The organism is Citrobacter sp. CK195 (assembly GCF_030333365.1).
In the GTDB taxonomy this organism is placed as follows: Bacteria; Pseudomonadota; Gammaproteobacteria; order Enterobacterales; family Enterobacteriaceae; genus Citrobacter_B; species Citrobacter_B koseri.
This window is the reverse complement of sequence record NZ_JAOWGB010000023.1, coordinates 1-115,343: the sequence shown is the minus strand read 5'-3', so window position 1 is coordinate 115,343 and position 115,343 is coordinate 1. Positions and strand designations below refer to the sequence as shown.

Here is a 115,343-nt window from a genome sequence, read left to right as displayed (position 1 = left end):
GCGTAAATTGCGCCCCCAGGATTGTCGTAACATCCGCCACAGCATGATTATTCCTCCCTCATGTCGGCAGGAACAAACTGCTCCGGCGTTTCACGGAAGCGTTCATAGTTAGCCTCTGACGAGAAGAACCAGGTCTTGCCGCCATAGCTGTATTTGTAATCGGCTGAGGTATTGGTCAACGTTGAACCATCGACCGGATCGGTCACTTTAATAGTCATGACCGTCGAGAAGTAGTTCACCCCTGTCGCCAGTTCTTTACCGGGGATCACCAGCTCTTTTTCATCATTGTGCCAGTTTTCAATCGGCACCGGGTTACAACCACCAGCCTTGCCGATAGACGGAATAAAAATATGCACTCCGCAGGCGACGCAGATAACCTGATTGCCCTCCATGACATAACCCTGATCGCCGCACAGCAGGCAGGCGTCGAACACCACGCCAAAACGCAGCTTGTCGGGATAGCGGTTAATCACGAAGAAGCGCACCGCTTTGCCATCGTCCGCCACCCAGACGAAACGATGCAGTTTACCGTCACGAAGCTGTTCGACCGGCAGGCGCACCATGCCATCGCTCCCCAGCGTTACGGGCACGGCTTCAGAGAGTTGCGGCGGCTGCGAGGCCACTTTATCCCACCACAGCTGGCCTGCGATAACGACCACCGCGCAGCCGATTGTGACCAGCCACAGCCGCAAAGCGTTGCGACGCTGCGCCAGCGCCAGACGGTGAGCGATCGGTTCTTCGGTTTCCCGCGTCTGTCGAAAAGCCCGCAACAGCGCCGGAAGCCAGCACAGCGCCAGGGCCAGCAGCAGCGCGGCTCCCGCCCAGTTATACAGCGCCGTGTTATTTGTGACTTTCGCCACGAAGCTCAGCAGTGATTTTCCCAGCGGAACAACCTGTAATTTCATCAGCAACAACAGCAGGTTGCCGCTCAGCGGCAGCCAGATCATCACCAGCAGAATCAGCGTTAACGGCCAGTACAGGCCGCGAATACGCCGCAGCAGCATCGCGCAGAGTACGCCCGCCAGACAGAGGATCGCAAAAGCGAGAACGACGGCCGTCAGGTTTAACAGCAGGTCAGTATTCAGCACATGCGTACTGGTCAGCCCGCCCAGATTAGGGTCCAGCGCCCAATGGCGGGCAGCGCCAAAAATCAGAATCCCCTGCCACAGATAGCGGATACGCGTTGAGGCCCACCAGAAACTGAGGACAAACAGCAGCGATACCATGACCTCCGCCCCAACCAGCAGCAGTTGTACCGGTTGGCTGCCGTGAATAAACAGTCCCGCCAGCACGCCGGCAATCAGCCCGGTCAGCAGCGTCCAGGTCAGTGGACGTAAAGAGGGAGGATCGTTTCGACTCCAGAGAACACCGGAAAGAAGCGCAATGCAGAAAAAGACCTGTAGCGTCGTGACGAAAAAGTAACTCATAACTTCGACTCTGTACGGCGGGTTGAATTAGGCGACGGGCATATGATCGGTCTGACCAACGCGCCAGAAGGGGGAATCCTCCAGGCGCGTTGGTTAGTCGGTTTTAGTTCAGACCGACATATTTAAACTCGTAGCTCACATCAAACGGTTTCCACCAGCGGCCTACGCCTGTTTCGCTGTCAGTATGGCGATGCATCCCGGCTTTTGATGGCGGTTCAATGTGGTAGGTCACTTTATAGTTGCCCACGCCCATCATTTTGATGTTCGCGCCATAGTGCGGGCCGTCGCTGGCAACCATCGGCATGAAGGTGCCTTCCTGTTTTTCGCCCGTGTCATTGTTGACCAGGGTGTAGCTGATGGTCAGGTACGGGATCCATTCCCCTGCGCCAAAGCCGTTTTTATTGCCTTCTACAGCGTGGATATCCGCTTCAAGGTGAACATCGGCTTTTGCTGCCGGTAAGCCCATGCCGCGCGGTTCCATATCAATCGGTTGCAGGTAAACGGCCGCCAGCTCCATTTCATTCATGGTGACAGGCTCGCCTGCCGGGTACTCTTTAAAAGCAAACGCGGCTGGCGCAGTGAAAATGCTGGCCATCACTGCGCTGGCAATCAGGGTTTTCTTCATGGTCATCAAACGTATCCTCTCGTCTAAAACAACGGCTATACAACGATTATGGGTTATTTTTTATCGTCTCCCCGGGAACCGCGCTTTTGCGCCGCATCACCCACAGCGCCACCAGCGCCGCGAGCAGCAATACGACCTGCGGTAACAACGTTTCCACGTAGGGATAAATCCCCAGCCAGCTGATTTCAGGGAAGCCGTTAATCAACGTAGGCTGGAACAGTTTGCCTTCCACCAGTTCCAGAACACCTTTGCCCGCAAAGACGAAGGCCATCAGATACATGAAACTGCCGGTAAACATAAAGAAGGGTTTCAGCGGCAGGCGTACCACTGAGTAACGCATCACCAGCCAGGCGAGCAGCAGCACCACGCAGCCAATCACAAAACCGGCGCCAATCGCCATATGGCCGGACACGGTGTTTGCATCGCCAATCAGAGCGTAATAGAACAGCACCGTTTCCGCCCCTTCGCGGTACACCGCCAGGAAGCTGGTCAGCCATAGTCCGACCAGGGAGCCTCGCGACAGGGAATGAGACAGTTTACCTTCCAGCCAGGCTTTCCAGTGGCGCGCTTCCACTTTGGACAGCAGCCAGTAACTCATAAAGAACAGCATCACGACGGCAATCAGCATCGTTATGCCTTCCAGCAGTTCACGGCTGGCGCCGGAGTTAGTAAACAGCATCTGGAAGATAGCGGCGGTGATGACGCTGGCGATCAGCGCCACAATTACCGACTGACGAATAAGCGGCAGCTTATCCTGATGGTTGTTTTTCACCATGTAAGCCACGATTGCCGCCACAATCAGCAGCGCTTCCAGCCCCTCGCGCACGATGATCATCAGACTATAGAGCAGCAGACTCCACTGGGTTTCTTCGCCTTCGCCCAGCATCGTCACGGCTTTTTGCAGATCCTGCGCCAGCGCGCTGGCCTCCGCATTCAGGCGCTCAACCGGCTGACCGGCCTTCATCAGACTGACCAGGCGGGTAAAATACGCCTCCAGCGTGGTTTTAAATGCCGAATCGCGAGAGCCGATTTTGTTTTCCATGCCGCTGGCTTCGAAGCGGTCGAAGTAGGTATCCTGGATATCCAGAATCGCATTCTTCGCATCGCCGCCCTGATAGCGCGCTATCGCGTCCTGAATGCTCTGGTTAATTCCCGTCGTCACCTCAGCCCAGTCGGTACGGTTATTTCCCTCGTCCGCCGCCGGAATGTTGTCTGCGCTTTGCGCTGTGGCAACCTGCTGATCGTCACGGGTGGTCGGCAAGCCGGGTAAGATATCCTCGATATCCTGTAGCAGCGTAGTGACCTGATAAGAGACATCGTTGAGATGGTCAGGTTGCGCGGTCAGCGCAATCAGGGATGAGAATTGTTGATTAATGGCGGCGGCATCTTTTGCAGAACGGTTTTGTCTGAGGGACATCTCCATCTCAGAGTTTTTAAAGCCCTGATAGTGCGCCTGTTGAACGTGCTGACTGGCAACGCTGTAGTTCCCGGCCTGATATTCAGTGACCGCCTGCGCCAGCAGATCGTCGATCGTCCTGAAACTCTCCTGCCAGTGAACGGCAATGTCGTCTCTGGACAGCGCGTTGTGCTGCTCTTCGGCCACCAGACGATGTCCGCCATCCAGCACCGGTTCCACTTCGCGCAGTGCGGCTTTCAGCCAGTCAATGCGCGCCTGAACGTCAGCGAGCGGTTTTTTCTCGCCAATCATTCGACGGATCTCGCCGAATGCGCTCTCCATCTCGTAACTTTTGCGCGCGGAAATGTTGATGCGGATCGGCCCTTCCAGGTTCTCGAACACCTCGAAATAGGCCATTTGTACCGTGCGGCGCGCCTCGTCGGTATGCTGTTGCTGATAAAGTTCCGCTGTTTTATCAAGACGTTGTTCGATATCTTCAATCAAAGGCGCATAATTCGTCGACGCCCAGACACTCATGCTTATAAACAAGCCAAAGAGAGTAACCAACAAAGAGTTACGGAAGTTACGCACGTGCACACCGCCAAAGAATACAAATGATAATTATTATCATTATATCTTTTTGTCGCGTTGTACATGACCTGGATCATAAAAATGTCAGCAGACGACAAGTTATGTAAACTTATTTCATCAAATCGTGATGAACACACACATTATGCGTTGATAAAAGGGACGTTATCTCCCTGTTTTTCTCATGGAATTAACAGCAAGGCAGGCGCGGTAACAGAGGAATAAATCCCCCTGCCGACAGTGATGTTATTCATTATCGGCAGGCAGAAATAAAACGCGTTATTGCGTACAGCAATATTCAAAGATTAAGGTTATTTCGATCGCTGGCAAGACGCTGTAAGAATTGACCATATCCCTGCGGCCCCATCCAGTAGTTAATACTTTTCTCAACGCCGGTTGATGTCAACGTCGCACCGGAAATACCGTCAACGGTATATTCATCGGCATGTTCAGGTTTATCTTGTACTATTTTCAATGCAGGATGTCCGCTGTTATCTAATAATCGTTTCCCTGGCCACTGTTTGCGCCAGTTGGCGTCTTCCACCCTAGCCCCCAGAAACGGCGTTTCCCGTTGCTGATAATAATACAGATTTCTCACCGTACGACCGTCCAGCCCCAGAGCAAGAAACGCATGCATCATGGATTTCGCGCCTTTACCGATAACCGGAATGATAACCTGCTGAATTTCATTATTTTTATCTTTCACAAAGAACACATCCGCCACCGTACAGCGCTGACGAACCTGCGCTGGGTCGCGTTCAGGGGCAAGTTTTTCACACTTCTGGCGCGCGGCGTCCATGCTGCTTTCAGCCACCAGCTCGCCGGAATCTAAATTAACATGGCGTTGAATAATATAACGATGATAGAGCGTTTCGACTGATTTTTTATCCTGGGTCTCTGATTTCATCAGGCCCGCAGCGTGTAAAATCGCCGCCTGTTTTTCCTCCCCTGTCGGCTCCGTCATTTCTCCCTGGAACAGCATAAACCATGCCGCCGCCGCAACAAAAATAAGGACACAAAGCACCATCATTGATGCAACAATAATTTTACCCTTGCGCATTGAATTGTTATCCCTGTCAAAATGGAAATCGAAAAAATCGCCTGAACGTATCACAGACTTTCATTCAATTAAAACAGATATGCCATTATCAATTCAGGTTTGCAACGTCAGGCAGCGGTAAAAAATAATAACTGGCGTCAGTAAAAAAGCAGTAAAAATAACAAAAAACACGCTCTCCGCTCGTTTTACACATCCTGACAATAGGTTAAAAAATGCCGGGTTTCCCCGGCACGCTATCAAAACATGGCTGCCCGCCACAGACGTAACTTCATGCCCCAGTAGCTGGTCCAGCCGCTGGTCGTGGTTACCACCTGCCCCTTCGACACCACCACCAGCGTTGGCGTGACGCTGATTTCCCAGTTTCGTGATATCTCACCGCCGCTATCATTCACGACGGGGAACGTCACCCCTTTACGCGATAACCAGCGGGAAACCTCCCCGTCATTACCGGAACGCAGCGCGATGGTCATGACGTTCTCCCCTTCCGACTGCAAACGGGCGACATCCGGCGTAGTGAAACGGCAGATACCGCACCAGCTCGCCCAGAAGTAGAGCAGCACCGGGCGCTCTTCACTGATCGACGCCAGCGTTACGGTTTCCCCGTCCAGCGTATGCAGCGGCGTGCTGTCAAACATGGCTGGCATCTGCGGAGAACGCCAGACATCCAGCAGGATTATCACGCCTGCCAGCAGAACCAGTAAGATCGCGCCTTCACGCAGCCAGCGGCGCAGTTTACTGAGCATGGGCCACCGCCAGTTTTTCTTTCACCACCGCCTCAAGGGTCTCCCACGATACCGCGCCGGGGATCATCTCGTCGCCAATGATGGTTGCCGGCGTCCCCTGAACGCCAACCAGCCGGGCGAGTTGCAGATTGGTGCTCAACGTCTCCATGCTTTTCTCATCCAGCGTAACCGGCGTGGCGGCGGACTTTTCCTGCGCCTGTTTAATACTGGCGGTGGTGTGGTAGCCCTTTTTCTGCATCAGTTTCTCATGCAGCGCTAAAAACTGCTGCGGGTGCTCACGCCAGGTGGTTAACGCGGTACGCGCCGACAGTACCGAGCTTTCGCCCTTAAACGGCAGCGGCTTAATCACTACCGCGACCTGCGGATACTTTTGCACGATCTTCTCCAGCAACGGATCAAGCTGCTTGCAGTACGGGCAGTTGTAGTCCGTAAAGTTGACGAGCGTCAGCGTCGCCTTCTCCGCGCCTATCCGTGGGCTGGCAGGATCGTTAAACAGCGCTTCCTGGATCAGCGCTTCAATTTGCTTTTCCTGCTCCGGCGTAAACGGCGCGGGTTCTTTCGCCACGCTCAGACCGGTAAACAACGCTAACAGCATAATCATCAGATATTTCATGGCGTAACTCCTTTCGCATCGCGCAACGTTTGCAGCACCGCATCGCGCGTCAGCAGCGTGGGCAATGACTGACCCTGCGGTAAACCGGGGCCATAAATCTGGTTAAACGGCACAGCCACCTGGCCGCGTTTTTTCAAAAAGTCGGTGATGTCATCCGCAGGCAGCGTCCAGTCGCCGCGCAATGCGACAACATCCGGCTGTTGCAGCGCATCCTGTATCTCTTCTCGCTGTAACACGTTGTACTTATTGACCTTGCAGGTAATGCACCACTCAGCGGTAACGTCAATGAATACGCGTTTGTGCTGCGCAAGCGCGTCCTGGATCGCCTGTTCGCTCAACGGCTGCCAGACGACGCGCTCTTTCGCCGGGCTGCCTGTCGCGTATCCCAGATGCGGCAGCAGGAGCGTCGCCAGCCAGATCGCCGAACCGAGCATCATAACGCCCAGTACGCGCCGCAATCCGTTCATCCAGCGTCCGGGGCGCGGCAGGCGCAGCGCCAGACCAGGGCGTAGCGCGACAAACAGCCACGGCAGGCTCATCCCCACCCCGAGCGCCAGAAACAGCCCCCATAACACCGGGAAGGAGGCCGTCAACGCCACCGCAACGGCCGTCCCGAGAAACGGCGCGCTGCACGGCGTCGCCAGCAGCGTGGCAAACGCGCCCTGCCAGAAATGACCGGCCATCCCGTTGCCGCCGTGGGTGGCAAGTCGGGTTGTCATCGCGGAAGGCAGACGGAATTCAAACAGCCCGAACAGGCTGGCGCTGAAGATCAACATCACCAACACCATAAACCCGATAAACCACGGACTCTGGAACTGAATGCCCCACCCGAGCGCCTGATGGGTCAGCCGCAGAACGGTCATTAGCATCGCCAGCGCCATAAAAGAGGCAATAATCCCGGCAACCGACGCCAGAAACTGCCGCCGTATCCGCTGACGACTTTTCTCTTCGACGAGCAGAATCGAGCCGAGCTTCATCCCCAGTACGGGCAGCACGCAGGGCATCAGGTTGAGAATCAACCCACCCGCCAGCGCCATCAACATCACCTGCCAGAGCGGCAGTTCGGCGCTATCGGCCATTTTTGCCGTCGTACTGCCGATCGCCAGGGTGCTTTCCTGAGCCACGCCGTCATTCGCCAGTACCAGCGTGACCGTTTGACCACGCAAATCGGGCGCCCCTTCTCCCCAGCCATCGCTGACAGGAACCGTCGCCAGCAGTTTTTCGCCCTCAACACGCAGTTGCGGCTTGCCAAAATCAGCGTTATCAACGGTGTCGAGAAACAATGCTGGCGATGACCAGCCTCCGGCACGCGTGGCTTCAACCACCAGCGCACCTGGACGAGCGCCCACGCTGAGCGTCTGCGTCAGCCCCCGGGAGAGCGGGATCTGCCCCATCGCCTGGGCATAGTCATGCGCGAACGCCGGGTCATGCGCCGAAGGTTTGAGGGTAAAGGGGTAATCGGTCAACAGGCAGACATTGCTGCAAGTGGACAAGGTCAGCACACCGCTGAGCATCGCGGGTGACGGACCGCGAACCGTCATTGGGAAGGTCACGCGGTGGTGATAACCCTGAGTGGTCATACCGGCGACGTCAAAGCGCGACGGCGTCGGCCAGAACCAGTCAACCGCAGGCATATTTTCTTTCCAGGCAATGGCGGGTGCCACGCCCCCTTCCCCCGGCGAACGCCAGTAGGTTTTCCAGCCGTTTTCCAGTTTTACATCCAACAGTAACCGGGTTTCGCCTTCCGGGGACGTGTCCGCGCGCAGGCGGACGCTGGCATGGTCGTTATCCGGCGAGCGCAGCCAGCCGCTTTCTGCCGCCCACGAGACGGGCAGCCATAGCAATAACAGACAGCACAAAGTCTGCCTGAAAACAGTGATCATATTTTTTCTCCGTGAACAGGTAATTAACAGTCAGCAACGGCCTGACTGTCATTCACGGAATACGCAGAAGCGTAGATGGACTCTGAGTGTGGGAGGCGAGATTGCTCGCGGTGGAAAGAATGGCAGGCGTACGGCGCGTACGGGCGCCAGCAGGGACAATAACAGACACAGCGCGAGAATCGCCCCTTCAAACAGCACGGGCGGCGCGGCAAGCAATGATTTCGCGCTGAGTTCGCATGGCGTCACGGGCGAGGCATCATCAGCAGACGAGCTATCCGCCTGAGTGACGACCGCCGTCGCGGCTGGCGCCATCTGCAAGGCGTGCAGACCCGCCATGCGCTGCGCGGTGCACACTATCACCACAACACATGCCAGGCAGAGGAACCACCATCCCAGTTGTTGACGTTTCGCCATGACATCCTCACTGATTGACGCGAGTTATCTTAGCCACTGACAAGGTTTTAGCAACCTTTGCGCTGTAAAGTTATGTCGGCGTCGCCCCGCTCATTACAGGCGAAACGCATTAGTTTTAATAATGATTTTGCTGTTTTCATACGCATCTTTCGGGTTTACCCTACACTTAACAACGATGACTTTTCCGGGGATTCCCTGCCGTATGTATTGATTTACGCGAGATAACGCTATGGAATTAAAGGATTATTACGCCATTATGGGCGTGAAACCGACGGACGATCTCAAGACTATCAAGACCGCCTACCGCCGACTGGCCCGCAAATACCATCCTGATGTCAGCAAAGAGCCTAATGCCGAAGCCCGCTTTAAAGAGGTGGCGGAAGCATGGGAAGTGCTGAGTGATGAACAGCGCCGCGCCGAATACGACCAGTTGTGGCAACATCGCAACGATCCGCAGTTCAACCAACAGTTCCAGCAGGGCGAAGGCCAGAGTTATAACGCCGAAGATTTTGACGACATTTTCTCGTCCATCTTTGGGCAACACGGCCGACAATCCCGCCAGCGTCAGGAGACGCGCGGCCACGATATTGAGATTGAAGTGGCGGTGTTCCTGGAGGAAACCCTTGCCGAACACAGCCGCACAATCAGCTATAACTTGCCGGTGTATAACGCGTTCGGTCTTGTGGAGCGTGAGATCCCTAAAACGCTGAATGTGAAAATTCCCGCAGGCGTTGGCAACGGCCAGCGCATTCGGCTGAAAGGCCAGGGAACGCCGGGGGAAAACGGCGGGCCGAATGGCGATCTGTGGTTAGTGATTCATATCGCGCCGCATCCTCTGTTTGATATCGTCAATCAGGATCTGGAGATTGTGGTTCCTCTCGCCCCGTGGGAGGCCGCGCTGGGCGCGAAGGTCGCCGTACCAACGCTAAAAGAGAAGATTCTGCTGACCATCCCGCCAGGCAGTCAGGCCGGGCAGCGCCTGCGCATCAGAGGCAAAGGCCTGGTCAGTAAAAAACACACGGGCGATCTGTATGCTGTGATCAAAATCGTGATGCCGCCGAAACCCGACGACAGTGCCACAGCCCTGTGGCAGCAACTGGCGGACGCGCAGTCCTCCTTTGATCCACGCAAAGAGTGGGGGAAAGCATAATGGCTAACGTAACCGTCACCTTTACAATTACCGAATTTTGCCTGCATACCGGGGTTTCGGAGGAAGAGCTTAACGAAATTGTCGGGCTTGGGGTGATCGAGCCCTGCGAGAACGAAACCGCATCCTGGTTATTTGACGATCATGCGGCGATCGTCGTGCAGCGTGCTTTACGTTTGCGCCAGGAGCTGGCGCTGGACTGGCCGGGCATCGCAATGACGCTGACCTTGCTGGAAGAAAATGACCGACTACGCCAGGAAAACCGCTTGCTGATACAGCGTCTTTCCCGCTTTATCAAACACCCATAAAATAATAAACGGGGGTTGGCACACTGCCCGCCCCCTTATTTTTATCACCGCGATACGGTAAAAAAACTCACATTAACGTCACAGGGAAGCTGCTGGCCGCAACGGTTAAACCTTGCAGCCTTTTCCATTCTTTCGGCTGGTCACGCGACTTTCTTTTCTTGTTTCTTACGTTCCGCAAGAAAATCGCTCGCCGTAATCACCCTGCTCATCTCTACCTGAAGGCGGGCATTGTTTTCAGTTTCCCATACATCTACAGCAGTCTGTAGGTTCATCCAGAACTCTACAGAGGTATCGAAAACTTTAGACAGGCGAAAAGCCATGTCAGTCGTGAGTTTTCGATTGTTGTTAACCAATGCGCTGGCGGTATTACGATGCACCTGCAACATTTCCGCGAGATCATTAATTTTGAGGTCAAGCGGTTCCAGGTATTCATACAGAAGGATATCACCAACTGTCGTGGGTTTTCTGGTTGCCTGGTTCATGAGTTAGTCCATCCATTTTGAGGGCAATTAAGCCGCTGACTCGGCTTAACCTTATACAAATGGCTAAGCCGATAGTTTCACGCTTGTTTAATACTCATGTGGATCAAGGTAGAGGTCTTGTGCCTTGCCGTTCACCCATTTGAATATCAAACGATATTGCTTGTTAACTCTTATCGAAGAATATTCCTGCAATTTACCTTCCAGTTCTTCGTATCTGTTACCCGGCGGTGACTTCAAATCCTTGTAGCTAACTGCCGCGTTTATGATATCGAGCTTACGGGCCAATGCTGAATGTATATCCGGGGGAATTTTCTTATGTGGTGCAGAGTACATAAAAAAATCATCCAGCCACTGGTCACGGAAGTCTTCAATACTGACAAGTTTCTTTGGCATTCCAGGTTGCCTTCCGTTTCCTCAGGACAGGAACATTGTAACGCACATATGCACTGTGCACAAGTGCATCCATTTTAACTCAACTCCAAAAGCAGACGCTCGCAAAACTGCTCCATCGTCATTATTCCGTGGCAAAAGCTGTTAATCCGATATAAATCAAACCCTGCCCCCGGGAACCGCCGTAGCATAGTGGCATTCTGAATACATGTTCACAGGGAAATAAAGATCATGGGTGGGATGAAAAGAACGCGCTGGCAGCGTCGACCAGGCACCATCGGCGGTAAATTGCCGTGGAATGACTGGCGAAATGCATCGACCTGGCGCAGGGCGACACAATTTCTGCTCCTGCTGATCAATATTTATATTGGCATCACATTCTATTTTTGGGTCCGGTATTACGAAACTGCCGCCAGCGTTTACGTCCCCAGACCCGGTGGTATTGAAGGCTGGCTTCCTGTCGCCGGTTTGATGAACATCCGATACACCTGGGAAACCGGTCTGCTCCCTCCTGTTCACGCCGCCTCCATGCTGCTTCTGGTTGCATTTATCGTCATCAGCCTGCTGCTAAAAAAATCTTTTTGCTCATGGCTGTGTCCTGTTGGCGCGTTGTCAGAGCTGATCGGCAAACTCGGGGAAACGCTCTTTGGGCCGTCGATTACCCTGCCCCGCTGGCTGGATATTCCCCTGCGCAGTCTGAAATATCTGTTATTGAGCTTTTTTCTTTATATCGCGTTATCCATGCCTGCACAGGGTATTCAGATGTTCCTGATGTCAGCTTATGGCATTATTATCGACGTTAAAATGCTCGATTTTTTCCGCAATATTGGAACAACCACGCTTATCTGCGTCATATTTTTCGCCGTTGCCAGCTTATTTATTCGTCATTTCTGGTGTCGTTATCTGTGCCCTTACGGCGCTCTGCTCGGTCTGTTTTCGTTTTTTTCTCCCTTTAAAATCCGCCGCAATGCCGACAGCTGTATTGATTGTGGAAAGTGCGCTCAAAATTGTCCCTCCCGTATCCCGGTAGACACGCTGATTCAGGTCAGAACCGTTGAATGCACAGGCTGCATGACCTGCGTGGAGTCCTGCCCGGTTGCCTCGACGCTCAACTTTTCACTACGCACGCCTTCTGGCGCGCCGGAAGGAAAACGCGAGGCGATAAAACCGTTATGGCGACAGGCCGCGCTCTCGGGTGTCGCCATGACAATATTGATACTCGGGATACTTTTTGCCGCTGTCGCGATTGCGATGTATGCCGGTGCCTGGGATAGCCCGGTGCCGGAGCCTCTTTACTTCCGCTTAATTCCCCAGGCGAGGATGATTGGGCATTAGTTAAGAAATAACGCGCCCACGCTGGCGGTGTTTTCATCCTAAATGGCGCTTCGCCTCCTGGCGCACCCGGTGCAGTACGTGATGTTTGATCCCACTGTAAGCCGGGTGTTCAGCCAGGGTTTCGATATCGCGTTCGCGCCCAAAAGGCAGGATAACCTCCTCAACGATTTTTCCAGGCTTCGCCGACATAATCAGAATACGATCGGCCAGAAACAGCGCCTCTTCTACGTCGTGAGTCACAAACAGCAGCGTGGTGCCGGTGGCAAGCCAGGCATCGCGCAGGAGTTCCTGCATCATCAGACGCGTTTGCGCATCCAGCGCGCCGAACGGTTCATCAAGTAGCAACACCTCCGGCTCCGGCAGCCAGGCGCGGGCCAGCGCTACGCGTTGTTTCATCCCGCCGGAGAGTTGCCAGGGCGCATGATGTTCAAAGCCTTTCAGCCCTACCCGCGTCAGCCAGTCCAGCGCCTGGGTATTGACCTCATTTTTGTGGTATTTCCCCAGCCGTGGGCCAAAGGTGACGTTTTCCAGAACCGACAGCCAGGGAAACAAATTTGGCTGCTGGAAGATCATTCCCCGGTCTGGCCCTGGCAGCTTAACTGTCTTTCCGCCTGCCGCCACGCGCCCGCGATCCGGCTTGTTGAATCCGGCGACCAGATTCAGGATCGTGGACTTCCCGCAGCCGGACGGCCCCAACAGAACAACAAATTCCCCTTTCTCCAGAGACAGGCTGATATCGTCCAGCACCGTGAACGGCTGCGGTTTTGCCGCAAAAGAGAGCGATACGTTTTCCAGTGTGATGGCACTCATTACTCTTTCCCCGCCCAGGGCACAAAAAAGCGTTGCAGCCCCAGCAGCAATAAATCCAGTAAATAGCCGATACCGCCGAGCAGCAGAATCCCCAGCATCACGATATCGGTTCGCAGATACGAGCTGGCGTTAATCACCATCCAGCCGAGACCCGAACTGGCCGCCACCATTTCCGCCGCGATGAGCGATGTCCAGCCGATCCCTATCGACAGCCTGACGGTGGTAAACAGTTCCGGTAGCGCATCCGGCAACACCACGCGCAGAAAAATCTGTTTGCGCGACGCGCCGAGCGTTTGCGCCACACGAATGCGTGAGCGGCCAATACGATCGACCGCAGCAGATGCCCCCACGACCACGCTCAGGAAGGTGGCGATGAAGATCAGAAAGAACTTCGACGCCTCACCGATCCCCAGCCAGACGACCGCCAGCGGAATAAGCGCAATCTTGGGTAGCGGGCGCAAAAACTGCACGAACGGATTCAGTACCGCCGCCAGACCTTCCGACAACCCCATCAGCAACCCCAGGGGGATGCCGATGATAATTGCCACAGAAAAAGCGCTTAAGGCCCGGGCCAGGCTGACTGCAACATGCTCCCACAACGGCACCTGACGATAACCATCAGCCAACAGCTCTTCGGTTGTCAGACCGATATCCTGTAGCGACGGCAGCAGCAGCGGGTCCACCCATTGCCGCATCGTCGCCACTTGCCAGACGATAAAGAAAATAGCCACCGAAACGACGCTGATGGCGATGTGATAACTCAATCTCATTGCGCTGCTACCGCCGCGTCACGGATGTAGCGGGAGTTAATGGCGCTGTCCCAGTTCGCCGGGATATCACGTTTGCGGATCTCGCCAATCCCCGCCAGGAAGTCAGAGGTTTTGGTCAGCGCTTTACCAATACCGCTGTCAGTCGTCTGGGTTCCATTGCCAAGCCAGTCCGCCGTACCCTGCTGCGTCAGGGTTGGGTATTCCAGCCCACCCAACGTATTCACGGCAGTCGTCACCGGCGCGCCCACCTCTTTCGCCACAATCGCCGCCGCGCGTTCCGGGTCTTTCTTAAACTCATCAACTTTTTCCTGATGAACGCGCAGGAACGCGCTGACGGTTTGCGGATACTGTTCGGCAAAGGCTTTACGCACGACGTAGTTGTTGTAAATCAGGTAGCCGTCCTTTTGCAGATCTTTGGTCGCGAATACCTGATGCCCGCCGGAGGCTTCAAGTTCCTGAGCAAACGGCGCCCAGACATAGCCCGCGTCGATATCGCCGCGTTTCCAGGCCGCGACCATTTCCGCCGGACGCAGCGGCAATAAGGTTATTTTGCTGCGATCGAGATGGTTAACGCTAATGGCGGCTTCAAGCGCATATTGCGCCGTCGAGTTTGGCGGATAGGCTACGCGTTTACCTTCAATATCGTTAATACGGGTAATGCCGTCTTTACCAATTAAACGCTCGTAGCTGGCAATCACCCCGGAGACGCCGACAATCTCCACCGGCAGTTTTCTGACAATGCCTGCCGTTGCCGGGCTGGAGCCGAAATTGGCAATATCAATCGCGTTACTGGCAAAATAATTTAACGCATCCGCACCGGACGCAAATTGCACCCATTTGACCTTGCTGTGTAAAGCGTTATCCAGAGAACCATCGGCTTTTGCCAGCATCAGCACCTGAGAACCGCCGCTGTATGCCACGCGGACTTCTGCGGGTGTTTCGGCAACGCTGGTATTGACCCACAGGCCACCCGCTGCAAGTAATACGCAGAGACTTTTTTTCATTTAATTTATCCTTTAAATAATAACGTTATTAATGCCATGCTTCGCGCTGCGTTAGCCATAACCGGGCACACTGTTGCGCCAGCGCTTCTGCGGGATCAATCGACACGGCTAAATGCGGGGATGTCACCTCCGCCAGCGCAACCGGCACTTCCGTGCAGGCCAGCACCAGCCTCTCTGCGCCGCGATCGCGCAATGCCTGAGCCTGTAAACTCAGCAGCTCACCGCCGGTACGCAGTTCGCCGCGTTTTACCGCATAGCACCCCGGCACAAACCACTGCCGCAGCTCCTCTGGCGTCGGCTGCACGCTTTCAATCCCCATAGAGGCGAAACCGTGCTGGAACCAACCGGCATCCAGCGTACCCTGCGTGGCGATAAGCCCGACCCGGCGGGGCTTCTCTTTCCCTTCAAATACCGCCAGCGTGGCGTCCACAATATGCAGCAACGGCGCGTCGCTGTGCTGCGCCAACGCCTCATACCAGTGGTGCGCCGTATTACAGGCGATCACAATGTGGCTGGCGCCCGCGCGGTTCAGCTGTTCCACACCGAGCAAGAGCTGCGGCAACGGCGAAGGCCCTGTTCCCGCCAGCGCCTGTTGGCGATCCGCAATTTGCGGCACATTCCACACCACATGGGGGATTTGCTGTTGATCGCTGCTGGCGGGCGTTGCGCGCAGCAATTTATGCATCAAATCAAGCGTCGCCAGCGGCCCCATGCCGCCAAGAATCCCCAGCAGAAAAGGTGTGCTCATGATGACAAAGAATCTGCGATGACCTGACGATAGCCAAACAGACCTGCGCTTCCTCCCGTATGGATAAACACCACATTCTCATCCTTGCGGAAATGGCCTTGACGGATCAGATCAATCAATCCGGCCATGCCTTTACCGGAATAGACAGGGTCGAGCAGAATCCCCTCGTGCTGCGCCAGCAGTTGCAGCGCTTCAAGCATCCCCTCGGTGGGCAGACCATAGCCTTCGCCCACATAATCACTGTTGGCGACCACCGCCTCACGCGGCAATTCACCCGGCACGCCGAGCAGTTCCCGGGTCTGCTGCGCCAGACGCCAGACGTTGTGTTCCTGTTTATCACGCGGGGCGCGTACGCTAATCCCGAGGAGAGGAATGCCGCTGTGCGTGGCGGTTAAACCCGCAATCAGGCCAGCCTGCGTGCCTGCGCTGCCGGTGGCATGGACGATATGATCGATACGCAGCCGTAACTGGCTGGACTGCCAAAGCAACTCTTCCGCGCAGGATACGTAACCCAGCGCCCCGATTGCGTTCGAACCGCCACCGGGGATGACATAAGGGGTATGGCCTTGCGCACGCAGGCTTTCCGCATGATGCTCCATTGCCTGCTGCATATCCGTACCGCCGGGCAAATGGGCAATAATTTTGCCGCCGAGCAAACCGTCCAGCAGCACATTGCCGGATTGCTGATACTCATCACCCAGCGTCGTGACGCGTTGTTCGAGAAAAATATGCGCTTCCAGACCCAGTCTGGCCGCCGCCGCGACGGTCTGACGCACATGGTTAGACTGCGTGGCGCCCTGGGTAATGATAATATCCGCCTGTTTCGCCTGGGCGTCGCCAAGCAAAAACTCAAGTTTGCGGGTTTTATTGCCGCCAGTGGCAAGGCCGGTGCAATCGTCTCGTTTTATCCAGATATTTGGCCCCCCCAGCAAGCGTGAAAGTTGAGTGAGGGGCTCCAGTGGAGTCGGGAAATGGCCAAAATGAAGCCGGGGAAAACGCGCCAGATGCATAATAACTCCTGTAAAGAATAACGACGCCGCACATTAAAATTCGGCAGCGAGAGTAAGAAAGGTTCATGGAATATAAGAATGACTATATTGATTTTCTCACTCGCGGCTTACCAAGTTTTTCAGCTATGGATATGAGGAAAAAAGATAAAACAAAAAACGATCGCTTTATTTATTCTATTCGCCAGCATTCATTAACTGACCATCCTGCCGATCCGTTTAAACAAATAACCAAATATGTCTTTTGGTGCGCAGGCACGCTCAGGTATTTAATGCTTCCAGGGCGACAAACGCCTGCCAGTTGACGTCATCAATCCAGATGCCCTCTTCCTGGCGCCGGGCATACGCGCGCAATTCCGGTTCTCCGGGGATCTGCACATCGCGCCCTTCCTGCCCGCTACGAACCCAGTCCACCTGCGCTAACAGCGCCTGTGAGTAACGCTCCTCCGCACCCAACCGCGCGGGGTCAAATAGAATCGACAACATATTGTTGATGATTCCGGCACGCGGCGGAATCTGCTGGCTTTCGGTCTCGCCGCCGGTCAGCGCAGCGCCAAGTAAGCTACATATTAGCGACAATCCCGCACCTTTATGGCCGCCAAAAGGCAGCAAAGCGCCGAGCGGCTCAGTCATTAATACGGCAGGGTCGGTCGTGGGTTGCCCATTCGCATCTACCGCGCATCCTGCCGGGATGGCGCGCCCTTCATTCCAGGCGATGCGCGCTTTATTGCCCGCAATGGCGCTGGTCGCGAAATCAAGGATAACCGGAGGGCGGTTCTGTAGCGGTACGCCCACGCAAAAGGGGTTTGTACCAAGCCTGGCGCGCAGCCCATCGAACGGCAACACGGCCGACGGCGCCGCCACGTTAGCAAAATGGATCGAGACCAGCCCGGCGCTCGCCACCTGCTCTGCCCATGCGCCGATCCGCCCAAGATGGTGGGTATTAGACAAGCCAATTATTGCCACCCCAAACTGGCGCACACGCTCAATACCCACGCTCATGGCCTGTTCGCCCAACGCCTGGCCGAAGCCATGTCCCCCATCAAAAGAGACAATCGGCCCGGCATCAGACAAGGTGGTCAGCGTGGCGCCAGGGTTCAAATCTCCCGCCAGAATGGCCCGAATATAGCGAGGCAACAGGGTCACACCATGCGAGTCGTGGCCTTTTAATGAGGATTCGACCAGGTTATCCGCTACTTTTTGCGCGATATCAGATCCCGTACCCGCCCGTACCAGATGGCGTTGTAAAAGCGAACGTAAGTGATGATGTGAAAATAATGGCATGATTCTACTCACGGACATTGCCCCTGCAATGGCAAGGGCTATTAAAGAGGTGAGTCCGACTATAGCGAGGATGTATTTGTTACATAACCATGAATAATGACTAAGCTTTTCCGCTTATTAACTAACACGCCATGAATATCGTTATTCATTTTCCTGATATTCATTGCCATTTAAATCATTTCCTTTCCCTCTCGCCTCTGCCCATGATTTTTTGCTGAGAAACACCTTTCTGGGGAACAGATATGAATAAAAGAAACAGGGTATTTGCCTGGACGCTGGCGTTTTCCGCCCTTGGCGGAGTCAGCCAGTCGGCATTTGCGGAAGGGAACATTAGTATCGCGCAGCAATTTGGCATCGGTTATTTAATTCTTGATGTGGTGCGAGACCAGCAGCTTATCGAAAAAGAGGGGCAAAAAGAGGGGCTGGATATCAAGGTAGAGTGGCGCACGATTTCAGGCGCAACCGGGATGAATGAAGCGTTGCTCTCTGGCGCTCTGGACGTTGCGTCAGCAGGCGTTCCCCCGGTACTCACCCTATGGGATCGCACCAAAGGTAAGCAAAATGTGAAAGCGATAGCCTCGCTGGGATCGATGCCCAATTATTTATTGAGTAATAACCCGGCGGTAAAAAGCATTAAAGATCTGACCGAAAAAGACCGTATTGCCGTTCCGGCGGCTGGGGTCGGTTTTCAGTCTCGGACATTACAAATCGAGACGGCGAAATTATATGGCGACCAGGACTTCAAACGCTTCGATAAGATTAGCGTCAGTTTACCGCACCCGGACGCCAGCGCAGCCTTAATTGCCGGTGGCTCGGAAATTACCACGCATTTTTCCAGCCCGCCGTTTCAGTATCAGGCGCTGGAGCACAGCAACGTGCATAAAGTGCTCAGTTCCTATGATGTGCTGGGTGGGCAGGCGACATTTAATGTTCTCTATACCACCCAGAAATTCCATGATGAAAATCCAAAAACCTATAAAGCGTTTTATCGCGCCCTCAGTGAAGCCGCAAATATCATTAACCGTGACAAAAATGCGGCTGCCGAAACGTATATTCGCGTCGAGAAATCACGGCTGCCCTTACCGCTGGTACAAAAAATTGTTAACGATCCAGAAATCAGCTTTACGGTTTTCCCTGAGCGTACTGGCGTATATGCCGAAAAACTCCATGAGCTTGGCGTACTGAAAAATAAGGCCGATTCCTGGAAAGACTATTTCTTTAACGAAGCATGGGAAAACCCAGGCAGTTAAACCGCAACACCGGAGGCTCTGATGGTCACTCAGCAAATCGACGTCCCGCTGCTACAGGTCAGTAATGTTGATATTGAATACCGTACCCGTGAACGGCAAGTGCGCGCGACGCATGATGTCAGTTTTGATGTCTGGCCTGGCGACCGCTTTATTTTGCTTGGGCCGTCAGGCTGCGGGAAATCAAGCCTGTTGAAAGCCACAGGCGGTTTTCTCGCCCCGCGCAGCGGCCACATTTCACTTGCGGGAACGCTGGTTAGCGCTCCCGGCCCGGAACGCATGATGGTATTCCAGGAGTTCGACCAACTGCCGCCGTGGAAAACCGTGCTGGAAAACGTCATGTTTCCTCTGCTGGCCAGCCGGAAAGCCAGTCGTTCACAAGCAAAAGAGACGGCGCTGCATTTCCTCCACAAAGTCGGGCTGGCAGAATTTGCCGACGCCATGCCCCATATGCTCTCCGGCGGGATGAAGCAGCGCGTCGCCATTGCGCGGGCGCTGGCGATGAAACCACGCATCCTGCTGATGGACGAGCCCTTTGCCGCGCTGGATGCGCTGACCCGACGCACAATGCAGGAAGAACTGCTTGCGCTCTGGGAAGAAGAGCGCTTTACCCTGCTGTTCGTCACCCATTCGATTGAAGAAGCGCTGGTGGTGGGCAGCCGTATCCTGGTGCTTTCGCCGCATCCAGGGCGCGTCAGGGCGGAGCTTAACTGTCATCAGTTCACGCTTAATGATTTCGGCAGCGAGGCGTTTCAGCACGCTGCGCGCCATATTCACCATCTGTTATTCCCGACAATCGGGAACAGTCCGTCTCACTCATCCGGCGAGGAGCCAGAGTATGTCCCAGCCACCGTACATTCGTCCTGAATTCGAACGCGAATTACCGCCGCTGCGCAATCTGCCGGTGGAAACGCCGCTGCCTTTAAGCCAGCGCCTGTGGAATCAGACGTGGCTGCGCAAGTGTCTGATTGTCGCCCTGGTGCTGGCGCTATGGGAGATCGCCGCACGAATCCAGCAAAACGATCTGATGTTGCCCGGGGTACTTCAGACGTTGCTGGCGTTTAGCGAAGACATGCGCAATGGCGAACTGCCGGAAAAAATCGTCAACTCACTCAGTACCCTGTTGAAAGGGTATCTGGCAGGCAGTGCGCTGGCGCTGATTGCCAGCGCGCTGGCCGTGACCACCCAGTTTGGCCGCGATCTGCTCAGCACATTAACCGCGATGCTAAATCCGCTGCCAGCAATTGCGCTGCTGCCGCTGGCTTTGCTGTGGTTTGGTCTGGGGAATGCCAGCCTGATATTTGTGCTGATACATTCAGTGATGTGGCCAATCGCGCTGAATACCTGGTCCGGCTTTAGCAGCGTACCGGAAACGCTACGCATGGCGGGGCGCAACTACGGCCTCAGCGGGCCACGCTATGTGATCACGATTCTTATTCCGGCATCGTTGCCCGCTATCCTGTCCGGGCTCAAGATCGGCTGGGCGTTCGCCTGGCGCACGTTGATTGCCGCCGAACTGGTATTTGGCGCGTCCAGCGGCGAAGGAGGCCTGGGCTGGTATATCTTCCAGAATCGCAATGAGCTGTTCACCGACCGGGTATTTGCAGGACTGTTAACGGTAATCGCGATTGGCCTGCTGGTGGAAGGCGTGGTATTCGCCAGTCTGGAAAAGATCACGGTGAAACGCTGGGGGATGCAGCGTTAACCCCTCCCCGCGTTCTTTGCAGCCGGACGTTGTCCGGCTTAGCGCGAAATGGTCTTAGTTCCCTTTTTGCTTTTCACGTAGCCACGGCGTTCTGGCGATCAAGACCTGCTCACACTTTACCGATAGCGGTTTCATGAAAGACGACAGCCTTTCGATGCAAATCAGAATCCCAAAATACAGCATCACCGCCTGGGTCGCATTCAGTACCGACATATCGATATTGGCGCTGACAAATATCACCACCACATGCTGCAACAGCATAATAATGTAGGCCCGCGACGCCAGGCTGGATAACCCCTGCCGGAAGCGATCCAGATTAAACAGAGGATGAATCAGCGGGTATCCCGCCAGCAGAATGAAGAGGAATGCCGCAGCAAACAGCAGGCTTGAGGGTTTCAGAGGAAACAGCACTTCCCGAACCGGTAGCTGATCGATATGCGCCACAATCACCCCGGTCACCACCAGCAGCAGGCTGACTGACGCCGCCTGAAGACGGTAGCGCGTGAACCACGGCTGAAAGTGTATGAACAGCATCCCGAAGGTAAAATCACTCACCCGAACCTGTGCTGACCAGTAAGGGTTCACGATGCTTTTATCATATGCCAGTAGCGTAACGACGACCGCCGCCAGCATCGTACAGACAGGAAAGCGGACAATGGCCCAGTAGATCACCGGAGAAACGGCGTACAGCAGGATAATACAGCCAATAAACCACTCTCCGGTGAAGTACGCGGTATTGATGTCGTAGACACCGTGCAGATAATGGTCAAACCCGAGAACAGAAGGCAGCAGCGAGTGAAATGCACGCTTCCCGGCGAGCACGTCAGCCAGCGGATTGCCTGGATAGAGGAAAAACACGCTCAGGATGAGGAACAGGATCGCCATTGAGAAATAAGCGATGTTGTAGGGAAGCAGGATCGAATAGACGCGTTTCAGGTAATACTCCTGCACAGAGTATTTACGCAGCGACAGGTAAGCCAGCGCGCCGGATATCATGAAGAAGAAAGAGACGCCCAGCCGCCCTATTCCTCCGGTCAGGTATTCGCGCGGGAACGTCAACACGGTACTGGTATCGAACATGTAGCTGTAATGCGAGGTGACAACCAGCAGTACAGCCAGAATGCGGAGAATATCAAAAAAATAATTACGTGTTGTTTGCATACTCTTTCTTGTTAACAAGCCAGCAGACAACATGACAAAGGTCCGGTTGCATACTGGGAAAATGACCAGGCCTGTTCAAGGATAACGTGTAGATTACGCTTGCGTGATACTTTGCAGATCCCTCAGCATCCTTCTGAGGCACTTAAGTTTGTTTTTATCCCGTATAACGCTCCAGAACTTGCTCAGTTGAAAGAGCGTCTTATCCCCAAAGCCGTCAATAACTTTGAAGCGGTACTCCTGACGAGCATCGTCCCAGGCATAAACAATATTTTTGCAATGCAGCGAGTTGATAATGACGTCTGTATGAATAAACCACGCTAAAAAAGCGTTGAGCTTACTGAATTTCTCTGCGTCCAGTTCGTTGTGCTTTGCAAGGTCATACAATGTTCTGGCAATGTTGCCCTGTTGGTCATGCTCTTTGACGATAACCTGCCCAATCCCTTTATCTGTCTCCACTAGCCCTTCAATTTTCTGGATGAAGAGCGAGTCGGTTTCGTCGCGCGGCTTGCACTCTTTGACGTCCCGATAGACTTCACGAAGCTTACTTTTATATTTGGGAATGCTCGGGATGACGACTTTGATCAGTAGTTGATGATTGTGCGGATGCTGAAAGACGTAACGATCGTTCCCTCTGGCCAGTAAATCATTTTCGGTCAAGGTAAGCTTTTTCATACAGTGTTGACTCATAAAAGAAAAAAACAGACTGGCCCATGCAAACGAAGAGATGGCGTTACGTCATATCCTGGTTACAGCCGAGACAGTTTAATGTTAATAACCTAAACGGCAGGTCAATGAGTCATGAAGTCGGCGGACGGTTCACGTCCGCCGGAAGGCTATCAAAACGTCACGTTCACTTTTCCCCAGAATGTTCTTCCCGGTTCATTCACTGACGTATTCGCGGAGTAACCAAAGCTGCTGTTACCGGCAAGGTTCAGATGTTCGCTATAGGCTTTATCAAACAGGTTATCAACACCCGCGCTGAGTTTCACAGACTTGTTCAGCCGGTAGGCCGCATTCGCGGAGAAGATGGCGAACCCCGCGCTGCTATCAAAATCTTTACCCACGACGTTCCCTTCGTTAATCGCGACGCGATGCTGGCTGCTGACCAGACGCAGCAGACCGGTACTGCTCCAGTCGCCGCGTTCCCATGTCAGACCCAGGCGCGCTTCAAGCGGCGGAATCTGCGGCAATGGCTGATGGTCGTCGGTATTTCGCCCCCAGGAATAAGCAAGGCTGGCATCAGTTTTCCATGTTTCGGTCAATTGATAGCCGATGCCCGCTTCTCCCCCCATGATGGTCGCATTGACGTTATCAACCTGACTTATACGGGGATGATGAGGGTCGTAACGGAACAGAATAAAATCATTAACCCGGCCAATATAGGCAGAAACCCAGCCGTTAAGACGCTTACCAGTATACTGCGCGCCAATATCAAGCTGAGTCGTCTTTTCCGTTTTGACGTTATCGAAAACATCTGCCGACCCGCCAGGGCCATAGGTGGGAGAAAAAAGCTCCCAGTAGTCGGGGAAACGCTCGGTATAGCCGATCCCCGCGTAAAACATCACGGGCATCTCCGCCAGATTATGCTCAACGCGCACAAACCCGGCCGGTAGTAGATCCGTGCGCTGCGAGGAGCCGGTGTCAGTGAAATTGTCCACCAGCACGCGATCAAGACGCGCGCCGCCTGTCACTTTGCTTTGCTCCGTCGCAAGCCAGGTCAATTCACTGAATAAACCATAGTCGTGAAAACGGGCGTCTTTGTCCCAGCGATCATCATCTTTACTGCGATGCGTGCTCAGTTGCGTATCAACGCCGCTGCGTAACTCATAGTCTGACCACAACCACGTTCCCATCATCCGTCCGCCAACGGTACGGCGATCCAGCTGCATTGCCATTGGCATACTCATCGAATGCATGGCAGAACCGTGTTCCATTGCCGAACCCATGCTTCCTGACATATTCATGCCGGGAGCGCGCAGCGAGTAGTTATCCATAACGTGATTCGCATAGTTGTAGTAGATATTCGCTTCTAACTTATCAAATACCTCGCCGATGCCGGATTTTTCAAACCGCATCCCCAGGCTTTCACGCCTGAACCGGGAACCGTCCATACTGCGCCCGGCATAGCGGGCTTCACCGTCGCCCTTACCCGCCGTCATTTCCAGCAGCGTGTCTTTGTCTGGCGTCCAGCCCAGCGCCATATCGCCGTTCCATTTATCCCATTTCGACGGCACGCGGTCGCCATTGCCATCTTTGTAGTCACCCGCTCGTGATTTGTTGCCGATAAGCCGTAAATAGCCGTCCTCACTTCCCAGGCTGATGTCCGCATTTTCATCCCAGCGGTTATTCGAGGCGGCAAGGACGCTGGCCGTCCCCTGAATACCGGGTTTATCAAAACGCGGCTGTTCCCGGTCAAAGCGGAGGGTTCCCGCAGAGTTACCCGGCCCCCAGAGCACGGTTTCCGGCCCCTTTATCAGGGTCAGCACATCAAAACTTTCCGGGGAGATATAAGAACTCGGCGCATCCATACGTGCCGGGCAGGCTCCCGGCATTTCGCCGTTATCGGTCAAAATTCGCAGACGAGAGCCAAACATCCCGCGAAAGACCGGATCGCCGTTTGTCCCGCCATTGCGAATTTGCGAGAACCCAGGGATCGTTTTCAGATAATCAGAGCCATCGCTGGCGGGAACGGGCTGACGAGGCGTTTTTGGCGACGTGACGATTTCCAGCGGAGAAGCGACCGGCGCGGTCACAATCATTACCGAATCATCCGCCATTTTTGCATAATCGTGCTGTTCGCTTGCCCACGCCGCCTTTGCGGTCAGCGCGATCAGAACCAGAGAGGCCAGAGGAGTAAGCCCGAAGTATTGCCGTTTCATAACATTCCTTACTGTTTTTCAGGCGTAACGACGCATTGCCCGTCAAAAGGGCAAAACGCTACGCAATGTCTGTTTTTTTATTGTTTAAAACGAAAACGGAAATACAGCAGGCGGCGCGCGAGCGCGCTGAGGCGCCCACGGGCGGAAGATAACGGAAAGGTGTAATGGCCGTACCGAACAACAGATAACAAACAGCAGCAACAGCCAGAGCAAGAACACCAGCGCAAACTGGACAAACGGCAGATGTACCAGCAACTGGCAGTACCCGCAGACGATCTCTTCCACGGGCGACATCGCTTTGCCGGACATCATCTGGTGAGCGACCGAAAGAGAAGTCTGACACGGCGCAGAAGCCGCCATGTCATGGTGCGAGCCTGACGACATCATCACCATTGAGTGCGACGAGTGCTCACAGTCGGCCTGGCGGGCAATTGATTTTGAAATAACGGGCGCAATAAACAACATGGCGACGGCAAATAATGCCAGCCATGCTGTTATTCGGTTGATTCGCGTTCGCCCGTGCAAAACGTTACCCGGAGTTGAGGTGTTTGTCAGATTGTAACTGATTTACATTCGCAATATCACAACTAATTACAGGGGAACAGGTGATTCATAGCCCCACACATCACATCTCGCTCCCCTGACCTGCGCTAAAACTTATAGTGCTCTTTACTCAGGCCATATTTCTTCATTCTGAGATAGAGCTTTTTACGGGGAATTTGCAGGTACTCTGCCACTTCGTTAATGCGCCCCTGATGGATATTCAGCGCTTCGGTGATGATCTGCCGTTCAACGTCTTCGACCCGCTGGTCAAGCGGCGTCGGCTCACCGACGTGCATCTGTGGATTCGCCGTTTCCGCGAGCGGCAATACCCCCACGGCAAACAGTTCGGCGGCGTTCGCCAGTTCACGGACGTTGTTCGGCCACACCCGGCGCATCATCCCCTTCAGCAGGTCGTTATCCACCTCCGGCACCGGATGATTCAGCCGCTGACAGGCTTTCTGCAAATAGTGATGGAACAACGGCCCGATATCATCAGGCCGCTGTGACAGGGGCTGACAGGCGATTTGCGTCATGGCGAAACAGTAATAAAGCTCCGCCACAATCTGGTTGCTGGCCGCCAGTTCCACCAGCGAAGCGTTGCCGATACCGATCAGGCGAAAAGGCCGCCGCTCCAGACTCTGCAACTGTACCAGTTGATGCTGCTGTTCGCGGGTCAGATTTTCCGGGTGACTTAATACCAGCGTCCCGCCCTGAACCTGCGCGATAAGCTCATTAAGTTTTTGGGCACTGGCAGGGGTCAGTTCGCAGTAAATAAAAGGGCCCCCGGCGTTACGCCCCAGCTGGTGCAAATAGCGCGCGCCGGTCATGCGGCCGGTTCCCGGTTCGCCGTAAAGCCAGACCGCAATATCCGTTTCTGCCAGTTGCTGTAAGCGCTGACGATACTGATGCGTCCATTGGCTGCGTCCAATTAGCTCAACCTGCAATTTCTGCTGGCAGTACTGGCGACGCGCTATCACCGATTGCCTATGGCGTAACGCCGCCTCAACCAGCGAGAGTAACTTGCCCGGGTCTACCGGCTTTTGCAGGAAATCCCAGGCCCCTTTTTTCACCGCATCCACCGCCATAGGCACATCGCCATGCCCGGTGATAAGCAGAATCGGCAGTTGCTCGTCATCCTGATGAAACAGCGTCATCAAATCGATGCCGGAGCAGCCAGGCATGCAGACATCGCTCAACACGATACCGGGCCAGTCCTTCTGCACCCACTCCCGCGCATCAAAGGGATTATTGCAGACACAGACGCGATAGCCCGCCTGCTCAAGCAGCTGTGTATAGGCATCAAGCACATCGGCATCATCATCAATCAGCAGAATCGAACATTCATTACTCAACATCTTTTACATCCGTCACATTGAATTGCAGCACCACGCAGGCATTTCGCGTCAACGTGGACGCCAGGCGCAACGCGCCTTCCATTTGCGTCATCAGCGAAACACAAATCGAAAGCCCAATGCCCAGCCCCACATCTTTACTGGTCGTAAACGGCTTCAGTAATGAGGGTAGCAAGGCCGCAGGCCAGCCGGGGCCATTGTCGGCAATCAACACGCACAGCGTGTCGCCCTGAATTTGCCAGCTCACCGTAATTGCCGCCGCGTTCGGGCAGGCGTCGAGCGCATTCGCCAGCACGTTCACCAGCACCTGCTGGATGCGTACTTCATCACCGCTGACCCAAACGGTTTCATCCGGTATCGCGAGCGCCCCCTGCTGAGGCTTGTGGCGCATCGCCAGCAGTTCCCACGCCGCCGTAAACGTCTGGCGCAAATCAACCGGATGCAGCGGCGTTTCCAGTTCAGCACGACGGGTAAACTGGCGCAGCGAGCGGATAATCGCGTCAATGCGGTTAATCAGCCCTTCCGCTTTGCTTAACGTCGTTCGCGCCTGTTCCGTCTGCCCCTGTTCAATCGCCCGCCCTGCCGTAAACAGATACATCGACAGCGCATTCAGCGGCTGGTTGATCTCATGCGCCAGCGTGGTCATCGTCTGCCCGACCACCGCCAGTTTTGCCGTCTGGATCAGCTCGTCCTGGGTGGCGCGCAGATCGGCCTCAATCGCTTTTCGCTCGGCAATCTCCTGCTCAAGTTGCTGTTTTTGCGCGTTAAGCTGACCCAGCGTGTGGCGAAGCAAACCCGCAATCCGCCCCAGCTCATCCCGCCCATACACCGGAATCGTGGCATCCGTCCGCCCTAAACCAATCTGCACCACCGCCTGATTCAGCGCGGTAAAGCGTTTCACCAGCCGCGAACGGATGAAATAATGGTTCAACACCCACGCCAGCAGCAGCGCCAGCAGCGTCGCCACCAGAATCAACCCGCCGCTAACGCGGACAATCTGCTCCATACGCTGATTAAACATCTGCATTTGCTGGTGACTGCTGCCCAGTTGGGCCTCAAGCAGCGTCCTGAAGCGCCCCAGCGTCGCTTCTCTGGCACGGCTGGCATCCACTAACGCTTTTTGCGCGGCGACATAGTCGCGCATGGTGTCCGGCATTTTATTTTTCACCATGCCAATTTCCAGCAGCTCATCAATGGTTTGTCGCAGGGTAATCGTGCTCGGCCAGTCATTCAGCGCACGAATATTTTCATCCGCCGTTTTTTTCAGGTTTTCGAGATAGCGGATATGCGTCTCAACCAGCATGCCATCATCATTTCCAGACTTCAGTTCATTGAGCCTGTCGCGCAGGTCGTCAACAATTTGATTCTCGATGCGCGCCAGCGTATAGACCTGCTGCTGCTCGTTCTGTACTTCACGGGAGCGTTTCAGGTACTGCGCCGCATCGCCTTGCCGGGCTTCAATCTGATCCAGCAGCGTTCCCTGCTGCCAGGTGAAATCCTGCACCAGAGAATTCAGTTCGGTGGTGAAATCGTCGTGAAGCCAGTCAATACGCGCAGACAGCTCCCCCACCTTTTCACGTACCAGAAACATGTTGTAGAGTACGCGATCCAGTTCCGCCAGCAGCGCGCGGCTGTCCTGCAAAATCACCGCCAGCTGCTGGCGTTCTGCGGGTGACAGCCCCTGGCTCAGCCGCTCGATTTTATCCAGATGCTGAATAATCTGGTTGCGCAGTTGCAGGCGCACCGTAGTGTTGGGCGCCAGCAAAAACTCATTCAACTGATCCACCACCAGATTGAGATTCCCTTCAATCAGAAAAGCAGAATGGATGCGGGGAAAATACTCATCCAGCGAATAGCGTATTTGCGAGCTTTGCTCATGCCATGAATAAAGGCTGACGCTGCTGACTATCAGCGTCAGCAGCGCGCCCATCAGGAAAGCGCCCCGTAAACTGCTGCTGATGCTGATTTGCCGCAGACGTTGCAGCATTGACCCGCCCTTCATTTCAGTTCTTCCAGTTTATTGATCGCCTGACGCTGGTTGTTGAGAAACCAGATCTGCCACTCCATCATTTGCTGCTCCGCAAAGCTCTTATTGTCGAACTGCGCCAGCCAGGCTTCATCTTCACTGCTTGCCGGATCGACCGGCACACGGGTTAACAGCGCGCGTATTTCAGGCAACGGACGCTTAAGGCGGGCTTCCGCGGTGTGCAGCGCTCGCCAGGCATCTTTCAACTGGGCGAGACGAAAGCTGATTGCCGTATCAAACATACGCTGAACCAGACGCTGACGTTTCAGGATCAGCCGATAATTTAACGGCGGTTGATTCATCAGCACCGCCTGTTGCGCTGCCCGTGGGTTTCCTGCCGCCAGCGGCGTAACCGGATATTTCCCCGTATTGGCGTCAGCGAGGATCCGCTGCCCTTCCGGGCTTAGCAGATAGCGAATAAAACGCCGCGCTTCGCTGGCATGCTGGCTGTTTTTGAGTACCGCGACATAGGTGGGCGAAACGGCCGACTGCGGAAAGTAGGTAAAGGCCAGATGAGGATCGTTCAGCAACAGATTGGCATAGTTATCAATCACCGGGCCGGCCACGCCCAGCCCGCTTTTTATTTTATCCGCCACGCCAAAGCTGCGTGATGAAATCGTCACGAGGTTTCCCGCACTCGCCAACAACGTTTCCCATCCCTGCGCCCAGCCTTTTTGTTGCAACAGCGCCTCCACCATCAGGTGGTTGGTATCCGAGCGCGATGGGCTGCTCATCAACAGCGCCCCCTGATATCTGGGATCGGTCAGGTCGTCCCAGTCCGTTGGCGAAGGCAGATGCCGTGCAGTCAGCGCCGAGCGATTAATCAGCAAACCGAATCCCGATATAGCCACAGCAACGGAGGTTGAACGGATCGATTCCGGCACCAGATGTTGACTGACTGACGGCGCACCGTTGAACGGCGCCAGTTTTTGATGTTCCTGAAGATGCTGAAGCAACATCGGCGACGAGGTCAGAATCAGATCAACGTTTTCCGCATTTGCCGTATCAAGCAACTGTTCCAGCGAGGCGCTGGTGCGATTGAGCGTGCGGATCATCACCGACCCTGGCTCCGTCTGCCAGCGCTGGATAATCCACGCGGTGGCGCTGGGGGAAAATGTTGTCGCCATCACCAGTTCATTGCTTTGCGCCGCACAGGGTCTGAACAACGCGGTCAGCAGCAGCAACGCGAACGTTTTGCTAACCATCCCGCCCCGACGAAGAAACATGTTTGTGATCCCGTTCATAAATATTGAGATATCGAAAAAATAGCGTTGAGACAAAACTTACCCGTTTATGACGATTAGCGGATGAATAACCACTATCGTAAAAATATTCGTGCTGGCATCCGAAAATACCAGTAAAGATTACCAGATAATGAATGTGGGATTTGTTAATATCCGCACAAGCCAGACATAAAATCAGCGCCTGATTAATTACGCCGCATTTCACTCATTCAAAACGTGTCAAAAATAACCTTTCAATTCATCATTTTGAGTCAATTTTGACACATTTCATCGACTTGAGTTTCATGGCCGCTTATTTCACCCTTCATGCCGAATACTCCTGATGTTCATACCAATATAAAATACAGGTGACGACATGTTATCAATATTTAAAACAGGGCCATCGGCGAATAAAGTTCCTGCTGAGAAAATTCAGGCAACTTATGGTCGATACCGTATGCAGGCGCTGCTTAGCGTATTTCTGGGCTATCTGGCGTACTATATTGTGCGCAATAACTTCACATTATCCACGCCTTACCTGAAAGAACAGTTAGACCTGAGCGCCACGCAGATCGGTTTGCTCAGCAGCTGTATGCTCATTGCGTATGGAATCAGCAAAGGCGTCATGAGCAGCCTCGCAGATAAAGCCAGCCCGAAAGTCTTTATGGCCTGCGGCCTGGTGCTGTGCGCTATCGTAAACGTCGGATTGGGGTTCAGTACCGCATTCTGGATCTTCGCTGCGCTGGTTGTCCTGAACGGCCTGTTTCAGGGGATGGGCGTCGGCCCCTCTTTTATCACTATCGCTAACTGGTTCCCGCGTCGGGAGCGTGGACGTGTGGGGGCGTTCTGGAACATTTCGCATAACGTTGGCGGCGGGATTGTCGCCCCGATCGTAGGTGCCGCGTTTGCAATCCTCGGCAGTGAACACTGGCAGAGCGCCAGCTACATTGTTCCGGCCTGCGTGGCGGTGGTTTTCGCCCTGATTGTACTGCTGCTTGGTAAAGGCTCGCCGCGTGAGGAGGGCCTGCCTGCGCTGGAAGAGATGATGCCGGAAGAGAAAGTGGTGCTGAAGACCAGACACGCCGTAAAAGCACCGGAGAACATGAGCGCATTCCAGATCTTCTGCACGTACGTGCTGCGTAACAAAAACGCCTGGTATGTCTCCCTTGTGGACGTGTTCGTCTATATGGTGCGCTTCGGCATGATCAGCTGGTTGCCTATCTACCTGCTGACGGTGAAACATTTTTCCAAGGAACAGATGAGCGTCGCCTTCCTGTTTTTTGAATGGGCGGCCATTCCTTCTACCCTGCTGGCCGGCTGGCTCTCCGACAAACTGTTCAAAGGGCGTCGGATGCCGTTAGCCATGATCTGTATGGCGCTGATCTTCGTCTGCCTGATCGGTTACTGGAAAAGTGAATCTCTGCTGATGGTGACGGTTTTCGCGGCGATTGTTGGCTGCCTGATTTACGTCCCGCAGTTTCTGGCCTCCGTCCAGACGATGGAAATTGTTCCCAGCTTTGCCGTAGGTTCAGCCGTTGGCTTACGCGGATTTATGAGCTACATCTTTGGCGCCTCGTTAGGTACCAGCCTGTTTGGCGTGATGGTGGATAAAATGGGCTGGCACGGCGGTTTCTATCTGCTGATGGGCGGGATCGTCTGCTGCATTCTGTTCTGCTATCTCTCTCATCGCGGCGCGCTGGAACTTGAGCAACAGCGTAAGAACACTCAGCAGGAAGACGCCTCTTTAACACTGGCCGACGCACAATAATCGCCCACACCAGGGAAAAGAAAACCCCGGATAGCTTTTGTTATCCGGGGTTCGGCATGATCTGAAAGAAGCGGGATACGATATTTTTTGACACAAAAACAAAGGGGCTACCTTTCGGTAACCCCTTGTTTAATCTGGCGGAAGCGCAGAGATTCGAACTCTGGAACCCTTTCGGGTCGCCGGTTTTCAAGACCGGTGCCTTCAACCGCTCGGCCACACTTCCTGAATGAGGCGCACTATAAACATCCCGATGCGCCGTGTAAAGCCCGAATGTGTTCGTTTGCCTGAAAAACAGTCAAAAAGCTGTTAATAGACTGAAATAACAACAAATTGACCATTTATTCAGCATAAAAAGAGGCCCGGCGGCAAATGTTCCGTTGCGCCTCTTTTATTATGCGCTCATCATCAACCTTTACTGCCGCCTCTTCTCCCCCGTCACGTTTTATGTCGGGTGAGTTTCGCGACAACGCCTGAAATAACATGCTTAACCTGTTAGAGATCAAATGCGTAAAGATGGGTAAAACCGCTGTGTGATTATCAGCGGTTTTATTATCCTCTTTCGCTAACTACATCTGTCATAAGAGAGTGACTCATGGATCGTATTATTACTTCTTCACGCGACCGCACATCGCTACTCAGCACCCATAAAGTGCTGCGCAATACCTATTTCCTGCTGAGCCTGACGCTGGCGTTCTCTGCGATCACCGCCACCGCCAGTACGGTACTGATGCTGCCGTCTCCGGGTCTCATTCTGACGCTGGTAGGCATGTACGGTCTGATGTTCCTGACCTATAAAACGGCGAATAAACCCACCGGTATCCTGTCGGCGTTCGCCTTTACCGGCTTCCTGGGCTACATTCTTGGCCCGATTCTCAACGCCTACCTCTCAGCGGGTATGGGCGATGTCATCGGCATGGCGCTGGGCGGTACGGCACTGGTCTTCTTCTGCTGCTCCGCTTATGTCCTGACAACGCGTAAAGATATGTCCTTCCTGGGCGGTATGCTGATGGCGGGTATCGTTGTGGTGCTGATTGGCATGGTTGCGAATATCTTCCTGCAACTGCCTGCGCTGCATCTGGCCATCAGCGCGGTGTTTATCCTGATCTCTTCCGGGGCAATCCTGTTCGAGACCAGCAACATCATCCGTGGCGGTGAGACGAACTACATTCGCGCAACGGTCAGCCTGTATGTCTCGCTGTACAATATCTTCGTCAGCCTGCTGAGCATTCTGGGCTTCGCCAGCCGCGATTAAGATATAAGAACGCATTAACCAGGCCCCGCTTATGCGGGGCTTTGTTTTTTGGTAAACTGGCGCCAGTTTGACTAACGCTGTGAAGAATTTATGTTGATCTTTGAAGGCAAAGAAATCAGTACGGATAGCGAAGGCTATTTAAAAGAGACTGCGGAATGGAGCGAGCCTCTGGCAGTCGCGATTGCTGAAAAGGAAGGTATTACCCTCTCTCCTGAACACTGGGAAGTGGTGCGTTTTGTGCGTGATTTCTACCTGGAGTTTAATACGTCTCCGGCCATCCGCATGCTGGTGAAAGCAATGGCGAATAAGTTTGGCGAAGAAAAAGGCAACAGCCGCTACCTGTATCGCCTGTTTCCGAAAGGCCCGGCAAAGCAGGCAACGAAGATTGCTGGCCTGCCTAAACCGGTAAAATGTATTTAATAGCGGATACGGAAACCTGTTAACTCCTCGCCAGGACGATGTGGCTCACTCAGAACCCTGTCTACCCTGGCGCTACGCGGCCCGCCATCCTTCAGCCACTTCATCAGTTTGTCCACCTGTTCACTTTCGCCACAGGCCACCACCTCCACGCTTCCATCATCCAGATTGCGCGCATAGCCCGTCAGCCCCAGACGCTGCGCCTCATGCTGCGTGGTATAGCGAAAACCAACGCCCTGAACCCGACCGTGTACCCAGGCGATTATGCAAACTTTCGACATTGTTGTGCTCCTTATCATCGCGGGGCGCGTTGCAAATCCTCGCAAAACTCAGGACAATGGCGCCCATTTCTTTGATTCGACAGAATAGCAAATTATGAGTGTACGTTTAGTGTTAGCCAAAGGGCGCGAAAAATCTTTACTTCGTCGCCATCCGTGGGTCTTTTCCGGTGCCGTAGCCCGAATGGAAGGTAAAGCCAGCCTCGGTGAAACCATCGATATTGTTGACCATCAGGGTAAATGGTTAGCGCGCGGCGCCTATTCTCCCGCCTCGCAAATTCGTGCACGCGTCTGGACATTCGATCAGGCGGAATCCATCGACATTGCGTTCTTCACTCGTCGTCTGCACCAGGCGCAACAGTGGCGCGACTGGCTGGCGAAAAAAGACGGGCTGGACAGCTACCGTCTGATCGCCGGTGAATCCGATGGCTTGCCGGGCATCACTATCGACCGCTTCGGTAACTTCCTGGTTCTGCAACTATTGAGCGCAGGCGCGGAATATCAACGCGCCGCGCTGATCAGCGCATTGCAAACGCAGTATCCCGAATGTGCGATCTACGACCGCAGCGACGTCGCCGTGCGTAAAAAAGAGGGGATGGAACTCACCCAAGGGTCCGTCACCGGCGAACTGCCGCCGGCCCTGCTGCCCATTGAAGAGCATGGCATGAAGCTGCTGGTGGATATTCAGGGGGGTCATAAGACAGGCTATTACCTCGATCAGCGTGACAGCCGCCTGGCGACGCGTCGCTATGTGGAAAACCAGCGCGTGCTGAACTGCTTCTCCTATACCGGCGGTTTTGCCGTGTCGGCACTGATGGGCGGTTGCCGTCAGGTGGTGAGCGTTGATACATCGCAGGAAGCGCTGGATATCGCGAAGCAAAACGTTGAGCTGAACAAACTGGATCTGAGCAAAGCCGAGTTTGTGCGTGACGATGTGTTCAAACTGCTGCGCACCTATCGCGATCGTGGAGAGAAATTCGACGTCATCGTGATGGACCCACCGAAGTTCGTCGAAAATAAAAGCCAGCTGATGGGGGCCTGTCGCGGCTATAAAGATATCAACATGCTGGCTATCCAGTTGTTGAATCCGGGCGGCGTGCTGTTGACGTTCTCCTGTTCCGGCCTGATGACCACAGATTTATTTCAGAAAATCATTGCAGATGCCGCAATAGATGCCGGTCGTGATGTACAATTTATAGAGCAGTTCCGTCAGGCTGCCGATCATCCGGTGATCGCTACCTACCCGGAAGGGCTGTATCTGAAAGGGTTTGCCTGTCGCGTCATGTAACTTGAAAAGTGGAATGTTACCCTCATATTGAGAGTATCTATTTCCCGGGAGGTGACTATGATTGCCAGCAAATTCGGTATCGGCCAGCAGGTCCGCCATTCCCTGTTAGGTTACCTCGGAGTGGTCGTGGATATCGACCCGGAATATTCGCTTGATGAACCGTCACCTGATGAGCTGGCGGTTAACGACGAACTTCGCGCCGCTCCCTGGTATCACGTGGTGATGGAAGATGATGAAGGCCAGCCTGTACATACCTATCTGGCTGAAGCCCAGTTAAGCAGTGAAACGCAAGATGAGCATCCCGAGCAACCCTCGATGGATGAACTGGCGCGCACTATTCGCAAACAGCTGCAAGCGCCGCGTCTGCGCAACTGATTCAACGTAAAATGCCCGATAGCGCGACGCTTATCGGGCTTACACGCTATGTCTGAGCCCTTATTTCGCCAGCCCTAAACGCGGAATCTCTATTGCCGGACAGCGATCCATCACGACGTTCAATCCCGCATTTCGCGCCAGCACGGCGGCCTGCTCATTAATTACGCCCAGTTGCATCCATAAGGTCCTCGCGCCAATGGCGATAGCTTCCTGCGCGACGCCCCATGCGGCTTCTGAATTACGGAAGACATCAACCATATCGACCCTTTCCGGTATGTCCGTCAGCTTCGCATAGCCTTTCTGCCCCAACAACGTGGTTCCGGCCACCTTCGGCGAGACAGGAATAACGTGGTAGCCCTGGTCGAGTAAATATTTCATCACACGGTAACTTGGGCGCTCGGGCTTATCACTTGCCCCCACCAGCGCGATGGTACGCGTGGACGTCAAAATGCCAGCGATATCGGTCTCTTTCATCATCTTTCTCCAGGCTGTTTTGCAAAGTGTACGACAAACCTGACATTGCAACCATTCATCCCATACGGACGTATGAGAGCAAAAGCTAAAAATATGTCTATATGTTAGTAAACATGATTAGCGAAAAATTTTGATACATTATTAACCGGGCGGTTTTTGGACAGGAGAACCCTATGAAAACCGGCATTATAACCATGTTATTCGTTCTGTATTTGCCGGTAACCGCCTTTGCCACGACCCTTCGTCTTTCAAATGACATTGACCTTTTAGTGTTAGACGGCAAAAAAGTCTCCAGTTCATTGCTGCGCGGCGCGGACAGCATCGAACTGGACAATGGCCCGCATCAGCTTGTGTTTCGCGTTGAGAAAACCATTCGCCTGTCCAGCCACGAGGAACGACTCTACATTTCTCCCCCGCTGGTGATCAGCTTTAACACGCAACTCATCAGCCAGGTCAATTTTCATCTTCCGCATCTGGAAACCGAACGAGAAGCCGCGCATTTTTCCACCACGCCGCGTCTGGAACTGCTGGACGGCGACGCAATGCCGATTCCGGTCAAACTGGATATTCTGGCAATCACCTCGACCGCCAAAATCATTGATTACGAAACCGAAACCGAGCGCTACAACAAAGCCGATAAACGCGCCTCCTTGCCGCAGTTCGCCACGATGATGGCCGATGACAGCACGCTGCTTTCCGGGATCTCTGAGCTGGACGCCGTTCCGCCGCAGTCTCAGGCACTCACGGAGCAGCGACTCAAATACTGGTTCAAACAAGCCGATCCGCAAACGCGTAATAACTTCCTGCAATGGGCGGAAAAACAACCGCCCTCCTGACATTTTATGTCGACGCTGGCGAGTATGACGAGTCGGCGCGCATTTTTTTCGTCTTTCTCTTGCAGCGTCAAGCGCTTCCAGTACTCTGTAGCAAGGTTAACTACGGAATTGAACTATGGAACTGACGACTCGCACCTTGCCTGCGCGCAAACACATTGCTCTGGTGGCGCACGACCACTGCAAACAGATGTTAATGAGCTGGGTGGAACGCCACCAGCCGCTGCTGGAAAAACACGAGCTTTATGCCACAGGCACAACCGGAAACTTAATTCAACGCGCCACGGGTATGAACGTTAACGCGATGCTGAGCGGCCCGATGGGCGGCGATCAGCAGGTCGGCGCCCTGATCTCTGAAGGGAAGATTGATGTGCTGATTTTCTTCTGGGACCCGCTCAATGCCGTTCCGCACGATCCAGATGTGAAGGCGCTCCTGCGTCTGGCTACGGTGTGGAACATTCCGGTCGCCACCAACGCGTCTACGGCTGACTTTATTGTCCAGTCTCCCCATTTTAACGATGCCGTGGATATCCTGATCCCGGATTATCAACGTTACCTGGCTGAACGCCTGAAATAACGCTCCCACAGGCGGCACAAGCCGCCTGCTCTTAAGGCTTCCTCGCCACCGGCACATCCAGATGCTTAAGATCGTCCACAAAGCGCGACGGATTCTCTTTGTTAAATAACAACCAGACCCGATGCCGGGCGCGCGTCAGCGCCACATACAGCAGTCGCCGCTCTTCCGCATCCGGGAAGTCCTCCACCTGCGGCAATAATGCTTCTTCCATAATCGACTCGCGCGCAGGCGCCGGGAAACCATCACTGCCTTCCTGTAACCCGACAATAATCACATAGTCAGCCTGCTGGCCTTTACTGGCATGGATGGTCATAAAATCCAGTTGCAGCTTAGGCCAGCGGGTCGCCGCTTTTTCAAGACTGGCTGGCTTCAGATGATGGTAGCGCGCCAGTACCAGAATGCGCTCATCCTCTTTCGCATATCCTGAAAGCTTATCCAGCAAGGCATCCAGCTGGTTTTCATCCAGTAACGTTACCGCTTTCTTATCGCCCGCCGTCAGACTGTTAAGCGGCTTTTTGAGCTGATGCGGATTTTGTTGGATAAAACGATTGGCGATTTCGCCAATGCGCCCGTTAAAACGGTAGGTTGTGTCGAGGTCACAGCGATCGCCCTCACCAAAAGTGTGATGAAACGCGGTCGTTAAAGAGAGCTGCGCCCCGCTGAAACGGTAAATCGCCTGCCAGTCATCGCCAACGGCAAACAGCGTGGTATGCGAATTTTGTTTGCGCAGCGCCGCCAGCAATGCCGCACGCTGCGGGGAGATATCCTGAAATTCGTCCACCAGAATATGTTTCCAGGGACTGATAAAACGCCCCTTTTCCAGGATAACGATCGCCTGGTGGATAAGCCCGGAGAAATCGACGGCGTTCTCCTCTTTCAGCGCGCCTTTCCACGCTTTCAGCAACGGCGCCATCAATTTGATGCGCTTACTGAACAGATCGCGAATCTCCTCAGGCGCACTGGCGATCATCTCAGACTGAGCGCCGCCATGCATTCGCATCAGGCTCACCCAACGGTCCAGCCGGGAGGCCAGACGGCGCTGTAGCTTTTCATCATCCCAGAAATTGCCCTCAGGCAGCGGCCATTGCATTTCCTCTTCCAGCCACTGCCGCCACCCTTTCGCCTGCGCTTTTTTCTCGCTGCACTGCTGACGCCAGGTTTTGATAAACAGTTTATGTCTCGCGGCAGCGTCGTTTTCCAGTTTGCTGATGGTCGGGACTTTCTTACTCCCCTGCTGAATGATATGCAGCGCCAGGGCGTGGAACGTACGGGCGGCGATCGCGTCCGTATGCAATCTTTCACGAATGCGTTCGTCCATCTCTTCTGCGGCCTTGCGGCCAAAGGCCAGCAGCAGAATTTGCTCAGCCGCCGCTTCTCCCCTGGCTAACAGCCAGCCTGCGCGCGCGACCAGCACAGACGTCTTACCGCTCCCGGCTCCCGCAAGCACCAGCAAAGAATGTTCACCATTGACCACGGCTCTGGCCTGCGCCGGATTCAGCGGCGAGGACTCAATGTTCTGGAAGAAGTCGGCATATTCCGTCAGCATCACCTCGGTATAGGCCTGATTATGCTGCTGGCGGCATCCCTCGATATCGTTCAACCATGCCAGACAGCTACGCCAGGCATCGCGGCAGTTCTCAAACTCCTCCAGGCGATTAACCGGCAGCGGTAATGCAGCAAAAGCGCGGCGAATGTGTTGCTGTAATCCTGACGTTTGCTCGCGCGTTAACCACCGTTTTTCTCCGGTTCGCTCGGCAATAAGATCCCGTTGTTCCTGTAAAACCCGGGCCGCCACCTCGCTCATCTCCTGGCTCCAGCGCTGCCAGTGCGCATCCAGGTAGTGATGAAAACGCTGCGTCTCTGCCCATTCAGTACCGTGCAGACGCACCACTTTGTCATCCGGGAGGACAAACTCAAGCTCCCCCCACACCAGTCCCCGTTTACAATGAATAGCCAGTAACTGATTGAATGGAATAAGATACTCGTGGCGATCGCCCGAGACTTTAATACCGGCATTGAGAATAACGGCCCGATCGTACGGGTGTTGCGCCAGACGTTTTCCAAGAGAAGTTGCTTTCAGTTCCATGACTCAGCGAATCCAGACGAAGAGTATTTCTTGTCAGTGTAACCGCCAGAGAAAACGTGCTCCAGCCCAAAAAAACGTTACAATTGCCTGCAATCACAGAAAACCAGAGTTAGCCGAGGGTTTATGCGTACTGTTCTGAATATTTTAAATTTTGTATTGGGTGGTTTTGCCACCACTCTGGCCTGGCTGCTGGCCACACTCGTCAGCATCGTGCTCATTTTCACATTACCGTTAACCCGCTCATGCTGGGAGATTACAAAACTTTCGCTGCTTCCCTACGGCAATGAGGCCGTTCATGTTGACGAGCTGAACCCGGCAGGGAAAAGCACGTTGTTGAATACCGGCGGTACGGTACTCAATGTTTTCTGGCTGATCGTCTTTGGCTGGTGGCTCTGCCTGATGCACATCGCCTCCGGCATTGCGCAATGCATTACGATCATCGGCATTCCCGTCGGCATCGCGAATTTTAAAATCGCCGCCATTGCGCTCTGGCCGGTAGGACGCCGTGTGGTTTCCGTAGAGACAGCTCGCGCGGCGCGTGAAGCCAGTGCGCGTCGCCGCTTTGAGTAATCAGGACTGATGGCCTTTATGTTAAGTCCCTTGCTCAAACGCTATACCTGGAATAGCACCTGGCTGTATTACGTTCGCATTTTTATCGCGCTGTGCGGCACAACGGCCCTGCCCTGGTGGCTGGGCGATGTCAAACTCACCATACCGTTAACGCTCGGTATGGTCGCCGCCGCCCTGACAGATCTGGATGATCGTCTCACCGGGCGTCTGCGCAATTTAATCATCACATTAATCTGTTTTTTTATCGCCTCCGCTTCCGTGGAACTGCTCTTTCCCTGGCCGTGGCTGTTCGCGATTGGATTAACGCTCTCTACCAGCGGATTCATTCTGCTCGGCGGTTTAGGGCAGCGTTACGCCACCATTGCTTTCGGGGCGCTGCTTATCGCTATTTACACGATGCTGGGCACCTCGCTTTACGACCAGTGGTATCAACAGCCCATTCTGCTCCTTGCTGGCGCCGTATGGTACAACCTGCTGACGCTGACCGGGCATCTGCTCTTCCCGATTCGTCCCCTACAGGATAATCTGGCGCGCAGCTACGAACAGCTGGCACGCTACCTGGAGTTGAAGTCGCGCTTGTTTGACCCGGATATCGAGGATGAAAGCCAGGCGCCGCTGTATGATTTAGCGCTGGCCAACGGACAACTGATGGCGACGCTGAATCAGACGAAAGTCTCTCTTCTTACCCGCTTACGCGGCGACCGGGGGCAACGGGGAACCCGTCGCACGCTGCACTACTATTTTGTCGCGCAGGATATTCACGAACGTGCAAGCTCATCGCATATTCAGTATCAGACGTTGCGCGATCATTTCCGCCACAGCGACGTGATGTTCCGTTTCCAGCGCCTGATGTCGATGCAGGGGCAAGCCTGTATGCAGCTCTCACGCTGTATATTACTGCGTACGCCTTATCAGCATGATCCACACTTTGAGCGCGCGTTTACCCATATTGATGCGGCGCTTGAACGTATGCGCGCCGCTGGAGCATCCTCTGACTTACTCAAAACACTGGGCTTTTTGTTGTCCAATCTACGGGCGATTGATGCGCAACTGGCGACGATTGAATCCGAGCAGGCGCAGGCAATGCCGCGCAGCGAATCAGAAAATCTGCTTGCCGACGACAGTCCTCACGGATTCAGCGATATCTGGCTACGTCTGAGCCGTAACTTCACCCCCGATTCAGCGCTATTTCGCCACGCGGTGCGTATGTCGCTGGTGCTCTGCGTCGGTTACGCGCTGATCCAGATTACCGGCATGACTCACGGTTACTGGATCCTGCTCACCAGCCTGTTCGTCTGCCAGCCGAACTATAACGCCACGCGGCACCGGCTGGCGCTGAGGGTCATCGGGACGCTGGTCGGCGTCGCCATTGGTATACCAATCTTGTGGTTTGTCCCCTCGCTTGAAGGCCAGTTGATACTGCTGGTCATCACCGGCGTCCTGTTTTTTGCTTTTCGAAACGTACAGTATGCCCATGCGACGATGTTCATCACCCTGCTGGTGCTACTCTGTTTTAACCTGCTGGGTGAAGGCTTCGAAGTTGCCTTGCCGCGCGTGATCGATACGCTGATCGGCTGTGCGATCGCGTGGGCCGCCGTCAGCTTTATCTGGCCCGACTGGCGCTTTCGTAACCTGCCGTGTGTCCTGCAACGGGCCACGGATGCGAACTGCCGCTACCTGGACGCGATCCTTGAGCAGTATCATCAGGGGCGGGATAACCGGCTGGCCTACCGCATTGCCCGCCGTGACGCCCACAACCGTGATGCCGAGCTGGCCTCGGTGGTGTCGAATATGTCCAGCGAACCCGACGTCACTGCCGAAACTCGTGAGGCGGCGTTCCGGTTACTCTGCCTCAATCATACCTTTACCAGCTATATCTCTGCTCTGGGCGCGCATCGCGAACAGCTCACCAACCCGGATGTCCTGGCGCTGCTGGATGATGCAGTGTGTTATGTCGATGATGCGCTTCACCATCAACCCGCCGATGAACAGCGCGTTCACCAGGAGCTGGCAAGCCTGAAAGAGCGGATTCAGCACCTGGAGCCAAAACCAGACAGTAAAGAACCCCTGGTGGTGCAACAAGTCGGCCTGCTCATTGCATTACTGCCTGAGATTGGTCGTTTACAGCGGCAAATCACGCCGTCGCCTTCTGGTGCTCCGGCGTAAGCGACTGCGCCCACTCAGCAAGCTCCTGGCGGCGTACCGCCGGGAGCGCCGCTTCATGTACGCCAACGATTGCCCCTTCTAACGCATAGAGAGTTTTCACCGTCAGCAGCTTATTGCTCTCTCTTAGCCGCAGCCAACACATTTTTGCGCCGAGTATCCGCAATGTGTTTTCATCATTAATTCCGGCCTCATGCAGAAGGTTCTCCAGATGAAACGTCACGTTTGGCAGATTCTTCAATCGACGTTGTGAAAAACGGGTACGTTTTTCTTTTATGGCTGCATCCAGCGAATACTGCGATAAAAGCACCAGCTGTTGTTGATCGCGCCATAAGCTTTCATCCACCCGGTAATAATTCAACATAACGGGACGGCCACGTTTCATAAATGTTAACCAGACGGGGGAATGCTTCACGCAGTACGCGACGCTTTGCTCACAGGCGCGCAGGTATAGCTCTCCCTCAGCCACCATCGCAAACACCGTATCCTCGATTGTCAGGCTGTAGCTACCAAACAGCGAACGATAGTGAACCGTGCCCAGAGAGGCTAAATATTCTTGTGATTTATAGATCTTGTCATAGGAACGTAATTTCATAAAATCCCTTTTAAATCATAAAGTAAAAGAATGATTTGCAGTAACAGATCCGTTAATGACGAAAATAGGCAACTTATTCTCAGTGAGCAAGATGAATTTCATTTTTACGGCGACAACAGATAAAAATTGCGAGTCTGTTTCCGAAAATAGGGTTGATCTTTATTGGCGGCAGGGTTACTGTATATCCATACAGTAACTCACAGGGCTGGATTGATTATGTACACTTCAGGCTATGCAAATCGTTCTTCGTTGTTCTCTTCCACTGCGGGCAGCATTGCGCGCGTCTCTTCAGAGAACACCACCGCCGGGCTTATTAGCGAAGTGGTCTATCGCGAGGACCAGCCCATGATGACGCAATTACTGCTTTTACCGCTGCTGCAACAATTAGGTCAGCAATCACGCTGGCAGCTCTGGCTGACGCCGCAACAAAAGCTGAGCCGGGAATGGGTTCAATCTGCGGGGCTGCCTTTAACAAAAGTGATGCAGATTAGCCAACTTTCTCCATGCCATACGCTGGAGTCGATGATTCGCGCATTGCGGACGGGCAACTACAGCGTCGTTATCGGTTGGCTGGCGGATGAGCTTAGCGAAGAAGAACACACCCGGCTTGCGCAAGCGGCAGATGAGGGAAATGCGATGGGATTTATCATGCGTCCTGTGAGCGCACACGCTCATGCCACGAGACACCATTCCGGGCTAAAAATTCACTCAAATTTATATCATTGAGTGAAATTAGGATTTATCCTGGAATTTTTTTTCTGCGCTTTCATCTGCTCTGAAGCTTAATACTTTTTGTGTGTGAATGCTTGTCAGAAGCGGTTTCCGCGATTTTCGCTGAGCGATTTCTCAGCAGGAAATGTTAAATATTATGTATACAAGCCTTTTTTTTTCATATGCCTGACGGAGTTCACACTTGTAAGTTTTCAACTACGTTGTAGACTTTACATCGCCAGGGGTGCTCGGCATAAGCCGCAGATATCGGTAGAGTAACTATTGAGCTGATCCCCCGGTGAAGGATTTAACCGTGTTATCTCGTTGGAGATATTCATGGCGTATTTTGGATGATAACGAGGCGCAAAAAATGAAAAAGACAGCTATCGCGATTGCAGTGGCACTGGCTGGTTTCGCTACCGTAGCGCAGGCCGCTCCGAAAGATAACACCTGGTACACTGGTGCCAAACTGGGCTGGTCTCAGTTCCATGATGTTGGCAACAACCAGATCGACAACAACGGCCCGACCCATGAAAGCCAACTGGGTGCCGGTGCGTTCGGTGGTTATCAGGTAAACCCGTACGTTGGTTTTGAAATGGGTTACGACTGGTTAGGTCGTATGCCATACAAAGGCAACACTCAAAACGGTGCATTCAAAGCTCAGGGCGTTCAGCTGACTGCTAAACTGGGTTATCCGATCACTGACGATCTGGATGTCTACACCCGTCTGGGTGGTATGGTTTGGCGCGCAGACGCTCAGAACAACACTGGCTTCAAAGATCACGATACCGGTGTTTCCCCAGTATTCGCTGGTGGCGTAGAGTACGCTGTAACGCGTGACATCGCTACCCGTCTGGAATACCAGTGGACTAACAACATCGGCGACGCAAACACCGTTGGCGGTCGTCCAGATAACGGCCTGTTGAGCGTTGGTGTTTCCTACCGTTTCGGCCAGCAGGAAGAAGCAGCTCCGGTTGCTCCAGCTCCGGCACCGGCTCCAGAAGTACAGACCAAGCACTTCACTCTGAAGTCTGACGTTCTGTTCAACTTCAACAAAGCAACGCTGAAACCAGAAGGCCAGCAGGCTCTGGATCAGATGTACAGCCAGCTGAGCAACCTGGATCCGAAAGACGGTTCCGTCGTGGTTCTGGGCTTCACTGACCGTATCGGTTCCGACGCTTACAACCAGGGTCTGTCCGAAAAACGTGCTCAGTCTGTTGTTGATTACCTGATCTCCAAAGGTATCCCGGCTGACAAAATCTCCGCACGTGGTATGGGCGAATCCAACCCGGTTACTGGCAACACCTGTGACAACGTGAAAGCTCGCGCTGCACTGATCGACTGCCTGGCCCCGGATCGTCGCGTTGAGATCGAAGTTAAAGGCGTTAAAGACGTTGTAACTCAGCCGCAGGCTTAAGTTCCCGTCTAATAAAAAACCCCGCGCTGCGGGGTTTTTTTCGTTTGGAACCAGAAGAAAGAAGAAACGAACCGCTACTCTTTCCCTAGTAATGCCTGCAAATCCTGCTTCAGGGTCGACATCTTGCTGGCGTATTTCTCTTTATGTTCCGCATCTTCAATCAACTGCACAATCGTTTCTGAAAGCGTTTTGCCACGTCGCTGCGCGAGTCCCGCCAGACGCTGCCAGACAATAAACTCCAGATCGATAGACTTCTTGCGCGTATGTTGATGCTCGGCATTAAAGTGTCGTTTACGCCGTGCTCGTATGGTCTGCTTCATACGGTTTAACAGCGCAGGATTCATATGCTCTTCAATCCAGGCATTTACCCGAACCGGTTCATTTTCGAGGGTTAGCAACAAATCAACGGCTTCTTTGGCAGCACTGGCTTCCACGTACCGGGTAATCAACTCCCCTTCGCGGTGCTTCTTCACCAGATACTTCCATTTCCAGCCGCTTTCAAGGTTTTCAAGTTGTTGATATTTCATTGCGCTCTCAACGTTACCGTGTAACTCCTATCAGAATATCAGTTTTTTGGGCATCTGAAGAAAAGAATATCCAGCCTGTGAACTCTCACGCGTCATCCTGCACGTTTACATTCGCTTTCCGCGTGTGCAGCGTTGCCTGTTACGGTATAATCGCGTTTTTTACAACAGACTAAAAAACCTCAACTTTGACCATTACGAAACTTGCATGGCGTGATCTGGTTCCTGATACCGACAGTTATCAGGAAATATTTGCACAGCCACACTTTACTGACGAAAGCGCCACCCTACTCAGCGATATTCAACCGCGACTGCAATTTGCGCTGGAACAACTTCTCCAGCCCTGGGCGTCGTCCTCTTTTATGCTGGCGAAAGCGCCGGAAGAGCCCGAGTATCTCACTCTCCTTTCTGATGCGGCCAGAACGTTGCAAGCCGATGCCGGTCAGCTGACCGGGGGCCATTACGAAATTTCGGGCCACACTATCCGTTATCGCGCAGCAGAAAAAGCAGAAGACAATTTTGCCACGTCGGCGCAGGTTGTCGGCGCTGACTGGGTTGAAGCCGAACAGCTGTTTGGCTGTCTGCGCCAGTTTAACGGCGAAATTACGCTGCAACCGGGTCTGGTGCATCAGGCTAACGGCGGCGTTCTGGTGATTTCCTTACGCACCCTTCTGGCGCAGCCGTTGCTGTGGATGCGTCTGAAGGCGATTGTCAGCCATAACCGCTTCGACTGGGTCGCGTTTGACGAGTCGCGTCCGTTGCCGGTCTCTGTACCGTCTATGCCGCTCAAGCTGAAAGTCGTGTTGGTCGGCGAACGTGAATCGTTAGCCGACTTCCAGGAAATGGAGCCGGAACTGGCTGAACAGGCAATTTACAGCGAATTTGAAGATAATCTGCAAATAGTGGATGCCGAAACCATGACCCAGTGGTGTCAGTGGGTTCAGCACACGCTTAAACGCAATAATCTGCCCTCGCCAACGCCTGATGCCTGGCAAGTGCTGGTACGCGAAGCCGTTCGCTACACGGGAGAACAGGACACGCTTCCACTGTGTCCGCTATGGATTTCCCGCCAGTTCAGAGAAGCCGCGCCGTTGTGCCAGGACGGGACATGCAGCGCCGAACAGCTCGCCCTGATGCTTGCCCAACGCGAATGGCGTGAAGGCTATCTTGCGGAGCGCATGCAGGACGAAATCCTGCAAGAGCAGATCCTGATTGAAACGGAAGGCGAGCGCATTGGTCAGATTAACGCTCTTTCCGTCATTGAATTTCCCGGCCATCCGCGCGCGTTTGGCGAGCCTTCACGCATCAGCTGCGTCGTTCATATTGGCGACGGTGAATTCACGGACATCGAGCGAAAAGCCGAGCTTGGCGGTAACATTCATGCCAAGGGGATGATGATCATGCAGGCTTTCCTGATGTCGGAACTACAGCTTGAACAGCAAATCCCGTTCTCCGCCTCGCTAACCTTTGAACAGTCCTATAGTGAAGTGGATGGCGACAGCGCCTCAATGGCAGAACTGTGCGCATTGATCAGCGCTCTGTCCAACGTGCCGGTTAATCAAAATATCGCGATTACCGGTTCCGTCGATCAGTTTGGACGCGCCCAGCCTGTTGGCGGCCTGAATGAAAAAATTGAAGGCTTTTTCACAATTTGTCAGCAGCGTGAACTGACGGGTAAACAAGGCGTTATTATTCCGGCGGCTAACGTGAGACACCTCAGCCTCCAGCCTGCGCTGTTGCAGGCCGTGGAAGAAGAGAAATTCAGCATCTGGGCGGTAGACGACGTAACAGACGCACTGCCGCTTCTGCTTAATCTGGTGTGGGATGGCGAAGGTCAGACAACATTGATGCAGACCATCCAGGAACGTATTGCCCAGGCTACACAACAGGAAGGACGTCATCGTTTTCCCTGGCCGCTACGTTGGCTAAACTGGTTTATACCGAACTGATCGGACTTGTTCAGCGTACACGTGTTAGCTATCCTGCGTGCTTCAATAAAATAAGGCTTACAGAGAACATGGTAGATAAACGCGAATCCTATACAAAAGAAGACCTTCTTGCCTCTGGTCGCGGTGAACTGTTTGGCGCTAAAGGCCCACAACTGCCGGCACCAAACATGCTGATGATGGACCGTGTCATCAAAATGACAGAGACTGGCGGTAACTTCGACAAAGGTTATGTTGAAGCTGAGCTGGATATCAATCCAGATCTCTGGTTCTTCGGATGCCACTTTATCGGCGATCCGGTTATGCCGGGCTGCCTGGGTCTGGACGCAATGTGGCAGTTGGTTGGATTCTATCTCGGCTGGCTGGGCGGCGAAGGTAAAGGCCGTGCGCTGGGCGTAGGTGAAGTGAAATTTACCGGTCAGGTTCTGCCAAGCGCGAAGAAAGTGACCTACCGTATTCACTTCAAACGTATCGTTAACCGTCGTCTGATCATGGGTCTGGCGGATGGCGAAGTTCTGGTTGATGGCCGTCTGATCTACACCGCCAACGACCTAAAAGTAGGTCTGTTCCAGGACACGTCAGCGTTCTGATCGCGGATATTTCCAGGTCTGATAAGCGTTGCCACAAGCACGGCGTCATTGCCGGATGGCAGCATAACCACGTTATCTGACCTGCCTGTAAAAAGGCGAAACCTCCGCACTGCGGAGGTTTCTTTTTTCTAAAGAGACAGAATCAGGCCATTACTACCCTGTCCGCCATGGCTTCTCGCCAACCTCCCAGCCAGTGCGACCTCTGATTCAGCGTCTGATAGGGACACATTTCTTTTGAGCGTCCGGCAATGCCGGCCTGATATCCACGTTGATGTGCCCGTTCCAGGCGATCTCGTTTTTGTCTCTTCATGCCTCGTTTCCCTCATCTTCATGTCTGGTGGAAAAGAAAACAGTGATTACGAAATGTGCAATCACAGTAAACGAATACCGCGAAAAAGTTGTCCCGTCAATGCGCAAAATTCACGCCATTGTCATATTTGTGAGCTACTCAATAAATCATTTGTACAAAAATTGTGAGCCAGAACAGCTATTTTCACCGGGCAGAAAAACAAAAAAACCGCCCCGGCGATATGCCGAAAGCGGTTAAATTTACAATATTTTTAACTTATGGTATTTGCTTCAGCGCCTGAGCGATAGCGGCGGCTTCCTGATTCCAGGCGGCTGCCAGCATCTTGACCATTTCGTCATACCCGTCCTGCTGCTGCGCGGTTTCGATGTGGAATGGGCGCTTAATCAACTGCCCCTGATGGTTCAGTAGCCACTCCCCGCTTACGATAACTTTGCCATCATAACGGCCATGAAATCCCGTCACCGTCACGTTAAGCGTATCCTGCACGCTGCCCAGCGGCTGTGAGGCAACCACCCAGCCCGGAAGCTGGGCGCTCAGATTCGCCACCAGCGTATTGCGCAACTGCTGGTCCAGCGGGCTGGCCCAAAGATTGTTACTCGCAATCACGTACTGCACATCACTGGTTTGATACACCACGCCGTTGCCCGCCAGGTAGTCCGGCACCGAAACCTGTTCCACCCACAATAAGCGGTTTCCCTGGCTTGCCGTACTCTGTACGCCCCCTTGCGCGACGGGTAGCTGGTAGTAGCTCTTGTTTTCTCCGCTACTACTACATGACGTTAACCAGAACGCCATCATCACCACTAGCCACTTTTTCATTGTTTCGCCCTCTTCGGCTCTGGATCTTTCTTGTCCTTCGCTTCAAATACCAGCGCGTTGCTCTTTTCGTTCAGCGTTTTCAATACCGGTTGCAGTTCACGGAGAACCTGATCAAGACGCTGCATATCCGCCACCATCTTGTTATACGCTGCGGAGCCTGGCTGGAAGCCCTGCATGCTGCGGTTCAGTTCGCGCAAGGTGTTCTGCATATCCGCCGGAAGCTGCTGCATCGACTGGCTGGAAGTAATCTTGTTCATATTATCCAGCGTGGTTTGCAGATGCTTCATCGTCCGCTGGCTTTCCGACAGCGTATTGGTCGCCTGTTGAATCATCGGATTCAGCGGCAGGTTATTAATTTTATCCAGCGCTTCCATCAGACGCTGCTGGATTTGCGCCAGACCGCCGCTTACCGTCGGGATGATCTGATAACCGTTAAACTCATGAATGCCCGTAATTGGCGGCTCTTTCGGATAGAAGTCCAGATCAACATACAGCGCGCCGGTCACCAGATTGCCCGTTTTCAGTGAACCGCGCAGGCCGCGTTTGAGCAGTTCGGCCAGATGCGCGCCGACATCCGTCTCTTCGCCCAATTGTGCTTTCAGGCGTTCCGGCTCAATGCGTACCAGCACCGGAATACGGTAATCAGTGTTAAATACCTGACGCATATTCGGCGCAAAGAAAGGCACTTTGCTGACCGTCCCCAGACGAATCCCGCGGAACTCCAGCGGTGCGCCCGGTTGCAGGCCGCGAATCGAATCTTTGAAGAACATCAGATAGTCGATGTGGTCGGTATACAGCGAATCCTGAATGCTTCGCTGATCGTCATACAGGCTGAAAGCGGTTTTTTCCGCAACCGGCTGCCCCAGTTCAAGCCCTTCCGGCACGTCAAAGCTCACGCCACCGCCAAACAGCGTGCTTAGCGATCCCATTTCAACCCGCATACCGGCGGAAGTCAGATCCACCGCGATACCGCTGTCCTTCCAGAAGCGGACGTTGCTGGTCACCAGGCGATCGTTTGGCGCATTAATGAAGAGTTGATAGCTGATGGAGCGTTTTTGCGGATCGAAGGTGCTGGTTTCAACCGAGCCAACGCGGTAGCCACGGAAAAGCACCGGATCGCCCGGACTGAGCTGCCCGGCTTTTTTGCTGTCAAGAATAACGCGGATGCCTTTCGCATCTGGCGGCGCCAGAGGTGGGGAATCCAGCAACTGGTAATCCTCCAGCCTGTTACCTTTCGTCCCCGGCTGCAACTCAATATATGCCCCGGACAGCAACGTGCCTAAGCCGCTGATCCCTTCACGCCCGACCTGCGGTTTCACCACCCAAAAGACCGAATCTTTGTGCAGCAGTTTTTCCATGCCGGAATGCAATCTGGCTTTGATCTCTACATGCGTAAGATCGTCGGTCAGCGTCGCGCTTTCCACCACCCCCACATCCACGCTACGGCTCTTGATGGTGGTCTTACCGCCTTCAATACCTTCAGCATTCGTGGTGATCAAGGTGACTTCAGGCCCCTGATGGCTGTAGTGATAAAACAGCACCCATGCCCCAATCAGCGCAGTGACGATAGGGAATATCCACACGGGAGACCAGTTTTTTACCTTCTGCACTTTGGCTTCCCCATTTTTAGATTCCATACTGTCAGGACTCCTCATGGCCTGGTTCAGGTTCACGATCCCACGACAGACGCGGATCAAAGGTCATCGCAGAAAACATTGTCATAATGACGACTAAAGCAAACATCAATGCACCCATCGCTGGATAAATATTCATTAACCCCCCCATGCGCACCAACGCAGAGAGTACGGCAATTACAAACACATCAATCATTGACCAGCGGCCAACAAATTCCACCACCTCATAAATCAGGTGCATTCTTTCACTGTCGCGTTTGCCATGCCCTTTCGCATCCCAGCACAGCCAGGCAATCGCAATCATTTTTAGCGTTGGCACCATAATACTGGCAATAAAAATAACCGCCGCCACCGGATAAGACCCTTCACTCCAGAGCAAAACGACCCCGGCGAGGATCGTAGAAGGCATCTTCGATCCCAATAAATCGGTGATCATGATCGGCATGATATTCGCGGGCAGATAAAGCATGATCGACGTAAATAACAGGGCCAGCGTCCATTGCAGGCTGTTTTTGCGTCGCACATGCCCCTTTGCATGACAGCGCGGACACACTAATTCATTCTCCGGGAGAATAGCCGTACAGCAGGAGCAGGAACGCAGTCCCTGGCAAATGCCGGTAACGCCAGGTTTCAGCGGCTGCGCCAGCACAGGCATCGGCGTAATATCGTCCCATAACCAACGGCGATCGACGCACTGAAACGCGCGCAATTGCAGGATGCAGAAGAAGCACCACGGAATAAAACTGCTTCCAACCCCGATATCCCCGTAAGCCATCAGCTTAACAAAACTGACCAGCACGCCTGCGAGGAAGATCTCCGCCATTCCCCAGGTTTTTAGCTGGAACAGCACGCGCGCCAGAACCTTTTTCACACGTAGCGGCAATTCGACGCGATTCACAAGCAATAATATCGTTACCAGACAAAAAGCCGGAACCAGCTGGACAAACAGCAAAAAGAAGGTGCCAAGGCTGGCGTAATTTTCCGAAAACATGACGCCGGGGATTTCAAGCAGCGTAACTTCGCTCCTCACACCCGCGACGTTCATATTTACGAAAGGGAAAAGATTGGAAAGCAGCAGCATAAACAACGCCACTAACGAATAGGCGGTAGGACGCTGCCTTGGCGCGTCCCACTCGGTCGTCAGCGTTGTGCCACATCTTGGACATGCCGCTTTCTGCCCATGCTCAAGGTGGGGCAACGCCACCAGCATGTCACATTGCGAGCATAAAATGTGCTTCGCAGCATGATGATGTTCGCACATATGCGCTCCTTTAATTATGCGCCATTCTTCAAGGCTTCAAGATACTCCCAGCGCTCAAAGGCTTGTTCAAGTTCCTGCTCTGCGTGGCTCAAATCGGCCAGAACTTTTTGCGTATGATCATGCGGTTGGCTGAAAAAGGCGGCATCCGCCACCTGCGCCTGCAACGCTTCCAGTTTGGCCTCCAGCTCTTCCAGTAACTGGGGGAGCTGTTCCAGTTCGCGTTGCAGTTTATAGCTTAGTTTGTTACTGCCGCGCTTTACAATTTCTGCTTTCGGGGCAACCACTTCCTCAGTTTTCTTGACGACGGGTTGTTTAAACGCCAGATGCTGTTCCTGCTGACCACGCGCATCATGGTATCCGCCGACATAGCAACCAATCTTACCGCCGCCCTCGAAGATCCAGCACTCGGTCACGGTGTTATCCACAAACTGACGGTCATGGCTCACCAGCAGGACAGTTCCCTGATAGCCGTCAATCAACTCTTCCAGCAACTCCAGCGTTTCAACGTCCAGATCGTTGGTCGGTTCATCGAGAATCAGCAAATTGCTGGGTTTCAGGAACAAACGTGCCAGTAAGAGACGGTTACGTTCTCCGCCAGACAGGGCGCGAACCGGCGTCATGGCGCGCTTGGGATGGAACAGGAAGTCCTGAAGATAGCCCAGCACATGACGCGGCTTACCGTTAACCAGCACCTCTTGCTTACCTTCAGCAAGGTTATCCATTACGGTTTTATCGGGATCCAGTTCCGCGCGATGCTGATCGAAATAAGCCACTTCCAGCTTCGTGCCGACATGAATACGTCCGCTGTCCGCCTGAAGCTGGCCCAGCATCAGTTTCAGCAACGTGGTTTTCCCACAGCCGTTAGGGCCAATTAAAGCAATCTTGTCGGCACGCTGCACCTGCGCGGAGAAATCGTTTACCAGCTGCTTGCCGTCAACCTGATAGCTGACGTTTTCCATCTCGAAAACAATCTTGCCGGAGCGGGCCGCTTCTTCGACCTGCATCTTCGCCGTCCCCATCACTTCACGGCGTTCGCTGCGCTCGCGGCGCATCGCTTTCAGGGCGCGTACGCGACCTTCATTGCGGGTACGGCGCGCTTTAATACCCTGGCGGATCCAGACTTCTTCCTGCGCCAGTTTGCGATCGAACTCGGCATTCTGTAACTCTTCCACGCGCAGGGCTTCTTCTTTCTCCAGCAGATACTGATCGTAATCTCCCGGATAAGAAACCAGTTTGCCACGATCGAGATCGACAATGCGGGTAGCCATATTGCGGATAAACGAACGGTCGTGGGAAATGAAAATAATCGTCCCGTTGAAAGATTTCAGGAACGTTTCCAGCCAGTCGATCGTTTCAATATCCAGGTGGTTGGTCGGCTCATCCAGCAACAATACGCGAGGGTTGCTGACCAACGCCCTGCCCAGCGCCGCTTTACGCAGCCAGCCGCCGGAAAGCGAAGAGAGCGCCGCGTTAGGATCGAGTCCAAGCTGCGCCAGCACTTCATTAATACGGTTTTCCAGTTGCCACAGGTTGTGGTGGTCGAGCTGTTCCTGCACCCGCGCCATCTCATTGAGATTTTTATCGCTGGGGTCGGTCATCACCAGGCGGGAAATATCGTGGTAACGTTTCAGATATTCAGCCTGCTCCTCGATCCCTTCCGCAACAAAATCATAAACGCTGCCTTCGACATTACGCGGCGGATCCTGTTGCAGACGCGCGACGATCAGATCCTGCTCGTAAATGATGCGTCCGTCATCCAGTCCCTGTTCGCGGTTGAGGATCTTCATCAGCGTTGACTTCCCGGCGCCATTACGGCCCACCAGGCACACGCGTTCGTTATCCTCGATATGCAGCTCTGCGTTATCGAGAAGCGGCGCGTCGCTAAACGACAGCCATGCGCCATGCATACTGATTAATGACATTTACTTTTCCTTTCAGGCTGCGGTAATCAGCCAGCAGTTGTGGATCTGACGATTACGGGCAAAGTCCTGAGAAAGCGTTTTTTGCGTAATTTCTTGTGCTTTCAGTCCCAGCGCCGCCAGGCCATCCAGATCCATACGGAATCCGCGTTTGTTGTTGGAGAACATGATCGTGCCGCCTTTGCGCAGCAGACGTTTCAGATCTTTCATTAACACCAGGTGATCGCGCTGCACATCAAACGACTCGTCCATCCGTTTTGAGTTGGAGAACGTCGGCGGATCGATAAAAATCAGATCGAACTGTTCATTCGCCTCACGCAGCCAGCCCAGGCAATCGGCCTGAATCAGGCGGTGCGCACGGCCGCTCAGCCCATTCAGACGCAGGTTACGTTCAGCCCACTCCAGATAGGTACGCGACATGTCCACCGTAGTGGTGCTGCGTGCGCCGCCCAGCCCCGCATGTACGCTGGCGCTGCCGGTATAGGAGAACAGGTTAAGGAAATCTTTGCCTTTGCTCATCTGACCCAGCATCCGGCGCGCAATACGGTGATCGAGGAACAGACCGGTATCAAGATAGTCGGTCAGGTTAACCCATAAACGCGCGTTATATTCGCTGACTTCAATGAACTCACCCTTCTCGTTCATCTTTTGATACTGGCTTTTGCCTTTCTGGCGCTCACGGGTTTTTAACACCAGTTTATTCGGCGCCATCTCCAGTACCAACAGCGTGGCGGCGATGATGTCGAACAGACGCTGACGCGCTTTCTGCGCATCAACCGTTTTCGGCGGCGCATATTCCTGAATCACCACCCACTCGCCGTAGCGATCGACCGCCACATTGTATTCCGGCAGATCGGCATCATACAGGCGATAGCATTCGATCCCTTCCTGGCGCGCCCATTTCTCCAGCTTCTTAATATTTTTGCGCAGGCGGTTGGCGTAATCTTCCGCCACCGTCGCAGGCTTGCTGTCTGGCGTTTTTTCCGCCAGATGATAGTTTTTCTGCACGCAGTCCAGCGGGCCGTTTTTGGCTTTGAATTGCTTATCCGCGCGCAGTTGCAGGCAGTTCAGCAGATCCGGCGAGGCGCTGAACAGCGACAGGCTCCAGCCGCCGAACTGATTTTTCATGGTGCGCCCCAGCAGGCTGTGCAGCGCAATCAGCGCCGGTTCGCTGTCCAGACGCTCACCATACGGCGGGTTGCTGATTACCGTACCGTACGGCCCTTTCGGCAGCGGGTTGCTCAGTTGGGCGACATCTTTTACCTCGAAGGTAATCAACTCACCGATGCCTGCGCGACGGGCGTTGCTGCGCGCACGTTCAATCACGCGGGCATCGCTGTCAGAACCATAAAAATGCGAGCTATATTCCGCAAGCCCTTTACGGGCGCGGGTTTGCGCTTCTGCTTTGACTTCCTGCCAGATAGCCTCATCATGCTGCGCCCAGCCGCTAAAGCCCCAGTGACCACGATGCAGACCCGGCGCGCGATCGGTCGCCCACATTGCGGCCTCGATCAGCAGCGTACCGGAACCACACATCGGGTCGAGCAGCGGCGTTCCCGGCTGCCAGCCGGAACGCATCACGATGGCCGCCGCCAGCGTCTCTTTAATTGGTGCCAGACCGGTACGATCGCGATAGCCGCGCAGGTGCAGGCCATCGCCGCTCAGATCGAGGGCAATGCTGGCAGTGTCTTTGTTCAGCCAGACGTTAACGCGAATATCTGGAGATTCACGATCGACATTAGGACGCGGCAGGTTTTTACGCGTGAACGCATCAACAATCGCATCCTTTACTTTCATCGCACCATACTGGCTATTGCGAATGGTGTCGTTCAGCCCACTAAAATGTACGGCAAAGGTGGCGTCTGGATTAAAAATCTCTGTCCAGTTGATTGCCTGCACGCCGAGGTACAGGTCTAAATCGCTGTAGACCTTGCACTCTCCCATCGGCAGCATAATACGCGAGGCCAGGCGGCTCCACATTAAACTCTGGTACACAAGCCGCGTGTCGCCCTGAAAATGGACACCACCCTGAACCACCTGGCAATCCGCAGCGCCCAGGTTTTCAAGTTCAGTTTTTAACAGCTCTTCCAGCCCGCGGGCCGTACTGGCAAACAGAGAATTCATATTGTCACTTTTACTCTAAGAAAATTGCTGCGCATTATACACAAAATCTTTCGCGTTGCCTCGCAGCGACAAGCGTGAAGGATGGGGCTTATATAGCTAATCTGGCGCTCATGTCATAAGATTGAAAGCTTATTTTCGTTCGAGGGCTGTACAGTGGTGACGTTAACCCGGCTTTTTATTCATCCGGTCAAATCGATGCGCGGCATCGGCCTGACGCATGCGCTGGCAGACATCAGTGGCCTGGCTTTCGATCGTATCTTTATGGTTACTGAACCTGATGGCACCTTTATTACCGCCCGCCAGTTTCCGCAAATGGTGCGCTTTACGCCTTCTCCGCTACACGACGGATTACATCTTAGCGCCCCGGATGGCAGCAGCGTGGTGGTGCGCTTTGCTGATTTCGCCGCGCAGGATGCGCCAACCGAAGTCTGGGGAAACCATTTTACTGCCCGTATCGCCCCGGACGCGATAAATCAGTGGTTAAGCGGATTCTTTTCCCGTGACGTGCAATTACGCTGGGTCGGCCCCCAACTTACGCGCAGAGTCAAACGCCGCGACGATGTGCCGTTGTCATTTGCTGATGGTTATCCCTTTCTGCTGGCCAACGAAGCCTCACTGCGCGACTTACAGCAGCGTTGCCCGGCTGGCGTGAAAATAGAACAGTTTCGTCCCAATCTGGTCGTTTCCGGCGCGGCACCCTGGGAAGAAGACACCTGGAAGGTCATTCGTATCGGCGACGTCATCTTTGATGTCGCAAAACCGTGCAGCCGTTGTATTTTCACCACCGTCAGCCCTGAGAAAGGGCAAAAGCACCCAACGGGTGAGCCGCTGGCAACCTTGCAAGCCTTTCGCACGGCGCAGGACAACGGCGATGTTGATTTCGGGCAGAACCTGATTGCGCGTAACAGCGGCGTCATTCGCGTAGGCGATGAGGTTGACATTCTCGCAACCGCCCCCGCCAAACCTTATGGCGCCGCAAATTCTGATGATGCGGTGGCGCCGGAAAAACAGCCTGATACGACAGTCACTATCGACTGGCAGGGGCAAACCTTTCGTGGGAATAACCAACAGGTGCTGCTTGAACAACTGGAGAATCAGGGTATCCGCATCCCTTATTCATGTCGGGCCGGGATCTGCGGCAGTTGCCGGATAACGCTGCTGGAAGGCGAAGTGAGTCCGCTGAAAAAATCAGCGATTAACGATGACGGAACGATTCTTAGCTGTAGCTGCGTGCCAAAAACCGCGCTCAGGCTGGGAAATTAAACCGCTTGTTCAAGGCTGAAGCTGGCGAGTCGCTGTTGCGGCTTCAGTCTGTCGTTCATGATCTTAATCGCATCGCCGAGCTGCATAGTGCGTCCAGCCACGACGACACCGGGCTGGGCCAGCAGGCACAGCGCCGCGTTTTCACCCGGCTCAACCACCAGTAAATTCACCTGCTCTTCGGTGTCGCTAAGCCACACGCAGGCGGCATCACCCACCGTTGGCGTCCAGATCTCGCCGTGTGCGACAAAATGCCAGCTTTTTGGCATCTGTGGTTTCAGATAACGGATCGCCACCAGCGCATTGAGCACCAGTTCCGCTTTTTGTTCTTTCGATAATTCGAGATCGCGACATTTTTCTTCAAAAGAGAAATAGAGCGCGGCATCATCGACACAAAAACCAGACGGCGAAAATGCATCCGGCGTGAGCATTTTGCGAGCAAAGCGCGAGCGAAATAACATGCCATTGGCTAAATCGAGCATCATTCGGTCATGCTCTTCATCATAATACCAGCGCCAGTTATCGTCAGGTTTAATTCGCATTGTACTCTCTCCCGTTTCCATCACCCTGTTGCAAAAATGTCCTTTTTCACCGCTTCGTTTATTACCTTAATAAGCAAAGCCTAAAATGTTTAAATAAGCAACAATGAAGGAATATAAAACAACCAGGGCCGGAAATAAAGCCCTGGTTGTCTGATAATGAGAGAAAAGAATCAAATATGGGTAACGATTTCTTTAATCAGTTGCGGGCCTTTAAAAATAAAGCCGGAATAAATTTGTACCAGCGTAGCGCCAGCAGCCATCTTCTCACGCGCCGCGATGACAGAATCTATCCCGCCGACGCCAATAATCGGTAACTGTCCTTTCAATTCCTGGGACAGTCTGCGAATAATTTCTGTACTTTTTAACTGTAATGGTCGACCGCTTAAACCACCCGTTTCATCGCAATTTTTCATTCCCTGAACCAGAGAACGATCGAGCGTCGTATTTGTCGCAATCACACCATCAATATTATGGCGAACTAAACTGTCGGCCACCTGGATCAATTCGTCCTCAGAAAGATCCGGGGCGATCTTTACCGCGATCGGAACATATTTATGATGGATCGTCTGGAGATCATTTTGCTTATTTTTAATTGCCGTCAGCAAATCATCCAGCGCCTCGCCATATTGTAGCGTACGTAACCCTGGGGTATTTGGCGAAGAGATATTAATGGCGATATAACCGGCATATGCATAGATTTTTTCCATACAAATCAGATAGTCATCTTTGCCATTCTCTACCGGCGTATCTTTATTTTTGCCGATATTAATTCCGAGGATACCGTCGAAATGCGCTTTTTTGACATTCTCTACCAGGTTATCAACGCCCAAATTATTAAAGCCCATCCGGTTGATCAACCCTTCGGCATCAACCAGGCGGAAAAGGCGCGGCTTATCGTTACCAGGCTGAGGGCGCGGCGTCACGGTTCCGATCTCAATCGATCCGAATCCCATTGCGCCCAGAGCGTCGATGCACTCTCCGTCCTTATCCAGACCCGCAGCAAGGCCGAGCGGGTTCTTAAATGTCAGCCCCATGCAGCTTACTGGCTTCGCAGGGACTTTCTGTCGGACAAGCGCTTCCAGCGGCGTGCCTGTTACACGGCGTAATTGCTGAAACGTAAATTCATGAGCGCGCTCTGGATCGAGCTGAAAAAGGGCTTTACGAACGAAGGGGTAGTACATGAACTCTCCTGGATTCCCGGTGTGCAGACCGGGGGCGTATTATGTGCGATATCCAGCGAAAAGGGAATTGACTTGCGGCAATAAATAGCAATCGTTTTCCTTGTTGTCCTCTTTTTATTCAATTTCCAACTTTTCTATCCCGCATAAATCATTTCGGTAAACAAAATCTCTCTGTCAGACTGCACAAATTGTTATCAATGTTAATGAAAATCGAATAATTAGTTATAAGGGGAGATTGAGATTATGCGCGTCATCACTCTGGCGGGAAGCCCACGCTTTCCCTCTCGTTCCAGTGCGTTACTGGAATATTCCCGGGAAAAACTGAACAGTCTGGACGTCGAAGTCAGCCACTGGAATTTGCATAACTTTGACCCCGAAGACTTGCTATATGCGCGTTTCGACAGCCCGGCGTTAAAAACATTTATAGAACAATTACAGGATGCAGACGGGCTGATCGTCGCAACGCCGGTTTATAAAGCCGCCTATTCCGGGGCGTTAAAAACGTTGCTCGACCTGCTTCCTGAACGAGCGCTGGAAGGCAAAGCCGTATTACCGCTGGCAACCGGCGGTACTGTCGCCCATTTACTGGCCGTTGACTACGCGCTCAAGCCGGTGCTGAGCGCGCTGAAAGCACAAGAGATCCTGCACGGCGTGTTTGCCGACGATTCCCAGGTGATTGATTACCAGCATAAACCGCAGTTCACCCCTAATTTACAACATCGCCTTGACAGCGCGCTTGAAACATTCTGGCAAGCGTTGCACCGCCGCGATGTGCCGGTTCCCGTCATTCATTCACCACGAGGCGTTGCCCATGTTTAAATTTTTCAGACATCGTCCTCAATGGCTGGCGCTGGCCGGATTGCTCTCGCTTTCAGCCTGGTCACACGCGGCAGAGTCAGCGCCTGACGCACTGCGCATCGGCTATCAGAAAGGCAGCATCAGTATGGTGCTGGCGAAAAGCCACCAACTGCTGGAGAAGCGTTACCCGCAAACCAAAATCTCCTGGGTTGAGTTCCCGGCGGGCCCGCAAATGCTGGAGGCATTGAATGTCGGCAGTATCGATCTCGGCAGTACCGGCGATATCCCCCCTATTTTTGCGCAGGCTGCCGGGGCGGACCTGGTTTATGTTGGCGTTGAGCCTCCCAAACCAAAAGCCGAGGTCATTCTCGTCCCTGAAAACAGTCCGATAAAAACCGTCGCGGATCTGAAAGAACACAAAGTCGCCTTCCAGAAAGGTTCCAGTTCGCACAATCTGCTGTTGCGCGCACTGCAACAGGCCGGACTTAAATTTACCGATATCCAGGCCACATACCTGACGCCAGCAGACGCCCGCGCCGCGTTCCAGCAGGGGAATGTCGATGCGTGGGCAATCTGGGACCCTTACTATTCCGCTGCGCTGTTACAGGGTGGCGTTCGCGTTCTGAAAGACGGGACCGACCTGAAACAAACCGGTTCGTTCTATCTGGCGGCGCGCCCTTATGCCGAAAAGAACGGCAGCTTCATTCAGGGCGTTCTGGACACCTTCAGTCAGGCCGATGCGTTAACGATAAGCCAGCGTGAACAGAGTATCACCCTGCTGGCAAAAACGATGGGATTGCCTGAACCGGTGATTGCCACCTATCTGGATCATCGCCCGCCAACCACCATTACGCCGGTGAGCGCCTCTGTCGCTACCTTGCAGCAGCAAACCGCCGATCTGTTTTACGACAACCGTCTGGTGCCGAAAAAAATTGATATTCGCCAGCGTATCTGGCAGCCCACTCAACAAGAAGGAGCAAAATTATGAGCCTGAATATGTTCTGGTTTTTACCTACCCACGGTGACGGGCATTATCTGGGAACCGAAGCAGGCTCGCGCCCGGTCGATCACAGTTACCTGCAACAAATCGCGCAAACGGCGGACCGCCTGGGCTTTACAGGCGTATTGATCCCAACCGGGCGTTCCTGCGAAGACGCCTGGCTGGTTGCCGCCTCAATGATTCCGGTCACACAGCGACTGAAATTCCTGGTCGCCCTGCGCCCAAGCGTCACGTCGCCAACGGTTGCCGCCCGTCAGGCCGCAACGCTGGACAGACTCTCCAATGGCCGCGCGCTGTTTAATCTGGTTACCGGTAGCGATCCGCAGGAGCTGGCCGGTGACGGCGTCTTCCTTGACCACACCGAACGCTATGAAGCCTCATCCGAGTTTACGCAGGTATGGCGACGCCTGCTGCAAGGCGAGACGGTGGACTTCAACGGTAAACATATTCATGTTCGTGGCGCAAAACTGTTCTTCCCTGCCATTCAGCAACCGTATCCACCGCTCTATTTTGGCGGTTCATCGGATGTCGCACAGGATCTCGCCGCTGAGCAGGTCGATCTCTATCTCACCTGGGGCGAACCGCCTGCGCAGGTAAAAGAGAAAATTGAACAGGTACGCGCCAAAGCAGCGGCTCGCGGGCGTAAAATCCGTTTCGGCATCCGCCTGCACGTTATTGTGCGTGAAACCAATGAAGAGGCCTGGCGTGCGGCCGATCGCCTGATTGCTCACCTGGATGACGATACGATCGCCAAAGCGCAAGCCGCATTCGCCAGAACGGATTCTGTCGGTCAGCACCGGATGGCCGCGCTGCATAACGGTAAGCGTGATCAACTGGAGATCAGCCCTAACTTGTGGGCTGGCGTCGGGCTGGTGCGCGGCGGCGCGGGAACCGCGCTGGTGGGTGATGGCCCGACCGTCGCCGCACGTATAAATGAGTACGCGGCGCTGGGTATCGACAGTTTTGTGCTCTCCGGTTATCCGCATCTGGAAGAAGCCTACAACGTGGGCGAACTGCTGTTCCCGCATCTGGACGTCGCCATCCCGGAAATTCCGCAGCCGCAGCCTCTGCATCAGCAAGGCGAAGCGGTTGCCAATGAATTTATCCCCCGTAAAGCCGCGCAGAGTTAAGGAGTACGCCAATGGCAACGCCCACAAACAAATGGTTATTGCGCGTTGCCCCCTGGTTTTTACCGGTGGGCATCGTGGCGGTCTGGCAAATAGCCTCTTCGATGGGCTGGTTGTCAACCCGCATACTACCCTCTCCTGAAGGGGTGATCGCGGCATTCTGGACACTCTCCGCCAGCGGCGAACTCTGGCAGCATCTGGCCATTAGTTCGTGGCGCGCTTTCATCGGCTTTTCAATTGGCGGTTCTATCGGTCTGACGCTGGGGCTGATCAGCGGTTTGTCGCGGTGGGGAGAACGTCTGCTGGATACTTCAGTACAAATGCTGCGTAACGTGCCGCACCTGGCGCTGATCCCGCTGGTGATTTTATGGTTCGGGATTGATGAAAGCGCGAAGATTTTTCTCGTGGCGCTGGGAACGCTGTTTCCGATTTATATCAATACCTGGCATGGGATTCGTAATATCGATCGGGGGCTGGTGGAGATGGCTCGCAGCTATGGCTTATCCGGCTTCCCGCTGTTTGTGCATGTGATCCTCCCCGGCGCCCTGCCCTCTATTATGGTTGGCGTCCGTTTTGCGCTCGGGTTGATGTGGTTGACGCTGATTGTGGCGGAAACCATTTCGGCGAACGCCGGGATCGGCTATCTGGCGATGAACGCCAGGGAATTCCTGCAAACGGACATCGTCGTGGTCGCGATTATTTTGTATGCCCTGCTCGGTAAACTCGCCGACGTCAGCGCGCAGCTGTTAGAGCGCGTCTGGCTGCGCTGGAATCCTGCTTATTACACGAAAGAGGCAACCGTATGAATACCGCTCGTCTTAATCAGGGAACGCCGCTACTGCTCAACGCGGTAACCAAACAATATGCTGACAACACGGTGCTGAACCAGTTGGATCTGCATATTCCCGCCGGGCAATTTGTGGCGGTGGTTGGACGCAGCGGTGGCGGGAAAAGTACGCTGCTGCGTCTGCTGGCCGGTCTGGAATCCCCTACGGCTGGCGAATTGCTTGCCGGAACAACGCCGCTGGCCGAGATCCAGGACGACACGCGTATGATGTTCCAGGATGCGCGCCTGCTGCCGTGGAAGTCGGTGATCGATAATGTTGGATTGGGTCTGAAAGGCGGCTGGCGGGATGCGGCGCGTCAGGCGCTGGCGGCGGTCGGTCTCGAAAACCGGGCGGCGGAGTGGCCTGCGGCGCTGTCCGGCGGGCAGAAACAGCGTGTCGCGCTGGCCCGCGCGCTGATCCACCGGCCGGGATTATTGCTGCTGGATGAACCTCTCGGCGCGCTGGATGCCCTGACCCGGCTGGAAATGCAGGATTTGATCGTCTCGTTATGGCAAGAGCACGGTTTTACAGTGCTGCTGGTCACGCATGACGTCAGCGAGGCCGTGGCAATGGCCGATCGGGTTCTGTTGATCGAGGACGGGAAAATTGGTCTGGACTTGACGGTGGATATCGCGAGGCCGCGCCGTCTGGGGACGGTACGTTTAGCGGAACTGGAAGCGGAAGTGTTGGGTCGGGTGATGCAACGTGGCGAAAATGAGGCTCTGCTACGCAAGCACGGTTAAAAAATGCCGGATGGCACTGTTGCTTATCCGGCCTACACGTAAATGGTAGGCCGGACGCATCCGGCAATATTATCAGGCTAACGCTTTGGTAATCTTCTCGAACAGATCGCCAGAGAGGTTTTCCAGCCCTTTCAGTTGCTCCAGCGCGGCGCGCATTTTTTCCTGGCGCTTCGCATCGTAACGTTTCAGACGAATCAGCGGTTCAATCAGGCGTGATGCTACCTGTGGGTTACGGCTGTTGAGGTCCGTCAGCATTTCGACCAGGAACTGATAGCCGCTGCCGTCTTCAGCATGAAACGCCGCCGGATTGCTCCCGGCAAATGCGCCAATCAACGAACGAATACGGTTCGGGTTGCTCATACTGAAAGAACGATGCTTCAGGAGGCCACGCACCGTTTCCAGCACGTTATCCGCCGGGCTGGTGGATTGCAGGATAAACCATTTATCCATGACCAGTCCGTCCTGATGCCACTTATCATCATACTCCTGCATCAACGCGTCACGGCACGGCAATTGCGCCGCGACCGCCGCCGACAGCGCCGCCAGCGCATCGGTCATATTATTGGCTTCATGGTACTGCTTGCTCACCAGCGTATCCGCCAGGTGGGTTTCACCAAAGGCCAGGAAGCGCAGGCAGGCATTGCGTAGCGTACGCTTGCCAATGTCGGCGTGTTCAACGCGGTACTCATCAAGATGATTCGCGTTATAGATTGCCAGGAACTCGTCTGCCAGTTCCGCCGCCAGCGTGCGGGTCAACGCTTCGCGGACTTCGGCAATCGCCAGCGGATCGATGATCTCGAACAGTTCCGCGATCTCATTCACCGAAGGCAACGTCAGAATTTCCGCCGCCAGCGCCGGATCAATTTTCTCATCCAGCAGAACCGCCCGGAAGGCATCCGCCACATGTACCGGCAGCGACAGCGGCTGCCCCTGCTGGTGGCGCGCAACGTTCAGCTTAATATACGTCGCCAACAGGCTTTGCGCCGCGTCCCAACGTGAGAAATCATTGCGCGAATGACGCATCAGGAACGTCAGTTGTTGATCGCTCCATTTGTACTCCAGTTTCACCGGCGCGGAGAATTCGCACAGCAGTGCTGGCACCGGCTGGAAATACACATTGTCAAAGACAAAGGTTTGCTCCGCCTGGGTTACATTCAACACGGAATTGACCGGATGACCGCCCTTCTGCAACGGAATAACGTTGCCTTCGTTGTCGTACAGCTCAATCGCGAACGGAATATGCAGCGCTTGCTTTTCTGCCTGATCCGCCGTCGCAGGCGTACGCTGACTAATGGTCAACGTGTACTGTTCCGTTTCCGGGTTATAGTCGTCCCGTACGCTGACAACCGGCGTGCCGGACTGACTGTACCAGCGGCGGAAGTGAGACAAATCGACATTCGACGCATCCTCCATCGCCTGCACAAAGTCATCACAGGTAGCGGCGCTGCCGTCATGACGCTCAAAATAAAGCTGCATCCCTTTCTGGAAATTCGTTTCGCCCAGCAGCGTGTGGATCATGCGAATCACTTCCGCGCCCTTCTCGTAGACGGTCAGGGTGTAGAAGTTGTTCATCTCAATGACCTTATCCGGGCGGATAGGATGCGCCATTGGGCTCGCGTCCTCAGCAAATTGCAGACCGCGCATGGTGCGCACGTTGCTGATGCGGTTCACCGCGCGGGAGCCGAGATCGGAACTGAATTCCTGGTCGCGGAAAACGGTCAGGCCTTCTTTCAGACTCAACTGGAACCAGTCGCGACAGGTAACGCGGTTACCCGTCCAGTTGTGGAAATATTCGTGACCAATAACACGCTCAATGTCGAGATAATCTTTGTCGGTCGCCGTATCGGTGCGGGCCAGCACATATTTGGAGTTAAAGACGTTCAGACCTTTATTCTCCATCGCGCCCATATTGAAGAAGTCCACCGCCACGATCATGTAGATGTCGAGGTCATACTCCAGGCCGAAGCGTTCTTCATCCCATTTCATGGAGTTTTTCAGCGAAGTCATCGCCCACGGCGCACGGTCCAGATTGCCGCGATCAACGTACAGTTCCAGCGCCACCTCCCGGCCAGAACGCGTGATGAAGGTATCGCGCAGTACATCGAAATCGCCCGCCACCAGCGCAAACAGGTAGCAGGGTTTCGGGAACGGGTCCTGCCACTGCACCCAGTGACGGCCATTATCCAGTTCACCCTGCGCAATACGGTTGCCGTTGGAAAGCAGGAACGGATATCTGGATTTATCGGCGATGATTTTGGTGGTAAAACGCGCCAGCACATCCGGGCGGTCGAGATACCAGGTTATGTGGCGGAAACCTTCCGCTTCACACTGCGTACACAGCGCGTCGCCTGACTGGTACAGGCCTTCCAGCGCCGTGTTCGCCGCCGGGCTGATCTCATTCACAATGCGCAGAGTAAAGCGCTCGGGCAGGCTGCCGATCACCAGCTCGCCCTCTTCTTCTTTGTAGTCAGTCCACAGCGCATCGTTTACATGGAGGGATACCAGTCGCAGATCTTCACCGTTCAGTCGAAGGGGCGCGTCAGATGCGCCATGACGGACAGCCTGACTCAGTGCTGTAACGACGGTTTTCTCAGCATCCAGGTCAAAGGTCAAATCAATGTCAGTAATCTGGTAATCCGGGGCACGGTAGTCGTGACGGTATTTGGCTTGTGGCTGTTGTGTCATAAAAAACCTTTAGCATCTTTTGTAGAGTCCCGACTCCAGTCTATTCCTGTTGTCGAAATCGCGCTATGCAGAATGTTCATCTTTTCAGACACAAACACTCTTTTTGCTACATTTTTATAACATAAAGGCATCACGTTTAAAATCACGGAGGCCGTTCAGGCACCCGCCAGCCAAATGAAAACGTCACATCGCCAGTACAATGAGAACCACAGGCTTAAATCTCAAAACTTGATTTATGACCAAGCCTCATTTCAAAGGCATTTCTTAGCGTAGTCGTTACCTTTTCAAAATCGTGTAACTTTTCAGTGTCATTAAAACAGGCCTGCGCGGTGCCATTTGACAGCGTCTTGATGGCCTCGTTTATGTTACTGGACGACAAATTGAAATATACTCCACGCCCTTCCGGGTTCTTAGGATTAAAGTTACCGTGGGCCAGTTGCCAGTACCTGAATAAATACTGCGTTAAACATAATGGCTCTCTGAACCTTTTGCTTGATGATTTTTTCAACAACTCCTCTTCGGCCTGCCATATCTCAGTGAATGTACTTTTCAGGAATGGCTGGGGAAGATGCTTACCGTAGAAGCCTTCAAAATAACTTGCACGGCGGTTCATAAAATTTTTCAACAGACCTTTTTTATAACGTAAGCTATAGTATTTACGTCTGTTTTCTTTGATTATTGTTTTTTTATTAATATGCGTATTTAAAACACTGACATTAAGAAATTCTGACGACCTCATTATGATCTCATCTTTATTTTTAGGTGATTGTTTTTTTATGATGAGGAAGTCATTAGGATAGCCATTATCAAAATAAAAATCTTCCCGCAAAGGAGAGGTAATGAACGTATCGTCATTAAATAAAACAAATTTATTACTGAGATCTTTTATCCGATGAAGATTTAGCTCTATCGTATTAGAGTTGAACGTTGGTAAATATTCCGACGGAATAAACTCATCATGAAAGACAATATTTAATTTTTCATGTTCAACATTGATCCATGACGGAATTTGTCCACAGGTAACCAAATGTACTTTTCTTACCCATGGCGCATATTTTTCGACACATCTGAACCAATATTTAAAGATACCCATATCCCTGAACCGCGCAGGGTGGACGGCTCTCTCACCGTGGCTACCTTTTCCTTTGAACTCAGTAAACTTTTCTTGCCAGGCTACATCGGTTGAATCAACCCATAAAACAACAAAATCAATATCACTCATCGTTTTTATCTCAAATAATCATTGCGCTCATAAAATATAACAAGTCCGAAAGGCTATTTTTAACCCCATCAAGGCAAAGACAAACAAGATGAGCATGGTTAAATTGCCTGACGATGAACCCGTCGGAGCGGTGAGTCGCGCATAAATAATCAGGTAATAAAAGCATCAGCCGGGCACGTTTTCATACCCTTTAAGCCTTTGAGAATAAAGATTCAATATTGATAAGCCCAGGTAATAGAGGGTTTTCCTGGGTTCGAACAGGCTCTGCGATACTTTATCGCGAAAATGATACATGACGGATTCAGATGAAATCAAGGACAGAAGTCATAGAATCGCCCTGTTATCCGGTAATGCAGAATGATTTTTGAAGAAAAAATAAACGATAAGATGATTCTTACGCGTCGATATTTCACGATCTGATCAATTTGATTATTGGGGGCGGGATGAACATTGTCTCCACCAGCCCCTCGGGGCGCGGCATCGGGGGCTAACAGTGATTAAATTCAAAGAGTTAATAGCATACGTTCTACATTTTCATAACACGCGGCACGAAATGCACTCGACCGCAAAGACAGCTTATGTTGTGATCGGGGTTCAATAAATCGCTAAACAAGGTATACTCCAGCGGTTTTCTTAGTTGTTTATTGTACTAAACGCTCCCGTGAGAGGATGCTACTGCGCACCTATGACACAATTCGCTTCTCCTGTTCTGCACTCGTTGCTGGATACAGACGCTTATAAGTTGCATATGCAGCAAGCCGTTTTTCACCACTACTATGATGTGCATGTAGCGGCTGAATTTCGTTGCCGTGGTGACGACCTGCTCGGTATTTACGCCGACGCTATTCGCGAGCAGGTGAATGCAATGCAACACCTGCAACTTCAGGAGGACGAGTTCCAGTGGCTCTCCGGCCTGCCCTTCTTTAAAGCTGATTATCTCAACTGGTTACGTGACTTCCGCTATAACCCGGAACAGGTCTGCGTGACCAACGATAACGGGAAGCTAAACATCCGCTTAACCGGTCCGTGGCGCGAAGTCATCATGTGGGAAGTCCCGCTGTTGGCGGTGATCAGCGAACTGGTGCACCGTTACCGCTCGCCGGAAATGGGTGTGGCGCAGGCGCTTGATGCGCTGGAGAGTAAACTCGTCGATTTCTCTGCATTAACCGCCGATCTCGATATGTCCCGCTTCCATCTGATGGATTTCGGCACCCGTCGCCGTTTCTCTCGCGAAGTGCAGCAGGCCATCGTCAAACGCCTTCAGCAAGAACCGTGGTTTGTCGGCACCAGTAACTACGATCTCGCCCGTCGGCTATCGCTTACGCCTATGGGCACTCAGGCGCATGAATGGTTCCAGGCGCATCAGCAAATCAGCCCGGATCTGGCAACCAGTCAGCGCGCAGCTCTCGCCGCCTGGCTGAATGAATACCCTAACCAGCTCGGTATCGCGCTGACGGACTGCATCACGATGGACGCTTTCTTACGCGACTTCGGAACCGAATTTGCCACGCGTTATCAGGGCTTACGCCACGATTCTGGCGATCCGGTTGAATGGGGTGAAAAAGCCATCGCCCATTACCAGAAGCTGGGCATTGACCCGCTGAGTAAGACGCTGGTCTTCTCAGATAACCTCGATCTGAAGAAAGCAGTCGATCTCTATCGTCACTTCTCTTCACGCGTGCAGTTGAGCTTTGGTATTGGCACCCGTCTGACCTGCGATATCCCGCAGGTGAAGCCGCTCAATATTGTCATCAAGCTGGTGGAATGTAACGGCAAACCGGTCGCCAAATTGTCAGACAGCCCGGGGAAAACAATCTGTCATGACAAAGCTTTTGTGCGTGCATTACGTAAAGCTTTTGACCTTCCTCATATAAAGAAAGCCAGTTAATCATTGTTGGCCGGATAACGCGCTTGCGCCGCTATCCGGTCGACAGAAAGCACGTCTTATCGCGACTTTGCTTCCCTTTTCATGTTTATTTCCGAAATCTTTCGTTCCAGCTGCGAATTCTGCTTGTCTGATTGCAGATGCCAGGTAACATAGGTATCCCCCCAAGCAGGGTGGACAAGTGTTTATTTTTTCCGACTATTAACAGAGAGAATATTATGAGCGTTGTGCCTGTAGCCGACGTACTCCAGGGCCGCGTAGCCGTTGACAGCGAAGTCACCGTGCGCGGATGGGTGCGTACCCGCCGAGATTCAAAAGCTGGCATCTCCTTCCTCGCCGTTTATGACGGTTCCTGCTTTGATCCTGTACAGGCTGTCATTAATAATTCTCTGCCCAATTACAATGAAGACGTATTGCGTCTGACAACCGGCTGCTCGGTTATCGTCACGGGTAAAGTCGTTGCGTCTCCAGGACAAGGGCAAAGTTTTGAAATTCAGGCCACCACGGTTGAAGTAACCGGTTGGGTTGAAGATCCTGATACCTATCCGATGGCGGCAAAACGCCACAGTATCGAATATCTGCGTGAAGTCGCGCACCTGCGTCCGCGCACCAATATGATTGGCGCAGTCGCGCGTGTGCGCCATACGCTGGCGCAAGCGCTGCACCGTTTCTTTGACGAGCAGGGTTTCTTCTGGGTTTCGACGCCGTTGATTACCGCCTCCGATACCGAAGGCGCGGGTGAAATGTTCCGTGTATCAACATTGGATCTGGAAAACCTGCCGCGTAACGACCAGGGCAAAGTCGATTTTGATAAAGACTTCTTCGGTAAAGAGTCCTTCCTGACCGTATCCGGCCAGTTGAACGGCGAAACCTATGCGTGCGCCCTGTCCAAAATCTATACCTTTGGCCCTACATTCCGTGCAGAAAACTCCAACACCAGCCGCCACCTGGCTGAGTTCTGGATGCTGGAGCCGGAAGTCGCCTTTGCCAACCTGAATGACGTAGCTGGCCTTGCCGAAGCGATGCTGAAATATGTCTTCAAAGCCGTACTGGCTGAACGCGCGGATGATATGAAATTCTTCGCCGAGCGTGTCGATAAAGATGCGATTTCTCGTCTGGAACATTTTATTGATGCGGACTTCGCCCAGGTTGATTACACCGATGCGGTCACAATTCTGGAAAACTGCGGTAGGAAATTCGAAAACCCGGTTTACTGGGGTGTGGATCTCTCCTCTGAGCACGAACGCTATCTGGCAGAAGAGCACTTTAAAGCGCCAGTGGTAGTGAAAAACTACCCGAAAGACATTAAAGCGTTTTATATGCGCCTTAACGAAGACGGTAAAACCGTGGCGGCAATGGATGTTCTGGCGCCGGGCATTGGTGAAATCATTGGGGGTTCCCAGCGTGAAGAGCGTCTGGACGTACTGGATGCCCGTATGGCGGAAATGGGCCTGAATAAAGAAGATTACTGGTGGTATCGCGATCTGCGCCGCTACGGTACTGTTCCGCATTCAGGTTTCGGTCTCGGCTTCGAACGTCTGATCGCTTATGTCACCGGCGTGCAAAACGTTCGTGATGTGATTCCGTTCCCGCGTACTCCACGTAACGCCAGTTTCTGATTTTAGAAGGCCAGCTTTGCTGGCCTTTTCTCTCTCAGAATGTCAAGTTTTATGGATAAGAAGTAAACAAATCTAAAAACAAGCCCCTCAACTCCCCCTTCCTGTTACCTGATATTTCATTGCAACATCTCAGTACAAAAAATAATCCCTCCGATCATTGCGGATTAGTTTTTCCTCACCTGATAGCATAATTTTTAATCAATCGCACGGCATTCCAGACGTCTGAAAAAAGTTATCAATCACACCCTCGTTCAATCACATTTGCAGTAAGTGCTATGTTTAGAAAAATTAAACATAAGGAAATCATATAAATAGAAATAAAAATGGGAAATGGTGGCTGAAATTGGCCTGAAATTTGAAGTCGTTCACAAAGCGCCAAAAATAAAACATTTAGTTACACATTTTTTCTTTTTGAAACTAATTCTTTATCTTTGTAGCACTTTCACGGTAGCGAAACGGTGGTTTGAATGGAAAGATGCTTGTCAGACACATAAAGACACCAAACTCTCATCAATAGTTCCGTAAATTTTTATTGACAGAATTTATTGGCGGCAGTGGCAGGTGTCATATAAAAACCAATGAGGGTAATAAATAATGATGAAGCGTAATATCCTGGCAGTGGTAATCCCTGCCCTGCTGGCAGCTGGCGCCGCAAACGCAGCCGAAGTGTACAACAAAGACAGCAACAAGCTGGACATCTACGGTAAAGCGGTAGGGCTGCACTACTTCTCTAAAGACAACGGCAAAAACAGCTACGAAGGTGATGGCGACAAGACCTATGCGCGTCTGGGCTTTAAAGGTGAAACCCAGATCAACGATCAACTGACCGGTTATGGCCAGTGGGAATACCAGTTCCAGGGTAACAACTCTGAAGGCTCTGACGCTCAGTCTGGCAACAAAACCCGTCTGGCATTTGCTGGTCTGAAATTCGGCGATGCGGGTTCTCTGGACTACGGTCGTAACTACGGTATCGTTTACGATGCACTGGGCTACACCGATATGCTGCCAGAGTTTGGTGGTGACACCGCATACAGCGACAACTTCTTCGTTGGCCGTGTTGGCGGTGTGGCAACCTACCGTAACTCCAACTTCTTCGGTCTGGTTGACGGCCTGAACTTCGGCGTTCAGTACCTGGGCAAAAACGAGCGTGACAGCGCCAACCGCTCCAACGGCGACGGCTGGGGTGCATCTCTGAGCTATGAATTCGAAGGCTTTGGTATCGTTGGTGCTTACGGTGCCGCTGACCGTACTAACGCTCAGGAAGCTGCATTCTATGGCAACGGTGAAAAAGCTGAGCAGTGGGCTACTGGCCTGAAATATGACGCCAACAATATCTATCTGGCAGCAAACTATGGCGAAACCCGTAACGCTACCCGTTTCACCAACGGCCTTACTAACAATAGCGGCTTCGCCAACAAAACTCAGGACATCCTGTTAGTTGCTCAGTATCAGTTCGACTTCGGTCTGCGTCCGTCCATCGCTTACACCAAGTCCAAAGCCAAAAACGTTGAAGGCGTGGGTAGCGAAGATCTGGTCAACTACGTAGAAGTTGGCGCGACTTACTACTTCAACAAAAACATGTCCACCTATGTTGACTACATCATCAACCAGATTGATTCTGACAACAAACTGGGCGTAGGCTCTGACGACACGGTTGCTGTAGGTATCGTTTACCAGTTCTAATCAGCAGACCTCTTTGTTAAATGCCTAAAAAACAGGACTTCGGTCCTGTTTTTTTATGTCTGCCAGCAAAATCTGGCGTCTTAAAAAAACACTCAGGCTTTTTGTCACTAACAGTTGGCATTTTGTAAATCTGCCGTTAACCTGATTACGGATTTCCCTTCTGTAACCACAATGGAACCTCGTCATGTTTGAGAACATTACCGCCGCCCCTGCCGACCCTATTCTGGGCCTGGCCGATCTGTTTCGTGTCGATGACCGTCCCGGAAAAATTAACCTTGGTATCGGTGTCTATAAAGATGAGACAGGCAAAACGCCGGTGTTAACCAGCGTTAAAAAAGCCGAGCAGTATTTACTGGAAAATGAAACCACCAAAAACTATCTCGGTATTGATGGTATTCCAGAATTCGGCCGTTGCACGCAGGAATTACTGTTTGGCAAAGGTAGCGCGCTGATCAATGACAAACGCGCTCGCACCGCGCAAACGCCAGGCGGTACTGGCGCGCTCCGTGTTGCCGCGGACTTCCTGGCAAAAAATACGGCGGCAAAACGCGTGTGGGTAAGTAATCCAAGCTGGCCAAACCATAAGGGCGTGTTTAATTCTGCCGGTCTGGAAGTGTGCGAATACGCTTATTACGATGCAGAAAACCACGCGCTTGATTTCGATGCCTTGCTGGCAAGCCTCAATAACGCGCAGGCTGGTGACGTCGTTCTGTTCCATGGCTGCTGCCATAACCCAACCGGTATCGATCCGACGCTGGAACAGTGGCAAACGCTGGCTCAGCTTTCTGTCGAAAAAGGCTGGCTGCCGCTGTTTGACTTCGCCTATCAGGGTTTTGCTCGCGGTCTGGAAGAGGACGCGGAAGGTCTGCGTGCGTTCGCAGCGCTGCATAAAGAGCTGATCGTCGCCAGTTCCTACTCTAAAAACTTTGGCCTGTATAACGAGCGTGTCGGTGCCTGTACGCTGGTTGCCGCAGATGCGGAAACCGTTGACCGCGCATTCAGCCAGATGAAATCTGCCATTCGCGCCAACTACTCTAACCCTCCGGCACACGGCGCATCCGTTGTAGCGACTATCCTGAGCAACGATGCCCTGCGTGCTATCTGGGAACAGGAACTGACCGATATGCGCCAGCGTATTCAGCGCATGCGTCTGTTGTTCGTCAATACGTTGCAGGAAAAAGGCGCAGATCGCGATTTCAGCTTTATCACCAAACAGAATGGCATGTTCTCATTCAGCGGCCTGACGAAAGAGCAGGTACTGCGTCTGCGTGAAGAGTTTGGCGTATATGCGGTGGCTTCTGGTCGCGTCAACGTGGCTGGAATGACGCCGGATAACATGGCTCCGCTGTGCGAAGCCATTGTCGCCGTACTGTAAGTATCATAGCGCCAGGTAGTGCCTGGCGCTTACCCGGTCTACAGTGGTTTCCCATTGCAGACCGGACAAGAATTTACCAGACCGGCATTTCATCTTGCAGGAACGGGTTATGCAGCCGCTCATGGCCAAGCGTCGACATCGGCCCATGACCCGAAATAAACGTCACATCATCGCCCAACGGCAATAATTTACGCTTGATCGAATCAATCAGCTGAGCGTGATCGCCACGCGGGAAATCGCTGCGCCCAACGCCGCCTTTGAAGATCACGTCACCGGAAATCAGTAGCCGTGAAGACTCATCAAAGAAGACGATATGGCCCGGCGTATGCCCAGGACAATGCAACACCTGTAAAGTCACATTCCCTACGCTAATACGATCTCCTTCATTCAGCCAACGGTCAGGCGTCAGCGGCTGACACTCTTCCAGACCAAACATGCGACTTTGCGCCGGTAAACCCTGTAGCCAGAACTCATCTTCTTTTTCCGGGCCGATCACTGGCACGCCATAATGCTTCGCCAGTTCCGCCGCCGCGCCAACATGATCGAGATGACCGTGCGTAAGCAGGATCTGCATCAACGTCACGCCGCTGGCGTCCACTTCCTGTTTGATGGTCTGTGCGTCGCCGCCGGGATCGACCAGCGCGGCCAGACGGGTTTGCTCACACCAGATCAATGAACAGTTCTGGGAGAATGCGGTGACCGGAATAATACGATAGTTCATACTGCTCCTGTTTCGTTAAGTCTGCGGATCACCAGTGCCGTGCCGGCCCGGTGTCAATATGCACAAAGTTACTGCGTGGGTAGTATCCTACACCACCTGCGCGCATAGATAACGCAGCTTTGCGAATATTACTTAACGAAACGCCTTCAATATGGAAATCCATCGCCTGCCCTTTCGTGTGGTAGCTTTTTTTCGCCACTCCACGACTGTGCGCACGCAGTTCGTTATTGGTATCCAGTGAGCGGTAACCCGAGATGAGCTGTACGGGCTTACGGGTGCCTAAAAGGCCTTGCAGGCGGAAGAGCTGATCGAACAATCCTGGGTCGATGGCTTTCACTTTATTCGCGCGAAAATCACGGAAAAAATGGTTTAGTTTTGCTAATTCATCCTGAATATAGGCTCTTCCGTCGAAAAACTCCGCTTTAATTGACTCTCCGGTATGGAGGTTGTTCAGTGTCAAAATACGCGGACGTGGGGTGGAGAGTGTGGCAAATGCTGGCGTAGGCAAGATGGCGGCGCCGAGAGCAACGCCACCAAACGCCAGCAACTTGCGGCGATTAGCGTCAAATTTGTCCATGATAATCAGGTCTACAGGTAAATGTTTTCGTTAATATGCACTTCTGGCGCACGAGGGGCACCTTAACTGGCAAAAAAGCCGACGTCAAGGTGGCCCATCCCCAGCAACGGCGGGGCTTGCAGCGAATCAGCCCTGCCGATGACCAATATTACGACAACAGATTTATCAGAACTTCTTCATTTACCTGATTAATTGTTCTGCTTTTGACACAATTTGTGCGCTGGATCGCGCAGTCAGATCATAATTGTAAATATCTGTACGATACTGAGTGCGTCCGTCTGCTCCCACAAACGCCGTCAGGTAATACAGATTCACCGGAATATTCTGACGGATGTTGACGTACCGGGTATCACCTTGCTTCAGCGCATCCGAAATCCGCGTATCGTTCCAGCCTGCATCCTGAAGCAGCATATTTGCCAACTCAGAGGCCTTATTCACACGCACGCAGCCGGAACTGAGCGCTCGCGTATCTTTCTGGAACAGATTGTGATTCGGCGTATCGTGCAGATAAATCGCGTCTGAACTTGGCATATTAAATTTGTAACGCCCCAGCGAGTTGTGCGCGCCCGGCGCCTGCTGGAAGCGGAACGGCAGGTTCGATGGCGTAATGGTCGACCAGTCCACCTGCCACGGGTTAATCGTCTCTTTGCTGTTCCAGCCGCGCATAACGGTATAACCGTGGCGTTCCAGATACCCCGGATCATTCCAGACTTTGGGCAGAATATCTTTTCGGGCCAGCGTTGGCGGCACATTCCAGGGCGGATTCACCACCACGTTATTAAGCGCGCTGCTCATCATTGGCGTTTTCCGATCGGGGCGGCCAACAATCACCCGGGAAGCCAACACCTGATTGCCGTTCTGGTAATAAACCAGCGAATAGGCCGGAATATTGACCATAATGCCCGTTGATAATTCTCCTGGCAGTAAACGCAAACGCTGAATATTCAGCGCCAGTACCCCTGCACGTTGCGCAGGCGTCACATTCAGCCATTCGCGCGTCACCGGGCCGACAGCGCCATCCGCTCCCAGTCCTTGCCAGGTCTGAAAACGTTTCACCGCATCAACAAGCTCACGATCATAAGCCGCACGGACTGCCGGAGCGGATTGGCTGCGCTGAGTGGATTGCCGGGCGACAGGTTTCACGGCGGCAGGCTCCACTGCGACGGCAGAAGGGCTGACAACCACATCGGCCGCCACGTCATCCCCCGGGAGCGCTATCTTAGGCCCGCCTTCCAGCATACCGGTGCGCTGTAAAATCTCACGCAGCGCAGGCACATCATTGCTCCACTGACCAGGACGCAACGTCGCGGTACTGGTCAACTGTGGCCAGGGACGAGCGTCGCTAACCAGCTTTTTCAGTGAATCATGCAGCGCGGCGTATTGCGGATGCTGTGGCGCAAGGCTGGCGACAAACGTCGTCAGTTGACCGTTGTCCAGCGCAACCTGCCACTGGTTGATCACCGAAAGCGGCGGTGTTGCCAGCGCATAAGGTTTGTCGCTGTACAGCCAGCGCGTCCCTTTTACGGGAATATTGGCGATGAAATGGAGATAGCCCATCATGGCGTCGGATAAAACAGCATCTCGCGCCAGACCGGTGACTGACGGGTCGGTCAGCAGCGCGACCCAGGTGGTAAATTGCGGCTGGAACCCGGCGATGGCCACTTCCGCCAGCTGCTGCTGAAACGCTTTCACCGCATCGCGATTTTCCCACATTGGTTGCATATCGCGGGCGGCATACAGCAGTTCCAGTTGATTCAGATAAACCGGCGTATAACCAGAAGGAAGTTGCGATTGTAATTCAGCCCGGGCTTTCTCCGCAGAGATCCCATCCGGCAGCGGCTGAATCCCCGCCATTACCGCTGTCGCAGGCGATTGCGCTTGCGGCTGTGACAACGCGGTAGGCTGTTCGCTGACGGTCGCTGAGCTGTCGCCAGGAATCATTTCAGGCTCATCGGCCTGCACACTGAACAGTGGAGCAAATGTTACGGCCAGGCATAAACTGATTGCCGACAGCCGACGACTACAAATTTTGTTAAGCAACATCCCTTGCCCCCTGTTTCTTTATCATACTTTGAATAGCCAGGTTGCCCGCTCACATTGGGTAAAAACCTGAAAACGCCAATACCTTCTGAAGTATGACGAGCAAGCCTGCTTACTCGTCAGGCTTACCTTCAGTATATAAACATCAAAAAGGTTTTGCCTAACCTAATGTAAAGAAGTTTAAAGAAAAAGCACCTGGTGTAAGGTGCTTTTCAGACTTCTATTGATCGATTTTATGATGAAAAAAGACGGCGCGAAGGCCGTCTTCATCTTACTTACCCGGCGGCCTGCGACGAAGCATCTTCGGTGCCGGTGCCAGGTAGCGTCTCCGGCAGTTGTGGGGCGAAGCCACGCAGTCCGACCACATGAACGTGTTCGGTATTGTGGAAAACCTTACGCACCAGCTTATAGGTGGTGCCTTTCTCAGGGCTGATGTTTTCCGGCGCAGCGATGATAAGCTGCATTTGCAGACGTTCGCACAGTTCGAACAGCGTCGCGATGGAACGCGCATCCAGACGCGCAGCCTCATCAAGGAACAGCAGGCGGCATGGGGAGATATCTTTTCCGCGCAAGCGGCGGCCTTCGTCTTCCCAGCTTTGTACTACCATCACCAGAATGGACATCCCGGTACCAATCGCTTCACCGGTAGACAGCGCGCCGGACTCCGCACGCAGCCAGCCGTCTGAACCACGGTTGACCTCGACTTCCATCTCCAGATAGTTACGGTAATCCAGAAGCTCCTCGCCAATGGTCTGCGGCGTACGCTGCCCCATATCAATCTGCGGATTCAGGCGCTGATACAGCTTCGCCAGCGCTTCAGAGAAGGTCAGGCGGTTGCTGTTAAACAGATCCTGATGCTGCTCATGCTGTTCGGAAAGAACATCCAGCAAGGTCGCATGCGTTTCCCGCACGTTAACGTTGAGACGCACGCTGTTCACCTGACCGAACGAGACGTTTTGCAGCCCCTGGTTCAGCATACGAATACGGTTTTGTTCGCGCTGAATCGTCTTACGAATAATGTTCGCCACGCTGCGCGAGCTGATCGCCAGCTTCTGTTCGCGGGAGGTTAGCTCTTCCGTCAGGCGACTCAACTCAATTTCCATCTGTTCGATGGCCTCAACCGGGTCATCGGTACGGATGATATCCTGGCGAATACGCTCCCGCAGATGCTGGTAAACCGCCACGAAGAACTGGATCTTACGTTCCGGTCGTTTTGGATCTTCCGACATACGTAATACATCACGCAGGTGTTCATTATCCGCCACCGCCAGACGCAACGCACCCAACGCCTTATCCGACATGGAGCGAAGTTCATCTGCCGACAGATAAGCCAACTCGCGACGATGCAGACGGCGCTCTACCCCGTTATCTTTCACCATCCGCATCACCGCGCACCACCCGGCTTTCGCGGTGACCACCTGCTCGCGCATTTCATGATAATCGCGTTCCAGCTTGCGCAGTCTGCGGGTCAGGTTATCCATTTCTGCTTCACAGAAGGTCAGCGCTTTTTCCAGCTGGTTACGACGTGAGCGGTTATTGCTCAGTTGCGTATGCAGTTCGTCACGGCGGATACGCGCGCGCTCTTCCGAACCGCTGTCGGCACGCACGCCGATATCCTGTAATTCACGTTGCAGGTCGCCCAGCAGCTCTTTCTTGGTGTCATACGAGCTTTTCAGTGAGGCCAGAACCTGATTGTACTGGCTGAGTTGCGCGGCATGACCGCGTAACGCTTCACGGGCACGGGTACGCTCGGCTTCCGCCTGTTCCAGACGCTGACGCAGTTTTTCGTTCAGATCGCTGTTGCCGCTCAGCATTTCGGCCGAGTCGGAATAGCTGAAGTGCGCCCGACGCTGTACGACCTCGGTCAGCGCAAAAGCCTGCTGACGCGCATCCCGCTGCATTTGCTGGGAGTATGCGTAATCTTCTTTCAGTTGCTCAAACTGTTCGGGATCGTTTTGCAGAACCGAGACGATCGGCTCCAGTTTGGCTAACTGATTACCGTGTTGCTGTATAAAACGCGCCGCTTCCTGCGCATCATCCAGACGTTCCTGAATTTCATCCACGCGGTCAGCCAGCGTGTCGTCCGCCAGCAGGTTCAGGCGCGGCAGTAAGCGGTTCAGAGCGGAGACGCCCTCTTTCGCCTGTTCAAACTGAATACGCTGCTGCTGGTTGTCGTTTTCATGCGTAGCCAGCGCGCGTTCCAGTTCAACGCGACGGCCATTCAATTGGCGAATTTCCGCTTCCGGGTCGGCCTCAAACGCGACCGCCAGATGGCTGCCGATAAAACGACTGAACGCCTGATGCAGACGCTGAGTTTTCTGCACGTCGAAGGACAACGTCGCAAAGCGTTCAGACAGCCCTTCGCGCTCAGCATGCAGACTTTCAATACGGTTTTCACGCGCGGCGCGACCAAAGATCGGCACCGTCGGGAAACGGGAATAACGCCACTGACGCTCGGCGGTTTTCACCACCACCGCGTTTTCCAGCTCATCAACGCTGAAGACGCTGTCATCGAACGACTGCGGGTCCCCTTCGATGAAATAGAGATCTTCCGGGCAATCCGTCAGCCCTTCAAGCTGTTCGGCGATCAGCGACAGATCCGGCACCACGATAGCATGACGGGACGGGCCGTACAGCGCGGAGAAGTACGGCGCGTCTTCGAAGCTGACGTCATCATAGATTTCCGACAGCAACACGCCGCCAAAACGCTCCGCCAGCGCGTTCAGACGCGAGTCTTCCGAGCCGCCCGGCTGGCTTAAACGTTCAATCTCTTCGTCAACCGCGTTCTTACGCGCGCCAACTTCGTCGCGCTCTACAATCGCTTCACGCTCGCGCTCCAGCAACTGTTGCAGATACTCGGTTACATCCTGGCTGGAGGTAAACTCTTCGCCGCTCTGTTCGCACAGCTGATTCAGACTGTTTTGCGCCGCCAGCCAGATCGGGGCGCGCTGCATTAAGTGCTGAATGCGGGACTGGAGTTGCTCCTGCTCCTGACGCAGCGTCATACGCTGTTCATGGGCGTTAGAAACGCTATCCGACAGGGCGGCGATGCGGGCTTCCAGCTCCTGGTGCAGCGCTTCCAGCTCATCAATGTCGAAATGTTTGCCCTGACGTTTACAGAATTCCGCCAGCAGGCGTTCAGCTTCCTGCTGTTCGCGCAGACGCTGTTCCAGTTCACTCAGACGCATACGCAGCGGCTGAACCTGCTCCGCCAGGTGACGCTGTTCCACGCCTTCGCGCAGCAGGTCGCGCGCCACGCTCCAGGCTTCATTACGCGCCAGCGGGCCATTAATGGCGGCCACCAGCTGATATGCCTGTTCAAACTGACTGTGCGCGGTTTGCGCCACGCTCATTTTCTGTTCCAGCGAAAGCAGTTTTTCCGTTGCTTCCTGCTCTTTCGCCTGGAACGTCTCCAGCCATTCTGCGGCGCTGTCCGCCGTCAGGTCAGGCAGATGACAAAGCGCTTTGGCGCGGTCGAGCGCCTGGATCGCCTGGTTGTACTGAATCGCGCGCGTCTGCTGCACATCCAGCGCCTGCTGATAGTCCGCCAGTTGGCTTTTCAGTTCATCCACTTCCAGCTCGGCGGCTTCCGCACGGGCTTCGTTCTCTTCCTGCATGTCGGCGGCTTCAGCCACCACTTCATTTTGCTCTTCGAGACGAATTTGCAGCTCATCGAGATCCGCTTCATAGCGCTCGATCTTCTCCTGCTGGCGCAGCGCGGTCTGCACCAGGTTCAGGTGGTCGCTGGCGGCCTGGTAATCCGCTTCCAGATCCCCTTCCGCACCGTTGTGCTCGCCCAGTTCACGCGCCATATCCACGTGTTTGAACTGTTCCGCCGCCAGTTGCTTACGCGATGTGTACAGCTCGCGACGAAACTCCAGCGCTTTATCCAGATGAACCCGGCGTTCGTTGGCGTGGCGCATGTAGTCCGCCGCCACGTAGTTAGTGGCTTCGCTAATCAAATGCTTGAACAGGCCACGATCCGACTGGGTTACGCGGATCGCTTCCAGCGTCATACGGTTTTCACGCAGCGCGGCTTCCATATCCTGGAACGCTTTACGCACGCCGCTATTTTCCGGCAGCAGGTAGTCACGCAGGGAACGAGTAATCGCGCTGGAGATCCCGCCGTACAGCGAGGCTTCAATCAGACGATAGAACTTGCTGCGATCGGACGCAGAACGCAGACGGCGGGCAATGATGCCCAGATCGAACATCAGCGAGTGATAATCGGTGATCGAGTTAAACTGCTTAAACTGCACGCCTTCCATCGCATCGAGCTTCTCTTTCAGCTCCGCGAGGGTCAACACGCGCGCCTGGCGCTCGTTCAGCGTTTCCGTCACCAACTGCGTCGGCTGCACCGACATCGGCAAGCCCTGAATGGCAAACGGTTTGATATCAACTTTGCGATCGCGTCCGGCGACCTGCTGCAAACGTACGCCCACCACAACACGCTGATGGCGAGAATTGAGGACGTCGAGCATGGAATAACAGACGCCCGCTTTCAGCTTACCGTGCAGGCCTTTATCGCGCGATCCGCTGGTGGCCCCGGCTTCCGTGGTGTTACGGAAATGCAGTAAGGTTAAGTCCGGGATCAGCGCCGTGACGAACGCCGCCATCGTGGTGGATTTACCGGCGCCGTTCCCGCCGGACAGCGTGGTGACCAGCTCATCGAGGTCAAAGGTGCGGGCAAAAAAGCCGTTCCAGTTAATCAGCGTTAGTGAGCGAAATTTACCGCGTTCAATCATTATTCTTCCTCTCCACTGTCCGGCTGATTCTCTTCGGTCTCATCGTTGAGTTGCAGGTGATTTTCAACCGGCATGGCTTCCCCATCGCGGATTAAGCGACGCTGCGCTTCACGCGGATCGTCACCGGTACGCACATCCGCGCCAAAGCGGAACACCGATTCCGTGATACGGAATTTGCTGCTGTCATGGCCCATAAACCACACCATCCCTAAGCGACGCAGACGGTTTAACGACGAGCGCACCTTCTCCTGTAGTTTCTGACGATCCACGTCAGACCCCGTTGAGCGGTTGTTGACCAGTTTCAGCAATTTGGCTTCGTCTGTCAGGGCGAGCAGCTCATCGTACAGTTCCTGCTGGGTAAAAATCCCCTCATTTGCCAACCGCTCCGGGCTGAGATAGAGGTAACAGAGGATTTTACCCACCATCATGTCCAGTTCAGACAAGACGGAGCGCGGGATAATCGTCGTGGAACGCGGGCGCAGGTAGAAAAAACCCTCCGGCGCGCGAATCAGTTCGACGTTATAGCGACTGTAAAACTCTTCCAGATACTCCTGGAAATCCATCAGGAAGGCATGATTATCCAGCTCATCCAGACCGATATGTCTGCCGGAGCGTAATGCGCTATCCAGCGCCGGAAATAACGGGTTTGCCAGCGCCTGCGCCAGCTTAACCGGCATCACTTGTTCAATATTTGTCAATGACATGCGCCTGTACCTTGGCTCCGTAATCATTAATCGGCTGCCATTTGGCTGGCAGTCCGGTGAAGTCTGCTTGCGCTACGCCAAGACGTACCGCCTGATCGATAACAATACGCGCCACGTCGAAGTGACGCGCTCGTGGGTATTGCGCCAGATATTCGCGCACTACCAGGCCGAGATCCAGTGGGGCTTGTCTGGATTTATAGATAGCCAGCTGTTCTTCGATAATCGCCGCCAGTTGTTCGCGGATCTCGTTAAATTCTTCATATTCCAGATCCGGCGGCAGTTCGCCGGTCACCTCTTCATCGCGCAGCGCCATCTCTTCATCGCGCATATCCAGCAGACGATCGGCGTTGGCATAGGTCAGCGCCCACGGCTCATCAAAATAGCCCTGGATGGACTGGCGCAGTCGCTGGGCAAAGACGCGGTTTTTATCCATATCAATCGCAGTACGGATAAATTTGTGTACGTGTCGGTCATAGCCAATCCACAGGTCGATGGATTGCTGACCCCAGCTAATAATGCGGTCGAGTTTGCTTTGCAGATCGAACACCAGACGATCCACAAAATGCAGGTCGTCATGCGCCATCGTGGCGTCCTGGATGCGTAACAGATTAGCCTGCAATTTATCGCCAGCCGCTTCGAGCGTATCCTGCAACTCACGCAGCGTGCCGGATGTTTCAGAAAGCAGCAGTTCGCAACTCGAAATCGCCGCGCGCCAGTCTTTGTTCAGCAACTGCGCAATGTCGTCTTTTACCTGCTGCTGCTGCTCATCCATGATGCGCTGGGTCAGGTCGATGCTGTCGAAAATTTCCGCGACCGAATATTTCAGCGGCGCATAAACGTTGCGATGCCAGTGAAATTCGTCGCCGCCCTCATCTGCCGCATCCGCCGCCCGCTTCAGTTCACCCGCGACAATGGATAGCTGCATGGAAAGGCGCAACGTGGAAAACTCACGCTGGCGGATGTAGTAATCGGTAATGCCAATCCCGAGCGGCGTCAGGCGATAAATGGCGTTGCCTTCCGCTTGCTCGCTGGTAAAGCGGTTCAGCAGACGTTGACGTACCATATCGTTGATCGCGTTGTTGGCGCGCACGCCGATGGTTTCGCTGGTTTGCTCAAACGCATCACTGACATGGCGGAACGCATCCACCAGTTCGCCTTCACTCATCTCCCCGTCCAGGCGCTCGCCGTTCAGCGTGGCTACCGCCAGCAGGAACGAAAGTCGATCTACCGGCAGAGAGATGGAAAAGTCATTTTTTCTGGCCCAGGCAACCAGTTCGGGGACTGTCTGGGAAAATTCACTCATAAGTTATCCTTGCATCTGCGGTTTGCGCGCGGTGACATGAATGTAGCGGCCAAGGCTAATATACGGCTCCTGGCGGCAATAACGCGTTTCTAATTCAACTAACATCTCATAGCAGTCACGCTGTTGATGCTTCTCACGCAGATAATCATGAAATACGCGTACGCCGGTCTTACCGGTAATCTGCCAGCCAATATCTTCCAGCCACTGATAAACCTGCTCGGGTTTACGTGGATAGTCTGGCGAAAGCGTACGCTTTTTGCGTTTTGGCATCCCTACCTGCACATAGTCAAAGTTCCCTGCCACCATGTTATGCATCAACAGGCCGTTAGCATTGTAGAACATTAACGACAGTGCTCCGCCGGGACGCAAAACTGACCAAATCGCCTCTAACACGCCGACCGGTTCCGCCACCCACTCCAGCACAGCATGAAACAATATCAGATCAGCGGAGGTTTCCAAATGCGAAGCGACATCCTGAACAGCGCATTGTATAAAATGCATGTTTCCGCTCACACCTTTTGCTTCTGCCGCCTGCTGCGCACGCGCGATCATCTCGCCGGACAGATCGCACAATGTAACCTGATGCCCACGCTCCGCCATTTTGATGGCCGTTTGCCCCTCTCCGCCGCCAGCATCCAGGATGTGCAGTTTTCGCTCGCCGAATTCCGCCAGCAACCGATCAAGATCCTGCCACAGAATCGCCTGTCGCAGCTGTCCTTTAGTGGTTCCGTAGATGTTACGGGAAAACTTTTCAGCAATGTCATCAAAATTGCGGTCCCGCATCGGACTCTCCACAGGCTGGCTCAGGTGTGCTTTTAAAAAGAAGCTATTTTGTCATAGTCGCGGCGATATTTAACCTGTCTGGTGTAATATCCCTGCTGATCCCCTGCTGTATGGTCAAAAAAGGAACCAAAAAGGATGCTTTTTACTCTGAAGAAAGTGACTGGCGGTCTGTTGCTACCGCTTCCCTTTATGCTGCTCATCATGGGCGTGGGGCTGGCGCTGGTATGGTTTAGCCGCTTTCAGAAAACCGGGAAGGCGTTTATCAGCCTGGGATGGCTGGCAATATTTCTGTTAAGCCTGCAACCTGTTGCTGACCGTTTACTCAAACCGATTGAAGACAGTTACCCCACCTGGCAGGGAACGCAAAAAGTAGACTACATCGTGGTGCTGGGCGGCGGCTACACCTGGAACCCCCAGTGGGCGCCCAGTTCGAATCTGATCAATAACAGCCTCCCACGTCTGAACGAAGGCGTACGCCTCTGGCTGGCCAACCCGGGATCGAAACTGATCTTTACGGGCGCGGCGGCAAAAACCAATCGCGTGAGTACGGCAGAAGCGGGCGCAAGAGTGGCACAATCGCTGGGTGTGCCGCGCAGCGATATCATCACGCTGGATCAGCCAAAAGATACCGAAGAAGAGGCGGAAGCGGTGAAACAGGCCATCGGCGATGCCCCTTTCCTGCTGGTCACTTCCGCCTCCCACTTACCGCGCGCCATGATCTTCTTCCAGCATGTTGGGTTACATCCGCTGCCAGCGCCAGCCAATCAACTGGCGATAGATTCACCGTTAAATCCGTGGGAGCGAGCAATTCCCTCCCCGGTATGGTTGATGCATAGCGATCGCGCCGGTTATGAAACGCTGGGGCGCATCTGGCAGTGGCTGAAAGGCGCGTCAGGCGAGCCAGGGCAGCAGTGATTTTGTCGCGAGGTCAAAGTTGGAGCGGCTAAAACGCCCGGTATTGACCAGCTGCGCGACTTCGTCCCATAACACATAAAGCCAACGCCGCCAGATGAACGATTCCGCCACTGGCGCGTGTTGCAGATAATGCCAGAGCAACCCTTCCGCCAGCGCATTGTCCATCAGCCGAAACAGTTCATACTCTCGTGGCGCCCACAGCATAACGCCAGGCCCCACCATCGCCAGAAGCTGATCGCTGCGGGCATCTTTCAGCATACTGCGCAGGCTAAAATTGCCGTGGATGAGCACACAATTATCATTAAATCCTTCAAACAGCGCAGGCAGGCACTCCCGGGTACGAAACAGAATGCGTTTATCCTGCATGGTTAACCCGGTGTTGTTGAACTGGTTTAACGTCGTCCATAGCACTTCAACACGCTGGCGATACCAGGACGGCCAGATATTTTCCTGCGTATGATCCACCGCGCCCACGCAACCCCGGCTGTCCTGTCGATGCCAGGCTAACAACCCTTCTACAATCTGATCCTTCAACTGCTCCCAGCGCTCAGGCGTGCGGGCGGGCGCTTCCACAGAGACGCCACGCAGACGCTCCAGCAGCAGGACATCAGGCCCGGGGTGTTCCTCATGCGTCATCACGCCATAGACAACCGGCATGCGTACCGTGCCGCTACGCGCCAGCATGGTCGTTTTCCATGCCAGTTGCTGCGCCACGCCAGGGGTCGTAAAACTTCTCGCCATTAGCGGCATCGGGTTTCCCTGACTGTCGTACAGCGACCACAAGGCCGTATCCGCCTTTTCACTCACGCACTCTATACGGCTGAGTTTTTCGCCCAGCAGATGACTCAGTTCGGCTCGCAGCTGTTCCATTTCAGATTGCCCTCATAAACGCCACTGCTTTTATAATGAGCGCCGTATGGACAGATGTCACCCGGATGAGATCAATTGATGAAAAGAAAAATGAAGGGAAAATCGTAACGATACGACACTCCTCCCATTTGTGAGAGGAGTGCGATAGCGGATATCAGCGCATTTCGGCGCGAACGCGCTCAAGATCTTCGGCTGTATCAACGCCCGTTCCCGGGACTTCTTTGGCGACGGCAACATGGATTTTTTCGCCATACCACAGCACACGAAGCTGCTCCAGCATCTCAATATGCTCAAGCGGGCTGGGCTGCCAGTTCACGTAGCGGCGAATAAACCCGGCGCGATAGCCGTAAATTCCCAGATGGCGCAGGAACGTGTCGCCCACGGTCTCAAGGCTTTTCGCAAAACGATCGCGATCCCAGGGGATCGTCGCACGCGAGAAATAAAGCGCATAGCCTTCAGCGTCCAGCACAACTTTCACTGCATTAGGATTAAAGGCTTCTTCAGCACCGTGAATCGGCGCCGCCAGCGTCGCCATACCAACCTGGCGCTGCGCCAGGTTTTCCGCCACCTGACGAATAATCACCGCCGGGATCATCGGTTCATCGCCCTGCACGTTCACAATAACGGTATCGTCGCTAAAACCGCATTTTTCAACGACTTCCGCCAGACGCTCCGTCCCGGACTGATGGTCAGCGCGCGTCATGCAGACTTCCCCACCCGCCGCTTCTACCGCGCGAGCGACATCTTCATGGTCCGTCGCGACAATAATGCGTTCAGCGCCAGATTCGCGCGCGCGTTCCAGAACATGCACGATCATCGGTTTGCCGTTGATATCCAGTAAAGGCTTACCGGGCAGACGCGTGGACGAAAAACGAGCGGGAATAATGACCACAAAACTCATGATTTACTCTCATCAGCAGTAATGGAACGCGCTTCCGTTTCCAGCAATACCGGAATGCCATCGCGCAATGGGAAAGCCAGGTTATCCAGTTTGCAAATCAGTTCTTGTTTTTCCTGGTTATACCAGAGTTTGCCGTTGCATACCGGGCAGGCAATGATTTCAAGTAGACGATGATCCATAGTTCCTCCAGATGGACCGGATTGTGAATCCATCAATATTAACATAATCGTTTATGAGACCGCGTCTATTTCCCAGCCATGACGATTTTCTGCAAACAAGCCGGATGGGCAGCTCCCTAGCGTGACGCGGCTGGCCTGTTGCCAGCGAGCAAACGCATTAATCGCCTGTAACAACCCTTTTTGCAGAGTCTGGCCCGGTTTAACCCCCTCCTGCAACCAGAGCGAGATGACTTCCAGCACGCCCGTTTTGCGATGCATTTTGGCATCCATACGCCCAACCAACTGCCCCCGATGCAGCAGCGGCAAAACAAAATAGCCGTACTGGCGTTTAGGCGCCGGGGTATAGCATTCCAGGCGGTAGCTAAAATCGAACAACTGCTCTGCCCGTTTCCGGTCCCAGACGACGGGATCAAAAGGGGATAAAACCGCGCTATGCGTAGCGGTGAGCTTATTGTTCAGCGCCTGCTCCAGTAGCGGCAACAGATCGGCGTGTAGCCACATTGCCCCCAGCCTGTCGGCCTGAACGGGAACCAGTTGCCCCTGTTCAACGCGGATATCACGCCACGTTTTCACTTCAGGTCGCCGCAGGCGATAGTAATCCGCCAGCCACTGCTCGCGAAAAATCCCCAGACTGCGCGCGCTATTATCCAGCATGGCGATTTCTGCTTCTGTCTGCGACAGTAAATCGCGTTTATCGTCCCAGTGCGGCATCACGCGTTGCGTCAGGTCATACACGCGCTGAAAGTTGCGCCGTTCTACAACCATGACTTTCCCGGCAGTGAACAATCCTTCAAGATGGCGCTTATGCGGCTTCCATTCCCACCATCCACTGGCGCCTTTGCGTGGATGCGCAAAATCCGCTGAGCGCACAGGGCCGTTATGGTGAATATGCTGGATCAACTGCGCGATCTCATCGGCATGTTCCTGCATCCACGATGCTTTGTACTTCCAGCCCATCTTCTCAGGTGCCAGCATACGGTGACGAATTAGCGTAAAGTCGCTACGCGGTAAGAAACAGGCCTCATGCGCCCAGTATTCCATGAGTTCGCCACGCGACAACGAGTCGTCCAGCCACTGTTGAGGGTAGTGGCCCAGGCGGCTAAACAGCACCAGATAGGGGCTGCGCGCCACAACGTTGATCGTATCGATTTGCAATAAAGACATGCGCGAAATCGTCGCGAGAATATCCGCAGGCAATGCCTGACGGCGAGGCTTTTTCAGCAAACCTTGCGCAGCAAGATGGAGATGACGAACATCCGTAAGAGAGAGATGCGGCAACGACATGTATAACTCCGGGAATCGTTCGCTGCCGCCACATCAATTTGTGCTAGCGAGCCAGCGAGATGAGTTGCTCAAGCAGTGCGTCGGGTTGTTCACCCGACAAACGCGCGTCTACAGGTAAATACCACCAGTTGTCCTCGGCAAATCCCCGGCATTTAACGGCATCTTTTTCCGTCATGACCAGCGTTTGCCCGTCGGTTACTAACGCCTTCACATCGTTAAAGGCGAGAGACTGATGATCGGCCAACGGAACGCATTTCTGTAGCGACGCCCCACACGCTTCGAGCGTAGCAAAGAAACGTGGAGGATGGCCAATCCCCGCCATCGCGACAATGTTGCTTAACTCCGCGACATGACGGAGCTCACCGGTGCATAAATTGACCGCCAGCCCTGGCGCCAGCTGCATCGGAATTTCTCCTGGTCTGGCAACGCCGCCGTTGACGATCACCGCATCTACCGATTTAAGCCGGCTGGCGCGCTCACGCATCGGCCCTGCGGGCAACCACCAGCCATTGCCAAACCGACGCACGCCGTCGATGACAACGATTTCAATATCGCGCGCCAGACGATAATGCTGTAGCCCGTCATCCGTCACGATAATTTGTACATCGTGACGCGCGAGAATCGCTTTTACTGCGTCTGAGCGAACCGGCGAGACAGCAACAGGCGCGCCGGTTCGTTGATAGATCAGTACCGGCTCATCACCCGCTTCCGCAGAGGACGTTTGTGGAGTAAGCAACAGCGGATAAGACGCCGCTTTACCGCCATACCCCCGCGAAACAACCCCTACGCGAATGCCGCGCTGTTGCAGTTGCTCGACCAGCCAGATAACGACCGGCGTTTTTCCGTTGCCCCCCGCCGTAAGGTTTCCTACGACAACGACCGGCACCGGCGCACGCCAGGCGCGTTTAATTCCCAGCCGGTAGCACAGGCGAATCCCCCCACTCACCAGGCCATACAGCCAGGAGAGTGGGAGCAACAGACGCCACAGGGGCGATTCACCAGACCAGATGCGGGTGATCATTGGCCAAATTGCATTTTATGCAGTTGCGAATACACCCCGCGCTGCTCCAGCAATTCGCTATGGGTTCCACGCTCAACAATAATCCCGTCTTCCACCACGACAATTTCATCAGCTTGTTCAATCGTTGAAAGGCGGTGCGCGATAACCAGCGAAGTACGGTTTTTCTGCAACTCATCCAGCGCGGACTGAATCGCGCGTTCGGATTCGGTGTCCAGCGCAGAGGTGGCTTCATCCAGAATCAGGATTGGGCTGTCACGCAGCAACGCACGGGCAATCGCGATACGCTGACGCTGGCCACCGGAAAGCAGTACGCCGTTCTCGCCGATAACCGTATCCAGACCGTCATCCATCTTGCTGATAAAGTCCATGGCATACGCCATACGCGCCGCTTCTTCAATTTGCTCGCGGCTGTACTCTTCAGTACGCGCATAGGCGATGTTGTTCGCAACCGTATCGTTAAACAGGTGCACATTCTGCGAAACCAGCGCGACCTGATTACGCAATGAAGACAGGGTATATTCACGCAGATCGTGTCCATCCATCAGGATATTCCCTTCATTGATGTCGTAGAAGCGCGTGATCAGACTGGCAATGGTTGATTTACCTGAACCGGAACGCCCGACCAGCGCAACCGTCTTACCCGCCGGAATGTGCAGATTGATATTGCGCAGCGCTGGCGTTTCACGCCCCGGATAGGTAAAGGTCACATTGCGGAATTCCAGATCGCCCGTCGAACGTTCAATTACGCGTTTGCCTTCGTCTTTCTCTTGCTCGCTATCCAGAATAGCAAACAGCGTCTGGCATGCCGCCATACCACGCTGGAACTGCGCATTGACGTTGGTCAGCGATTTCAGAGGACGCATCAGGGCAATCATTGATGAGAATACGACGGTAATCGTACCCGCAGTCAGGCTGTCCATTACGCTCGGGAAGCTAGCCGCATAGAGAACAAAGGCCAGCGCCAGAGACGCGATCAGCTGAATGATCGGATCAGAGATGGATGATGCAGACACCATTTTCATCCCTTGCAGACGCATTTTATTGCTGACTTTGTCAAAACGTTTCGTTTCAACTTCCTGACCGCCAAAGATAAGCACTTCTTTGTGGCCTTTCAGCATCTGCTCTGCACTGGTGGTCACCTGCCCCATCGTGTTCTGCATGTTTTTACTGATGCTACGAAAACGCTTCGATACCACGCGAATCGCAATAGACACAACGGGCGCCAAAATGACCAGAATGATCGACAGTTGCCAGCTGTTATAGAACATCATGATAAACAAAGCGATGATCGATGCACCTTCACGCACGACCGTAATCAACGCCCCGGAAGACGATGACGCAACCTGTTCTGAGTCATAGGTAATACGAGAAAGCAGTGTCCCCGTTGATTGTTTATCAAAGAATGCAACAGGCATCCCCATCATATGACCAAACAGACGACGGCGCATGGTCATCACCACTTTGCCCGATACCCATGAAATACAGTAGCTGGAAATATAGCTGGTGATACCACGTAATATCATCAGGCCAATAACCACCAGCGGCATCCAAAGCAGCACCGATCGATCTGTTTTACCAAAACCATCGTCCAGCAATGGTTTGAGGAGCGATAACATAAAAGCATCGCTGGCCGCATTGAGGATCAACGCGACACCCGCCACGATCAGCCCAGTTTTGAAAGGCGCAATGGTAGGCCACAGTCGGCGGAACGTCTGCCACGTAGAGAGATCTTTATCGTTATGCATTCAAAAAACCAGCATTTGTTGAAATAGCCGCATATTCTACCCGTTATCCTCTGACACGCCAAACCACTGATGATACCAACGAGGTAAAATTTGCTCCCGTAAACCTCGTATGCGCCAGCCTTGCGGGGAAAAATCCACCGAAATTTGCCCCTGATGCGGGGTATCCAGCCACTGATAACCTTGTTGTTGATAGCGCTGTTGTACCTTCCAGGAAGGCAGATGCCAGGCGTTGTAGCGCGATGCCGACGCCAGCGCGGCCAGGCCCTCAACCCGTTGAATTAACGCTAATGACGACGATGTATTACTGCCATGATGCGGAACCTGAATGATTGTCGCCTGCAAATGCCGCCAATAACGACTTAGCATTTTTTGTTCAGCCGGAGATTCAATATCGCCCGTCAGCAAAATACTCTGCTTTCCGTCATCCACTTTAACCACGCAGGAATGGTTGTTGCCCTTTTCCCTGTTTCCTTTAATCGGCCAGTGTGCGCTGAAGGATAGCCCCTGCCACGTCCACTGCTCCGCACGAAAGCACGGCAGATGGCCCTTCCAGCCTAATGGGCTTCGTATCCAGAGCGAAGGCCACGTCTTCTGTAATGATGACAGGCCACCCCGATGATCCAGATGTTCATGGCTCAGGATAATCCCCTCAGGTTCCAGATTGTGCCAACGTAGCCAGGGAATGATGAGCTGCTGTGCGCTATCGCCATCCGGCCAGGCGCGTCCCGTATCATAAAGTATCGCTTTCCCATTATGCGCGATAACCATCGCCAGCCCCTGTCCGACATCCAGCATATGAACCTGCCACGCCTCCGTGCGCGGCGTACGCCATAACGGCCAGCTCAACAGCAACACGCCAGACAAACAGATCACCGGGTAAGTTCGCCAGGCATTCAATCGCCATGCCATAAGCGTTAACCAAGGAGCCAAAGACAGGTATTGCCAGCGATAATCAATATTAATCCACCCTTCCGGCAGACTTTTCAGCGCCCGGAACAACACGTCCAGAGAGGCGTCAGCCAGCGCCCAGAGGCCTTCTTCAGCCATCAGCGGACCGGTCAAATGGCCGATCATTCCCGCCAGTATCAGTGGTACAGAGATAAATGTAACCAAAGGAACAGCAAACAGATTCGCCAGAAAAGAGGTCACACTTACGCCATGAAAAAGCGCTATTTGCACAGGTAAGAGCAGAAGCGTAATGCCCAACTGTAAGTGAACGAGATCCAACACGACTTTCCCTGCCCGAGGCAACGCCCAGGCCGGTACAGGAAACCACTGATACCAGAAAATAAGCGCTGCGACGGCAAAGGCCGAAAGCCACAGACTTTGCGACAGAACAGCAATCGGATCGGCAATCACTATTGCCGCCAGACAGCAGAACCAGACCTCCCAACCGCTCCATTGCCGACCGCTCAGCTTCAGTAATCCCCACGCCGCCAGCGCCACAACCGTACGCAACGCGGGGGGTTGTAACCCCGTGAGCCAGGCGTAAAACGTCACGCACACAATCCCTCCCACTAACGGCGTTTGCCAGTGAATCCACCGGGTGGGAAGTAAAAATTGCGCGCCACGAATCAATCCTCCCGCCAGCAGTGCGGCAAAGGCGATATGCAACCCTGAAATGGCCATCAGGTGCGCCGTACCAGTATCGCGCATAATATTTTTGACATCTTGCGATACTGATAAACGCTCGCCCATGCCTAATGCCAGGATAACCTGCTGCCAGGGGTAGCGCGCCAGCGTGATATTGAGGGAAGCAAGATAACGCGCGCGTAAACTACATGACGATTCAATGACCGTCGCATGCAGAAACCGGCCGCTCAGAGGCTGATGTTGCGTGAGCGCATAACGCTGGCTATCAAATCCCCCCTCATTAAGCTGACCATGCACGGCACGGACTTTTAGTTTCATCGCCCAACGTTGACCTGCACACACCTCGCCGGGCAAATATTGTCCATAAAGAACAACGCCCACCGAGGGAAACAGGCGTTTCCCCTGTACATGGGTAATTTGCCCGTAATGTGTGGTGGCATGATCGGTCGCCGTAATTTGCACCACGGCTTCTTGTGTTGCGCCAGGCAAGGTATTACCCGGCCAGACGGCTTGCTTTGCAGCAAGTATTCCCCAGAGAAAAAACAGCAGGGTCAAGCTGGCGTACTGCGTATATTTATATGGAACAAAGGACAGCGCGCAGGCAAAACAAAATATGCCAATGAGACACAACGAACCGGGAAGTACAGGTAAGAGTATTAGCGGAAGAATTCCGCATAATGCACACACGCTGACCGTTGTTATTTTCATAGACACCTCCCTGTTACAGGAAGTGTGCAGATTTAGCTAACGTTTGTCTGGCGACAATTTGTGGTTATTCGGCGCAAGTTCCGTGGTTTTCACGTTAGGAATGCAAGATGCACATAAAAATGCGAGAGGCTTTCCAGTTACGCCTACGAGCACGTATCTGTAGATCTGATGAATGTAGCGCCATCAGGCGCTGCTTTGTGCCGGATGGCGACGCCGAAGCGTCTTATCCGGCCTACTGAGTCACGGGAGCATACCTGTAGGCCTGATAAGCGTAGCGCCATCAGGCGTAGGTTTATGCCAGATGGTGGCGTTAAAGTCTCTTTTCCGGTCGGAATGCAGAAATGAAAAAAGCACCTGAACGGTGCTTTTTTCTGGATCAAGTTTTTCGTTAAAACTTAACCGTAAATATTGGCGCGATCGCGCAGTTCTTTACCCGGCTTAAAGTGCGGAACATACTTTCCTTCCAGTTCTACTTTATCGCCAGTCTTCGGGTTACGTCCGGTACGAGGTGCGCGGTAGTGCAAAGAAAAGCTGCCGAAACCGCGGATTTCAATACGCTCGCCCTGCGCAAGAGTCGAGGCCATATGTTCCAGCATCTCTTTTACTGCATCTTCAACCGCTTTCGCGGGAATGTGAGATTGCTGGGTTGCAAGTCTTTCAATCAATTCTGACTTGGTCATGATTCCTCCGGTTCCTGTAAGCAAATTGGCTGCTGCTGTTATTGCATTGATTAAGGGCGGCCGTAGCCGCCCTTAGTGCTTGATTACAGGACGAATCTTGTAATCTGTCAAGTAAACTCATCAAACTTCGGGATAAAACACCCGAAGTTTCAGAGAATTACTCGCCTTTAGCTGCTTTGAAAGCTTCAGCCATTGCGTTGTTGGAGAAGTTTGCATCTTCCTGTTTGTTAACAGTTGCGATTGCATCTTTCTCGTCAGCTTCGTCTTTCGCACGAACAGACAGGCTGATTGCGCGGTTTTTACGATCAACGCCGGTGAATTTAGCTTCAACTTCGTCGCCAACGCTCAGAACCAGAGTCGCATCTTCAACGCGGTCACGGGATGCTTCAGAAGCACGCAGGTAACCTTCAACGCCGTCAGCCAGTTCTACGGTTGCGCCTTTAGCGTCAACAGCAGTGACTTTACCGGTTACGATAGCGCCTTTCTTGTTCAGAGCAACCCAGTTGTTGAACGGATCTTCTGCGAGCTGTTTAACGCCCAAGGAGATACGCTCACGCTCTGCGTCAACTTGCAGAACAACTGCTGCGATTTCGTCGCCTTTTTTGTATTCACGAACTGCTTCTTCGCCTGCAACGTTCCAGGAGATGTCAGACAGGTGAACCAGGCCGTCGATGCCGCCGTCCAGGCCGATGAAGATACCGAAGTCAGTGATAGACTTGATTTTACCTTCAACACGGTCGCCCTTGTTGTGGGTTTCCGCAAACTGCTGCCACGGGTTGGATTTGCACTGTTTCAGACCCAGGGAGATACGACGACGTTCTTCGTCGATATCCAGAACCATAACTTCCACTACATCGCCAACGTTAACAACTTTGGACGGGTGGATGTTTTTGTTGGTCCAATCCATTTCGGAAACGTGAACCAGGCCTTCAACGCCTTCTTCGATTTCAACGAAGCAGCCGTAGTCGGTCAGGTTGGTCACGCGACCAGTCAGTTTGGTACCTTCTGGATAACGCTTAGCGATAGCTACCCACGGATCTTCGCCCAGCTGTTTCAGGCCCAGAGATACACGAGTACGCTCGCGGTCGAACTTCAGCACTTTAACAGTGATTTCGTCGCCAACGTTTACGATTTCGCTCGGATGCTTAACGCGTTTCCATGCCATGTCGGTGATGTGCAGCAGGCCGTCAACGCCACCCAGATCAACGAATGCACCGTAGTCAGTGAGGTTCTTAACGATACCTTTAACTTCCATGCCTTCTTGCAGGTTTTCCAGCAGCTGATCGCGTTCTGCGCTGTTTTCGGATTCGATAACGGCACGACGGGAAACAACAACGTTGTTGCGCTTCTGATCCAGCTTGATGACTTTGAATTCAAGCTCTTTGCCTTCCAGGTGCAGCGTGTCGCGCACCGGACGAACGTCTACCAGGGAACCTGGCAGGAACGCACGAATACCGTTCAGCTCAACAGTGAAGCCGCCCTTAACTTTGCCGTTGATAACACCGGTAACAGTTTCAGCATCTTCGTAAGCTTTTTCCAGCGTGATCCAGGCTTCGTGACGTTTCGCTTTTTCACGGGACAGCAGGGTTTCGCCGAAGCCGTCTTCTACTGCATCCAGAGCAACGTCAACTTCGTCGCCAACCTGGATTTCCAGTTCGCCCTGGGCGTTTTTGAACTGCTCAGCCGGAATGGCGGATTCAGATTTCAGACCAGCGTCAACCAGTACGATATCTTTATCAATAGCAACAACAACGCCGCGAACGATGGAACCCGGGCGGGTTTCGATTTCTTTTAAGGACTCTTCAAAGAGTTGAGCAAAAGATTCAGTCATGTTTAATCTTCAGGTTTCATATTTAACGTCCACCTGGCTCCATGCCGGATGGGGTTGTTTCACATACCCACTGTCAATCCATTGCAGCGGGGGTACTACAAATTCGGTCGCACTTAAGCGAGTGCCAGTTTTTGGCGCGCGTATTGTAACGCTTTTTCAATCACTTGCTCAATGCTTAATCGGGTAGAATCCAGAACTAAAGCATCGGCAGCAGGAACCAGCGGCGCGACAGCGCGATTACGATCGCGGTCGTCACGTTCCTTTATCTCGGCCAAAAGGCGTTCAAAGTTAACACTAAAGCCCTTCTCCTGCAACTGTAGCATACGGCGGTGAGCGCGTTCTTCAGAAGACGCATCCAGGAAAATTTTTACTGGCGCATCAGGGAATACCACCGTTCCCATGTCGCGGCCATCGGCAATCAACCCTGGCGCATCGCGAAACGCACGCTGGCGGCGCAAAAGCGCTTCGCGCACGCGCGGGAACGCAGCGACCTGAGATGCCGCGTTCGCGACTTCTTGCGTGCGGATTTCCCCGCTCACATCTTCCCCTTCCAGAATGACTTCCAGATTGCCATTGGTTGAGACAAAACGAACATCCAGATGAGACGCAAGCGGTACAAGAGCGTCTTCAGAGGTGACATCAACATGATGATGTAAGGCCGCCAGCGCCAGTACACGATAAATCGCGCCCGAGTCCAGCAGATGCCATTGCAATGCTTCCGCCATTGCCTTGCACAAGGTGCCTTTACCTGCACCGCTTGGGCCATCAATGGTAATTACCGGGGCAATTGCCGTCATCTTTTTCTCCTTAAACAGGCATACCGTTAACGTGAACGCCGCGCATTATACGCGCCAACGCTCACAATCGTTATCTTTGTATGCAAAAACCCATTTTGTCTGTCATCAGATGAGGAAGATTTGCGCAATTATAGCGGGCTGGCGAAGAGCCAGCCCAAAAGATGACAATGTTTTACTTTTATCAGGCAGGCGTACTAATACGCGCCAGTTGTTCGAAGTAATCCGGGAAGGTTTTAGCGGTACATTTCGGATCGAGAATCGTCACCGGCGTATCCGACAACGCAACCAGCGAGAAACACATCGCCATACGGTGATCGTTATAGGTGCCGATTTCGGCAAACTGCAACTGAGCCGGTGGCGTGATACGAATGAAATCATGCCCCTCTTCTACTTCAGCGCCGACTTTACGCAGTTCCGTCGCCATCGCAAACAGGCGGTCAGTCTCTTTTACACGCCAGTTATAGATATTACGCAGCGTGGTGGTGCCTTTAGCAAACAACGCCGCCGTGGCGATGGTCATCGCCGCATCCGGGATATGGTTCATGTCCATATCCACAGCGTTCAGTTCACCGCGCGTACAGGCAATGAAGTCATCGCCCCAGGTGATGGTGGCGCCCATCTTCTCCAGTACATCGGCAAAGCGGATATCGCCCTGCATACTGTTGCGGCCAATCCCCGTCACTTTTACCGTTCCGCCTTTAATGGCGCCAGCGGCAAGGAAATAAGAAGCGGATGACGCGTCGCCTTCCACCAGATATTGACCCGGTGAATGATACTGCTGCTCCCCTTTCACCACAAAACGCTGGTAATTCTGGTTCTCAACCTCAACGCCGAATGTTTTCATCAGGTTCAGCGTGATGTCGATATACGGTTTGGACACCAGATCGCCTTTAATTGCGATCGTCGTATCCTGCGGCGCAAGCGGCGCGGTCATCAGCAGCGCGGTGAGGAACTGACTGGAGACGCTGCCATCAACCTCAACGTGACCGCCGCTAAAACCGCCGCGCAGACGCAGAGGCGGATAGTTTTCCTGCTCCAGATAATCAATCTTCGCACCGCCCTGACGCAGCGCATCGACCAGATGACCGATCGGGCGCTCTTTCATGCGAGGCTCACCGGTCAGCACGATATCATTTGCCCCCAGGCACAGCGCGGCGGCAAGCGGACGCATCGCCGTTCCCGCATTGCCCAGGAACAGTTCCAGCGCGCCTTCGGCATGTAATACGCCGCCCTGCCCGGTAATTTCACAGCGGGTACGGTCGGCGGAAAGGGTATAACTGACCCCCAACGCACTCAGCGCGTTCAGCATATGGCGAACATCATCGCTGTCCAGCAGGTTTGTCAGAACAGTGGTGCCGCTTGCTAATGCCGCCAGTAACAAAGCGCGATTCGAAACACTCTTGGAGCCAGGCAGATTGATGGTGCCATCGACCCGCGCGATGGGTTGTAACGTCAGGGATTCCATGAAACTCAACTCTCAAAAACAGAAATAAAAACCCCACAGGCTGGCTGTGGGGATGAAAAAAGAAAACGAATTAGCCGTGGCGACGCTCGAAATCGACCATGAAATCCGTCAACGCCTTCACGCCTTCAAGCGGCATTGCGTTATAGATAGAGGCGCGCATTCCGCCCACCACGCGATGACCTTTCAGCGCATGCAGACCCGCAGCGAAAGATTCCTCCAGGAAGACTTTATCAAGCGCGCTGTCCGCTAGCTGGAAAGGCACGTTCATACGTGAACGATTCGATTTCGCCACATCGTTACGGTAGAAATCACTGTTATCAATCACGCCATACAGCAGTTCCGCTTTTTGCTGATTGATTTTGTTCATCGCCGCAACGCCGCCCTGCGCTTTCAGCCATTTGAACACCAGGCCAGAAAGATACCAGGCAAAGGTCGGCGGGGTATTGAACATCGAGTCGTTGTCGTTCAGCACGGTGTAATCAAGGATAGACGGGCAAGCGATGTTCGCTTTACCTAACAGATCTTCACGCACGATCACAATTGTCAGCCCCGCCGGGCCGATGTTTTTCTGCGCCCCGGCGTAGATCACGCCATAACGCGACACATCCAGCGGCGCGGAAAGAATTGTGGATGAGAAATCCGCAGCCACAACGACATCCGAACCAAAATTCGGCGTTTCATCAATTGCGATGCCGTCGATAGTCTCGTTCGGGCAATAATGAACGTAAGCGGCGTTATCAGAAAGCTGCCACTCGCTCATCGGTTTGACCGCACGCAGACCGTCAACCGTGACTTTGGCGTCAATCACGTTTGGCGAACAGTATTTTTTCGCTTCTTTGATGGCGCTGGCCGCCCAGTAACCGGCATCAACGTAATCCGCCGACGTTTTATCGCCCAGAATATTTAACGGAATTGCCGCAAACTGCCCACGGCCGCCGCCGTGGCAGAACAATACTTTGTAGTTGGAGGGGATGCTGAGGAGATCGCGAAAATCCTGTTCCGCTTCCTCTGCGACCTGGATAAATTCTTTGCCACGGTGGCTAATTTCCATTACTGACGTGCCAAGACCGTGCCAGTCACGCAGATCCTGTTGAGCCAGTTTAAGCACTTCCGCCGGTAGCATTGCCGGACCTGAACTAAAATTGAAGACCTGAGCCATTTCCCCTCACCACGTTGCGTTATTATCGCCTCAACACCCGGACGTCTGCGCAAGGCAGGACGACGGATATTGGGTATAAGTTATTCCTGTGGATATCGGTTTTATCATTCAGTGACACGCGCCGCAATGGGTAAAACTCATCAGGCCAAAAATGCGCGCTACGTCACACAACAGAATCTATCGGATTGACGACATAAAACCGATAGATTCGCTGTCAGGTAGCCCGTTTTACCCGGCTGGCCTTCGACCATTCTGGATTTGCGCCGCGCGGGCGTCATTGACGATCCCCGGCATTCACAGGAACGACGCTACTACGCACTTTTATTTACGCTGCCGGGGCGGCGGCGATAGCGCCGTCAACATAAAACCCGTATCATTGCGCGCTTTCCGTACGACAAAAGTGATTTTCATGACGCAAACATTTATCCCCGGCAAAGACGCCGCCCTGGAAGATTCCATCGCTCGCTTCCAGCAAAAACTGCTCGACCTCGGTTTTCATATTGAAGAGGCCTCCTGGCTGAATCCGGTGCCTCACGTCTGGTCGGTGCATATTCGCGACAAAGAGTGCGCGTTGTGCTTTACCAACGGCAAAGGCGCAACCAAAAAAGCCGCGCTGGCTTCCGCGCTGGGTGAATATTTTGAGCGTCTGTCCACCAACTATTTCTTCGCCGATTTCTGGCTGGGTGAAACCATCGCCAATGGCCCGTTCGTGCATTATCCGAATGAAAAATGGTTCCCGCTAACCGATGACGACGCCCTGCCGGAAGGGTTACTGGATGACCGTCTGCGCGCGTTCTACGACCCGGAAAACGAGCTGGCCGGAAGCATGCTTATCGATCTGCAATCCGGTAACGAAGATCGCGGTATCTGCGGCCTGCCGTTTACCCGCCAGTCTGATAATCACACCGTGTATATTCCGATGAACATTATCGGCAACCTGTACGTTTCCAACGGAATGTCGGCCGGTAACACCCGCAACGAAGCGCGTGTGCAGGGTTTGTCTGAAGTGTTCGAACGTCATGTTAAAAACCGCATCATCGCCGAAAGCATTAGCCTGCCGGAAATTCCAGCCGATGTGCTGGCACGCTACCCGGCAGTGGTAGAGGCCATCGCTAAGCTGGAGGCGGAAGGTTTCCCAATCTTCGCTTATGACGGCTCGCTGGGCGGTCAGTATCCGGTTATCTGCGTCGTCCTGTTCAACCCGGCCAACGGCACCTGCTTCGCCTCCTTCGGCGCGCATCCTGATTTCGGCGTTGCGCTGGAGCGTACCGTCACCGAGCTGTTGCAGGGCCGTGGGCTGAAAGATCTTGATGTCTTTACCCCGCCAACGTTCGACGACGAAGAAGTGGCTGAACATACTAACCTTGAGACGCACTTCATTGACTCCAGCGGTTTGATCTCCTGGGATCTGTTCAAGCAGGATGCCGACTATCCGTTTGCTGACTGGAGTTTCTCCGGCACCACGGAAGAAGAGTTCGCCACGCTGATGGCAATCTTCAATGCGGAAGATAAAGAGGTCTATATTGCCGACTATGAGCACCTCGGCGTTTATGCCTGCCGCATTATTGTGCCGGGCATGTCTGATATTTATCCGGCAGAAGATCTGTGGCTCGCCAACAACAGCATGGGAAGCCATCTGCGCGAAACCCTCCTCGCCCTGCCGGGCAGCGCATGGGAGAAAGAGGCTTACCTCAATCTGATTGAACAATTAGATGAAGAAGGCTTTGATGACTTTACCCGCGTGCGCGAGTTACTTGGTCTGGCGACAGGCCCGGATAATGGCTGGTATACCCTGCGCATCGGTGAGCTTAAAGCAATGCTGGCGCTGGCTGGCGGCGATCTGGAGCAGGCGCTGATCTGGACAGAGTGGACGATGGAATTCAACGCCTCCATCTTTAGCGCTGAACGTGCGAACTACTACCGCTGTCTGCAAACGCTGCTGCTTCTGGCGCAGGAAGAAGACCGCGAACCACTGCAATACCTGAATGCTTTCGTTCGGATGTATGGCGCCGAAGCTGTTGAAGCGGCCAGCGCGGCACTGAGCGGCGAAGCGGCATTTTATGGGCTGCAAGCGGTTGATAGCGATCTGCATGCTTTCGCATCACATCAGTCTCTGCTGAAAGCCTATGAGAAATTGCAGCGCGCCAAGGCCGCTCACTGGTCAAAATAGAAGCGAATAACCTACTGTAGGTAGGTTTAAACAATCGACTGAGCTATATTACGGGGCGCTTTATGCGCCCTGTTTTTTTATTTTTTTGGCAAACGAAAATAAATGTAATAACAAGGTTAAATATTGGTAGTTGATATTACAAATATTAATGTGCTGGTGTTACTTTATTTGCCAATTACTCCATTTTAATTAACTGCCATCGGGGAGGCTCAGCGAAAAAATTCAACTCACTTTATAATTTTTAAAATTTATTTTTATTTGGATAATCAAATATTTACACCGCAATCGCGTAAAAACCACGCATCTTGCGGGCCTATAAGCCAGGCGAGATATGATCTATATCAAATTCTCATCTATAATGCTTTGTTAGTATCTCGTCGCCGACTTAATAAAGAGAGAGTTAGTGTGAAAGCTGACAACCCTTTTGATCTATTACTCCCTGCTGCAATGGCCAAAGTGGCCGAAGAGGCAGGTGTCTATAAAGCAACGAAACATCCGCTGAAGACTTTCTATCTGGCGATTACCGCGGGTGTGTTCATTTCCATTGCCTTTGTTTTCTATATCACCGCCACAACCGGTACAGGCACAATGCCTTTTGGTATGGCGAAACTGGTTGGAGGCATCTGCTTCTCGCTGGGGCTGATTCTCTGTGTTATCTGCGGCGCAGATCTTTTCACATCAACAGTGCTGATTGTTGTCGCGAAAGCGAGCGGCCGAATCACATGGGGCCAACTGGCAAAAAACTGGCTCAACGTTTATTTTGGTAACCTGATCGGTTGTCTGCTCTTTGTGTTGTTGATGTGGCTTTCCGGCGAGTATATGACCGCCAACGGCGGATGGGGGCTTAACGTCCTGCAAACCGCCGACCACAAGATGCATCATACTTTTATTGAAGCTGTCTGCCTGGGTATCCTGGCTAACCTGATGGTTTGCCTGGCCGTGTGGATGAGCTACTCGGGTCGTAGCCTGATGGACAAAGCGTTTATCATGGTATTGCCCGTCGCCATGTTTGTTGCCAGCGGTTTTGAGCACAGCATCGCAAACATGTTTATGATTCCGATGGGGATTGTAATCCGTGACTTCGCCACACCGGAATTCTGGGCCGCAGTGGGCTCCAGTCCGGAAAGTTTTTCTCACCTGACCGTGATGAATTTCATCACCGATAACCTGATTCCGGTCACAATCGGTAACATTATCGGCGGCGGTTTATTGGTCGGGTTGACATACTGGGTCATTTACCTGCGTGGCGACGATCATCATTGCTGATGAGCGTTATACGCAGTAAATAAAAAATCCACTTAAGAAGGTAGGTGTTACATGTCCGAGCTTAATGAAAAGTTAGCCACAGCCTGGGAAGGTTTTACCAAAGGTGACTGGCAGAATGAAGTAAACGTCCGTGACTTCATTCAGAAAAACTACACTCCGTACGAGGGTGATGAGTCCTTCCTGGCTGGCGCGACGAATGCGACCACTGCACTGTGGGACAGCGTAATGGAAGGCGTTAAACAGGAAAACCGCACTCACGCGCCTGTTGACTTTGACACCTCCGTTGCTTCTACCATCACTTCTCACGACGCTGGCTACATCAATAAAGCGCTTGAGAAAATCGTTGGTCTGCAAACTGAAGCTCCGCTGAAACGTGCGATCATCCCGTTCGGTGGTATCAAAATGGTTGAAGGTTCCTGCAAAGCGTACAATCGCGAGCTGGACCCGATGCTGAAAAAAATCTTCACCGAATACCGCAAAACCCACAACCAGGGCGTATTCGATGTTTATACCAAAGACATTCTGAACTGCCGTAAATCCGGTGTTCTGACTGGTCTGCCGGATGCGTATGGCCGTGGCCGTATCATCGGTGACTACCGTCGCGTTGCGCTGTACGGTATCGACTTCCTGATGAAAGACAAATACGCCCAGTTCGTCTCTTTGCAGTCTGACCTGGAAAACGGCGTAAACCTGGAAGCGACTATCCGTCTGCGTGAAGAAATTGCTGAACAGCACCGCGCGCTGGGTCAGATCAAAGAGATGGCGGCTAAATACGGCTGCGATATCTCTGGTCCGGCTACCAACGCTCAGGAAGCTATCCAGTGGACCTACTTCGGCTACTTGGCCGCTGTTAAGTCTCAGAACGGCGCAGCAATGTCCTTCGGTCGCGTATCCACCTTCCTGGATGCGTACATCGAACGTGATATCAAAGCAGGCAAAATCACCGAACAAGACGCACAGGAAATGATTGACCACCTGGTCATGAAACTGCGTATGGTTCGCTTCCTGCGTACGCCGGAATACGATGAACTGTTCTCTGGCGACCCGATTTGGGCAACTGAATCTATCGGCGGTATGGGCGTTGACGGCCGTACTCTGGTTACCAAAAACAGCTTCCGCTTCCTGAACACCCTGTACACCATGGGTCCGTCTCCTGAGCCGAACATCACCGTTCTGTGGTCTGAAAAACTGCCGCTGAACTTCAAGAAATTCGCCGCTAAAGTGTCCATCGACACCTCTTCTCTGCAATACGAGAACGATGACCTGATGCGTCCAGACTTCAACAACGATGACTACGCTATTGCTTGCTGCGTAAGCCCGATGGTTGTTGGTAAACAAATGCAGTTCTTCGGTGCGCGTGCAAACCTGGCGAAAACCATGCTGTACGCAATCAACGGCGGCGTTGATGAAAAACTGAAAATGCAGGTTGGTCCTAAATCTGAACCGATCAAAGGCGACGTTCTGAACTTCGACGAAGTGATGGACCGCATGGATCACTTCATGGACTGGCTGGCTAAACAGTATGTCACCGCGCTGAACGTGATCCACTACATGCACGACAAGTACAGCTACGAAGCCTCTCTGATGGCGCTGCACGACCGTGACGTTATCCGCACCATGGCGTGTGGTATCGCAGGTCTGTCCGTTGCTGCTGACTCCCTGTCTGCAATCAAATATGCGAAAGTTAAACCGATTCGTGACGAAGACGGCCTGGCTGTAGACTTCGAAATCGAAGGCGAATACCCGCAGTTTGGTAACAACGACTCTCGCGTTGATGACATGGCGGTTGACCTGGTAGAACGTTTCATGAAGAAAATTCAGAAACTGACCACTTACCGTGGCGCTATCCCGACTCAGTCTGTTCTGACCATCACTTCTAACGTTGTGTATGGTAAGAAAACCGGTAACACCCCAGACGGTCGTCGTGCTGGCGCGCCGTTCGGACCAGGTGCTAACCCAATGCACGGCCGTGACCAGAAAGGTGCTGTTGCCTCTCTGACCTCCGTTGCAAAACTGCCGTTTGCTTACGCTAAAGATGGTATCTCTTACACCTTCTCTATCGTTCCGAATGCACTGGGTAAAGACGACGAAATACGTAAAACCAACCTGGCGGGTCTGATGGATGGTTACTTCCACCACGAAGCGTCCATCGAAGGTGGTCAGCACCTGAACGTGAACGTGATGAACCGTGAAATGCTGCTGGACGCGATGGAACACCCGGAAAAATATCCGCAGCTGACCATCCGTGTATCAGGTTACGCAGTACGTTTTAACTCCCTGACTAAAGAACAACAGCAGGACGTTATTACTCGTACCTTCACTCAGACCATGTAATTGGGTTTTGACTGAAATCGTACTGTAAAAAGCGTACAATAAAGGCTCCACGTAAGTGGGGCCTTTTTAACAACTAAGTCTCTTTCGCCAGCTATCTATACTCAATGGATGACTGCCAAAACAGACTCGACACAGTTAATAACTGTGCACTAACACGGCCCCGGATGGGCCACATCTGGAGAAACACCGCAATGTCAGTTATTGGTCGCATTCACTCCTTTGAATCCTGTGGCACTGTTGACGGCCCAGGTATCCGCTTTATTACGTTCTTCCAGGGCTGTCTGATGCGATGCCTGTATTGCCATAACCGCGACACCTGGGATACGCATGGCGGCAAAGAAGTTACCGTTGAAGATCTGATGAAAGAGGTCGTCACCTACCGCCACTTTATGAACGCATCCGGCGGCGGCGTAACGGCTTCCGGCGGCGAAGCGATCTTACAGGCTGAGTTTGTTCGCGACTGGTTCCGCGCCTGTAAGAAAGAAAGCATCCATACCTGTCTTGATACCAACGGCTTTGTTCGCCGCTACGATCCGGTCATTGATGAACTGCTGGAAGTCACCGACCTGGTGATGCTTGACCTGAAGCAGATGAATGACGAGATTCATCAGAATCTGGTTGGCGTATCCAACCATCGCACGCTGGAGTTCGCCAAATACATCTCTGCAAAGGGCATTAAGACCTGGATTCGCTACGTTGTGGTGCCGGGCTGGTCTGACGATGACGACTCCGCACACCGCCTGGGCGAGTTTACCCGCGATATGGGCAACGTTGAAAAAATCGAACTGCTGCCCTATCACGAGTTAGGCAAACACAAATGGGTCGCAATGGGCGAAGAATACAAGCTTGATGGCGTTAAACCGCCGAAGAAAGAAACCATGGAGCGCGTAAAAGGTATTCTTGAGCAGTACGGTCATAAAGTGATGTACTGAGTTATTTTGTCGGTATCGCCGGATGGCGACGCGAAAGCGTCTTATCCGGCCTACAGACGACAGGCCAGATCTCCGTCATTATTCAAGAAGCGAACTACGACATAAAATATTCCGATAGCTTGTTCGCTACGCTCTCAATCGAGAAAATACTCTTCTGATGCGCTTTGCGACATTCCGCATAGCGTTCATCCTGTTCTTCCAGCGCATTCAGCAATTTATCTGCGACCATCATCGCACCGGCAATCTCGGCAAAACCATACTCACCTTCCCCTTTCAGCGCCACGGCGGCTTGTAAGTTCCAGTCAGAAAGACGGCTAAGCGGCGCAAAAGTGCCCCGCGTCAGCGAAAGAATCCGCGCGCTATGTTGTTTTGCCAATGCCAGAGCCTGCATCATATCTGCCGACGTCTGCTCGGTGTGCACCACAATAATTCCCTGGCTCTGCGGTTCAACCATCATGGATGAGGTTGTGAGATAAAAACGATCGACAAAACTCGCAGCTTTGCCCATTTTGATCAGGTTCATCTGCAAAAACAGCGCGACAGGTACCGCCGTACCGACAGCGTAAATCGCCACATTATTGACCTGGTTAAGCCACGCAGCCGCAGCCTGTAGCTCCTGAGTATTAATAATGGCATGACTGTCGCGGATACTCGCCATCACAGAGGATATCTCCTCATTACCTTGTTCTTCAGGGCGCGCGGCCCCCTGCTCCAGCGCCAGTGCAGTTCTGAAATCAGAAAAGCCTTTAAAGCCAAACGCGCGACAAAAGCGCGTAATACTTCCTTCACTGGTTTCAATAGAATCGGCCAACTCAGTAATAGTGTGCCGCATCACAAAGTCAGGATTTTCCGTCACAAAACGGCCCACTTTCTCCAGGATCGGACTGAGCCCGGCAGCTTCATTTCTAATATTTATCAGTAAGTTAGTATTAATTTGGCTCATTTTTCGCCTTTTTGCTCAAAATGCAAACACAATCACATCTTTCTGCTTAGCTTAAGATAATAATTTTTTTCACATTACACGCAATGGAAAATAATTATTTTTACAAAACAGGAGAAAGCAAATGAAAGGTCTTATTGTCTGTCGTACCGGCATGGGCAGTTCCTTGATGCTCAAAATCAAAGCGCAAAAAATCATCGATAAGCATGGCTGGGATATTGAGCTCGAACACGACGTCTTGTCCGGGCTTGCCACCTGGCAAGGAATTGACTTTGTTATCACCATGCGCGACCTCACCGATGAAATTGAAGCTGCCGGATTCAGAGCTATCGGTATAACCGACTTGATGAATAGCGAAGAAATGGAAACCGCGCTCACCAGCGTAATTCAGGACAACTAACCTCTTCCGGAGGCAATATGGATCTCCTCAGGTTTATTGTATTCGACATTCTGGGTGTAACCCCACTTTTAGTTGGATTTATTGCATTAATCGGCCTGTTAATTCAACGTAAGCCGATTGAGAAAGTATTATCCGGCACGTTCAAAACCATTGTCGGCTTTCTGGTCTTTGCCGGTGGTGCCGGACTGGCCGTCACCTCTCTGGGAAATTTCCAGACGCTGTTCAGCGACGGATTTGGGCTTAAGGGTGTGATGCCGCTGGCTGAAGCACTAACCGGATTAGCACAAACAAAATTCGCCATGTGTGTTTCACTGATTATGGTTATCGGTTTTGGCTGGAATCTGTTTTTTGCCCGTTTTACACCATTTAAATATATCTTTTTAACCGGTCAGCATAATCTGTACCTCTCCGCTCTGCTTACTGTAACGCTAAAAGCTCTGGGTTACAGTGATGGTACGACGATTATTGTGGGTTCTGTACTGTTAGGGCTAGCTGCCTGCATCTATCCGGCCATCGCCCAACCGTGGATGCGCAAGATCACCGGCAATGATGAAATCGCTATGGGCCACTACGTCACGCTGGCCTACGCCGCTTCGGGATGGATTGGCTCGAAAGTCGGCGACCCTAAAGAGTCAACGGAAAAGTTGAATCTGCCCGGATGGCTGGGGATCTTTAAAGACTACATTGTCTCCGTATCCATTTCGGTCAGCATTTTCTATTACATCGCCGCGCTGGCTGCCGGGAAAACCGCCGTGACGGCCGTAGCAGGCGGAATGCATTGGCTGGTCTATCCGTTATTTCAATCCCTGACTTTTACCGCTTCACTCTACATCATCATTACCGGGGTGCGACTGTTGCTGTCTGAGATCGTCCCGGCGTTTCTGGGGATCTCAGAGAAGTTCATTCCAAACGCCAAACCAGCACTCGACTGTCCGGTGGTATTCCCCTATGCACCAACCGCTACCGTCCTCGGCTTTATCTCCTCATTTGTTGGTGGGTTGGTGGTAATGGGCATACTCGCGTTGATTGGTCAGACGGTCATCATCCCCGTAGCCATTCCTTATTTCTTTATTGGGGCAACGGCAGCCGTTTTTGGTAACGCCTCCGGGGGATGGAAAGGTGCCGTGGCGGGCAGCTTTATTACCGGCATTCTCATCGGCATCGGCCCCGCACTGATCTACCCCATTATGGAATCCGTAGGCCTTTCTGGCACCAGCTTCCCGGAAACCGATTTCGTTGCTCTTGGGCTGGTGGTGTATTACATCGGCAAAATGCTGCCCTGATAAGGAGTGAACATGAACATTGATAAACTGAAGTCTCACGCGCTGGCAGCTCGCCGCGATATTGTGACCATGATTTATGAATCCGGCATTGGGCACCCGGGCGGAGCGCTCTCGATTATTGATATCCTGACCTGGATTTATCATCAGGAAATTGATCTTGATGAGTCTCCTCGCGCTCGGGTGGTAATGAGCAAAGGCCATGCCGTCGCCGCACAGTACGCTCTGTTGTTCCAGAAAGGAAAAATTGACCGCAGCGAATTCAACTCGTTCCGTCAGATCAACTCACGTCTGCAGGGTCATCCCAGTGTGAAATCACTACCTGAAGTTGACGCAACCACCGGGCTGTTAGGCCAGGGGCTCTCGGTCGCATTAGGTATGGCCGCCGCGAAAAAGCACGCTCAGGATCCCCACCGCGTCTTCGCCATCATTGGCGACGGAGAAATGCACGAAGGTCAGATTTGGGAGTCATTGCAGCAAGCGGGACACATGCGAATGGATAACCTGGTCGCGATCGTCGACTACAACGGTTTTTCCTCGCACGATCCTGTTAACGAGGTAATCAACCTTGAGCCGCTGGCCGATAAAATCCGCAATTTTGGCTGGCATGTCCTTGAGTTGCAAAATGGCAACGATATGCATCAGGTTGCCGACACGCTGATGCTATCACGCCATCTGAAAGGCAAGCCGGTGGCGATTATTGCCCACACAACCAAAGGCAGTGGCGTCAGCTATATGGAAAATAACGGAGACTGGCATTCAAAAACCCCAGATACAGAGCAATACCAGCAGGCAATGGAGGAATTACAGTAATGAAAGCACCACGCGATGAAATTGGTAATGCGCTGCTTACCCTAAAAGCGAAAGGTTATCCGATTGTCGTGATCGACAGCGATCTGGCCAGTTCCACCCGCACGGATCAATTTCAGAAGGTCTGGCCTGATGCATTCTTTGAAATGGGCATTGCCGAAGGTTCCGCCATGAGTTTTGCCACAGGCCAAGCACTGGAGGGCAATATTCCGTTCTATGTTAACTTCGCGATGTTCGTTACCGGCACCGCATGGACACAGCTTCGCCAGGCATGCTATGCAAAAGCGAATATTAAATTAGTAGGCAGTCATCCTGGCATGGATGACGGTCCGGACGGCGCATCACACCATGCGCTGGAAGATCTGGCCTTAACGCGCGTGCTACCGGGGATCACGATTCTGACGCCTGCCGATGCAGAAGAAGTTGAAGCCGCATTTGAACAGGCAGTAAACATTCATGGCCCCGTCTATATCCGCGTTGCACGGGAACCAATGCCCGTTCGCGATAAATCGGTCGTTCCGCGAGTAACAGACATCGCAGCCGTTGCCGATTCCGGTAATGATTTTGCTATTCTCTACGAAGGCACCGTACTGGAACAGGCGAGCGCGGGTTATGAGCAGTTATGTTCCGAGGGTAAGCGGGGAAAACTGATTCATGTCGCCACGCTGAAGCCATTTAACCGCCAGCGATTCCTGGCGTTAATCGCGGATTGTCCCCATATCGCAACAATTGAAAATCATACGATAAACGGCGGGCTGGGCGGGCAAGTTGCGGAAGTGCTGGCAGAGGAAGCGTCAGGTATACGCCTGACTCGTCTCGGGACGCATGACACATTTACAGAATCGGGTAACAGCCGCCAGCTAAAAGAGAAATATGGAATTTCAGCGTCGGCACTCTGCGACGCACTCAGATAGTCAGTCTGGCAGACCGCGATGCGGTCTGCCTTCTGAGAAAGGAGAAAACAATGGTACATGCACTATTTTCTGCCAGCCAGTTTCATGAACGATGCGACACATGGCAAGAGGCCGTAAAACTGGCCTGCTTACCACTGGAAGAACAAGGGGTGATAACAACTGAATATGCGCAGGCGATAATCCGCGAAACAGAACAACATGGCCCATGGTATATATTAAGCCCTGAGTTTGCATTACCGCATGCCCGCCCGGAAGAAGGCGTTGCCAGTACCAGAACACATCTGTCGCTTTTGTCTCTGAAAGACGCGGTACACTTCCAGGATCACCCGAATGTACGGCTGGTGATCGTCCTTGCCGCCGCCGACAGCACGCAACATATAGAAAGGATTCAACAACTGATGTGCTGGCTGGATGAAGCGGAGCGTTTACAACGGTTGACCAGTATTACCCGTCTGGCGCAGCTTCATTCCGCTCTTCATACCTGAGCGTTTCGACCAGCCAGCTTAGCCAGACGAGTCACATAAATTAAACGTGCGCCACAGGGGTCGGCGTATGTCCTGCGTTGCGCAGCAGCATAAGCAAATAAACAAACGAGACGCTGGCAATCATAATAAACAACAGATTATCAGAGTAATTCTGCATCAGCATCGCGGTAAATGACGGCCCCAGCAGGCTGCCTACGGTATAGCTGAGCAACAACGCCTGGTTCATTGCCACAAGCTGATGACGTTCTACCTTTTCACAAGCCCAGGCCATCGCGACGGGATAGAGCGTAAAACCTGCCGCCCCCAGAATGAATAAGGCGGGCGCCATAGCAGCCTGAGTCAGCATGGCAATACTGCCGAGGATCACCACAAAGACCTGTACACGCAGCACCAGAAGACGACCAAACTTATCAGCCAGACGACCAATCGGCCATTGGCCTAAAATACCGGCGCTCACCAGCACGGCCATCCAGAAACCGATGCTCGCATTGCTAATCCCCTGATGATTAAGGTATAGCGGCATCAGGCCATACAGCGATCCCAGTACAATCCCGGAAATAATGCATCCGTTTACACCTAACCGCGCCTGACGCAGTCTCAGCATTGACGTAATCGGCGTCGTATCGTGTTCTTCCGACTGCTGGTTCAGGATACGGGTAAAGAGCAGCGGCAAAATGCCCGCCAGAATCATGCCGGTTACCCACGGCAGAACGCTCATTAATTCTGTCGGAACTTTACTGACCAGCAGTTGCCCCAAAAACGTTCCCACGTAATAGACCATCATGTACGCAGCCAGTAACCGCCCACGATTACGGGATGTTCCGCTGCACATCAAAGCGCTTTCCACCACGACCCAAATCATGGCGCAGCCCACGCCGGCAACAAAGCGCCAGGCCAGCCAGCTCCAGAAACCAATCATCATGCCCAGCCCTACGCAACCCGCCGCAAAAATGAGCGAGGCAATATAGTAACTGCGGTTAAAGCCCAGGCGCTTGATTAAATACCCGGTAAGCAACGTCCCAACCAGATTCCCGGTAAAGTAGGACGAACTGACCATACCGACCTGCCAGGTTGCCAGGCTTTCCTGGGCAAGCCACAAGGGGACGAGCGTGTTTAATACTGCGATCGCCAGGGTCAACAAAAGCAGGCCGCACAGCAAAAGCATGACGGGCCGGGTATAGATGGACATGGATAAAAACCGTGAGGAAGTTCAAATTTCATGCGCATCATGCCACCAACAAAAACATTGTCAATCCACCCGAATCGCGGCATCACGCGCTTTCCCGCCCTTCGATTTGAAATACTGATTCATGGCATGAAAGAGCAGCGTCTGATAAACATCATGTTATTGTTTTAATTGACCTAAAACAAAACTGCCGCGTTTCGTTCAGTCGAAAAATTTCATGGTTCCTGCAACATCATTTTTCCGGTCTATGCTTTTGGGGAAGACAACACACCGGAATGGCTTTTGATGTAACGCTAACTCTAATCAGGAGAAGATAATGACTAAGCCTTACGTTCGTCTCGATAAAAATGATGCCGCGGTTCTTTTAGTTGATCACCAGGCGGGGCTACTGTCTCTTGTACGGGACATCGATCCTGACAAATTCAAAAATAACGTTCTCGCACTTGGCGATTTAGCCAAATACTTCAACCTCCCCACCATCCTTACCACCAGTTTCGAAACGGGGCCAAACGGGCCGCTGGTGCCGGAATTGAAAGCACAGTTCCCCGATGCCCCCTACATTGCACGCCCCGGAAACATCAACGCGTGGGACAATGAAGATTTCGTGAAAGCCGTTAAGGCGACAGGTAAGAAGCAGCTCATCATTGCGGGGGTTGTCACGGAAGTGTGCGTGGCCTTCCCCGCCCTCTCTGCGATTGAAGAAGGGTTCGATGTGTTTGTCGTGACCGATGCGTCAGGCACCTTTAATGAAATTACCCGTCACTCCGCCTGGGATCGCATGTCGCAGGCTGGCGCGCAATTAATGACATGGTTTGGCGTGGCGTGCGAGTTACACCGCGACTGGCGTAATGATATCGAAGGTCTGGCGACGCTGTTCTCTAATCACATTCCTGATTATCGCAATCTGATGACCAGCTACGACACGTTAACTAAGCAGAAGTAAAAGACCAGGGACATATTGTCTGATGGCGCTTCGCTTATCAGGCCTACACGATCCGTAGGCCTGATAAGGCGCGAGCCGCCATCCGGCATATTATGGATTAACTCGCCACCGCCATTCCCACGGTCATATGGAGCCCGTAGAATACGCCGCGACCAATCAGTTCCCCCACCAGCAGCAGGATAAACGCCACCGACAGCAGCGGAACCGCAGGTTGATAACCTTTCAACTGCGGCACAATCCAGCAGCACAGTGCCACGACCAGCACCACAATACGCCAGGCCATCAGCGAACCATAATCCGGTACGAGCGCAGAAGCCTGCTGGATGGAGCTATGAATCGTCGCCAGCTCCGCTCCCTGCATCACTGACATAATGGCGCTGACCACCAGTGCGAGAACAGAAATTACGGGCAGCAGACGCATTGCCCAGCCATCGACGCCCGCAATACGCAGCAGCAGATAACCCAGCAACGGCCCCCCCATAAACAGCGTCAGGAAGAAGCCCAGCGGCGTCCAGATGCTGTACCAGGTCGGTATGGTATCAATGCTGTTATACACGCGCACCATCATCCAGACAAAGATAACGCCCAGCACGATCGTCACAACCAGCCAGAGATTACGCAGCGCCGGAGAGAGCTTTTTCAGCACCGCCAGTAACCAGCCGATCCCGCCGACGGCAAAAAAGAGCGAGCCGCTGGCAATTTCATTACTCAATGCCGACGAGCCCACGCGGTTCAGCGAATTGAAGGCGCGCATTGGCGACCCCAGATGCAGCATAGACGCGATGAAGCCAATTCCCATTAGCACCCACAGAGCAAACATGCCGGTCAGTACTCGCTGTTGAGATTCGGTACGCAACTCGCCTTTCATCAGCGCCAGAGCCAGAACGATAAAACCGCCGACCACGCACTGACCAAAAACCGTGAAGATCATCAGCGGCCATTCATGCCATCCACTTCCCATCTTACACCTCCTTCGGATTTGCCAGATAACCCGTGGTATCCCCGGTCGGGCGGCTGTTGGCGTTGGGTTTAATCACAATGTTCGGTCTGGTGAAGTGCGCGCCCGGCAGCGGCGCAACGGCCGCCAGCGTGCCATGTTTTTTCCGCAGCTCTTCTATCGGGCCAAAGTCCAGCGCGCGCAGCGGGCAGGACTCGACGCAGATCGGTTTTTTGCCGTCGGCAACGCGGTCATGACAACCGTCGCATTTGGTCATGTGGCCTTTGGCGGCGTTGTACTGCGGCGCACCGTACGGGCAGGCCATATGGCAGTAGCGACAGCCGATGCAGACGTCCTCATCCACCACCACAAAGCCGTCCTCGCGTTTGTGCATCGCGCCACTCGGGCACACTTTCGTGCAGGCCGGGTCTTCGCAGTGGTTGCAGGAGATGGAAAGATAGTAGGCAAAGACATTCTGGTGCCAGACGCCGTTATCCTCCTGCCAGTCGCCGCCCGCATATTCATAGATGCGGCGGAAGCTGACGTCCGGGGTTAAATCTTTGTAGTCTTTGCAGGCCAGTTCGCAGGTTTTGCAACCGGTGCAACGACTGGAGTCAATAAAAAATCCATATTGGGTTGTCATCGGTTACTCCTTATACCTTCTCAACCTGAACGAG

Annotated in this window: 103 protein-coding genes and 1 tRNA gene (1 of these 104 running past the window's edge); 41 read left to right on the top strand and 63 right to left on the bottom strand. The window is 53.3% G+C overall.

All coding sequences use genetic code 11. The features are described 5' to 3' along the window. The 9 genes from OGX93_RS08950 to OGX93_RS08910 form a co-directional block, all read right to left on the bottom strand. On the bottom strand, positions 1-45 hold the beginning of the coding sequence (locus tag OGX93_RS08950) for an ABC transporter permease (RefSeq protein WP_049009455.1). Its footprint begins 1,239 nt before the window's first position; only the first 45 of its 1,284 coding nucleotides appear in the window; it begins with the start codon at positions 43-45; its stop codon lies off the left edge, out of view. 2 nt (positions 46-47) lie between these two features. Further along, on the bottom strand, positions 48-1,427 hold the full coding sequence (locus tag OGX93_RS08945) for a Fe-S-containing protein (protein ID WP_000119836.1): 1,380 nt from the start codon (positions 1,425-1,427) through the stop codon (positions 48-50). Between the two features lie 103 nt (positions 1,428-1,530). Continuing rightward, positions 1,531-2,058 carry an iron transporter gene (locus OGX93_RS08940; RefSeq protein ID WP_012132914.1) on the bottom strand — a complete coding sequence of 176 codons (528 nt, stop codon included), beginning with the start codon at positions 2,056-2,058 and terminating at the stop codon, positions 1,531-1,533. A gap of 40 nt (positions 2,059-2,098) precedes the next feature. Continuing rightward, positions 2,099-3,985, bottom strand: coding sequence for an FTR1 family iron permease (locus OGX93_RS08935; protein ID WP_130028993.1), 1,887 nt, complete (start codon positions 3,983-3,985; stop codon positions 2,099-2,101). A gap of 349 nt (positions 3,986-4,334) precedes the next feature. Continuing rightward, positions 4,335-5,150 carry a Na(+)-translocating NADH-quinone reductase subunit C gene (locus OGX93_RS08930; RefSeq protein ID WP_115181735.1) on the bottom strand — a complete coding sequence of 272 codons (816 nt, stop codon included), beginning with the start codon at positions 5,148-5,150 and terminating at the stop codon, positions 4,335-4,337. Between the two features lie 182 nt (positions 5,151-5,332). Next, the gene (locus tag OGX93_RS08925) at positions 5,333-5,839 is read right to left on the bottom strand and encodes a protein disulfide oxidoreductase (protein WP_012132917.1); all 507 of its coding nucleotides are present in this window, start codon (positions 5,837-5,839) and stop codon (positions 5,333-5,335) included. Continuing rightward, complete coding sequence (locus tag OGX93_RS08920) at positions 5,829-6,452, bottom strand: DsbA family protein (RefSeq protein WP_012132918.1); 624 nt, start codon at positions 6,450-6,452, stop codon at positions 5,829-5,831. The genes OGX93_RS08925 and OGX93_RS08920 overlap by 11 nt, the downstream gene beginning before the upstream one ends. Beyond that, the gene (locus tag OGX93_RS08915) at positions 6,449-8,335 is read right to left on the bottom strand and encodes a protein-disulfide reductase DsbD family protein (protein WP_286449103.1); all 1,887 of its coding nucleotides are present in this window, start codon (positions 8,333-8,335) and stop codon (positions 6,449-6,451) included. Before OGX93_RS08915 ends, OGX93_RS08920 begins: the two co-directional genes overlap by 4 nt. Before the next feature lie 48 nt (positions 8,336-8,383). Next, the gene (locus OGX93_RS08910) at positions 8,384-8,749 is read right to left on the bottom strand and encodes a hypothetical protein (RefSeq protein ID WP_047457658.1); all 366 of its coding nucleotides are present in this window, start codon (positions 8,747-8,749) and stop codon (positions 8,384-8,386) included. Positions 8,750-8,978: 229 nt separating this feature from the next. Here OGX93_RS08910 and cbpA point away from each other — a divergent pair, with 229 nt between their 5' ends. Next, on the top strand, positions 8,979-9,899 hold the full coding sequence (gene cbpA / locus OGX93_RS08905; RefSeq protein WP_286449104.1) for a curved DNA-binding protein: 921 nt from the start codon (positions 8,979-8,981) through the stop codon (positions 9,897-9,899). Further along, complete coding sequence (gene cbpM / locus OGX93_RS08900; RefSeq protein ID WP_047457663.1) at positions 9,899-10,204, top strand: chaperone modulator CbpM; 306 nt, start codon at positions 9,899-9,901, stop codon at positions 10,202-10,204. Before cbpA ends, cbpM begins: the two co-directional genes overlap by 1 nt. A gap of 140 nt (positions 10,205-10,344) precedes the next feature. Here the strand turns inward: cbpM and OGX93_RS08895 are convergent, their stop codons facing one another. Together OGX93_RS08895 and OGX93_RS08890 are read right to left on the bottom strand one after the other, a co-directional pair. Continuing rightward, a complete protein-coding gene (locus tag OGX93_RS08895) occupies positions 10,345-10,686 on the bottom strand; it encodes a HigA family addiction module antitoxin (RefSeq protein WP_198448278.1) in 342 nt (113 codons plus the stop codon). Positions 10,687-10,773: 87 nt separating this feature from the next. After that, positions 10,774-11,079, bottom strand: coding sequence for a type II toxin-antitoxin system RelE/ParE family toxin (locus OGX93_RS08890; protein WP_012132927.1), 306 nt, complete (start codon positions 11,077-11,079; stop codon positions 10,774-10,776). Positions 11,080-11,307: 228 nt separating this feature from the next. On the opposite strand from OGX93_RS08890, the gene OGX93_RS08885 reads away from it, so the two are divergent. Continuing rightward, complete coding sequence (locus OGX93_RS08885; protein ID WP_286449105.1) at positions 11,308-12,411, top strand: 4Fe-4S binding protein; 1,104 nt, start codon at positions 11,308-11,310, stop codon at positions 12,409-12,411. Positions 12,412-12,444: 33 nt separating this feature from the next. On the opposite strand, the gene OGX93_RS08880 is transcribed toward OGX93_RS08885, so the two are convergent. The 5 genes from OGX93_RS08880 to cuyA are packed head-to-tail and all read right to left on the bottom strand — an operon-like array spanning position 12,445 to position 16,753. Beyond that, positions 12,445-13,221 (bottom strand): ABC transporter ATP-binding protein, encoded by a 777-nt coding sequence (locus OGX93_RS08880; RefSeq protein ID WP_115181740.1) that lies wholly within the window; start codon positions 13,219-13,221, stop codon positions 12,445-12,447. After that, complete coding sequence (locus OGX93_RS08875; RefSeq protein WP_047457674.1) at positions 13,221-13,991, bottom strand: ABC transporter permease; 771 nt, start codon at positions 13,989-13,991, stop codon at positions 13,221-13,223. The genes OGX93_RS08880 and OGX93_RS08875 overlap by 1 nt, the downstream gene beginning before the upstream one ends. Continuing rightward, positions 13,988-14,995, bottom strand: a complete 1,008-nt coding sequence (locus OGX93_RS08870) for a taurine ABC transporter substrate-binding protein (RefSeq protein ID WP_012132932.1) — start codon at positions 14,993-14,995, stop codon at positions 13,988-13,990. The genes OGX93_RS08875 and OGX93_RS08870 overlap by 4 nt, the downstream gene beginning before the upstream one ends. A gap of 28 nt (positions 14,996-15,023) precedes the next feature. Beyond that, complete coding sequence (gene cuyB / locus OGX93_RS08865; RefSeq protein WP_012132933.1) at positions 15,024-15,743, bottom strand: cysteate racemase; 720 nt, start codon at positions 15,741-15,743, stop codon at positions 15,024-15,026. Then, entirely contained in the window at positions 15,740-16,753 is a 1,014-nt protein-coding gene (gene cuyA, locus OGX93_RS08860) for a D-cysteate sulfo-lyase (RefSeq protein WP_012132934.1), read from the bottom strand. The genes cuyB and cuyA overlap by 4 nt, the downstream gene beginning before the upstream one ends. A gap of 65 nt (positions 16,754-16,818) precedes the next feature. On the opposite strand from cuyA, the gene OGX93_RS08855 reads away from it, so the two are divergent. Beyond that, the gene (locus OGX93_RS08855; RefSeq protein ID WP_286449106.1) at positions 16,819-17,055 is read left to right on the top strand and encodes a hypothetical protein; all 237 of its coding nucleotides are present in this window, start codon (positions 16,819-16,821) and stop codon (positions 17,053-17,055) included. On the opposite strand, the gene OGX93_RS08850 is transcribed toward OGX93_RS08855, so the two are convergent. Next, the gene (locus OGX93_RS08850) at positions 17,012-18,034 is read right to left on the bottom strand and encodes a malate/lactate/ureidoglycolate dehydrogenase (protein WP_115609406.1); all 1,023 of its coding nucleotides are present in this window, start codon (positions 18,032-18,034) and stop codon (positions 17,012-17,014) included. The two genes, OGX93_RS08855 and OGX93_RS08850, sit on opposite strands and share 44 nt — an antisense overlap. A gap of 242 nt (positions 18,035-18,276) precedes the next feature. Here OGX93_RS08850 and OGX93_RS08845 point away from each other — a divergent pair, with 242 nt between their 5' ends. The 3 genes from OGX93_RS08845 to OGX93_RS08835 are packed head-to-tail and all read left to right on the top strand — an operon-like array spanning position 18,277 to position 20,986. After that, on the top strand, positions 18,277-19,284 hold the full coding sequence (locus OGX93_RS08845) for an ABC transporter substrate-binding protein (RefSeq protein ID WP_012132938.1): 1,008 nt from the start codon (positions 18,277-18,279) through the stop codon (positions 19,282-19,284). 21 nt (positions 19,285-19,305) lie between these two features. Continuing rightward, the gene (locus OGX93_RS08840) at positions 19,306-20,148 is read left to right on the top strand and encodes an ABC transporter ATP-binding protein (RefSeq protein WP_286449107.1); all 843 of its coding nucleotides are present in this window, start codon (positions 19,306-19,308) and stop codon (positions 20,146-20,148) included. Further along, positions 20,120-20,986 (top strand): ABC transporter permease, encoded by an 867-nt coding sequence (locus OGX93_RS08835; protein ID WP_286449108.1) that lies wholly within the window; start codon positions 20,120-20,122, stop codon positions 20,984-20,986. The genes OGX93_RS08840 and OGX93_RS08835 overlap by 29 nt, the downstream gene beginning before the upstream one ends. Before the next feature lie 54 nt (positions 20,987-21,040). On the opposite strand, the gene OGX93_RS08830 is transcribed toward OGX93_RS08835, so the two are convergent. The 7 genes from OGX93_RS08830 to pgtC all read right to left on the bottom strand — a co-directional run bounded on the left by OGX93_RS08830 (position 21,041) and on the right by pgtC (position 30,152). Next, complete coding sequence (locus tag OGX93_RS08830) at positions 21,041-22,147, bottom strand: acyltransferase family protein (protein WP_012132941.1); 1,107 nt, start codon at positions 22,145-22,147, stop codon at positions 21,041-21,043. 93 nt (positions 22,148-22,240) lie between these two features. After that, positions 22,241-22,819 (bottom strand): PhoP regulatory network YrbL family protein, encoded by a 579-nt coding sequence (locus OGX93_RS08825; RefSeq protein ID WP_012132942.1) that lies wholly within the window; start codon positions 22,817-22,819, stop codon positions 22,241-22,243. 164 nt (positions 22,820-22,983) lie between these two features. Next, positions 22,984-25,026 carry a TonB-dependent copper receptor gene (locus tag OGX93_RS08820; RefSeq protein ID WP_286449109.1) on the bottom strand — a complete coding sequence of 681 codons (2,043 nt, stop codon included), beginning with the start codon at positions 25,024-25,026 and terminating at the stop codon, positions 22,984-22,986. Between the two features lie 84 nt (positions 25,027-25,110). Then, a complete protein-coding gene (locus tag OGX93_RS08815) occupies positions 25,111-25,551 on the bottom strand; it encodes a DUF2946 domain-containing protein (RefSeq protein ID WP_115181746.1) in 441 nt (146 codons plus the stop codon). A 125-nt stretch (positions 25,552-25,676) separates the two neighbouring features. Continuing rightward, positions 25,677-26,924: a two-component system response regulator PgtA gene (gene pgtA, locus OGX93_RS08810; protein WP_049008883.1), complete on the bottom strand. Its 1,248-nt coding sequence runs from the start codon at positions 26,922-26,924 to the stop codon at positions 25,677-25,679. Continuing rightward, positions 26,914-28,908 carry a two-component system sensor histidine kinase PgtB gene (pgtB, locus tag OGX93_RS08805; RefSeq protein ID WP_373886590.1) on the bottom strand — a complete coding sequence of 665 codons (1,995 nt, stop codon included), beginning with the start codon at positions 28,906-28,908 and terminating at the stop codon, positions 26,914-26,916. The genes pgtA and pgtB overlap by 11 nt, the downstream gene beginning before the upstream one ends. An 11-nt stretch (positions 28,909-28,919) precedes the next feature. Next, positions 28,920-30,152 (bottom strand): phosphoglycerate transport regulator PgtC, encoded by a 1,233-nt coding sequence (gene pgtC, locus OGX93_RS08800; RefSeq protein ID WP_286449131.1) that lies wholly within the window; start codon positions 30,150-30,152, stop codon positions 28,920-28,922. A 394-nt stretch (positions 30,153-30,546) separates the two neighbouring features. Here pgtC and pgtP point away from each other — a divergent pair, with 394 nt between their 5' ends. Continuing rightward, on the top strand, positions 30,547-31,938 hold the full coding sequence (gene pgtP / locus OGX93_RS08795) for a phosphoglycerate transporter PgtP (RefSeq protein WP_024130464.1): 1,392 nt from the start codon (positions 30,547-30,549) through the stop codon (positions 31,936-31,938). Positions 31,939-32,073: 135 nt separating this feature from the next. Here the strand turns inward: pgtP and OGX93_RS08790 are convergent. Further along, a tRNA-Ser gene (locus tag OGX93_RS08790) sits at positions 32,074-32,161 on the bottom strand. Between the two features lie 369 nt (positions 32,162-32,530). Here OGX93_RS08790 and yccA point away from each other — a divergent pair. Both yccA and tusE read left to right on the top strand, forming a co-directional pair. Then, positions 32,531-33,190 (top strand): FtsH protease modulator YccA, encoded by a 660-nt coding sequence (gene yccA / locus OGX93_RS08785; RefSeq protein WP_012132952.1) that lies wholly within the window; start codon positions 32,531-32,533, stop codon positions 33,188-33,190. Positions 33,191-33,280: 90 nt separating this feature from the next. Further along, positions 33,281-33,610 (top strand): sulfurtransferase TusE, encoded by a 330-nt coding sequence (gene tusE / locus OGX93_RS08780; RefSeq protein ID WP_012132953.1) that lies wholly within the window; start codon positions 33,281-33,283, stop codon positions 33,608-33,610. On the opposite strand, the gene yccX is transcribed toward tusE, so the two are convergent. Beyond that, positions 33,607-33,888, bottom strand: coding sequence for an acylphosphatase (yccX, locus tag OGX93_RS08775; protein WP_012132954.1), 282 nt, complete (start codon positions 33,886-33,888; stop codon positions 33,607-33,609). The two genes, tusE and yccX, sit on opposite strands and share 4 nt — an antisense overlap. Positions 33,889-33,982: 94 nt before the next feature. Here yccX and rlmI point away from each other — a divergent pair, with 94 nt between their 5' ends. Both rlmI and hspQ read left to right on the top strand, forming a co-directional pair. Continuing rightward, a complete protein-coding gene (rlmI, locus tag OGX93_RS08770) occupies positions 33,983-35,173 on the top strand; it encodes a 23S rRNA (cytosine(1962)-C(5))-methyltransferase RlmI (RefSeq protein ID WP_104868824.1) in 1,191 nt (396 codons plus the stop codon). Between the two features lie 57 nt (positions 35,174-35,230). After that, entirely contained in the window at positions 35,231-35,548 is a 318-nt protein-coding gene (hspQ, locus tag OGX93_RS08765) for a heat shock protein HspQ (RefSeq protein WP_012132956.1), read from the top strand. A 60-nt stretch (positions 35,549-35,608) separates the two neighbouring features. On the opposite strand, the gene OGX93_RS08760 is transcribed toward hspQ, so the two are convergent. Continuing rightward, entirely contained in the window at positions 35,609-36,022 is a 414-nt protein-coding gene (locus OGX93_RS08760) for a CoA-binding protein (RefSeq protein WP_047457710.1), read from the bottom strand. A gap of 173 nt (positions 36,023-36,195) precedes the next feature. Between OGX93_RS08760 and OGX93_RS08755 the strand changes: the two genes are divergently transcribed. Together OGX93_RS08755 and mgsA are read left to right on the top strand one after the other, a co-directional pair. Further along, positions 36,196-36,858: a DUF2057 family protein gene (locus OGX93_RS08755; RefSeq protein WP_012132958.1), complete on the top strand. Its 663-nt coding sequence runs from the start codon at positions 36,196-36,198 to the stop codon at positions 36,856-36,858. Positions 36,859-36,973: 115 nt separating this feature from the next. Further along, positions 36,974-37,432, top strand: coding sequence for a methylglyoxal synthase (gene mgsA / locus OGX93_RS08750; RefSeq protein WP_012132960.1), 459 nt, complete (start codon positions 36,974-36,976; stop codon positions 37,430-37,432). A 31-nt stretch (positions 37,433-37,463) separates the two neighbouring features. On the opposite strand, the gene helD is transcribed toward mgsA, so the two are convergent. Then, a complete protein-coding gene (helD, locus tag OGX93_RS08745) occupies positions 37,464-39,518 on the bottom strand; it encodes a DNA helicase IV (protein ID WP_286449300.1) in 2,055 nt (684 codons plus the stop codon). 123 nt (positions 39,519-39,641) lie between these two features. Here helD and OGX93_RS08740 point away from each other — a divergent pair, with 123 nt between their 5' ends. Further along, on the top strand, positions 39,642-40,088 hold the full coding sequence (locus OGX93_RS08740; RefSeq protein WP_012132963.1) for a YccF domain-containing protein: 447 nt from the start codon (positions 39,642-39,644) through the stop codon (positions 40,086-40,088). An 18-nt stretch (positions 40,089-40,106) separates the two neighbouring features. Beyond that, positions 40,107-42,254 carry a YccS family putative transporter gene (gene yccS, locus OGX93_RS08735; protein ID WP_112002332.1) on the top strand — a complete coding sequence of 716 codons (2,148 nt, stop codon included), beginning with the start codon at positions 40,107-40,109 and terminating at the stop codon, positions 42,252-42,254. Here yccS and OGX93_RS08730 read toward each other — a convergent pair. Further along, entirely contained in the window at positions 42,223-42,846 is a 624-nt protein-coding gene (locus OGX93_RS08730; RefSeq protein ID WP_198448288.1) for a TfoX/Sxy family DNA transformation protein, read from the bottom strand. The two genes, yccS and OGX93_RS08730, sit on opposite strands and share 32 nt — an antisense overlap. Before the next feature lie 216 nt (positions 42,847-43,062). Here OGX93_RS08730 and sulA point away from each other — a divergent pair, with 216 nt between their 5' ends. Further along, entirely contained in the window at positions 43,063-43,572 is a 510-nt protein-coding gene (gene sulA, locus OGX93_RS08725) for an SOS-induced cell division inhibitor SulA (protein WP_012132966.1), read from the top strand. A gap of 355 nt (positions 43,573-43,927) precedes the next feature. Beyond that, a complete protein-coding gene (gene ompA, locus OGX93_RS08720) occupies positions 43,928-44,974 on the top strand; it encodes a porin OmpA (RefSeq protein WP_047463714.1) in 1,047 nt (348 codons plus the stop codon). Positions 44,975-45,048: 74 nt separating this feature from the next. Here the strand turns inward: ompA and matP are convergent, their stop codons facing one another. Then, the gene (gene matP / locus OGX93_RS08715; protein ID WP_012132968.1) at positions 45,049-45,501 is read right to left on the bottom strand and encodes a macrodomain Ter protein MatP; all 453 of its coding nucleotides are present in this window, start codon (positions 45,499-45,501) and stop codon (positions 45,049-45,051) included. Between the two features lie 185 nt (positions 45,502-45,686). Here matP and OGX93_RS08710 point away from each other — a divergent pair, with 185 nt between their 5' ends. After that, positions 45,687-47,447, top strand: a complete 1,761-nt coding sequence (locus OGX93_RS08710) for an AAA family ATPase (protein ID WP_286449301.1) — start codon at positions 45,687-45,689, stop codon at positions 47,445-47,447. Between the two features lie 68 nt (positions 47,448-47,515). Further along, a complete protein-coding gene (gene fabA, locus OGX93_RS08705; protein WP_012132970.1) occupies positions 47,516-48,034 on the top strand; it encodes a bifunctional 3-hydroxydecanoyl-ACP dehydratase/trans-2-decenoyl-ACP isomerase in 519 nt (172 codons plus the stop codon). Positions 48,035-48,176: 142 nt separating this feature from the next. Here fabA and rmf read toward each other — a convergent pair whose 3' ends face one another. The 6 genes from rmf to rlmKL all read right to left on the bottom strand — a co-directional run bounded on the left by rmf (position 48,177) and on the right by rlmKL (position 56,101). Beyond that, positions 48,177-48,344, bottom strand: a complete 168-nt coding sequence (gene rmf, locus OGX93_RS08700; RefSeq protein WP_012905338.1) for a ribosome modulation factor — start codon at positions 48,342-48,344, stop codon at positions 48,177-48,179. Positions 48,345-48,599: 255 nt separating this feature from the next. Next, entirely contained in the window at positions 48,600-49,163 is a 564-nt protein-coding gene (gene pqiC / locus OGX93_RS08695) for a membrane integrity-associated transporter subunit PqiC (protein WP_200075414.1), read from the bottom strand. Further along, a complete protein-coding gene (gene pqiB, locus OGX93_RS08690) occupies positions 49,160-50,800 on the bottom strand; it encodes an intermembrane transport protein PqiB (protein WP_047457720.1) in 1,641 nt (546 codons plus the stop codon). The genes pqiC and pqiB overlap by 4 nt, the downstream gene beginning before the upstream one ends. Positions 50,801-50,804: 4 nt before the next feature. Next, positions 50,805-52,058, bottom strand: a complete 1,254-nt coding sequence (gene pqiA, locus OGX93_RS08685; protein ID WP_200075415.1) for a membrane integrity-associated transporter subunit PqiA — start codon at positions 52,056-52,058, stop codon at positions 50,805-50,807. A gap of 14 nt (positions 52,059-52,072) precedes the next feature. Beyond that, on the bottom strand, positions 52,073-53,980 hold the full coding sequence (locus tag OGX93_RS08680) for an ABC transporter ATP-binding protein (RefSeq protein WP_200075416.1): 1,908 nt from the start codon (positions 53,978-53,980) through the stop codon (positions 52,073-52,075). Positions 53,981-53,992: 12 nt separating this feature from the next. Then, entirely contained in the window at positions 53,993-56,101 is a 2,109-nt protein-coding gene (rlmKL, locus tag OGX93_RS08675; protein WP_058668971.1) for a bifunctional 23S rRNA (guanine(2069)-N(7))-methyltransferase RlmK/23S rRNA (guanine(2445)-N(2))-methyltransferase RlmL, read from the bottom strand. 153 nt (positions 56,102-56,254) lie between these two features. On the opposite strand from rlmKL, the gene OGX93_RS08670 reads away from it, so the two are divergent. Further along, on the top strand, positions 56,255-57,364 hold the full coding sequence (locus OGX93_RS08670; protein WP_286449302.1) for a YcbX family protein: 1,110 nt from the start codon (positions 56,255-56,257) through the stop codon (positions 57,362-57,364). Here OGX93_RS08670 and zapC read toward each other — a convergent pair. Both zapC and pyrD read right to left on the bottom strand, forming a co-directional pair. Next, positions 57,361-57,903 (bottom strand): cell division protein ZapC, encoded by a 543-nt coding sequence (zapC, locus tag OGX93_RS08665; RefSeq protein ID WP_024130474.1) that lies wholly within the window; start codon positions 57,901-57,903, stop codon positions 57,361-57,363. The two genes, OGX93_RS08670 and zapC, sit on opposite strands and share 4 nt — an antisense overlap. Positions 57,904-58,073: 170 nt before the next feature. Further along, entirely contained in the window at positions 58,074-59,084 is a 1,011-nt protein-coding gene (pyrD, locus tag OGX93_RS08660; RefSeq protein ID WP_049009865.1) for a quinone-dependent dihydroorotate dehydrogenase, read from the bottom strand. Positions 59,085-59,327: 243 nt separating this feature from the next. On the opposite strand from pyrD, the gene ssuE reads away from it, so the two are divergent. Genes ssuE through ssuB form a run of 5 tightly spaced genes read left to right on the top strand, consistent with a single transcriptional unit; the run spans position 59,328 to position 63,579 of the window. Then, a complete protein-coding gene (gene ssuE, locus OGX93_RS08655) occupies positions 59,328-59,903 on the top strand; it encodes an NADPH-dependent FMN reductase (RefSeq protein WP_012132980.1) in 576 nt (191 codons plus the stop codon). Then, complete coding sequence (locus OGX93_RS08650; protein WP_115609416.1) at positions 59,896-60,870, top strand: sulfonate ABC transporter substrate-binding protein; 975 nt, start codon at positions 59,896-59,898, stop codon at positions 60,868-60,870. Before ssuE ends, OGX93_RS08650 begins: the two co-directional genes overlap by 8 nt. Then, a complete protein-coding gene (gene ssuD, locus OGX93_RS08645; RefSeq protein ID WP_114848413.1) occupies positions 60,867-62,012 on the top strand; it encodes an FMNH2-dependent alkanesulfonate monooxygenase in 1,146 nt (381 codons plus the stop codon). The genes OGX93_RS08650 and ssuD overlap by 4 nt, the downstream gene beginning before the upstream one ends. 11 nt (positions 62,013-62,023) lie before the next feature. Continuing rightward, positions 62,024-62,815, top strand: a complete 792-nt coding sequence (gene ssuC, locus OGX93_RS08640) for an aliphatic sulfonate ABC transporter permease SsuC (RefSeq protein WP_012132983.1) — start codon at positions 62,024-62,026, stop codon at positions 62,813-62,815. Continuing rightward, positions 62,812-63,579, top strand: a complete 768-nt coding sequence (ssuB, locus tag OGX93_RS08635) for an aliphatic sulfonates ABC transporter ATP-binding protein (RefSeq protein WP_104868832.1) — start codon at positions 62,812-62,814, stop codon at positions 63,577-63,579. Before ssuC ends, ssuB begins: the two co-directional genes overlap by 4 nt. Before the next feature lie 72 nt (positions 63,580-63,651). Here ssuB and pepN read toward each other — a convergent pair whose 3' ends face one another. Both pepN and OGX93_RS08625 read right to left on the bottom strand, forming a co-directional pair. After that, a complete protein-coding gene (pepN, locus tag OGX93_RS08630) occupies positions 63,652-66,264 on the bottom strand; it encodes an aminopeptidase N (RefSeq protein ID WP_286449303.1) in 2,613 nt (870 codons plus the stop codon). Positions 66,265-66,478: 214 nt separating this feature from the next. Beyond that, positions 66,479-67,486, bottom strand: coding sequence for a stealth family protein (locus tag OGX93_RS08625; RefSeq protein WP_012132987.1), 1,008 nt, complete (start codon positions 67,484-67,486; stop codon positions 66,479-66,481). 685 nt (positions 67,487-68,171) lie between these two features. On the opposite strand from OGX93_RS08625, the gene pncB reads away from it, so the two are divergent. The 4 genes from pncB to aspC all read left to right on the top strand — a co-directional run bounded on the left by pncB (position 68,172) and on the right by aspC (position 74,048). Next, positions 68,172-69,374, top strand: coding sequence for a nicotinate phosphoribosyltransferase (gene pncB, locus OGX93_RS08620; RefSeq protein ID WP_071258278.1), 1,203 nt, complete (start codon positions 68,172-68,174; stop codon positions 69,372-69,374). Positions 69,375-69,589: 215 nt separating this feature from the next. Beyond that, a complete protein-coding gene (asnS, locus tag OGX93_RS08615; RefSeq protein WP_114848414.1) occupies positions 69,590-70,990 on the top strand; it encodes an asparagine--tRNA ligase in 1,401 nt (466 codons plus the stop codon). A 594-nt stretch (positions 70,991-71,584) separates the two neighbouring features. Further along, positions 71,585-72,673 carry a porin OmpF gene (gene ompF / locus OGX93_RS08610; RefSeq protein ID WP_012132994.1) on the top strand — a complete coding sequence of 363 codons (1,089 nt, stop codon included), beginning with the start codon at positions 71,585-71,587 and terminating at the stop codon, positions 72,671-72,673. Positions 72,674-72,857: 184 nt separating this feature from the next. Beyond that, positions 72,858-74,048 carry an aspartate transaminase gene (gene aspC, locus OGX93_RS08605; protein WP_286449304.1) on the top strand — a complete coding sequence of 397 codons (1,191 nt, stop codon included), beginning with the start codon at positions 72,858-72,860 and terminating at the stop codon, positions 74,046-74,048. A gap of 73 nt (positions 74,049-74,121) precedes the next feature. On the opposite strand, the gene OGX93_RS08600 is transcribed toward aspC, so the two are convergent. The 7 genes from OGX93_RS08600 to cmoM form a co-directional block, all read right to left on the bottom strand. Continuing rightward, positions 74,122-74,769: an MBL fold metallo-hydrolase gene (locus OGX93_RS08600; RefSeq protein WP_012132997.1), complete on the bottom strand. Its 648-nt coding sequence runs from the start codon at positions 74,767-74,769 to the stop codon at positions 74,122-74,124. A 28-nt stretch (positions 74,770-74,797) separates the two neighbouring features. After that, a complete protein-coding gene (gene mepK, locus OGX93_RS08595) occupies positions 74,798-75,346 on the bottom strand; it encodes a peptidoglycan L,D-endopeptidase MepK (protein WP_012132998.1) in 549 nt (182 codons plus the stop codon). 180 nt (positions 75,347-75,526) lie between these two features. Then, positions 75,527-77,389: a L,D-transpeptidase gene (gene ldtD / locus OGX93_RS08590; protein WP_286449305.1), complete on the bottom strand. Its 1,863-nt coding sequence runs from the start codon at positions 77,387-77,389 to the stop codon at positions 75,527-75,529. Positions 77,390-77,661: 272 nt separating this feature from the next. Then, positions 77,662-82,131, bottom strand: a complete 4,470-nt coding sequence (gene mukB / locus OGX93_RS08585; RefSeq protein ID WP_286487803.1) for a chromosome partition protein MukB — start codon at positions 82,129-82,131, stop codon at positions 77,662-77,664. Beyond that, complete coding sequence (gene mukE / locus OGX93_RS08580) at positions 82,131-82,835, bottom strand: chromosome partition protein MukE (RefSeq protein WP_024130476.1); 705 nt, start codon at positions 82,833-82,835, stop codon at positions 82,131-82,133. The genes mukB and mukE overlap by 1 nt, the downstream gene beginning before the upstream one ends. Then, entirely contained in the window at positions 82,816-84,138 is a 1,323-nt protein-coding gene (gene mukF / locus OGX93_RS08575; RefSeq protein ID WP_012133002.1) for a chromosome partition protein MukF, read from the bottom strand. The genes mukE and mukF overlap by 20 nt, the downstream gene beginning before the upstream one ends. A gap of 3 nt (positions 84,139-84,141) precedes the next feature. Beyond that, positions 84,142-84,921, bottom strand: coding sequence for a tRNA uridine 5-oxyacetic acid(34) methyltransferase CmoM (gene cmoM / locus OGX93_RS08570; RefSeq protein WP_114848418.1), 780 nt, complete (start codon positions 84,919-84,921; stop codon positions 84,142-84,144). Positions 84,922-85,056: 135 nt separating this feature from the next. On the opposite strand from cmoM, the gene elyC reads away from it, so the two are divergent. Continuing rightward, complete coding sequence (gene elyC, locus OGX93_RS08565; protein ID WP_012133005.1) at positions 85,057-85,836, top strand: envelope biogenesis factor ElyC; 780 nt, start codon at positions 85,057-85,059, stop codon at positions 85,834-85,836. On the opposite strand, the gene OGX93_RS08560 is transcribed toward elyC, so the two are convergent. The 12 genes from OGX93_RS08560 to serC form a co-directional block, all read right to left on the bottom strand. Further along, positions 85,813-86,706, bottom strand: coding sequence for a YcbJ family phosphotransferase (locus OGX93_RS08560; protein ID WP_012133006.1), 894 nt, complete (start codon positions 86,704-86,706; stop codon positions 85,813-85,815). The genes elyC and OGX93_RS08560 overlap by 24 nt on opposite strands. A gap of 154 nt (positions 86,707-86,860) precedes the next feature. Continuing rightward, positions 86,861-87,607 (bottom strand): 3-deoxy-manno-octulosonate cytidylyltransferase, encoded by a 747-nt coding sequence (gene kdsB, locus OGX93_RS08555; protein WP_012133008.1) that lies wholly within the window; start codon positions 87,605-87,607, stop codon positions 86,861-86,863. Continuing rightward, positions 87,604-87,786 (bottom strand): protein YcaR, encoded by a 183-nt coding sequence (gene ycaR, locus OGX93_RS08550; protein WP_012133009.1) that lies wholly within the window; start codon positions 87,784-87,786, stop codon positions 87,604-87,606. Before ycaR ends, kdsB begins: the two co-directional genes overlap by 4 nt. A gap of 51 nt (positions 87,787-87,837) precedes the next feature. Further along, positions 87,838-89,070: a winged helix-turn-helix domain-containing protein gene (locus tag OGX93_RS08545; RefSeq protein WP_286449307.1), complete on the bottom strand. Its 1,233-nt coding sequence runs from the start codon at positions 89,068-89,070 to the stop codon at positions 87,838-87,840. Between the two features lie 43 nt (positions 89,071-89,113). Beyond that, complete coding sequence (lpxK, locus tag OGX93_RS08540) at positions 89,114-90,091, bottom strand: tetraacyldisaccharide 4'-kinase (RefSeq protein WP_286449309.1); 978 nt, start codon at positions 90,089-90,091, stop codon at positions 89,114-89,116. Continuing rightward, complete coding sequence (gene msbA, locus OGX93_RS08535) at positions 90,088-91,836, bottom strand: lipid A ABC transporter ATP-binding protein/permease MsbA (protein WP_200075422.1); 1,749 nt, start codon at positions 91,834-91,836, stop codon at positions 90,088-90,090. The genes lpxK and msbA overlap by 4 nt, the downstream gene beginning before the upstream one ends. A gap of 36 nt (positions 91,837-91,872) precedes the next feature. Further along, positions 91,873-94,137, bottom strand: a complete 2,265-nt coding sequence (locus OGX93_RS08530; protein ID WP_286449311.1) for a ComEC family protein — start codon at positions 94,135-94,137, stop codon at positions 91,873-91,875. A 395-nt stretch (positions 94,138-94,532) separates the two neighbouring features. Next, entirely contained in the window at positions 94,533-94,817 is a 285-nt protein-coding gene (gene ihfB, locus OGX93_RS08525) for an integration host factor subunit beta (RefSeq protein WP_000167332.1), read from the bottom strand. A gap of 157 nt (positions 94,818-94,974) precedes the next feature. Further along, a complete protein-coding gene (gene rpsA / locus OGX93_RS08520) occupies positions 94,975-96,648 on the bottom strand; it encodes a 30S ribosomal protein S1 (RefSeq protein ID WP_012133016.1) in 1,674 nt (557 codons plus the stop codon). Between the two features lie 113 nt (positions 96,649-96,761). Further along, positions 96,762-97,445 (bottom strand): (d)CMP kinase, encoded by a 684-nt coding sequence (cmk, locus tag OGX93_RS08515; RefSeq protein WP_012133018.1) that lies wholly within the window; start codon positions 97,443-97,445, stop codon positions 96,762-96,764. Between the two features lie 181 nt (positions 97,446-97,626). After that, positions 97,627-98,910, bottom strand: a complete 1,284-nt coding sequence (gene aroA, locus OGX93_RS08510) for a 3-phosphoshikimate 1-carboxyvinyltransferase (RefSeq protein WP_110494422.1) — start codon at positions 98,908-98,910, stop codon at positions 97,627-97,629. Positions 98,911-98,980: 70 nt separating this feature from the next. Further along, positions 98,981-100,069 (bottom strand): 3-phosphoserine/phosphohydroxythreonine transaminase, encoded by a 1,089-nt coding sequence (gene serC, locus OGX93_RS08505; RefSeq protein WP_012133020.1) that lies wholly within the window; start codon positions 100,067-100,069, stop codon positions 98,981-98,983. Positions 100,070-100,478: 409 nt separating this feature from the next. Between serC and ycaO the strand changes: the two genes are divergently transcribed. From ycaO to pflA, 4 genes are all read left to right on the top strand, one after another. Continuing rightward, positions 100,479-102,239, top strand: coding sequence for a 30S ribosomal protein S12 methylthiotransferase accessory factor YcaO (gene ycaO, locus OGX93_RS08500; RefSeq protein WP_286487802.1), 1,761 nt, complete (start codon positions 100,479-100,481; stop codon positions 102,237-102,239). Between the two features lie 405 nt (positions 102,240-102,644). After that, the gene (gene focA, locus OGX93_RS08495; RefSeq protein ID WP_024130478.1) at positions 102,645-103,505 is read left to right on the top strand and encodes a formate transporter FocA; all 861 of its coding nucleotides are present in this window, start codon (positions 102,645-102,647) and stop codon (positions 103,503-103,505) included. 51 nt (positions 103,506-103,556) lie between these two features. Continuing rightward, positions 103,557-105,839, top strand: coding sequence for a formate C-acetyltransferase (gene pflB, locus OGX93_RS08490; RefSeq protein ID WP_286449313.1), 2,283 nt, complete (start codon positions 103,557-103,559; stop codon positions 105,837-105,839). 191 nt (positions 105,840-106,030) lie between these two features. Next, entirely contained in the window at positions 106,031-106,771 is a 741-nt protein-coding gene (pflA, locus tag OGX93_RS08485; RefSeq protein WP_024130479.1) for a pyruvate formate lyase 1-activating protein, read from the top strand. 94 nt (positions 106,772-106,865) lie between these two features. Here the strand turns inward: pflA and OGX93_RS08480 are convergent, their stop codons facing one another. Then, positions 106,866-107,714: a MurR/RpiR family transcriptional regulator gene (locus tag OGX93_RS08480; protein WP_058668963.1), complete on the bottom strand. Its 849-nt coding sequence runs from the start codon at positions 107,712-107,714 to the stop codon at positions 106,866-106,868. Positions 107,715-107,835: 121 nt separating this feature from the next. On the opposite strand from OGX93_RS08480, the gene OGX93_RS08475 reads away from it, so the two are divergent. Genes OGX93_RS08475 through OGX93_RS08455 form a run of 5 tightly spaced genes read left to right on the top strand, consistent with a single transcriptional unit; the run spans position 107,836 to position 111,600 of the window. After that, on the top strand, positions 107,836-108,111 hold the full coding sequence (locus OGX93_RS08475; RefSeq protein WP_058668962.1) for a PTS sugar transporter subunit IIB: 276 nt from the start codon (positions 107,836-107,838) through the stop codon (positions 108,109-108,111). 17 nt (positions 108,112-108,128) lie between these two features. Next, a complete protein-coding gene (ulaA, locus tag OGX93_RS08470) occupies positions 108,129-109,394 on the top strand; it encodes a PTS ascorbate transporter subunit IIC (protein WP_058668961.1) in 1,266 nt (421 codons plus the stop codon). Positions 109,395-109,406: 12 nt separating this feature from the next. After that, on the top strand, positions 109,407-110,204 hold the full coding sequence (locus tag OGX93_RS08465; RefSeq protein WP_058668960.1) for a transketolase: 798 nt from the start codon (positions 109,407-109,409) through the stop codon (positions 110,202-110,204). Beyond that, a complete protein-coding gene (locus OGX93_RS08460; RefSeq protein ID WP_058668959.1) occupies positions 110,204-111,115 on the top strand; it encodes a transketolase family protein in 912 nt (303 codons plus the stop codon). The genes OGX93_RS08465 and OGX93_RS08460 overlap by 1 nt, the downstream gene beginning before the upstream one ends. A gap of 50 nt (positions 111,116-111,165) precedes the next feature. Next, a complete protein-coding gene (locus tag OGX93_RS08455; RefSeq protein WP_058668958.1) occupies positions 111,166-111,600 on the top strand; it encodes a PTS sugar transporter subunit IIA in 435 nt (144 codons plus the stop codon). Between the two features lie 40 nt (positions 111,601-111,640). On the opposite strand, the gene OGX93_RS08450 is transcribed toward OGX93_RS08455, so the two are convergent. Beyond that, complete coding sequence (locus OGX93_RS08450) at positions 111,641-112,789, bottom strand: MFS transporter (protein WP_012133025.1); 1,149 nt, start codon at positions 112,787-112,789, stop codon at positions 111,641-111,643. 313 nt (positions 112,790-113,102) lie between these two features. On the opposite strand from OGX93_RS08450, the gene ycaC reads away from it, so the two are divergent. Beyond that, a complete protein-coding gene (gene ycaC / locus OGX93_RS08445; protein ID WP_012133028.1) occupies positions 113,103-113,729 on the top strand; it encodes an isochorismate family cysteine hydrolase YcaC in 627 nt (208 codons plus the stop codon). A 97-nt stretch (positions 113,730-113,826) separates the two neighbouring features. On the opposite strand, the gene OGX93_RS08440 is transcribed toward ycaC, so the two are convergent. Both OGX93_RS08440 and dmsB read right to left on the bottom strand, forming a co-directional pair. Continuing rightward, a complete protein-coding gene (locus tag OGX93_RS08440) occupies positions 113,827-114,690 on the bottom strand; it encodes a dimethyl sulfoxide reductase anchor subunit family protein (protein ID WP_071258122.1) in 864 nt (287 codons plus the stop codon). 1 nt (position 114,691) lies between these two features. Next, a complete protein-coding gene (gene dmsB / locus OGX93_RS08435; RefSeq protein ID WP_012132456.1) occupies positions 114,692-115,309 on the bottom strand; it encodes a dimethylsulfoxide reductase iron-sulfur subunit DmsB in 618 nt (205 codons plus the stop codon). Between the last annotated feature and the right edge of the window lie 34 nt (positions 115,310-115,343).

Coding starts and splice junctions, on each gene's coding strand:
- OGX93_RS08945 (WP_000119836.1), bottom strand. CDS start 1,427: ATGAGTTACTTTTTCGTCACGACGCTACAGGTCTTTTTCTGCATTGCG.
- OGX93_RS08940 (WP_012132914.1), bottom strand. CDS start 2,058: ATGACCATGAAGAAAACCCTGATTGCCAGCGCAGTGATGGCCAGCATT.
- OGX93_RS08935 (WP_130028993.1), bottom strand. CDS start 3,985: ATGAGTGTCTGGGCGTCGACGAATTATGCGCCTTTGATTGAAGATATC.
- OGX93_RS08925 (WP_012132917.1), bottom strand. CDS start 5,839: ATGCTCAGTAAACTGCGCCGCTGGCTGCGTGAAGGCGCGATCTTACTG.
- OGX93_RS08920 (WP_012132918.1), bottom strand. CDS start 6,452: ATGAAATATCTGATGATTATGCTGTTAGCGTTGTTTACCGGTCTGAGC.
- OGX93_RS08915 (WP_286449103.1), bottom strand. CDS start 8,335: ATGATCACTGTTTTCAGGCAGACTTTGTGCTGTCTGTTATTGCTATGG.
- OGX93_RS08910 (WP_047457658.1), bottom strand. CDS start 8,749: ATGGCGAAACGTCAACAACTGGGATGGTGGTTCCTCTGCCTGGCATGT.
- cbpA (WP_286449104.1), top strand. CDS start 8,979: ATGGAATTAAAGGATTATTACGCCATTATGGGCGTGAAACCGACGGAC.
- cbpM (WP_047457663.1), top strand. CDS start 9,899: ATGGCTAACGTAACCGTCACCTTTACAATTACCGAATTTTGCCTGCAT.
- OGX93_RS08895 (WP_198448278.1), bottom strand. CDS start 10,686: ATGAACCAGGCAACCAGAAAACCCACGACAGTTGGTGATATCCTTCTG.
- OGX93_RS08890 (WP_012132927.1), bottom strand. CDS start 11,079: ATGCCAAAGAAACTTGTCAGTATTGAAGACTTCCGTGACCAGTGGCTG.
- OGX93_RS08885 (WP_286449105.1), top strand. CDS start 11,308: ATGGGTGGGATGAAAAGAACGCGCTGGCAGCGTCGACCAGGCACCATC.
- OGX93_RS08880 (WP_115181740.1), bottom strand. CDS start 13,221: ATGAGTGCCATCACACTGGAAAACGTATCGCTCTCTTTTGCGGCAAAA.
- OGX93_RS08875 (WP_047457674.1), bottom strand. CDS start 13,991: ATGAGATTGAGTTATCACATCGCCATCAGCGTCGTTTCGGTGGCTATT.
- OGX93_RS08870 (WP_012132932.1), bottom strand. CDS start 14,995: ATGAAAAAAAGTCTCTGCGTATTACTTGCAGCGGGTGGCCTGTGGGTC.
- cuyB (WP_012132933.1), bottom strand. CDS start 15,743: ATGAGCACACCTTTTCTGCTGGGGATTCTTGGCGGCATGGGGCCGCTG.
- cuyA (WP_012132934.1), bottom strand. CDS start 16,753: ATGCATCTGGCGCGTTTTCCCCGGCTTCATTTTGGCCATTTCCCGACT.
- OGX93_RS08855 (WP_286449106.1), top strand. CDS start 16,819: ATGGAATATAAGAATGACTATATTGATTTTCTCACTCGCGGCTTACCA.
- OGX93_RS08850 (WP_115609406.1), bottom strand. CDS start 18,034: ATGCCATTATTTTCACATCATCACTTACGTTCGCTTTTACAACGCCAT.
- OGX93_RS08845 (WP_012132938.1), top strand. CDS start 18,277: ATGAATAAAAGAAACAGGGTATTTGCCTGGACGCTGGCGTTTTCCGCC.
- OGX93_RS08840 (WP_286449107.1), top strand. CDS start 19,306: ATGGTCACTCAGCAAATCGACGTCCCGCTGCTACAGGTCAGTAATGTT.
- OGX93_RS08835 (WP_286449108.1), top strand. CDS start 20,120: ATGTCCCAGCCACCGTACATTCGTCCTGAATTCGAACGCGAATTACCG.
- OGX93_RS08830 (WP_012132941.1), bottom strand. CDS start 22,147: ATGCAAACAACACGTAATTATTTTTTTGATATTCTCCGCATTCTGGCT.
- OGX93_RS08825 (WP_012132942.1), bottom strand. CDS start 22,819: ATGAAAAAGCTTACCTTGACCGAAAATGATTTACTGGCCAGAGGGAAC.
- OGX93_RS08820 (WP_286449109.1), bottom strand. CDS start 25,026: ATGAAACGGCAATACTTCGGGCTTACTCCTCTGGCCTCTCTGGTTCTG.
- pgtA (WP_049008883.1), bottom strand. CDS start 26,924: ATGTTGAGTAATGAATGTTCGATTCTGCTGATTGATGATGATGCCGAT.
- pgtB (WP_373886590.1), bottom strand. CDS start 28,908: ATGCTGCAACGTCTGCGGCAAATCAGCATCAGCAGCAGTTTACGGGGC.
- pgtC (WP_286449131.1), bottom strand. CDS start 30,152: ATGGTTAGCAAAACGTTCGCGTTGCTGCTGCTGACCGCGTTGTTCAGA.
- pgtP (WP_024130464.1), top strand. CDS start 30,547: ATGTTATCAATATTTAAAACAGGGCCATCGGCGAATAAAGTTCCTGCT.
- yccA (WP_012132952.1), top strand. CDS start 32,531: ATGGATCGTATTATTACTTCTTCACGCGACCGCACATCGCTACTCAGC.
- tusE (WP_012132953.1), top strand. CDS start 33,281: ATGTTGATCTTTGAAGGCAAAGAAATCAGTACGGATAGCGAAGGCTAT.
- yccX (WP_012132954.1), bottom strand. CDS start 33,888: ATGTCGAAAGTTTGCATAATCGCCTGGGTACACGGTCGGGTTCAGGGC.
- rlmI (WP_104868824.1), top strand. CDS start 33,983: ATGAGTGTACGTTTAGTGTTAGCCAAAGGGCGCGAAAAATCTTTACTT.
- hspQ (WP_012132956.1), top strand. CDS start 35,231: ATGATTGCCAGCAAATTCGGTATCGGCCAGCAGGTCCGCCATTCCCTG.
- OGX93_RS08760 (WP_047457710.1), bottom strand. CDS start 36,022: ATGAAAGAGACCGATATCGCTGGCATTTTGACGTCCACGCGTACCATC.
- OGX93_RS08755 (WP_012132958.1), top strand. CDS start 36,196: ATGAAAACCGGCATTATAACCATGTTATTCGTTCTGTATTTGCCGGTA.
- mgsA (WP_012132960.1), top strand. CDS start 36,974: ATGGAACTGACGACTCGCACCTTGCCTGCGCGCAAACACATTGCTCTG.
- helD (WP_286449300.1), bottom strand. CDS start 39,518: ATGGAACTGAAAGCAACTTCTCTTGGAAAACGTCTGGCGCAACACCCG.
- OGX93_RS08740 (WP_012132963.1), top strand. CDS start 39,642: ATGCGTACTGTTCTGAATATTTTAAATTTTGTATTGGGTGGTTTTGCC.
- yccS (WP_112002332.1), top strand. CDS start 40,107: ATGTTAAGTCCCTTGCTCAAACGCTATACCTGGAATAGCACCTGGCTG.
- OGX93_RS08730 (WP_198448288.1), bottom strand. CDS start 42,846: ATGAAATTACGTTCCTATGACAAGATCTATAAATCACAAGAATATTTA.
- sulA (WP_012132966.1), top strand. CDS start 43,063: ATGTACACTTCAGGCTATGCAAATCGTTCTTCGTTGTTCTCTTCCACT.
- ompA (WP_047463714.1), top strand. CDS start 43,928: ATGAAAAAGACAGCTATCGCGATTGCAGTGGCACTGGCTGGTTTCGCT.
- matP (WP_012132968.1), bottom strand. CDS start 45,501: ATGAAATATCAACAACTTGAAAACCTTGAAAGCGGCTGGAAATGGAAG.
- fabA (WP_012132970.1), top strand. CDS start 47,516: ATGGTAGATAAACGCGAATCCTATACAAAAGAAGACCTTCTTGCCTCT.
- rmf (WP_012905338.1), bottom strand. CDS start 48,344: ATGAAGAGACAAAAACGAGATCGCCTGGAACGGGCACATCAACGTGGA.
- pqiC (WP_200075414.1), bottom strand. CDS start 49,163: ATGAAAAAGTGGCTAGTGGTGATGATGGCGTTCTGGTTAACGTCATGT.
- pqiB (WP_047457720.1), bottom strand. CDS start 50,800: ATGGAATCTAAAAATGGGGAAGCCAAAGTGCAGAAGGTAAAAAACTGG.
- pqiA (WP_200075415.1), bottom strand. CDS start 52,058: ATGTGCGAACATCATCATGCTGCGAAGCACATTTTATGCTCGCAATGT.
- OGX93_RS08680 (WP_200075416.1), bottom strand. CDS start 53,980: ATGTCATTAATCAGTATGCATGGCGCATGGCTGTCGTTTAGCGACGCG.
- rlmKL (WP_058668971.1), bottom strand. CDS start 56,101: ATGAATTCTCTGTTTGCCAGTACGGCCCGCGGGCTGGAAGAGCTGTTA.
- zapC (WP_024130474.1), bottom strand. CDS start 57,903: ATGCGAATTAAACCTGACGATAACTGGCGCTGGTATTATGATGAAGAG.
- pyrD (WP_049009865.1), bottom strand. CDS start 59,084: ATGTACTACCCCTTCGTTCGTAAAGCCCTTTTTCAGCTCGATCCAGAG.
- ssuE (WP_012132980.1), top strand. CDS start 59,328: ATGCGCGTCATCACTCTGGCGGGAAGCCCACGCTTTCCCTCTCGTTCC.
- OGX93_RS08650 (WP_115609416.1), top strand. CDS start 59,896: ATGTTTAAATTTTTCAGACATCGTCCTCAATGGCTGGCGCTGGCCGGA.
- ssuD (WP_114848413.1), top strand. CDS start 60,867: ATGAGCCTGAATATGTTCTGGTTTTTACCTACCCACGGTGACGGGCAT.
- ssuC (WP_012132983.1), top strand. CDS start 62,024: ATGGCAACGCCCACAAACAAATGGTTATTGCGCGTTGCCCCCTGGTTT.
- ssuB (WP_104868832.1), top strand. CDS start 62,812: ATGAATACCGCTCGTCTTAATCAGGGAACGCCGCTACTGCTCAACGCG.
- pepN (WP_286449303.1), bottom strand. CDS start 66,264: ATGACACAACAGCCACAAGCCAAATACCGTCACGACTACCGTGCCCCG.
- OGX93_RS08625 (WP_012132987.1), bottom strand. CDS start 67,486: ATGAGTGATATTGATTTTGTTGTTTTATGGGTTGATTCAACCGATGTA.
- pncB (WP_071258278.1), top strand. CDS start 68,172: ATGACACAATTCGCTTCTCCTGTTCTGCACTCGTTGCTGGATACAGAC.
- asnS (WP_114848414.1), top strand. CDS start 69,590: ATGAGCGTTGTGCCTGTAGCCGACGTACTCCAGGGCCGCGTAGCCGTT.
- ompF (WP_012132994.1), top strand. CDS start 71,585: ATGATGAAGCGTAATATCCTGGCAGTGGTAATCCCTGCCCTGCTGGCA.
- aspC (WP_286449304.1), top strand. CDS start 72,858: ATGTTTGAGAACATTACCGCCGCCCCTGCCGACCCTATTCTGGGCCTG.
- OGX93_RS08600 (WP_012132997.1), bottom strand. CDS start 74,769: ATGAACTATCGTATTATTCCGGTCACCGCATTCTCCCAGAACTGTTCA.
- mepK (WP_012132998.1), bottom strand. CDS start 75,346: ATGGACAAATTTGACGCTAATCGCCGCAAGTTGCTGGCGTTTGGTGGC.
- ldtD (WP_286449305.1), bottom strand. CDS start 77,389: ATGTTGCTTAACAAAATTTGTAGTCGTCGGCTGTCGGCAATCAGTTTA.
- mukB (WP_286487803.1), bottom strand. CDS start 82,131: ATGATTGAACGCGGTAAATTTCGCTCACTAACGCTGATTAACTGGAAC.
- mukE (WP_024130476.1), bottom strand. CDS start 82,835: ATGTCATTGACAAATATTGAACAAGTGATGCCGGTTAAGCTGGCGCAG.
- mukF (WP_012133002.1), bottom strand. CDS start 84,138: ATGAGTGAATTTTCCCAGACAGTCCCCGAACTGGTTGCCTGGGCCAGA.
- cmoM (WP_114848418.1), bottom strand. CDS start 84,921: ATGCGGGACCGCAATTTTGATGACATTGCTGAAAAGTTTTCCCGTAAC.
- elyC (WP_012133005.1), top strand. CDS start 85,057: ATGCTTTTTACTCTGAAGAAAGTGACTGGCGGTCTGTTGCTACCGCTT.
- OGX93_RS08560 (WP_012133006.1), bottom strand. CDS start 86,706: ATGGAACAGCTGCGAGCCGAACTGAGTCATCTGCTGGGCGAAAAACTC.
- kdsB (WP_012133008.1), bottom strand. CDS start 87,607: ATGAGTTTTGTGGTCATTATTCCCGCTCGTTTTTCGTCCACGCGTCTG.
- ycaR (WP_012133009.1), bottom strand. CDS start 87,786: ATGGATCATCGTCTACTTGAAATCATTGCCTGCCCGGTATGCAACGGC.
- OGX93_RS08545 (WP_286449307.1), bottom strand. CDS start 89,070: ATGTCGTTGCCGCATCTCTCTCTTACGGATGTTCGTCATCTCCATCTT.
- lpxK (WP_286449309.1), bottom strand. CDS start 90,091: ATGATCACCCGCATCTGGTCTGGTGAATCGCCCCTGTGGCGTCTGTTG.
- msbA (WP_200075422.1), bottom strand. CDS start 91,836: ATGCATAACGATAAAGATCTCTCTACGTGGCAGACGTTCCGCCGACTG.
- OGX93_RS08530 (WP_286449311.1), bottom strand. CDS start 94,137: ATGAAAATAACAACGGTCAGCGTGTGTGCATTATGCGGAATTCTTCCG.
- ihfB (WP_000167332.1), bottom strand. CDS start 94,817: ATGACCAAGTCAGAATTGATTGAAAGACTTGCAACCCAGCAATCTCAC.
- rpsA (WP_012133016.1), bottom strand. CDS start 96,648: ATGACTGAATCTTTTGCTCAACTCTTTGAAGAGTCCTTAAAAGAAATC.
- cmk (WP_012133018.1), bottom strand. CDS start 97,445: ATGACGGCAATTGCCCCGGTAATTACCATTGATGGCCCAAGCGGTGCA.
- aroA (WP_110494422.1), bottom strand. CDS start 98,910: ATGGAATCCCTGACGTTACAACCCATCGCGCGGGTCGATGGCACCATC.
- serC (WP_012133020.1), bottom strand. CDS start 100,069: ATGGCTCAGGTCTTCAATTTTAGTTCAGGTCCGGCAATGCTACCGGCG.
- ycaO (WP_286487802.1), top strand. CDS start 100,479: ATGACGCAAACATTTATCCCCGGCAAAGACGCCGCCCTGGAAGATTCC.
- pflB (WP_286449313.1), top strand. CDS start 103,557: ATGTCCGAGCTTAATGAAAAGTTAGCCACAGCCTGGGAAGGTTTTACC.
- pflA (WP_024130479.1), top strand. CDS start 106,031: ATGTCAGTTATTGGTCGCATTCACTCCTTTGAATCCTGTGGCACTGTT.
- OGX93_RS08480 (WP_058668963.1), bottom strand. CDS start 107,714: ATGAGCCAAATTAATACTAACTTACTGATAAATATTAGAAATGAAGCT.
- OGX93_RS08475 (WP_058668962.1), top strand. CDS start 107,836: ATGAAAGGTCTTATTGTCTGTCGTACCGGCATGGGCAGTTCCTTGATG.
- ulaA (WP_058668961.1), top strand. CDS start 108,129: ATGGATCTCCTCAGGTTTATTGTATTCGACATTCTGGGTGTAACCCCA.
- OGX93_RS08465 (WP_058668960.1), top strand. CDS start 109,407: ATGAACATTGATAAACTGAAGTCTCACGCGCTGGCAGCTCGCCGCGAT.
- OGX93_RS08460 (WP_058668959.1), top strand. CDS start 110,204: ATGAAAGCACCACGCGATGAAATTGGTAATGCGCTGCTTACCCTAAAA.
- OGX93_RS08455 (WP_058668958.1), top strand. CDS start 111,166: ATGGTACATGCACTATTTTCTGCCAGCCAGTTTCATGAACGATGCGAC.
- OGX93_RS08450 (WP_012133025.1), bottom strand. CDS start 112,789: ATGTCCATCTATACCCGGCCCGTCATGCTTTTGCTGTGCGGCCTGCTT.
- ycaC (WP_012133028.1), top strand. CDS start 113,103: ATGACTAAGCCTTACGTTCGTCTCGATAAAAATGATGCCGCGGTTCTT.
- OGX93_RS08440 (WP_071258122.1), bottom strand. CDS start 114,690: ATGGGAAGTGGATGGCATGAATGGCCGCTGATGATCTTCACGGTTTTT.
- dmsB (WP_012132456.1), bottom strand. CDS start 115,309: ATGACAACCCAATATGGATTTTTTATTGACTCCAGTCGTTGCACCGGT.